Here is a 115,343-nt window from a genome sequence, read left to right as displayed (position 1 = left end):
TGTTATCCAGAAGGGCACCCGGATTCGCCAAACCAAATCTCAGATATCCAAAATCTCAAGAAGAAAGTAGATGCAGGCTGTTCAAGTCTCGTCACTCAGCTTTTCTTTGACAATGAGCGTTTCTACGATTTCCAAGACAAGTGTACCTTGGCTGGTATTGATGTTCCTATTCATGCAGGGATTATGCCAATCCTCAACCGAAACCAAGCTCTGCGTCTTTTGAAGACTTGTGAGAATATCCATCTCCCACGTAAGTTTAAAGCCATCTTAGACAAGTATGAGAATGACCCTGAGTCACTCAGAGCAGCAGGACTTGCCTATGCCGTGGACCAAATCGTGGACTTGGTAACGCAAGACGTAGCAGGTGTGCATCTCTACACTATGAACAATGCAGAAACTGCCCAATATATCCATCAAGCAACCCATGCCTTGTTTAATCACCAGTCTTTAGGATAATAAAAAGCAAACCATTCTTCTTTTCATGGAGGAATGGTTCCTTTTTGATAGAAAAGACCGCACTTTTTAAGAAAAATATGATAAAATAGATTCTGTACGTACTTGATACAAAGATGAGGGTATTTAGGTTTTTAGGATCTTCTAATTCTCGATTTTTTGGTAGCAATTTTTCCTAAATGACTCTTACTAATTTTAGGAAAGAGCGACACGAGCGAGTCAAATCGATGATATTTGACGAGAGAGTTAGTAAAGCATTTAGCTAATCGCCTAATAGCGGTTAGCGTGAAAGGTTTAGATGTTTTAGCATCAAACCTTTCTAATGATTTGTATCTTGAGTAATTGAACCCGGCCGAAAAGCTGTGTAAAAAAGATAAACTGTCTTGTCTTCATCGAAGACTTCGTCAGTTTCCTATTTTTACTTTGCTTTTGACGTCCTTAGTATCTTGATCTTTGTAGGCAAGGCGTATAATATTATCAATCCAAAGGGGATTACAATGACAAAACATGTGTTTCAAACGACTTTTGCGGGTCGTGAGTTGATCGTAGAGACTGGTCAGGTTGCTAAGCAAGCAAATGGCTCTGTTGTCGTGCGTTACGGTGAGTCAACTGTCTTGACTGCTGCCGTTATGTCTAAGAAGATGGCAACTGGGGATTTCTTCCCACTTCAAGTCAACTACGAAGAAAAAATGTATGCGGCTGGGAAATTTCCTGGTGGCTTTATGAAACGTGAAGGACGTCCTTCAACAGATGCGACTTTGACAGCGCGTTTGATTGACCGTCCAATCCGTCCAATGTTTGCGGAAGGTTTCCGTAACGAAGTGCAAGTCATCAACACAGTTCTTTCTTACGATGAAAATGCATCTGCACCAATGGCAGCTATGTTTGGTTCATCATTGGCACTTTCTATCTCAGATATTCCATTTGACGGACCAATCGCTGGGGTACAAGTGGGCTATGTTGATGGTCAAATCATCATCAACCCAACGCAAGAACAAGCAGAGCAATCGCTTCTTGAATTGACAGTAGCTGGTACTAAGCACGCTATCAACATGGTAGAGTCTGGTGCCAAAGAATTGTCAGAAGAAATCATGTTGGAAGCTCTTCTTAAAGGACACGAAGCCGTTAAAGAATTGATTGCTTTCCAAGAAGAAATTGTTGCAGCAGTTGGTAAAGAAAAAGCAGAAGTAGAATTGCTTCATGTAGATGCTGAATTGCAAGCTGAAATCATCGCAGCCTACAATAGCGATCTTCAAAAAGCGGTTCAAGTAGAAGAAAAATTGGCGCGTGAAGCTGCAACTCAAGCAGTTAAAGACCAAGTCACAGCAATTTACGAAGAAAAATATGCAGACCACGAAGAATTTGACCGTATCATGCGTGATGTGGCTGAAATCTTGGAACAAATGGAACATGCAGAAGTGCGCCGTTTGATTACAGAAGACAAGGTTCGTCCTGACGGCCGTAAGGTCGATGAAATCCGTCCTTTGGATGCACAAGTGGACTACCTTCCTCGCGTACACGGTTCAGGACTCTTTACTCGTGGACAAACGCAAGCTCTTTCTATCTTGACCTTGGCACCAATGGGTGAAACGCAAATCATCGATGGTTTGGATCCAGAGTACAAGAAACGCTTCATGCACCACTATAACTTCCCACAATACTCTGTTGGTGAAACTGGACGTTACGGTGCTCCAGGTCGTCGTGAAATTGGTCACGGTGCTCTTGGTGAACGTGCTCTTGCTCAAGTTTTGCCAAACTTGGAAGAATTCCCATATGCCATCCGTTTGGTAGCAGAAGTATTGGAATCAAACGGTTCTTCTTCACAAGCCTCTATCTGTGCGGGAACACTTGCCCTTATGGCTGGTGGTGTGCCAATCAAGGCGCCAGTAGCTGGTATTGCTATGGGTCTTATCTCAGATGGAAACAACTATACAGTATTGACAGATATCCAAGGTTTGGAAGACCACTTTGGAGATATGGACTTCAAGGTTGCAGGTACTCGTGATGGGATTACAGCTCTTCAGATGGATATCAAGATCCAAGGAATTACTGCAGAAATCTTGACTGAAGCTCTTGCTCAAGCCAAGAAAGCTCGTTTTGAAATCCTTGATGTCATTGAAGCAACCATTCCAGAAGTTCGTCCAGAATTGGCTCCAACTGCTCCGAAAATTGATACCATCAAGATTGATGTGGACAAGATTAAGATTGTTATCGGTAAGGGTGGGGAAACCATCGATAAGATCATCGCTGAAACAGGCGTTAAGATTGATATCGACGAAGAAGGTAACGTGTCTATCTACTCTAGTGACCAAGCTGCCATTAACCGCGCTAAAGAAATCATTGCTGGTTTGGTTCGTGAGGCCAAAGTGGACGAAGTCTACCATGCCAAAGTGGTTCGTATCGAGAAATTCGGTGCCTTTGTCAACCTCTTTGACAAGACTGACGCTCTCGTTCACATCTCTGAAATGGCTTGGACTCGCACTAACCGTGTCGAAGACTTGGTAGCCATTGGTGATGAAGTGGATGTTAAGATTATCAAGATTGACGAAAAAGGTCGTGTAGATGCTTCGATGAAAGCACTATTGCCACGTCCACCGAAACCTGAACATTCAGAAGAAAAAGGTGAAAAGGGTCATCGTCATGGCGATCGTCCTCGTCACCATCACAAGGACAACAAACCTAAGAAAGAAACTACAGAAACACCAAAAGACTCAGAATAAGAAAAGGAGAATTGTATGGGATGGTGGCGTGAAACCATTGATATCGTAAAAGAAAATGATCCAGCGGCTCGCACCACTTTGGAGGTTCTTTTGACCTATCCTGGTGTGAAAGCCTTGGCTGCTCACCGTCTCTCTCATTTTCTCTGGAAACATGGCTTTAAGCTTTTAGCTCGTATGCACAGCCAGTTTTGGCGTTTTTGGACTCAGATTGAGATTCACCCTGGAGCTCAAATCGATTCAGGTGTCTTCATTGACCATGGGGCAGGACTTGTGATTGGGGAGACAGCCATCGTTGAAAAAGGTGTTCTTCTCTATCATGGAGTAACCCTCGGTGGTACAGGGAAGGATAGTGGCAAACGCCATCCGACCGTGCGTAAGGGAGCTCTTATATCAGCTCATGCCCAGGTTATCGGTCCTGTAGAAATCGGTGAAAATGCCAAGGTCGGTGCTGCAGCAGTTGTTGTAGCAGATGTCCCTAGTGACGTGACGGTTGTCGGTATTCCAGCCAAGATTGTCAGAGTGCATGGGCAAAAGGATGAGCCAACCATTCACGAAGTCGAAGAAAAACGAGAATACTACGTCAATAAACTCGAGCAAGCGAGAGATGCCAGCCACAGGTCGTCTGGGCTGTAGAGGATATCTGTATGATTCAAGCAAGAAATAAGTTAAGCCAAGAGGAGTTATTTGAGGCAAAAAAACTAATTAACTGTTGCCAAGCCTATGATGGAACTTATCGTGATCCTTATCTTTCTAACATGCTTAATTTTGACCTAAGCATGCCTGCATTTTTCCTTTTTTACGAAAAAGGCGAACTTGTTGGTTTGTTAACTGTCTATGCTGATGACCAAGATGTGGAAGTGACGATACTGGTTCATCCCAATCATCGCCGTCAGGGAATTGCGCGTGCTTTGTTTACGAGTTTTGAGAAAGAAACGGCTGCTTTTTCTATTCGTTCAGTTACTTTTCAGACAGAACGTATTTTTCTAGACCGTCATCCTGATTTTGTCAGCAACTGGGGACTTGTAGAGGATGAAGAGACAGAAACCTGGTTAGGACGTGATCGAACTGCTTATGCATTAGATTCCCGTTCAGATGTCGATGTGCTCTTGGCAGAACCTTCTTATCTTGAAGCCATTGCCCAGCTCCACCACCAAACCTTTTCAGATGAAGTGGAAGCACCGGAAGTGAGCCACAGATACATTTCGGAGGCCTTGAAGGATCCTGATAGTCTGCTTTACATATTACTCAAAGAAGGTCAAGTGATTGGCGTTTGTACGGTCGATGTGTCTGGAAAATGCAATTACCTTTATGGACTTGCGATTGCTGAAGTCAATCGTGGAAAAGGCTATGGAAGCTATTTGGCTAAATCCCTCGTCAACCAACTGATTGAGCAAAATGATAAGGAATTTCAGATTGCAGTAGAGGACAGCAACGTAGGTGCCAAACGCTTATATGAAAAGATTGGCTTTGTCAAACAAACCCAAGTGGTTTATCTGAATGCGAAAGGGTAATAAATGCTATTAGAAGAATTTGAAAATGTACCTGCTGTTATAGAGCCAACTGATCGAAGCCTTCTTCGTGGTGGAGAAATCTGTGATACCATTATCTTGTCTTTTAATGGAGAAATCCTTGAACGAGTAAAGCAGATAGATGGTGTCTACGAAGGTGGCTATCTTACCAATCTAAATGGCAAACTGCCATGGTATATCTATGAAAAAGATGGGAGTAAGGTAGCAGTTGCTATGGCTACGATTGGTGCTCCAATGGTTGTTGGACTCTTAGAAGAACTCAAAGCAAGAGGATTTAAGAACTTTATTGTTTTAGGGTCTTGTGGAGTTCTAGACCAGTCTATTCAAGCAGATAAGATTATCCTACCAAGCTCGGCTTTACGTGATGAAGGTACTAGTTATCACTATGCTCCAGCAAGTGATGAAATAGCTTATGAGCGATCTCTACTCTTAACTATGGAAAAAGCCTTGGATAAAGCTGGTATTGAGCATATTCGAACAAAGTCTTGGACCACAGATGCCTTTTATCGTGAGACAGCTGCTAAGGTCAAACGAAGACTAGCGGCAGGAGCTAGAGTTGTAGATATGGAAGCTTCAGCTATCATGGCCTGGGCCCAATATCGACAAGCCAATGTCTATCAATTTTTCTACACAGCTGACTATGTCGACCATTACAATCATGAATGGGATGCTAGACGCGAGGATAGAAAAGCGGATGCTATGACTTTCTTTGAGATTGCCCTAGTCATTGCTCAAGAGTTAGTTTAGACTAGTCTTTACGATAAATTCGAAACAAGAAAGGAAGGGAGCCTAACGGAAAACATAGCAATAAAACTTCCGTAGTGACTCCCTTCATCTTTTTACTGTATTCTTCTTTTATGTTTAGAAAGGAGCAAGGAAATCCGATTTGTGACTAGCAATCGGACTAAAATTTAGTTGAACAGTTTAGTTATGAAAATATCTGTTTATGAATTTTAGCTTTCCTGACTATTATTTTATGATTAAAATCTATGACACCATGTCTCGTGATTTGCGAGAATTTATCCCAATCGAGGACGGCAAGGTTAAGATGTATGTCTGTGGGCCAACAGTTTATAACTATATCCACGTGGGGAATGCCCGCTCAACAGTAGCCTTCGATACCATTCGTCGCTACTTTGAGTACCGTGGTTATGAGGTTGCCTACATTTCAAACTTTACCGATGTGGATGATAAGATTATCAACCGTGCCAAGGAAGAAGGCATCACACCTCAGGAAGTAGCGGACAAGTATATCGCTGCCTTTCGTGAAGATGTGACAGCTTTGGGTGTTAAACCTGCGACTCGTCATCCACGTGTTGTAGAGTTTATGGCTGATATCATCCGCTTTGTAGAAGACTTGATTGAAAAGGGCTATGCTTATGAGAGTCAAGGAGATGTCTATTTTCGTGTAGAAAAATCTCATAACTATGCTAAGTTGGCCAATAAAACCTTGGAAGACTTGGAGCTAGGAGCTTCAGGTCGTACAGATGAAGAAACTGCTCGTAAGGAAAATCCTGTGGACTTTGCCCTCTGGAAAGCTGCTAAACCAGGTGAGATTTCTTGGGATAGTCCATGGGGACCAGGTCGTCCAGGCTGGCACATCGAGTGTTCAGTCATGTCGACTGAGATTTTAGGAGACACCATCGATATTCATGGTGGTGGTGCTGACCTTGAGTTTCCACACCACACCAACGAAATTGCCCAGTCAGAAGCTAAAACAGGCAAGACCTTCGCCAACTACTGGATGCACAATGGCTTTGTCAATATCGACAATGTCAAGATGTCTAAGTCTTTGGGAAACTTCATTACGGTACACGATGCTCTCAAAACTATCGACGGTCAAGTATTACGTTTCTTCTTTGCGACTCAGCACTACCGTAAGCCTATCAATTTTACGGAAAAAGCAGTGCGTGATGCGGAGACTAATCTCAAGTATTTGAAGAACACCTATGAACAACCTTTTACTGGAACTGTAGATGCTCAAGAGTTACAGGTATTTAAAGATAAGTTTGTAGCGGCCATGGATGAGGATTTCAATACAGCTAACGGAATCACAGTTGTCTTTGAAATGGCAAAATGGATCAATTCAGGTAACTATGATGCAACCGTTAAGGAAGCTCTTGCAGCCATGTTAGAAGTTTTTGGAGTGGTCTTTGTTGAGGAAGTTTTGGATGAAGAGATTGAAGCCTTGATTCAAAAACGCCAAGAAGCGCGTGCCAATCGTGACTTTGTGACAGCTGACCAAATCCGTGACCAACTAGCTGCACAAGGGATTAAGCTACTTGACACCAAGGATGGAGTGAGGTGGACACGTGATTGATGTCAATCTCATTAACGGGATTGCTCTAGCTTTTGAAGGAGATGCAGTATATTCTATGTATATTCGTCGCCATCTCATTCTCAAAGGTATGACCAAGCCCAATAAACTCCATCAAGAGGCAACCAAGTATGTATCAGCTAAGGCTCAGGCACATTTGATTTCCCTCATGCTGGAAGAAGAAGTCCTAACGGAAAAAGAAGAAGAAATCTATAAACGTGGTCGCAATACCAACAGTCATACCAAAGCTAAGAATGCGGATGTGGTGACCTATCGTATGTCTACTGGTTTTGAAGCGGTCATGGGCTATCTTCATATGACTGAAAATGTGGAGCGCCTAGAAACCTTGATTTCTTGGTGCATCCAAAAAGTGGAGGGCTAGAAATGATTGCAAAAGAACTACTGGATTGGTTTCCTGGTGGTAAAATCTTAGATCAGCCAGTTGATAAAGAGGGTTATCTAAGTCTACCTCTGTCAAATTATCAGTGGCTTTTGCTTGAGGAAGCTAGTCTTAGCGAGCGTGAAAAACAACTGGTAGCTCTCTTAACTAAACAGGAGCAAACCATTTCCCTCAATCCTTGGTATAGTTATCTCATTGAAGGCAAAGGACAGGCACCGCAAAACTTTAAAAAATTGCAGCTTGTCTATTGTCACCTATCTTATTTTCAACAGGAGAATTTAACGTCTTGGTTAGAGATGATGGGAACCCTCTTTCCAAATTGTCAAACAGTGCTTCAGGTGGGAGCGCAGGATTACATTTTTGTTCTCCAACAGGATAAGTACACATCCGTTCGCTCTATCTTGATGGATACCTTGGAAGCTGTAGAATATGACTTTGGAGTACGTTTATCCATCATGTTAGGTCAGGTCTGGTCACAGACAGGATATCAGGCTCTGTCAGATCTCATCAAAGCAGAACGGGAATTGTTCAAAAACTGGTGGCGACAAGGGCATCAAGGGTTTCATACTTTTTCTCAACTTTATCTGTGGAGTATGGGTGAAAGAATCGTGGATCTCCGAGTTGTCAAGGAATATCTGCATCAGATGATTGTGGACCAGGATCAGATTCAGGAAATCATCCTTTCACTGTGGGAAAACAGCGCAGTCCTTACGAAGACAGCTCAGCAACTGTATTTACATCGCAATTCTCTCCAATACAAGATTGATAAGTGGGAAGAACTGACAGGACTGCAGTTGAAAGAATTGACAGATTTGACCTTGTGTTATCAGTTGATTTTACCAGATATAATCTAAAGTTTTGTGCAAGTTGCACAGAACTTTTTTATTTTTTTGGTCACCTTGCCATAGAAATGTAAAGCGTTTTCATCTATAATAAAACTATCAAATGACAAAAGGAGTTCACCGAAATGGTAGAATTAAATCTTAAAAATATTTACAAAAAATATCCAAATAGCGAACACTATTCAGTTGAAGATTTCAACTTGAACATCAAAGACAAAGAATTTATCGTTTTCGTAGGACCTTCAGGATGTGGTAAATCAACTACTCTTCGTATGATTGCAGGTCTTGAAGACATCACAGAAGGTACAGCATCTATCGATGGCGTGGTTGTCAATGACGTGGCTCCAAAAGACCGTGACATTGCCATGGTATTCCAAAACTACGCTCTTTACCCACACATGACTGTATACGATAACATGGCCTTCGGTTTGAAATTGCGTAAATACAGCAAAGAAGACATTGACAAACGTGTACAAGAAGCAGCAGAAATTCTTGGTTTGAAAGAATTCTTGGATCGTAAACCAGCTGACCTTTCAGGTGGTCAACGTCAACGTGTTGCCATGGGTCGTGCGATCGTCCGTGATGCAAAAGTATTCTTGATGGACGAACCTTTGTCAAACTTGGATGCAAAACTTCGTGTATCAATGCGTGCTGAAATCGCTAAAATCCACCGTCGTATCGGAGCTACAACTATCTACGTAACTCACGACCAAACAGAAGCGATGACACTTGCAGACCGTATCGTTATCATGTCAGCAACTAAAAACCCTGCTGGTACAGGTACTATCGGACGTGTTGAACAAATCGGTACTCCTCAAGAAGTTTACAAAAACCCAGTTAACAAATTCGTAGCAGGATTTATCGGAAGCCCAGCTATGAACTTCATCAATGTTAAATTGAACGGTGACCGCATTGTTGCTGACGGATTTACTTTGAAAGTTCCAGAAGGTGCTTTGAAAGTTCTTCGTGAAAAAGGCTACGAAGGAAAAGAATTGATCTTCGGTATCCGTCCAGAAGACGTAAATGCAGAACCTGCTTTCCTTGAAACATTCCCAGAATCAGTTGTGAAAGCAACAATCTCTGTATCAGAATTGCTCGGTTCAGAATCTCACCTATACTGCCAAGTTGGTAAAGATGAGTTCGTTGCAAAAGTTGACGCTCGTGACTACTTGCAAGCAGGTGCAACAGTTGAACTTGGATTTGACTTGAACAAAGCACACTTCTTCGACGTAGAAACTGAAAGAACAGTTTACTAAGATAGATTTTAATCAATGAGCACTACTAGAGTTTTTCTAGTAGTGTTTTTTTATCAAGTTTAGCAAACTCTTACAGAATGGGCTTTACTAGTTTTCATATCCTCAAAAAAGTGTTAAAATGGTAGGAAGAATTGGAGAGTATGCATGCCGAAAGAAGTAATTTATTCAGGCGATGAAGTCGTCGCTTTAACGCAAAAATATTTATCGAAAGAAGATGTGGCTTTTGTACACAAGGCCTTGGTTTACGCTGTAGAATGTCATAGTGGCCAGTATCGTAAATCAGGCGAGCCTTATATTATCCACCCTATTCAGGTAGCAGGTATCTTGGCTAAACTCAAGCTAGATGCTGTCACTGTTGCCTGTGGTTTTTTGCATGACGTGGTAGAAGACACAGATGCTACTTTAGATGACTTAGAACGCGAATTTGGTCACGATGTTCGAGTGATTGTAGATGGTGTTACCAAGCTTGGTAAGGTTGAGTATAAGTCTATCGAGGAGCAGCTGGCTGAAAACCATCGCAAGATGCTCATGGCTATGTCAGAAGATATCCGTGTTATCTTGGTCAAACTATCTGACCGTCTGCACAATATGCGAACTCTTAAGCACCTTCGTAAGGACAAGCAGGAGCGTATTTCCAGAGAAACCATGGAAATCTATGCACCGCTTGCTCATCGTTTGGGGATTTCAAGTGTGAAGTGGGAACTGGAAGATCTCTCTTTCCGCTATCTCAATCCAACTGAGTTTTACAAGATTAGTCACATGATGAAGGAAAAACGTCAAGAGCGTGAAGCCTTGGTCGATGAAGTTGTGACGAAACTAGAGGAATACTCATCTGAGCGCCACCTTACAGGGAAAATCTATGGCCGTCCAAAGCATATCTACTCTATCTATCGCAAGATGCAGGACAAGAAAAAACGCTTTGAAGAGATCTATGACCTGATTGCTATTCGTTGTATCCTAGACACTCAGAGTGATGTTTATGCCATGTTGGGTTACGTTCATGAGCTATGGAAACCAATGCCGGGACGTTTTAAAGACTACATTGCCAATCGTAAGGCCAATGGTTACCAGTCTATCCATACGACTGTTTATGGACCAAAAGGGCCGATTGAGTTCCAGATTCGTACTAAGGAGATGCACGAGGTTGCTGAGTACGGGGTTGCGGCTCACTGGGCTTATAAAAAAGGAATCAAGGGTCAGGTTAATAGCAAGGAATCTGCTATTGGAATGAACTGGATCAAGGAGATGATGGAACTCCAAGATCAAGCAGATGATGCCAAAGAATTTGTGGATACTGTCAAGGAAAACTATCTGGCTGAGGAGATTTATGTCTTTACTCCAGATGGGGCGGTTCGTTCACTTCCAAAGGATTCTGGACCGATTGACTTTGCTTATGAAATTCATACAAAGATTGGGGAAAAAGCGACTGGTGCCAAGGTTAATGGTCGTATGGTTCCCTTGACGACCAAGTTAAAAACGGGTGACCAGGTTGAAATCATCACTAATCCAAATTCATTTGGACCAAGCCGTGACTGGCTTAATATGGTCAAGACCAGCAAGGCTCGTAACAAAATTCGTCAGTTCTTTAAAAACCAAGATAAAGAATTGTCCATCAATAAAGGTCGTGAATTGCTGATTAGTCAGCTCCAAGAAAATGGCTATGTGGCCAATAAATTTATGGACAAACGCCACATGGATGAAGTCCTTCAAAAAACCAGCTACAAGACAGAAGAAGCGCTATTTGCGGCGATTGGTTTTGGAGAAATCGGAGCTATTACTGTCTTTAACCGTTTGACAGAGAAAGAACGTCGTGAAGAAGAGCGGGCCAAAGCTAAGGCAGAAGCAGAAGAACTGGTTAAGGGTGGCGAAGTCAAGGTTGAAAACAAGGACACGCTTAAGGTTAAGCATGAGGGTGGAGTAGTCATCCAAGGTGCTTCTGGTCTCTTGATCCGGATTGCCAAATGTTGTAACCCTGTTCCAGGTGATGATATCGTCGGCTATATTACCAAAGGACGCGGAGTTGCCATCCACCGTGTAGACTGTATGAACCTTCGTTCACAGGAAAATTACGAACAACGTCTACTCGATGTTGAATGGGAAGACCAATTCTCAAGTAAGGAGTATATGGCTCACATCGATATCTACGGGCTCAACCGTTCTGGTCTTTTGAATGATATCTTGCAAGTCCTATCAAATACGACTAAGAATATCTCAACAGTTAATGCCCAACCAACCAAGGATATGAAATTTGCCAATATCCATGTTTCCTTTGGAATTTCAAACCTTTCAATGCTGACCACCGTGGTTGATAAGATTAAGAGTGTACCAGAAGTCTACTCAGTCAAACGGACCAATGGTTAAGTTGGCTTGATATCATCAGAAAGGATTGCTATGAAAATTATCGTTCAGCGTGTCAAGAAAGCTCAAGTTTCTATTGAGGGGCAAGTAAATGGGAAAATCCAGCAGGGGCTCTTACTCTTAGTAGGTGTTGGACCTGAGGATCAAAAAGAAGATTTGGAGTATGCAGTCAGAAAGCTTGTCAATATGCGAATTTTCTCAGATGCTGAAGGCAAGATGAACTTATCGGTTAAGGATATCCAAGGCCAAATCCTCTCTATCTCTCAGTTTACTTTGTTTGCCGATACCAAAAAAGGCAATCGCCCAGCCTTTACAGGTGCTGCTAAACCGGATATGGCGGAAGCTTTCTATCAAGAATTTAACCAAGAACTAGCTAAGGAAGTTCCTGTTGAGACAGGAGTCTTTGGAGCAGATATGCAGGTGGAACTGGTCAATGATGGCCCAGTAACCATCATCCTTGACACAAAAAATAGATAAGAAAAACCAAGCTCGCGGGCTTGGTTTTTCTTATCTATCACAAAATATTCCAAAATGAAATGGGTTCTTGATAGGCTTGGGGGAAGTCTCTTTTCAGGCTTTGGCAGGTGCGATAGGAAGGGATGAGATATCCTAGGATGAGGAGATTTCCCTGAAGGAAAAGTGGGATACCACTTAAAAACAGCAAGGAGAGAATTATCAGGTTATCCCATAGGAGGATTTGTAAGGCAAAACGCCAGAATCTCGGTCTAATCTGGGAATAGAGTTGACTAAAGTGGTCACAAAGTTGGTTGGAAAGATAGGTAAACAGCACAGGGTGAAAGAAAATAATACTCTTCGAAAATCAAATTCAAACCACGTCAGCGTCGCCTTACCGTACTCAAGTACAGCTTGCGGCTAGCTTCCTAGTTTGCTCTTTGATTTTCATTGAGTATAAGCCAACCACTGTAAATCAAAATCCAATCCCAAGTGAGCCTCTCTTTAAATGTCAAAAATGCCAGCATGATTCCATCGATGATGAGGAGTTGAATGGTTTTGATGTAGATGATTTTTTTCATGATAAAACCTCTTTTTCCTTAGAGACACTCCCATAAAGAGATATGTTTGTCATAAAAGTCTGGATAGTTTTCTCTTAGGTGGCTAGCCGTTATATAATAAAAAGTAGAATGACAGGAAGTAAAGACTGGAGTAAGAGAGTAAAAATGTTGAGGGCCAGTGATGGCTAAAAAGACAAATAATAGTAGGTCAGCGGAGAGAATCTCTAAGTAGTAAAGGCGAATTTTTTTGTTCATCTGAGGATAAATCTCAGAGAAATGTTTTTTGAGTCGATTGACCAAGCGAAATAGCAGTAGTCCTTGAGCAAGGATGAAAATGAAGCAAAAAATCAGGCCTCTCTCCAAAGAAAGTTCGTATCGGGGTCTGAAAGTTACCAACAGTAGCAAATCGCTGACTACGATGGCTGTAAAATGGATTCTAAAGAGATTTTTCATAAGATGACCTCCCTCTTTTATCTAGCTTCATTCTACTCCAAAAGAATGGGAGTTACAAGTAAAATGATAAAAAATTTTAGTAAGGAGATTCTATTAAGTCGGCTTGCTTTCTTTATTTGAGTTTCCTTCTATTTTTCCACTTCTTCATCATTCCAGACAAATAAAGCTCCGATTGCATTGAGGATATAAAAGATGTATTTTCCGATATTGGCAAAGTTTCCTTGAATGCCAGCCTTTGTCAGCTGAACGAAATTGTAAATCAACCAAAATCCCCACTGAGTTGTCAGTTTCAATGCATTCAAAGCATTGGCAATGAGAGACAGTGCGAAGGCAATAGTTGTTACGTAGGCAAGGAGATTCATCTTTCCTCCATAGCCGATATAGTTGGTCGCAAAGGCAAAGAGGAAGGCGATGATGGAAATGATGATGGCCGCCAATTTTATCTGTTTTTGGCTCATTTGGTTGGGTCTGCCTTCTTGCGAAGCTTCCCATTTCTTAATAGCAAAGGTATAAATGAGGAAGGTGACAGGATAGGTGATAATGGCCGCCTTATTTCCAAGGATATAGTCAATGGTGCCGGACAAAATCGTATTGACAATGCCAAAGTAATTTCCCCATTTGCTTAATTTTCCCGTGAAACGAGTGGACAACATGGAAATCCCAACGTTGGTTACGGAAATCAATCCAAAGGGCACAAGGGCAGTCCATGGGCCCCAGTCTACGAATTTATCGAGACGGGAGTTGAGGTAACCAGATGCGATCGCAATTCCAACGACCAGAGCAACCCCAAAGAGGTCAAACCATTTGGATGTCGCAAAAATTTTTAGTGATTTTTTCATAGGTTAAAATATCTTTCTTTTTTTACAAACATTCTACAACAAAACGAGAGTAACATCAAATGCTAGAAATAAAACCCTGAAAATCAAGCTTTCAGGGTTGGTAGGGGACTTGAGAAATTAGTTCATTTTTTCAACGTAAAGTTGTTTGGCGATTTCTAGGCTGACTTGGAGTTCTTCATTCTTGTGAATCAGAGTGAAGGTATTAGAGAAGCCATCAAACTGCTTGACTTGGAGTTGGTCTCCAATATGGATGCTGTGTTTTTCCAAATATTGGAGAAGTTCAAAGCTATCATGGACCCGAGTCAGTAGATAGGTCCCTGCTTCTTTGATATCAGAGAGAGGAAGGTTATTGATCTCAACTAAAAGCTCTCCCTTGGCAGGAATGGTTCCTCCATGGGGACAGGTTTTTGGAAAGCCTAACATTTTGTCTAATCTCTCGACAAAAAAGTCTGAAACCGTATGTTCTAATACCTCAGCTTCGTCATGAATCTGGTTACTGGTATAATCCAGATGGTGAACCAGAAAAACCTCAATGAGTCTGTGCTTTCGGTAAAGGTCAGATACAAGTTTTAAACCAATATCCGTTAGTAAGTAGCCCTTTTTCTGATCTTTTAGGATAAGATTTTCGGATTGCATGCGCTTGATCATTTCAGTTACAGCTGGAGGTGATACCTGCATTCGAGCAGCGATTTCCTTATTGGTAATCTTAGGAAGTTCCATGCCAATCTCATAAATACATTTTAAGTAGTCTTCTTTATTAGGTGTCATTCGCATTTCCTTGTTTATTATCTACATCTAGTATACCAAAAAAAGCTAGATTTCTCTAGCTTACTACTTACAAGAGCTTGATTTAGTCGAGTTCTTTGGCTGCTGCAATCGCGGCTTCAAAGTTTGGTTCGCTGTTGATATTATCCACGTATTCGACGTAGCGGATGGTATTGTCAGTATCGAGAACAAAGACTGCGCGAGCAAGTAAGTGCCACTCATTGATTAAGAGGGCGTAATCTTGTCCAAAAGAGTGGTCGAAGTAGTCTGAAAGCATGATGGCATTTTCAATTCTTTCAGCCCCACACCAGCGTTTTTGAGCAAAAGGGAGGTCCATGGAAACAGTCAAGACAACCGTATTATCCAGTCCAGCCAGTTCTTCATTAAAACGACGCGTTTGAGTTGAGCAGATACCTGTATCAATAGAAGGTACGACACTCAAGATTTTTTTCTTCCCATCAAAATCAGCTAGAGATTTTTTAGAAAGATCAGTTGCAGTGAGAGAAAAGTCCAGCGCCTTATCTCCTACTTGTAGTTGTTTTCCCGTAAACGTAACAGGGTTTCCAAGGAATGTAGTCATAAGATACTCCAATCTTTTTTCTTTCATTCTACATTAGATGTTCAGAGTTTTCCAATAATTTGACCGGAATTTGAACAGAAAAAAAACGCCAATTCATGGTGACTGACGTTTTTAAAAACTTATTTAGACAAACCTTCAGCAATCTTGTCAAGGTTGTATTTCATCATGTTGTAGTAACTGTCGCCTTCTTTACCTTGTTCTGCGATAGAGTCAGTAAAGATTTGTGCGTAGATTGGGATGTTTGTGTCTTGAGATACAGTTTTCATTGGACGGTCATCCACACTTGATTCTACAAAGAGGGAAGGAGTTTTTGTTTGGCGAAGTTTTTCAACCAAGGTCTTGATTTGGTCAGGTGTTCCTTCTTCTTCAGTGTTGATTTCCCAGATATAGGCACTTGGGACACCATATGCTTTAGAGAAGTATTTGAAGCATCCTTCACTAGTTACAATGAGTTTTTTCTCAGCAGGGATGTTGTTAAATTTCTCCTTAGCTTCCTTGTCAAGTTTGTCTAGCTTATCAGTATATTCTTTGAGATTTTTTTCGTAGAATTCCTTGTTGCTAGGGTCTTTAGCGCTCAATTGTTTGGCGATGTTTTTAGCAAAAATCATCCCATTTTCAAGGTTAAGCCAAGCGTGTGGGTCTTCTTTGCCTTTTTCGTTTTGGCCTTCAAGGTAGATAACATCAACGCCTTCGCTGACTGCAAAGTAGTCTTTATTTTCTGTTTTCTTGGCATTTTCAACCAATTTTGTAAACCAAGCATTGCCACCAGTTTCAAGGTTGATCCCGTTATAGAAAATCAAATCAGCTTGAGAAGTTTTCTTAACGTCTTCAGGGAGTGGTTCGTATTCGTGTGGGTCTTGGCCAACAGGAACGATACTGTGAAGATCAATCTTGTCACCAGCAATATTTTTAGTAATATCAGCGATGATTGAGTTTGTAGCAACAACTTTTAGTTTTTGACCAGAAGCTGCATCTTTTTTTCCACTAGCACATGCTACAAGAGCAATAACGGAAAGAAAGAGAACGAGTAATGTACCTAATTTTTTCATTAGATCCTCCAATTTATTGGGGCTTTGCCCCTTATTTTAACAAATGTTTATTTTTCAGTTTCAAATATCGTTGTTTTGGAGCGATAAAGAAGCTAATGAGAAAGAAACTAGCAGCTGTAAGCACGATACTAGAACCTGCCGCAACGTTAAAGCTATAGCCGATAAAGAGTCCCAAAACTGAAGCAGTCGCTCCAAAGGTTGAGGAAAGGAAAATCATGCTTTTCAGGCTATTAGCATACAGATAAGCAGTTGCAGCTGGGGTAATCAGCATGGCTACAATCAGGATAGTTCCGACACTTTGCATGGCTGTCACAGACACGAGAGTCAGGAGTACCATGAGAAGGTAGTGATAGAAATTGACAGGCATTCCCATGGCTTTAGCCAAGAGTTCATCAAAGGATGTTATCAAGAGTTGCTTGAAGAAAATCCAGATCAACAAGAGAATGGCTGCCCCCACACCCATAGTAATAAACATATCCGTATCTTGGACGGCCAGGATATTACCAAAAAGGATATGGAAAAGGTCAGTTGAACTTTTAGCGACACTAATCAAGATGATACCGAGGGCTAAGAAAGAAGAAAAGGTAATGCCGATGGCGGTATCGCTTTTGATAATCGAGTTCCCCTTGATGTAGGTAATGATGATAGCAGCTAGTAGTCCAAAGACAATGGCTCCGATAAAGAAGTCAAGGCCCAAGATGAAGGAGAGGGCTACACCTGGCAAGACAGCATGTGAAATGGCATCTCCCATGAGTGACATCCCGCGTAGGATGATGAAACATCCCACAGCTCCAGCTACGACCCCGATGACAATAGCTGTTATCAAGGCATTTTGTAAGAAATGGAATTTTTGCAATCCATCGATAAATTCTGCAATCATAGGTCACCTCCATTGAAAAAGAGTCGATTACCGTAAGCTTCTTTGAGATTGGCTTCGGTAAAGGTTTCTTTGGTTGGACCAAAGGCGATCACTTCTCGATTGACAAGCAAGACTTGATCGAAGTAGTGGGGAACCTTGCTGAGGTCGTGGTGAACGATGAGAACCGTCTTCCCAGCTTTTTTCAAATCTCTCAGCGTATTCATGATGATTTCCTCACTGACAGAGTCAATCCCAACAAAGGGCTCATCCAAGAGGATATAGTCGGCTTCTTGCACCAAACATCTGGCAATCAAGACCCGCTGGAATTGACCTCCAGACAGTTGACTGATTTGCCGTTCTGCGTAGTCAGCTAGGCCGACGATTTCAAGGGCTTCTTTCACTTTCTTCCAATGTTTAGCCTTTAAACTTCGAAAGAGAGGGATAGAGGGAAAGAGTCCTAACGAGACGCATTCCTTGACCTTGATGGGAAAGTTGTAGTCGATATTGATTTTTTGTTCGACATAGGCGATTCGGTGTAAGGATTTTTTAACTTCCTTGTCATCGAGAAATGCCTGACCTTGATGTGGGATAATTCCCAGCATACCTTTTAATAGTGTTGATTTTCCAGCGCCGTTTGGACCAATAATTCCGGTAATCGTTGGTCCTTGGAGCACTAGTGAAATATCCTTTAGTGCCAACGTTTCTTTGTAGGAGACACTGAGGTTTTCGATACGTATCATACAGTTATATTCCTCCTAATTTTTAATATACCTTAATTTTATTTTTAAGTCAAGTTAATTTTTGTAAAAATTTAAAATATTAATGATTAAAATAAGAGGGCAACTCGGCATTTTTAATTGCAATCCCAAGGGAATTTTGCTAAGCTAGGAATAAGTGAAAATAGGAAAGCGAGAACAAGATGACACGTTATCAAGATGATTTTTATGATGCAATAAATGGTGAGTGGGAAAAGACTGCTGTTATTCCAGCTGATAAATCGAGAACAGGTGGTTTTATCGACCTTGACGAAGAAATCGAAGAGTTGATGCTAACGACGACTGACAAGTGGTTGGCGGGAGAAGATGTGCCTGAAGATCCTATCCTAGCAAACTTTGTCAAATACCACGCTATGGTGAGAGATTTCGATAAGCGAGAAGCTGATGGAATCGACCCAGTCCTTCCAATGCTTAAGGAATACCAGGATTTGGAAAGTTTTGCGGATTTCGCAAGTAAACTAGCAGCATTTGAATTAGCTGGTAAACCAAACTTCCTTCCATTTGGAGTATCACCAGACTTTATGGATGCTAGAATCAATGTTTTATGGGCTAGCGCTCCAGGAACTATCTTGCCTGATACAACCTACTATGCGGAAGACCATCCTCAGCGTGAGGAATTATTGAACCTTTGGAAAGAAAGCACTTCTAATCTACTCAAAGCCTATAACTTCTCAGATGAAGAAATCGAAGATTTGCTAGAGAAACGATTGGAGTTGGACCGCCGCATCGCAGCTGTAGTCCTCTCTAATGAAGAAAGTTCAGAATATGCCAAACTTTACCATCCATATTCTTATGAAGATTTCAAAAAGTTTGCCCCTACACTTCCTTTAGATGATTTCTTCCAAGCAGTGATTGGACAAACTCCAGACAATGTCATTGTAGATGAAGAACGTTTCTGGCAAGCAGCAGAGCAATTCTATAGTGAAGAAGCTTGGCCTTTGCTCAAGGCAACTTTGATCTTGAGTGTGGTTAATCTTTCAACTAGTTATCTAACAGATGAGATTCGTATCTTGTCAGGTGCCTACGGACGAGCTCTTTCAGGAGTTCCAGAGGCTCAAGACAAACGCAAGGCTGCTTACCATTTAGCTCAAGGACCATTCAAACAAGCGCTTGGTCTTTGGTATGCACACGAAAAATTCTCTCCAGAAGCCAAGGCAGACGTGGAGAAAAAAGTAGCGACCATGATTGACGTTTATAAGGAACGTTTGGCTAAAAATGACTGGCTGACTCCTGAAACTCGAGAAAAAGCAATCGTTAAACTCAATGTCATCAAGCCTTATATTGGTTATCCAGAAGAGCTGCCAGCCCGCTACAAGGATAAGGTAGTGAATGAATCTGCTAGCCTCTTTGAGAATGCCCTAGCCTTTGCGCGTGTTGAAATCAAACACAGTTGGAGCAAGTGGAACCAGCCAGTTGACTACAAGGAGTGGGGAATGCCTGCTCATATGGTTAATGCCTACTACAATCCACAAAAGAACTTGATTGTCTTTCCGGCTGCTATTTTACAGGCGCCATTCTATGACTTGCATCAGTCATCTTCTGCCAACTATGGTGGTATCGGAGCGGTTATCGCCCATGAAATTTCTCATGCCTTTGATACAAATGGGGCTTCCTTTGATGAAAATGGTAGTCTCAAGGATTGGTGGACAGAGAACGACTATGCTGCCTTTAAAGAGAAAACGCAGAAGGTTATCGACCAGTTTGATGGCCAAGAATCTTACGGTGCAAGGATCAACGGAAAACTAACCGTATCAGAAAACGTTGCCGACCTAGGAGGAATTGCTGCAGCCCTTGAAGCTGCCAAGAGAGAACCAGACTTCTCAGCTGAAGAGTTCTTCCATAACTTTGCACGTATCTGGCGTATGAAAGGTCGCCCAGAGTTGATGAAACTCATGGCTAGTGTCGACGTACATGCACCAGCTAAACTTCGTGTCAATGTCCAAGTGCCAAACTTTGATGACTTCTTTACAACCTATGATGTCAAAGAAGGTGACGGAATGTGGCGCTCACCAGAAGACCGCGTGATTATTTGGTAATAGAAAAAACCAAGGATGGAGTCCTTGGTTTTAATGTTTTAGAAAAAAGGATTGAAAGTTTTTTCGTGGGCGATAGTTGTAGCTGGACCATGTCCTGGATAGACATCGTAGTTTGGAAGGGTGAAGAGCTGGGTTTGGATACTATGAAGGAGTTGTTCCATGCTACCAGTAGGTAGGTCTGTTCGACCAATAGTTTCTCGGAAGAGAGCATCACCCGTTAAGACCAAGTGTCCATCTGGGAAAACGAAGGAAACTCCTCCGATAGAGTGGCCTGGAGTTGGAAGTACCGTAAAACGAAACTCATCAATCTGGTATTCTTCATAAAAGACAAAGGTGTGTTCAGCTGGTTTACATACGACATCTGCCATATCGTCGTGTCGAGGAAGGCCAGAAAGATTATCAACAGGAGTATAGAGCCAAGATGCTTCACTTTCTGCCACATAAACGGGAGGATTTCCGAAAGTATCTCTGACCAAGTCCAGACTCAAGATATGGTCATAGTGGGTGTGGGTCAGGAGAATTGCACAGATGGGTTTATTGATGTTCTCGATTGTCTTGCGAATAGCCTCCCAGTTGCTACCCGGATCAACCACAATCAGGTGATGGTCTCCTTCAAGATAATAAGTATTTTCATAAGCAACGGGGTTCACAGTTTTATGGATTTTCATAGGATTTCCTCTTTCAAAGCATTTACTCCTACTAGTATAACACAGAAGAATAAAATAAGGAATCAACAAGAAAGTCCCTCCATAAAGGAAGGGACTTTCAAGTTATTAGAAATGATTCTTCCAGGCTTGGAAACGAGCATCCAGTAGGAGTTGTGTCAGATTTTTTAAGATTTCAACTTGCTCGGGCTCCAGTGTCTGGGCTTGAGAAACAAGTTGTCGAACATGGTCAATAGCATTTTTAGAAGATAGTTCATTAATGGAGCTAATTCCAGATTCTAGAATGGTACCAAAGAAGAGATCGAAGTAGAGCTCCAGTTCCTCATCGGGAACACTATCCACCCATTCTTTGAGAGTGTCTTTAATTTGGAGACTCTCGCTACTAATTGCCTCAAGTTGGACAAAGTGGTGTCCTTCAGTTTGCCAGCTAAAGGTGCTATGTTGAGCAATACCCCCGAGAGCCGTAGATTTGACGACGATAGGAGTATCAGGAACTTCCAGCATCATGCCAATGACAGAACCTTGTGGGACGAAACGGTGAATTTTTGGAATAACATCTTGATAACCTGTGGTCTCAGTCAGATGAGCCTGCAAACCAGGTGCGTCATAGGTATAAACTGCGGAGACTTTTTCTTGCAATTCAGGCTGGATTTGACTGGCAGCATAGACAGCCAGATTCCCACCTTTAGAATGTCCAGCTACAATCACTTTTTGTTTTGGATGTTGGGTAAAGAATTCTTCCAAGTATTCAAGAGCATGTTTTTGGGCAGGTATTTCCTTCATGTAGGTCATATGAAAATCTTCCTTCCAACCAATAATACTATCGTCTGTACCTCGAAAGACAATCAGATAAGTATCTAAATCAAGGCGATAGGTCATAGCAGCGAACTGTTTCTGTTGCTCCGTATCAACCTCGTTTACAAAGTTAGAGAGTTTGCTATTTTTAAAACGTTTGTGCTGGGATAACTGATCGAGGAGCTGGAGACGTTCTTTATTGGTCAACATGTTAGTCTCACGAGGGACACGTGTTGCGACATCGCTTAAACGATTGACAGGCTGTTCCAATAAGTTATCAAAAGGAAGATAAGTCAGCTCTGTAAAAGCAAGTATATCCAGTTCATTCAAGGGAAGATCGTAAAAAGAATCGTATTGAACGTCAGTTAGGTAGTCGAAAATATTGGACATGGGAACTCCTTTCTTTACTTTTATCTTATCAGATTTGCATCAATTTCGCTAGTAGTGAGGAGAATTTTGCTATAATATAGAAAAAGGAGGAGCAGATGCATAAGATTTTACTAGTAGAAGATGATCCAGTTATTCGTCAACAAGTTGGGAAAATGCTCTCCGAATGGGGATTTGAGGTAGTCATGGTAGAAGACTTCATGGAGGTTCTCACACTATTTGTTCAGTCTGAACCTCATCTGGTTCTCATGGATATCGGCTTGCCTCTCTTTAATGGCTATCATTGGTGCCAGGAAATTCGCAAGATTTCCAAGGTTCCTATTATGTTTCTGTCTTCCAGAGACCAGGCTATGGACATCGTGATGGCCATTAATATGGGAGCGGATGACTTTGTAACCAAGCCTTTTGACCAGCAGGTTCTTTTAGCCAAGGTACAGGGCTTATTGCGTCGTTCCTATGAGTTTGGACGGGATGAGAGTCTCCTAGAGTATGCTGGAGTTATTCTAAATACCAAGTCTATGGATGTGCATGTCAATGGAAAATCTATCAGTTTAACAAAGAATGAATTTCAGATTTTACGTGTTTTATTTGAACATGCGGGAAATATCGTAGCGCGTGATGACTTGATGCGTGAACTCTGGAACAGTGACTTTTTTATTGACGACAATACCTTATCTGTTAATGTCGCTCGTTTGCGTAAGAAATTGGAGGAAGAAGGTTTGATTGGTTTTATCGAAACTAAGAAAGGGATAGGGTACGGATTGAAACATGCTTGAACTTAAAAGTTTTTTTCTAGCTTATATCCGTTCGCGTAGCCGTTTTTTTGCTTTTATTCTGTTATTGACGGGTCTCATCTTTCTTTTTGATGTCCTATTTGTTAGTCAAGTGCCCTACTTTAACTATTTCTTCTTTCTATCTACATTTTTGACATTTTTGTTTTTGGTATATGATTTCTTGATAGAATTGCAACGTTATCGTAAGGAATTGCTCTATGGCGAAAGAAAAGCTAAGTCACCAATGGAAGTCCTTCTAACTGAAAAATTAGAGAAAAGTGAATCTGAACTCTATCAAAAGAAATCAGATGCTGAAAACCGCTATAATGATTTGGTGGACTACTATACTCTCTGGGTGCATCAGATAAAAACACCAATTGCAGCCAGTAAACTCCTTGTAAGTGAGGTGGCAGATCGCCAACTGAAGCAACAGTTGGAGCAGGAAATTTTTAAGATTGATTCCTATACCAATCTCGTACTCCAATATCTACGCTTAGAAAGCTTCCATGATGATTTGGTTTTGAAGAAAGCAAATATAGAAGATCTGGTCAAGGAAGTCATTCGCAAATATGCCCTTTTCTTTATCCAGAAAGGTCTAAGTATTAATCTGCATGACTTAGACAGGAGCATTGTGACGGATAAAAAATGGCTGTTGGTAGTCATTGAACAAATCCTGTCAAATAGCCTCAAGTACACAAATGTAGGTGGAATTGAAATCTACATGGAAGGTCAGGAACTTTGCATCAAAGATACTGGGATTGGTATCAAAAATAGTGATCGGTTGCGAGTCTTTGAACGTGGATTTTCAGGATATAATGGTCGAATGACCCAGCAGTCATCTGGACTTGGGCTTTATCTAACCCAGAAAATCAGCCAAGAATTAGGACATCAAATTCAAATAGAATCCGAGCTTGGGCAAGGAACAACTGTGAGGATTAAGTTCTCTGAAGTGAATTTACTGATTGAATGAAAAGAATTGTGAAGAGCTTGGAAGAAACCTTTCAGGCTCTTCTTTAGACCTTGATATGTTGAGAAAAAAGGCTTCAATTAGATAAAAAATGTAATCTTACAAAAATGTAAGATTAAAGGCCTCTTTTGTAAGGTTATGTTATGGCAAGCCCTCTTTTTTTGGAGTAAACTTAGAGCATAAAGAAAAAGGAGAGAAACCATGAAAACAATTTTACAAAAGAAACAAACAAGTAAGCCGAGTCCAAAGGATATCGAGCGAGTTCAGCTTGGCATCGAAATGATGCAAGCTCAGTTTCAATTAATGGGATATTAAAAAGGAGAAGTTAAAATGACACTATTAGATGTAAAACACGTTCAAAAGATTTATAAAACTCGCTTTCAAGGCAACCAAGTAGAAGCCCTGAAAGATATTCACTTTACCGTTGAAAAAGGCGACTACGTTGCTATCATGGGTGAGTCTGGTTCTGGTAAATCAACCCTACTTAATATTCTTGCTATGCTTGACAAGCCAACGCGTGGGCAGGTCTTCCTAAACGGAACTGACACAGCTACCATTAAAAATTCTGAAGCATCAAGCTTCCGTCGTGAAAAATTAGGCTTTGTCTTCCAAGACTTCAATTTGTTAGATACGCTTTCTGTTAAAGACAATATCTTACTCCCTTTGGTATTGTCTAGAAAGCCTATTACAGAAATGATGAAAAAATTGGTCGTGACGGCCGAAAATCTTGGCATCAATCAATTGCAGGAGAAGTACCCTTATGAAATCTCTGGAGGGCAAAAACAACGGGTTGCAGTTGCACGGGCTATCATCACAGAACCAGAAATTCTCCTCGCTGATGAGCCAACAGGAGCCCTAGACTCTAAGTCATCTGCAGCACTGCTAGATGTCTTCGATGAGATTAACGAGCGAGGTCAAACCATTCTCATGGTAACCCACTCAACAGCTGCAGCCAGCCGTGCTAAACGTGTCATTTTCATCAAGGACGGCATTCTCTACAATCAAATCTACCGTGGTGAAAAGACTGAACGTCAGATGTTCCAAGAAATCTCTGACACCTTGACTGTTATGGCAAGTGAGGTGAACTAATATGTTTCGACTAACCAATAAGTTGGCCATCTCCAACTTAATCAAAAACCGCAAACTCTATTACCCTTTTGCACTAGCAGTTCTCCTTGCAGTTACTATCAGCTATCTATTTTATTCATTAACTTTTAATCCTAAAATGGTAGAAATGCGGGGTGGATCTTCTATTCAATTTACCCTTCAACTAGGTCTGATCGTAGTGACACTTGCATCTGCCATTATCGTACTTTATGCCAATAGTTTTGTCATGAAAAATCGTTCCAAAGAACTGGGTATATATGGCATGTTGGGCTTAGAAAAACGCCATTTGATTGGTATGACCTTTAAGGAACTCTTGATATTTGGGCTAGTAACAGTCACTGCAGGGATTGGAATTGGTGCCCTCTTTGATAATCTGATTTTCGCTTTATTGCTCAAACTTTCAAAGATGAAAGTGGAGTTAGTAGCCACATTCCAATGGTCCGTAGTCCTTTCCATCCTTCTGGTATTTGGTTTTATCTTTTTAGTCATTGTCATCCTAAATGCTATCCGCATTATCCGTATGGATGCTCTCCAACTATCTCGTGAGAAAGCAAAAGGTGAGAAGAAGGGTCGTTTCCTAGTGTTTCAGACAATCTTGGGACTACTCTCTTTAGGTAGTGGCTATTATCTAGCTCAAAGCGTAACAAATGCTCTATTAGCTATTTCTACCTTCTTTTTAGCTGTAATACTGGTCATTTTAGGAACCTATCTCTTGTTCAATGCTGGGATTACAGTTTTCTTGAAAATGCTCAAGAAAAACAAGAAATATTACTACAAACCTAATAATCTCATCTCTGTTTCTAACCTCATTTTCCGTATGAAGAAAAATGCGGTTGGTTTAGCGACTATTGCCATCCTTTCCACCATGGTTTTGGTCACCATGTCAGCAGCAACCAGTATCTACAATGGTTCTGAAAATATTAAAAAACTCCTGTATCCTCACGATATGTCAATTTCAGGACAAAATGTAGAAGTTGAGGATTTAGACAAGCTTTTGACTCAATACGCTAGCGAAAAGAACCTAACAATCAGCACTAAGGATGTTCTTAGCTATGCAAGTTTCGGCCTTTCTAGTCAAGATGGTACCAAATTAACCACCTTTGAAAAAGGTCAAAATAGTGTTATGCCCAAGACAGTTTTCCTAGTCTTTGATCAAAAGGATTATGAAAAAATGACTGGACAAAAGCTGAACCTTACGAATAATGAGGTGGGACTATTCGCTAAGAACGATGGCCTTAAAGGTCAAAAAGCATTCAGTCTTAACAATCATAACTATACGATCAAGCAAGAAATTCAGCAAGATTTCCTCAGAGACCATGTTGCTAACCAGTATGTACTTTTGATCTCAGATTATAACTACCTTGTTGTCTCAAATTTGCAGGACTTTTTAGATAAATACCAGGATTCTGCTATCTACACTCAGCTATATGGTGGAATGGATGTGACGGCAAGTAAAGAGGAACAACTCAAACTTGCAGATGATTTTGAAAACTACTCTGATAATTTCAGTCACAATCTCAAGAACGAGAATGGTATGGTTTACGGTGCAAACATTGCGAGTGAGTCAACTGTCGAAATGAACGCTCTCTTTGGTGGAGTCCTCTTTATCGGTATTTTTCTCTCTATCATCTTTATGGTAGGTACTGTACTCGTTATCTACTATAAACAAATTTCAGAAGGTTATGAAGACCGTGAACGCTTTGTCATCCTGCAAAAAGTTGGCTTGGATCAAAAACAAATCAAGCAAACCATTAATAAACAAGTCTTGACTGTTTTCTTCCTACCTCTGGCCTTTGCCTTTCTTCATCTGGCCTTTGCTTATCATATGCTGAGCCTGATTCTCAAGGTCGTTGGTGTTGTTGATTCAGCCATGATGTTAAGCGTAACTCTTTCTATCTGTGGTATCTTTGCTTTAGTCTATGTACTAATCTTTATGATTACTTCAAGAAGCTATCGTAGAATTGTTCAAATGTAAAAACAGAAACATCAAAAAAGAGAGTGGGACAGAAATCGTTAATTCGTTAGAATTCGATTTCGTCGTACCACCTCCGCACAGTTGAGTAGGGCTGTAAAAGCTGATGAAATCAGCGTAGTAGAGCCCACTCAACCACTGCGTCTTGCTCGACAATCCAAAGACAATTGAGAGGCTAGGATTTTTGTCCTAGCCTCTTTTTTAGTAGCTGGGATTTTGTACCAGGTTTTAACTTTTATTTCTCAACAGGTAATTAATTGGCGATATCAACTAAGATTGCTGCTACAAACTCATCATCTTTAAACATTAAAACGGTATCTACTTTCAGAGGAGATATCGTTTTTCTTCTTCTTCGGATAAGGATACAATAATTTCTTCCTTTCTCTATCTTTTAAATTAATTGATTTCTTCAGAGAAAGACTGTAAAATTTTTGATATAATATGTAGGATGGACTGATGGATATTTAAAAGATAATGATCAAAAGAATCACAGCTAAGAATTAAAAACATGTCAGTTTGGACAGAAGTCTCTCTACCATCATCCATGCAGAAACAAGATTATATGAAATAAAAGGAGTAACCAATGTCCGGAAACTATTCAACACGTGAATTCCGCGAAAAACTATATGATGACCTTCATGTTCGATTAAGAGATACAGTGATTTTGATGTGTGCGATTTTTATTGCCTCTATAGGTCTAAATATGAATTCAACAGCTGTCATTATTGGAGCCATGCTGATTTCCCCTCTTATGACACCGATTGTTGGACTGGGGTTTGGTTTAGCTATTTTTGATACGCGTTTAATCAAACAATCTCTAGAAGTTTTATTTACTCAAGTATTGGTCAGTTTGCTTGTATCGACTCTGTATTTCTGGATTTCTCCCTTATCTTATGCAAGTAGCGAGTTGATTGCACGAACCTCTCCAACCATTTGGGATGTTCTCATTGCTATTGCTGGTGGGATAGCAGGTTTTATTGGTTCAAGGAAAAAAGAAGCAAACAATATCGTACCAGGAGTAGCCATCGCAACAGCTCTGATGCCACCTATCTGCACTGCAGGATATGGTTTAGCTAATGGAAATGTACGATTTTTATTTGGGGCTCTTTATCTTTTCTTGATCAACTGTGTTTTTATCATGCTAGCCAACATTGTTGGAACAAGAATTTTGATGAGAAAATCTCCTTTAAGTTCATTTAAAGAGCTAAACATTAAAATGAAAATTGGCTTGATATCCTTGATTGTATTATTGGTTCTTCCAGCCAGCTATTCAGCAGTCACTCTGACGATGGATCAAGCGCGAAAAGAAGGGATTAAACAGTTTGTAGGCAAAGAGTTCGCCAATCATACGGTCATTAATCAAGTCTACAAGTCAAGGAGCAATGAATTGGTCTTGACGGTTGTTGGAGATCCGATTTCAGAAGAAGAATTAGAAACCATCCGCCAAAAACAAGCCTCTTACGGTATTCAATCTGTTCAATTGAAAGTCAATCAGGTTCATAATTCGACAAAATTAGATAGTGAGATGACCAAGGAATTTTATGAAACCATTAATAAGTATATTGATCAAAAACTCTCTGAAAAAGATTCACAAAAAGATCTCGTAAAAGAAAATGAAGCAGACAAGGATTGAGGATATTGACCTTTTCTAACTCGAGGAAGCAAATCTTAGGAGGATATCCTATATCCCAAAGTTAGTGGATAGAAAGGATCGTTGATGAGGATACATTTGTGGTGGTTTGACCAATCACTACTAGTCAGGTAAATAAAGTATAAAAAAAGCAACAGCTGAAACAGTTGTTGCTTTTTTAGGTAGCTGGGATTTTTATCCCAGATTTTATCGTTTATTTTTCAACTCGTGATTTGTTGGCAATATCTGCAAGAATCAATTCTACAAATGCATCTACCGGCATGGTTTCTGTTTCTTTTTGACCATAACGGCGAACGTTTACGGCTTGCTCTTCCATTTCCTTGTCACCAACGATCAATTGGTAAGGAATTTTTTGAGTTTGAGAAGCACGGATCTTGAACTGCATTTTTTCATTACGTTCATCCACATCGGCACGAACACCACGGTCACGAAGTTTCTTAGCTACTTCCCAAGCGTAGTCTACGTGTTTTTCGTTAGAAACTGGGATAAGAGTTACTTGGTGTGGGGCAAGCCATGTTGGGAAGACACCCTTGTAGTTTTCAATCAAGATAGCTGTGAAGCGTTCCATAGTTGAGATAACACCACGGTGAATCATAACTGGACGGTGTTCTTCACCATCAGCTCCGATGTATTTAAGGTCGAAGCGTTCTGGAAGCAAGAAGTCAAGCTGGATAGTAGAAAGAGTTTCTTCTTTACCAAGGGCAGTCTTAACTTGGATATCCAATTTTGGTCCGTAGAAGGCTGCTTCACCTTCAGCTTCAAAGTAGTCAAGTCCCATGTCATCCATAGCTGATTTCAACATACGTTGAGCATTTTCCCACATTTCATCATTATCAAAGTACTTGTGAGTATCTTGAGGGTCACGATATGATAAACGGAAACGATAGTCAGTCAAGTTGAAATCTTCGTAAACGTCGATAATCAATTGAAGCGTACGTTGGAACTCATCTTTGATTTGTTCAGGTGTTACGAAAGTGTGACCATCATTAAGGGACATTTCACGTACACGTTGAAGCCCTGTAAGAGCACCAGATTTTTCATAACGGTGCATCATACCGATTTCAGCAATACGGATTGGCAATTCACGGTATGAGTGAACGTGGTGCTTAAAGACTTCGATATGGTGAGGACAGTTCATTGGACGAAGGACGAATTCTTCCCCATCACCCATATCCATAGTTGGGAACATATCTTCACGGTAGTGATCCCAGTGACCAGAAGTCTTGTAAAGTTCTACTGAGGCAATTGGTGGAGTGTAGACGTGTTGGTAACCAGCGGCGATTTCCTTGTCGACGATGTAGCGTTCCAATTCACGACGGATAGTGGCACCATTTGGCAACCAGAATGGAAGACCTTGACCAACTTCTTGAGAAATCATGAAGAGATCCAATTCTTTACCAAGTTTACGGTGGTCACGTTCCTTAGCTTCTTCACGCATTTGAAGGTAGTTTTTCAAGTCTTTCTTGTCAAACCAAGCTGTACCATAGATACGTTGCATCATAGCATTGTCGCTATTTCCACGCCAGTAAGCACCAGCTACATTGAGAAGGTGGAAGATTTGGATGCGACCTGTTGATGGAACGTGTGGGCCACGGCAAAGGTCTACATATTCACCTTGACGGTAGATAGTTAAGCCACCTTCGTCTTCTGAGTGCTCTTCAATCAATTCCAATTTGTATGGATCGTTTTTGAAGATTTCACGCGCTTCATCTTTGGTCACTTCTTCACGAATAGATGGGAAGTTTTCCTTAACGATTTTCTTCATTTCTTCTTCGATACGAGGAAGATCTTCGTTAGAGATTTGACCTGCTTCATTGTCAGTATCGTAGTAGAAACCATCTTCGATAGCTGGGCCGACCCCCAAATGAATGTCTGGGAAGAGGCGACGAGCAGCTTGGGCAAACAAGTGAGCAGCTGAGTGACGCAAGATTGGAAGAGCATCTTCGTGATCAGGTGTCACGATTTCAATGCTTCCGTCTTCAGTAATAGCACGAGTAGTGTCGATCAATTTGCCATTAAATTTACCAGCAAGTGCCTTTTTAGCTAGGGAATTGCTGATAGATTGTGCAATTTCAAAAGTTGTAACGCCTGATTCGAATTCACGAACAGCGCCATCTGGGAAAGTAATTTTAATCATGGTTTTCTCCTTATATTATTAGTTATCAATTATTTTTATAGCAGAAGTGTTTCCCTATTTTTACAGACTTAAATCAAGAAAAACAAAAAGCGACATCCTCGAAAGGACGTCGCAACGTGGTTCCACCTTCATTTATGTACAACAAAACTGTTGACACCTCTGATTGGCTCTAACGTGGCCACCGTTTTATGTTTGCATAAAAGTTAGTAGAGTAGTATCAGTTTAGACTTCCTATGCGTTCTCAGCAACCACGCACTCTCTAAAAGAAAGATTCTAAGCGACTTGTCTCTATACATTATTATAGCATGATTGCGAGATTTTTCAAGGATTTTGTGAAAGTTTTTTGTTTTTCAGTTTTTGAACCAGATACCTGATAGTGGCACCCATAACTGTACCTAGTAGAATAAGAATTTCATAGGCTAGGAAATAAACAATGATAAATTCTCTGAAAGGAATGATAGTAAAGCCATAGAGCAAGCAACTACCTAAAAGCCAATGTAGTGAAAAACCAAAACGGTAGCTATAAAGAAGTGAAACTATAAAAACTATGATGGGCGAAATGATGAATATATTTAGAAGATAGAGCTCCGTTAGTTTTGGATTCTGTAATAGTAGTATAAATAATCCATAAAGTGGACAATAAAAGAAAAATACGACCAGATAGTAGGGGAGATATTTAAAGAATTTACGCATGGTAATCACCTCGTTATAAAACTATCAACTTAGATATCTTTCCTATGAATATTATAGCATATTTGTAGTAAGAATAGTAAATCAGTTGACAAAGAAGTTAGTTACTGGTAGAATAGAAATTGTCGTAAAGACAAATAACTTCTTCTTGGTTACAGGCATGCCAACCTGTCACTCGGATGAAGCCAAATAAAAAGGAGAAACATCATGGCAATCTCAAAAGAGAAAAAAAATGAAATCATCGCACAATATGCACGTCACGAAGGTGATACAGGTTCAGTAGAGGTTCAAGTTGCTGTCCTTACTTGGGAAATCAACCACCTTAACGAACACATCAAACAACACAAAAAAGACCACGCTACTTACCGTGGATTGATGAAGAAAATCGGTCGCCGTCGTAACTTGCTTGCATACTTGCGTAAAAACGACGTTAACCGTTACCGTGAGTTAATCAACTCTCTTGGACTTCGTCGCTAATCTGCTTTATTTTCCACTTACATTACGTTGTTACCTTACCTCGATATACTCAAGTATAATCTTCGGTTACGGTTCCTAGCACTGTAAGGTAAAATAAACCAGAAAGGTCTCCCTTCGGGGAGATTTTTTAGTTTCATTAGGATTTTAGCCTGAGCTCAATCAGCTCTCTAATTTCAACAGTCTTTTAATCTGTATTTTTCTAGTCTTGTTCCTGATTTGGAAATGTGGTATACTATTTATGAAAATTGTCTAAATTTTTAATTTTATTAAGGGAGGGTTTCATGATTTCCAAATCTTCTGGAAGCCATCAAAACCTGCGATATGTTGTTCTCCTATCTCTGTTGCTCGGAGCTTTGGGAGTCTCTCTATTTTTAGCTGTTTCTATGGGGTCTGTTCAGATTAGCTTGAGTGATACTTATAGAATTATTTTAAGTAAGATGGGGGCCTCTCTGGATATAGGAGACCTTTCGAAGTCTACACTTGCTATTGTTTGGAATATGAGATTACCACGGGTTTTTCTTGGTTTGATAGTTGGTGCAGGCCTTTCCATGTGTGGTAGCGTTATGCAGTCAACAGTTAATAATCCAATAGCAGAGCCCTATGTATTAGGAATTTCAGCCGGGGCAACCTTTGGAGCAACTTTGAGTATTATTCTTGGTTTTAAGGTCATGATTGGTCTAGGTTCTTTCCTAGGAGCGATTTTAGCAACAGTTGCAGTTCTTCTCATTGCGTCCATGCAGGGTAGGATGACAACTTCTAGCTTAATCTTATCGGGTACGGTAGTGAATGCCCTATTTTTGGCTTTTTCAAACTTTATTATCTCTATCGGGGCCAATGCTGATAGCGTTATGACCATCAAGTTTTGGACCATGGGTTCTTTAGCGGGGACCTCATGGGCTCACTTAACCTTGCCAACTATAATCGTGGGAATCGCTTTTTTATTTTTCTCTACACAATATCGTGTTTTCAATGCCATGATGATGGGAGATGAGGCGGCTTTGACCTTGGGAATTCCCTTGCGTTTTTACTGGTATCTCTATGTGACGATTGTAGCTGTGATGACAGCTATCTTGGTATCGACCTGTGGGATTATCGGTTTTGTCGGTTTGATTACACCACATTTGGCCCGAAGTTTGGTTGGTACAAACTACAAAAGGCTATTTCCGATAGCTACTTTACTAGGTGCCCTCTTTGTCGTCTGGGCAGATGTCTTTGCTCGCGTTTTGATTCAAAATGCTGAGCTACCGATTGGAATTTTCACAGCACTAGTAGGTGCCCCCTTCTTTATCTACATGGTTGGAAGTAGACGAAGGGAGGTGAGGGTCTGATATGGACTTAATGTGTCAGGATATTCACTTTGGAATCGGAGAAAAAAAGATTCTCAAAGGAGTCTCACTCAAACTGGAGGGCAAGCAATTTCATACTATTTTAGGACCCAATGGCAGTGGGAAGACTAGCTTGTTGAAACTCCTCTATCGACAGGAAAAGCCTGTTCAAGGCTTGATTACTCTAGATGGAAAACCCTTGGAACAAATGAGCGTTAAGGAAACGGCAAAACAGATGGCCGTCATCACGCAGTTTAATCAACTCCAGTTTGATTGCACGGTTGAAGAAATTGTTATGCTGGGTAGAACGCCCCATCTCTCTTTCTTACAAAAGGAAAAAGAAAAAGACTTTGCCTTGGTTGAGGATGCTCTAGTCAAGGTAGATATGTTCGAAAAGAGAAGTCGTCTCTACTCTTCTCTATCAGGAGGAGAGAAACAACGGGTTTTATTGGCACGCGCCTTGGCCCAAGAGCCGACACTCTTGCTCTTAGATGAACCGACCAATCATTTGGATATCAAGTACCAGCTAGACTTGTTAACCATTGTCAAACATCTCAATATCAATGTACTAGCAGTATTACACGATATTCAGCTGGCTTGTCGCTATTCAGACTATCTCTATCTAATGAAAGAAGGAGAGATTGTTTACCAAGGGACTCCAAAAGAGACCATCACTCCTGAGTCTTTGCAGGCTGTCTATGGTGTCCAAAGTAAGGTTACTTGGACAGAAGATCAGCAAGCCATGATTCACTATTTATAAAAAATGAAAAGGAAAACAAAACATGAAAAAATCACTCAGTATTTTGCTCCTAACAGTAGCTACCTTAACTTTAGCAGCTTGTGGAAATAGTACAACAGAAAAAGCTACCACACAATCAAGCACAGAGACAAGTCAAAAATCTACTACAGAAACCAGCTATCCCGTAACCATCAAAACTTATGATGCCAAAGGAAACGAAGTCGAACAAGTCTTTGAAAAGGCTCCTGAAAAGGTCATCACTAACAATCTTTCAACAACAGAAATCCTACTTGAACTTGGTTTGAAGGATAAAATTGCTGGTATGCTCAATCCTGATAATGCCGTAACTGGTAAATACAAGAAAGCCATTGAAGCTATCCCTCATATTGGGGATAAAAAATCAGTCTCACAAGAAACAGTTCTTTCTTATGAACCAGATGCCTTGATGGGCCGCAACATGATGTTTTCTGAAAAGTCAATGGGAACTATCAGTGCTTGGAATGAAAATAAAATCCCTGTTTATACGCAAAAAGCCTCACTTTCAACTATCCAACAGGATTTGGGAAATATCGTAGAAGACGTGAAGAATCTTGGTACCATTTTCAATGTCCAAGACAAGGCAAACCAATACGCAGAGCAATTGCAAGCTAAAATCGATGCGGTTAAAAAAGCCAATCCAGAAACACAGGGTGAAAAGAAAAAAGCTTTGATTATGGTTGCTTATAACGATGAAACCTTCGGTGCCTACAAGTCAGCCCTTCAAGAAAGTTTGCTCAACCAACTTGGTTACACAAATGTCGCAACAGGAACATCTGGCTTGACCTTGGAAAACTTAGTATCAATGGATCCAGAGTTGATTATTTACGTAACCAGCGACCGCAATCAAAAGTTGGATGAAAAAGCAGTGGATTTGATGAAGGCAAATGCTGTTTTGGAAAATGTCCCAGCAATCAAGAATCAAAAAATCATGACCATCTCTTATGATGAGTTGATGGACTACGGTCCAGCAGTGATTGATTCACTTGAAAAAATCAATGACTTTATCAAGAAATAAGGAGTTTAACTGGGAAGGGATTCAGGTTAGGGTCAGCCTTCCTTCAAACTATGACTCTAAACAAGCCTACCCATTGATTCTTTTAAATGATGGTGAACTGGACTATTTATCAGACCTATCCCAATTCGTGATTTTGGTGGGTTTGGTTCCAGAAAACCGTCTGGATGACTTTACACCTTGGAAAGCTAGTGCTTTGAAAGAAGGGGCTCCAGATTTTGGTGGGAAGGTAGACCAATACCATCAAAAGATCTTTCAAGGGATTCTAACAACTCTAAAAAAAGACTACTTGATTGATGAAAGTAGGATTGCTTATGGTGGCTATTCACTGGGAGGCCTTGCTGCTGTCTATAGTCTCTATAGTAGTTATCTTCCTGCGACCTGTATCTTTTCTATCTGTGGTTCTTTCTGGTATCCAGACTTTACAGAATTTTGTAGGGAACATGACTTGATACAGAGCCAAAGCCTGATTTATCTACAAAATGGTCAGACAGAAGGTGCCAATCATTCCAATCGTCTGTCTAAGGCTCCTATTTTTGCAAGGGAACTACATAATTTAATTTCAGAAGCAGTTCCCTCAACATATTCCACCTTTGATGCGTATGGGCATCATGAAGCTCTCGACCAACGCTATCAACAGTTTTGTGATTGGCTAATGAAAGAATGGGAGCTTAAATAAAAAAGCGATACTCTCTGTTTATGATGGACAGAGAGTATTTTTCTTGTCTTTATTTGTCTATATTTTGAAATTTTCGTGGGTTTATCTAAATTGAAAGTTTAACTGAAATGCATCAAAATGTGGTATAATGGTAAGATAGATAGAATCGAGGATATTATGTCATTTACGAAATTTAAATTTAAAAAATATATAGAAGAAGCTTTGGAGGAGTTGAAGTTTACGACTCCTACTGAGGTGCAGGATAAGTTGATTCCTATTGTCTTGGCTGGTCGAGACTTGGTCGGTGAATCAAAAACAGGTTCAGGGAAGACTCATACTTTCTTGCTTCCAATTTTCCAACAGTTGGATGAAGAGAGCGACAGTGTACAGGCAGTTATCACAGCTCCTAGTCGTGAGTTAGCAACTCAGATTTACCAAGCCGCTCGTCAAATTGCAGGCCACTCGGATGTAGAAGTACGTGTAGTTAACTACGTTGGTGGAACAGACAAGGCGCGTCAGATTGAAAAACTGACAAGCAACCAACCCCATATTGTCATCGGAACACCTGGTCGTATCTATGATTTGGTAAAATCAGGCGATTTGGCTATCCACAAGGCTAAAACTTTTGTAGTTGATGAAGCCGACATGACCTTGGATATGGGATTCTTGGAAACAGTTGATAAGATTGCAGGAAGTCTTCCAAAAGACTTGCAGTTTATGGTCTTTTCAGCAACTATTCCGCAAAAATTGCAACCATTCTTGAAAAAATACTTGTCTAATCCAGTTATGGAAAAAATCAAGACCAAAACAGTTATCTCAGATACCATTGATAACTGGTTGATTTCGACTAAAGGTCGTGACAAGAATGCCCAGATTTATGAATTGACTCAAGTCATGCAACCATATCTTGCCATGATTTTTGTCAATACTAAGACTCGTGCAGATGAATTGCATACATATTTAACAGCCCAAGGCTTGAAGGTTGCTAAGATTCATGGAGATATTGCTCCTCGTGAACGCAAACGGATCATGAATCAGGTGAAGAACCTTGATTTTGAGTACATCGTTGCGACTGATTTGGCTGCGCGTGGGATTGATATTGAAGGTGTCAGTCATGTTATCAATGATGCCATTCCACAAGACTTGTCCTTCTTTGTCCACCGTGTTGGACGAACTGGACGTAATGGTCTGCCTGGTACAGCCATTACCCTTTACCAGCCTAGTGACGACTCTGATATTCGTGAGTTAGAGAAATTAGGAATTAAGTTTGTACCTAAGGTGGTTAAAGACGGAGAATTCCAAGATACCTATGACCGCGATCGTCGTGCTAATCGTGAAAAGAAACAGGAAAAACTGGACATTGAAATGATTGGCTTGGTTAAAAAGAAAAAGAAAAAAGTCAAACCAGGATATAAGAAGAAAATCCAGTGGGCTGTCGATGAAAAACGTCGCAAAGCCAAGCGAGCAGAAGGTCGTGCCCGCGGACGAGCAGAGCGAAAAGCTAAGCGCCAGACATTTTAAAAATGAAACAGTAGAACCAAATCGGTTTTACTGTTTTTTTGAGCAATGAAAAGGCTATTTCTTAACATTAAGATTAGTTTTGTGAGATAATACTTCTTACTGTGGTTCAGGCTTGTTCGATAATAGCAGAGTAGTGAGAGGAACGCTATAAAGTTCAATTAAGAAAGAATCAAAATTGTTAAAAGTTCTTAAGGGCAGAAGAAGATTAAGTTTTTTAGTTGTAAAATGTTGTCAAAGTAAAATAAAAAGCCTTAGAAATATTGATTTCTAGGCTTTTTTTAACTTATTTACTCTACTCCCACTCAACGGTTGCAGGTGGTTTACTTGTGATATCGTAGACGATGCGGTTAACGTGGTCAACTTCGTTTACGATACGGACAGAGATTTTTTGGAGAACTTCCCAAGGAATTTTAGCGAAGTCAGCTGTCATTCCATCGATAGAAGTAATGGCACGGATAGCAATGGTGTAGTCATAAGTACGACCATCCCCCATAACACCTACTGAACGAACGCCAGTGTTAACAGTGAAATATTGCCAGATATCGCGGTCAAGACCTGCTTTGGCGATCTCTTCACGAAGGATAGCGTCTGATTCACGAACTGTTTCAAGTTTCTCTTCAGTAATTTCACCCATAACACGGATAGCAAGTCCTGGACCTGGGAATGGTTGGCGCCATACGATGTGGTCTGGCATGCCAAGTTCAGTACCGAGGGCACGAACTTCATCCTTGTAAAGAGTATTTAAAGGCTCGATGAGTTCAAACTGCATATCTTCAGGAAGTCCACCCACGTTGTGGTGAGACTTGATAGTTTGAGCAGTATCCGTACCAGACTCAATCACGTCTGTATAGAGTGTCCCTTGAGCAAGGAATTTCACGTCTGTTAGTTTGCTTGCTTCGTCATCAAAGACATAAACAAATTCGTTACCGATAATCTTCCGTTTTTGTTCAGGATCAGATACACCAGCCAATTTATCAAGGAAACGTTTAGCAGCATCTGCTTTAACAATGTTCAAACCAAACTTACCACCAAGCATATCCATAACTTGGTCAGCTTCACCTTTACGGAGAAGACCGTGGTCTACAAAGATACAGATCAATTGATCCCCGATGGCTTTTTGGAGAAGAACCCCAACAACAGAAGAGTCAACACCACCAGAAAGTCCGAGGAGAACACGTTTGTCTCCAACTTTCTCACGGATTTGTTTGATTTGCATCTCGATGAAGTTATCCATTGTCCAGTCGCCTTTGGCACCACAGATGTTCAAGGCAAAGTTTCGGAGGATATCATAACCGTGTACTGAGTGGCGAACTTCAGGGTGGAATTGGATACCATAGATTTTCTTGTCTGGATTTTCAATAGACGCGTAAGGACAGTCAGCAGAAGTTCCAGTACGGACAAAATCAGCAGGAATTTCTGTAACAGCATCCCCATGGCTCATCAAGACAAGTTGCTCATCTGGAGTACCCGCAAAAAGAGCTGATTCTGTGTGAGTCAATGTTGATTGACCGTATTCACGATTACCAGCATCGCCTGCAGGAACAACCTTACCACCAAGCTTGTGAGTCAATAGCTGCATACCATAGCAGATTCCCAAAATCGGAATTCCAAGTTCAAAAATCTCTGGATCAATATCAAACGATCCTTCTTCGTAAACAGAGTTTGGACCACCTGAAAGTACAATCCCGATAGGATTGATAGCACGGACTTCGTCAGCCGAAATCTTGTGACTTTTTAGTTCTGAAAAGACACCAATCTCACGGATACGACGTGAGATGAGTTGGTTGTACTGGCTACCATAGTCCAGTACGATGATCTTTTCGACATCTTGCAAATCAGTTGAAATGTTGCTCATCTTTTCCCTTTCTTCAAAGAAATATCTTCTTGAATATTCTATCATAAAAGGGTTAGAATTACCAACTAAACAAGTGCGGTTTGACTTTTCCCTATGAGTTACGGTACAATGGAAAAAATAAAGAAAAGAAGTGAGCAAGCATGTTACCAGCTTATATGAAAATCCACGACCAAATCAAGAAAGACATTGATGAGGGAAGTTGGAAAATTGGGGAAAGACTTCCAAGTGAGCGAGATTTAGCAGAAGAATTTGCCGTTAGCCGCATGACCTTACGTCAAGCAATCTCTCTTTTGGTTGAAGAAGGGGTTTTGGAACGACGTGTAGGTAGTGGGACCTTTGTTTCAAGCACACGTGTTCAGGAAAGAATGCGTGGAACAACTAGTTTTACGGAGATTGTTAAAGCTCAAGGGAAAACTCCGTCTAGTCACTTGATTTCTTATCGTCGAACCATTCCAAATGAGCAAGAAGTGGCTAAACTAGGTTTACTGCCAACTGACAATATCATTCGTATGGAGCGTGTTCGTTATGCGGATAAGGTTCCTGTTGTCTATGAAGTGGCGTCGATTCCTGAGAAATTTATCAAAAATTTCAAAAAAGAAGAAGTAACCAAGCACTTCTTTCAAACCTTGCAAGAGCATGGTTATCGAATTGGTAAATCTCACCAGGCCATATACGCACGTTTAGCAAAAGAAAAGATAGCTCATTATTTAGAAGTTGAAAAAGGACATGCTATTTTAGGTTTGACTCAGGTTTCTTACTTTGATGACGGAACGGCTTTTGAGTATGTAAAGAGCCAATACGTCGGAGAACGGTTTGAATTTTATCTAGAAAATAATTAGTTTTAACAATACTCTTGGAGTAAAATTAGATCTACTTTAAGAGTTTTTTATTTGGTTTGGATTAGAAAACATTTTCCTTCTGAGAAAAATAGTAATCATACGAGTATTTTTCAAAGATTCGTGTTATAATAGTTAGGTTATATGGTCCCGATAAGGTGGTAGTGAAGGTCGTTTATCGATTCTCTACCAGTACTTTGTAACTCTATAACGAATATTTTTTAAGGGGGGACATTTTTATGTCAGAACGTAAATTATTCACGTCTGAATCTGTATCTGAGGGGCATCCAGATAAGATTGCAGACCAAATTTCAGATGCTATCTTGGATGCTATTTTAGAGCAAGATCCAGAAGCCCACGTTGCTGCTGAAACAGCTGTTTATACTGGTTCCGTACATGTTTTCGGTGAAATTTCAACCAATGCCTATGTAGATATTAACCGTGTGGTACGTGATACTATTGCAGAGATTGGCTATACTAATACAGAGTATGGATTTTCTGCTGAGACCGTAGGAGTTCACCCATCATTGGTAGAACAATCTCCTGATATCGCTCAAGGGGTTAATGAAGCCTTAGAAGTTCGTGGAAATGCTGATCAAGATCCACTTGATTTGATTGGAGCTGGAGACCAAGGTCTCATGTTTGGTTTTGCGGTTAATGAAACTGAAGAACTCATGCCATTGCCAATCTCACTCAGCCACAAGTTGGTTCGTCGTTTAGCAGAGCTTCGTAAGTCTGGTGAAATCAGCTATCTTCGTCCAGATGCTAAATCTCAAGTTACTGTTGAATATGATGAAAATGACCAACCAGTGCGTGTGGACACTGTCGTTATTTCAACTCAACACGATCCAGAAGTCAGCAATGAACAAATCCATGAGGATGTAATCAACAAGGTCATCAAAGAAGTGATTCCAGCTTCTTATCTTGACGACGAAACTAAATTCTTCATCAATCCAACAGGTCGTTTCGTTATCGGAGGGCCTCAAGGAGACTCAGGTTTGACTGGTCGTAAGATCATCGTGGATACTTATGGCGGATACTCACGCCACGGTGGTGGTGCCTTCTCTGGTAAGGATGCGACTAAGGTTGACCGTTCAGCTTCTTATGCAGCTCGCTACATTGCAAAAAACATCGTTGCAGCAGGACTTGCTAAGAAAGCAGAAGTTCAATTGGCCTACGCAATCGGTGTAGCTCAACCTGTATCTGTTCGTATCGATACCTTTGGTACTGGAACAGTAGCTGAAAGCAAGCTTGAAAAAGCAGCACGTCAAATCTTTGACCTTCGTCCAGCAGGAATCATCCAAATGCTTGATCTCAAACGTCCAATCTACCGTCAAACAGCGGCTTATGGACACATGGGACGTACAGATATCGATCTTCCATGGGAACGCTTGGATAAGGTTGATGCCTTGAAAGAAGCAGTTAAATAAAGTAAAAAGGAGTTGATTTCAACTCCTTTTTTAGTTATTTATTGATAGTCTTTAAAAAAGCCCAGTTCCCAATGGACTTCGTCCCGTACTCTAACTCCATAAAATCTAGCAATACATAATCATTCTTTTTATAGAATGGAACATTTTTTTCTGTACTGGTAATGAGCCCTAAGCGCTTGCAACCCTTGGATTTGACATAAGGCTCGACTGCATCTCTAAGAAAAGCACTGCCCACTCCTTGCCCTTTAAGGGATGGATTGACTGCAAGGAGCATCAAATACCAGTCAAAGCTATTTGATTTTTTCAAATGTTCTTCGGAACGGTCTACTAAATCAAGATACTTCAAAAAATTTCGAGGGCTAATGTAGCGAAACAGTTTTATGATACCATTTAGCAAGTAAGATAGGATAGAAAAATCATTTTGTTGTAATAAGGCGACAGCCAGAATCTCTCCGTCTTGTTCAGCTACTAAACAGGTCTCTTCTTTGATATAGAGGCGAGTCAGGAGACTCTCCAATAATTCTAAAAAAGCAGGATAGTTTTCAGGTTTTTTGAGATCATCTATGATTAGAGTTAAGAATGGATAGTCAAAGAAGCTATCGGATACTACTTTTCCAATTTTTTGGTATTCGTCTATCCTTGCTTTTCTGTATATTAATTTTTCCATTTATGAGCTCCTTTTTTAATGTTACAAAACAATGATAGTAGAATTTGCTATTTTTTTGATTAAAGTACCGAGTTATTACAAAAATAGTACCAAATTTAGTAAGTTGAAGGATTGTTAGAAAACTCTTTCTGTAACACTGAATCCGATTCTAGAATATCGGATTAGACAAACAAAGAACACTCTAAAAAGTTAGAATTTTTAGAGTGTAGTCCAAATATTGCCAAGTTTTATTTTGTAGGGATTGAGATTTCAATCAATTTTTCAGAGTAGAGGGTCTTGATATTAGCTTCATCGATATTTTGCTTGTCAATCTTGCGATTCAAGAAAAATTCTTGGATTTTTTCCATTTCTTGTTCGCGGATAGCACGATGTTTATTGGAAATGAGGATTTCATAATGAAGCGGTGCCTGAGTAAAGATAACATCAGTGTTGCCTGCAGAGTAGACTTCTACGAGTGTAGCGTCGGTACTCTCCAGTTGGCTTTTAACAAGGTTTGAGTGAGAATTAGTAGTGTTGATGAGCTTCATAGGCTTTCCTCCTGTGTTTCTATGTCTATTATAGCACTTTTTGGAAAAATTGGAAAAGTTAATTTAAACTTGATGCTGTTTTTTCCAAGCTTCAATTGCCCATTTGTGACTGCCACGTTTTAAGTTTGAAACAGCTTCATCGATTGGGAACCAAGCTAGGTGATTGAAGTCCTCCAAAGGTTTTTGGATTTCTTGATAAGAAGTAGCTTCGTAGAGATAGGCTGGATTGTAGTAGTAGGTATCGCGATGGCTGGAATAGAAATACTCATCTGCTTGTCCATAATAAGTACCAATCTCAGCTGTAAAACCTAATTCTTCAATCAGTTCTCGTTTGAGAGCTTCAAAATGATCTTCGCCTGCTTCAATCTCGCCACCAGGCAAGAACCATGCACCATTTGGAGCTTGAACGAGGATAATCTTTTCATGTGCTGAGTCAGGGATGACTGCATAAACACCATATCTAGTTTTGTAGGTTACACCCTCTTTTTTTTCTCCAAAGGTTGGATTCGTCATAAATTTCTCCTTTATGTGTGCGCTTTCTTTCTATCATATTAAAGAATGCTCTTACTGTCAAGTAAGAACATTCTTTTAGTATGTGGAATTAGTCATTTGAGTCAACTGTTTCCAATTTATTTTATGATTTAATCATGATTTTACCATTGCTAGTCATGACAGCCTTGAGGTTTTTCTCGCTTGGATTTTCAAGGTAGTAGTCCGTAATGGCATCTTCGATGTAGTCTTGGATGGTACGACGGAGTGGACGAGCTCCCATTTTTGGATCGTAACCAAGGTCTACAAGTTTTTCTTTAACCTTATCTGTTACATCCAAATGGATATTATTACTTGAGAGACGTTTGTTCACATCATCCAACATAAGGTCAACGATTTGAAGGAGATTTTTCTTGCTGAGAGCCTTAAATTCAATAATGCCATCAAAGCGGTTCATGAATTCTGGACTAAAGAAGTTACTGAGTTCACCTAGGACAGAGTTAGTACGCCCTTCTCTAGCTGCACCAAATCCGACGCTTGCTTCTGCTTTTCCTGTACCTGCATTTGAGGTCATGATTATGATGGCATCCTTAAAGCTAACAGTTCGTCCTTGACCATCCGTTAAACGACCATCATCCAAGACTTGAAGGAACATATGCATAACATCTGGATGGGCTTTTTCAACCTCATCCAAGAGGATCAGTGAGTAGGGGTTACGACGAACTTTTTCAGTCAATTGACCTGCTTCATCATAGCCTACGTATCCTGGAGGGGCACCAACGAGTTTAGCCACGCTGTGTTTTTCCATGTATTCACTCATATCAAAGCGAATCATGCTATCAGCAGAACCAAAGAGTTCGATGGCCAGCTGTTTAGAAAGTTCTGTTTTACCGACACCGGTAGGACCAACAAAGAGGAAGCTACCGATTGGACGGTTTGGAGTACCGAGTCCAACACGGTTACGACGGATAGCCTTGGCAATCTTATCAACTGCATCATCTTGACCAATAACATGAGCCTTGAGGTCATCTGCTAGGTTGATCAGTTGAGACTGTTCTTTTTCTTTAAGGTCGCCAACTGGAATATTAGTCTTTTGTTCGATGATGTGTTCAATCGTTTTTTCGCTGATGATTGGGGTATCCTGATCCGTTACCTTAGTCTTTTGCATTTCCTTATATTTAGCAATCTGGTCACGGAAGTAGGCTGCTTTTTCAAAGTCTTCATCGCGGGTTGCTTGTGCCTTGAGATTTTCTGCTTCGATTAAGCGTTGGTCAATGACCTTTGGATCCACAAAATTCAAGGTTAAGTTCATTTTAGAACCAGCTTCATCTAGAAGGTCAATGGCCTTGTCTGGCAAGAAGCGGTCTTGGATGTAGCGATTTGAAAGAGTAGCAGCGGCTTCGATAGCGCCGTCAGTATAATGAACGTGGTGGTAATCTTCGTATTTCTTTTGGATGCCTTTCAGGATAATAATGGTTTCTTCAACAGTTGGTTCGTCAACTTTAACAGGTTGCATACGACGTTCAAGGGCAGCATCTTTTTCGATGATGCGGTATTCATTGAGGGTAGTAGCACCAACTAGTTGTAGTTCGCCACGAGCAAGAGCTGGTTTTAGGATATTGCCTGCATCCATATTCCCTTCTCCTGCTGAACCAGCACCGACAATTTCATGAATTTCGTCAATGAAGAGAATAACATCCTCGCGCTCACGAATTTCTTCCATGAGTTTTTGCATGCGCTCTTCAAACTGACCTCGGATACCTGTTCCTTGAACAAGGCTAACGACATCTAAGCGGATGACTTCTTTACCTTGAAGCTTATGGGGAACATCACCGTCAACAATTTTCTGAGCTAAACCTTCGACAACAGCTGTCTTACCAACACCGGGCTCACCGATGAGGACAGGATTGTTTTTTGTTCTGCGGTTGAGGATTTCAATGACACGGATAATCTCTTCGTCACGGCCAATTACAGGGTCAATATTTCCACGACGGGCAATCTCAGTGACATTGATACCATATTCATCCAAGAGTCCCTTTTCCTGGATTGGTGGTGGTGTTTGAGCAGGACCACGATTTTGGGCACCATAGCCACCATTTCCACCGTATCCACCTCCTGACTGAGTTGGGGGGATATTGTTGTTATTAGAAGAAGGTCTAAAGTTGTTGAGATCGTTAAAGAAGTCTCCAAAGGGATCAAAATCACGGTTGTTTAAATCTGTAATGCCCTTGAATAAGCTATTGTTAGGATCTGTTTTGATAATTTTGTAGCAATTTTGACAAAGGTCGATTTGCTTTTGTTGTCCATTGAGATTGGTATAAAGATGAATCGTTGAGTCATTGATTTTACAGTTTTGACAGAGCATACCGCCACCTCATTTCTTTCTTAGTTTTGACTAAATCTAAAAGGTCAAAAATAGTCAAACAAGTATATAATTTAATTATATCATGATTATTGGGCAATTCAAGTAAAAAGATTGGATACTAGCACTATAAATAGTAGAGCGCTAATCATGAGAAAATCTTGATAGTAAGAAAAAAATCCTATTTGTCATACAAAAAGGATTCTCGTTGGTGAAAGGCGGTGGGACAGAAATCGATAGACAAAGTCTCGATTTCGTAGTCCCAGCCCCGCGAAGATGATTAGGAGTTTTGGGAGTCTAAAAGACGAACGAAAAGTCCAATCAGCTACCGCGTCAAAGTTTGATTGCTAATAAAAAGTGAGGTCGGGATCTTTTGTCCCAACCTCTGTATATCTATTATTAGTATAGAAGTTCGTAAATTTCCATCGCAATCAAGTCGATGCTGTCAAAAGTATATGTTTCACGAGCTTCAACATCACGAAGTGTAAAGATTGGGCCATTTTCTTCATCATGGTTAAAAGCAACTTCAGCTACAACAACTCCCTCGCGCTCAAAGTTACGTTTTAAGTTACCACCATCTTTTGTCATTGCTTCTAGGCGGTTGATGATTCTAACCAAATGTGATTCCATTTTGATTCTCCTCCATTTCTTATCGTTACTATTTTACCATAAAGAGTATCCACTTGACTAGAAAAAACTAAGATTTCTCGCTATTTCTGTTTTCTTTGAAATTTTATTGAAAATAAAAGGAAAAAGATTGCATTTTTATTCAAAACATGTTATACTCATACAAGTTTTAAGTTAGAATTAGAAAGTAGTGGATTTATGAATTTTTCTTTTTTACCTAAATATCTGCCATATTTTAATTATGGTGCTCTCGTAACGGTCTTGATTTCTGTTTTGGTTGTCTTTTTGGGGACAATTTTAGGGATAGTCTTGGCTTTTGCTCAACGTTCTAAAATGAAGCCCTTAGCTTGGCTTGCCAATGTTTATATTTGGATTTTCCGTGGAACACCTATGATGGTACAAATCATGATTGCTTTTGCTCTTATGCACATCAATGCTCCGACAATTCAGATTGGAGTTTTGGGAGTTGATTTTTCACGTTTGATTCCAGGGATTATCATTATCTCTATGAATAGTGGTGCCTATGTATCAGAAACAGTTCGTGCTGGTATCAATGCAGTACCTAAAGGGCAATTAGAGGCGGCTTACTCTCTAGGAATTCGTCCTAAAAATGCTATGCGCTATGTCATCTTGCCACAGGCTATCAAGAATATCTTGCCAGCCTTGGGGAATGAGTTTATTACCATTATCAAGGATAGTTCACTCTTGTCAGCAATCGGTGTTATGGAATTGTGGAATGGAGCTACAACGGTGTCAACAACCACTTACTTGCCTTTAACTCCACTCTTATTTGCAGCCTTTTACTACTTGATTATGACCTCTATCTTGACACTAGCTTTGAAAGCTTTTGAAAATCGTATGGGACAAGGAGAGAAAAAATAATGACTGAAACGCTTATAAAAATTGAGAACCTTCATAAAAACTTTGGGAAGAATGAAGTTTTAAAAGGGATTGATCTTGAAATCAAAAAAGGGGAAGTTGTGGTGATTATCGGACCATCTGGTAGCGGTAAGTCAACCCTCCTTCGCTCTATGAATCTCCTCGAAGAAGCGACAAAAGGAAAGGTTATCTTTGAAGGAGTAGACATTACAGATAAGAAAAACGACCTCTTTGCCATGCGTGAAAAGATGGGAATGGTTTTCCAACAGTTCAATCTCTTCCCCAATATGACAGTGAAGGATAACATCACGCTTTCTCCTATCAAGACCAAAGGGGAAAGTAAGGAAGTTGCTGAGAAGAGAGCGCATGAGCTCTTGGAAAAGGTTGGTTTACCAGATAAGGCAGATGCTTTTCCACAAAGTTTGTCTGGTGGGCAGCAACAACGTATCGCTATTGCTCGTGGTCTTGCCATGGAACCAGATGTCCTACTTTTTGATGAACCGACTTCTGCCCTAGACCCAGAAATGGTAGGGGAAGTACTAGCGGTTATGCAAGAACTTGCTAAGTCAGGAATGACTATGGTCATCGTGACGCATGAGATGGGCTTTGCGCGTGAAGTGGCAGACCGCGTCATCTTTATGGCTGACGGTGTTGTTGTCGAAGATGGAACTCCAGAGCAAGTCTTTGAACAAACCCAAGAACAAAGAACCAAGGATTTCTTGAGTAAGGTTTTGTAAGAATATCATGAAAAGCTCCAAGTGGGCTTTTTCTTATAGTTTCAGACTATAAGGTCTCTTAGGTAAGAAGTGTTAGAGGGACAAGTATTTTTTTGATATAATAGAAGATATTTGTTAGAAAAGAGAAAACACATGACACAGATTATTGATGGCAAGGCTCTTGCAGCCAAGCTACAAGGACAATTGGCTGAAAAGACTGCGAAATTGAAGGAAGAGACAGGTTTGGTGCCTGGTTTGGTGGTTATTTTGGTTGGGGACAATCCAGCCAGTCAGGTTTACGTTCGTAACAAGGAACGTTCAGCGATAGCTGCAGGTTTCCAAAGTGAAGTTGTGCGAGTTCCTGAAACCATTACCCAAGAGGAATTGTTGGACTTGATTGCCAAATACAATCACGATCCAGCTTGGCATGGTATTTTGGTGCAGTTGCCATTACCAAAACACATCGATGAAGAAGCTGTTTTATTGGCTATTGATCCAGAAAAGGACGTGGATGGTTTTCATCCGCTCAACATGGGGCGTCTTTGGTCTGGTCATCCAGTTATGATCCCTTCAACTCCAGCTGGCATCATGGAAATGTTTCATGAGTATGGGATTGAACTAGAAGGTAAGAATGCGGTTGTTATTGGTCGTTCTAATATCGTCGGTAAACCAATGGCCCAGTTGTTATTAGCTAAGAATGCAACTGTAACCTTGACCCACTCACGAACACATAATCTTGCCAAGGTAGCTTCTAAGGCCGATATTCTTGTCGTAGCAATCGGTCGTGCTAAGTTTGTGACTGCTGACTTTGTCAAACCTGGAGCAGTTGTCATTGATGTGGGGATGAACCGAGATGAAAATGGAAAGCTCTGTGGAGATGTTGACTATGATACTGTTGCGCCAATCGCTAGCCATATCACACCTGTACCTGGTGGAGTTGGACCTATGACCATTACTATGTTGATGGAGCAGACTTATCAGGCTGCATTGCGTAGTTTGGATAGATAATACAAGCATTGATTTTATATAGTAAAGAAACAAGTTCTAAAAAATGAACTTGTTTTTTCTTGCACTTATTTTAATAAAATTGCAGTAAAACTTCTACAAATTATTGAAAAAACTCTACTATTTTGATATATTAAAAGCATCAATATTTATATGGATAAAATAAGTAAGCGTCTAGAGGGAGGTTTATTTTTTGGAGTAAAATGTAATCGCTTACTAGAACATTGGAAAGGAACAATAATGGATAAGAGATTTTTTGAAAGACGGTGTCATTATAGTATTCGTAAATTTGCCATTGGTGCAGCTTCAGTTATGATTGGAGCTAGTATATTTGGTCTTCAGGTGGCTCAAGCAGCTGAAACCGAAGCAGCAAGTCCCAGTGAGGAAACAATTCATCAAGTTCAACCTTTAGATAAGCTTCCAGATGAGGTTGCTGCAGCTATTGCAAAAGCTGAGCAAAATGGCCCACAAGATTCCGCTACTGAAAAAGAAAATGATACTGTTGAATCCGCAAAACCAATAACTGAAGAAAAGGTGACTGAGGCAACAAGTCCTAAGGAAGAAAAGGAAGCAGAAGTAGTCAGCCCTAAAGAAGACAAAGTTGAAAAAACTGAGAAACCTGCTGCTGAAGCGAATGGTAAAGAGGCTACAGTTTCAGAAGGAAGTCCTGAAAAGTCAGCAGTTCGAGAAGAACATACTGATACAACTAATCAGAATAAACCTGTAACGGATGATAAAAGCAAGGAAGAAAAAGCTTCTGCAAGTGAATCACCTCAAGCTACAAAAGAGAAGGAAAAAGAAAATCAGCTCCTTGAAGAGAGAAAACAAAATTTTAACAAAGACTGGTATTTTAAATTAAATTCTCAAGGTGATTTTTCAAAGAAAGATGTGGATGTTCATGACTGGTCTAAGTTGAACCTTCCTCATGACTGGAGTATCTATTTTGATTTTGACCACAAGTCTCCTGCCCGAAATGAAGGTGGTCAATTAAACGGGGGTACTGCCTGGTATCGTAAGACCTTCACGGTTGACGAAGCTGCCAAGGACAAGGATGTTCGGATCAACTTTGATGGTGTCTACATGGACTCCAAAGTCTATGTCAATGGTAAATTTGTAGGACACTATCCAAGTGGTTACAATCATTTTTCATACGACATTACTGAATTTTTAAATAAAGATGGCAGTGAGAATACCATTGCGGTCCAAGTTACTAATAAGCAGCCAAGTAGTCGTTGGTACTCAGGAAGCGGTATCTATCGAGATGTGACTTTAAGCTATCGTGATAAGGTACAGGTGGCTGAAAATGGAAACCATATTACCACTCCAAAATTGGCTGAACAAAAAGATGGCAATGTTGAAACACAAATTCAAAGCAAAATCAAAAATACCGCCAAGACTTTAGCCAAGGTATATGTAGAGCAACAGATTTTTACTAAGGAAGGTAAGGCTGTTTCAGATTTGATTCGTTCTGTAACTAAGAGTCTAGCAGGAAATGAGACAGCTGACTTTAAGCAAACGATTTTGGTTAATAAACCAACTCTCTGGACAACAAAAAGCTACCATCCTCAGCTCTATGTTCTAAAAACCAAGGTTTATAATGAAGGGCAGCTAGTTGATGTAACAGAAGATACTTTTGGTTATCGTTATTTCAACTGGACAGCTAAAGAAGGCTTCTCTCTTAATGGCGAGAGAATGAAATTCCATGGAGTTAGTATTCACCATGATAATGGAGCCTTGGGGGCAGAAGAAAACTATAAGGCAACCTACCGTAAATTAAAACTCCTGAAAGATATGGGAGTTAACTCTATCCGTACAACCCACAATCCAGCAAGCCCACAGTTGCTAGATGCTGCGGCGAGTCTAGGACTTTTGGTCCAAGAAGAAGCCTTTGATACTTGGTATCGTGGCAAGAAAACGTATGACTATGGACGTTTCTTTGACCAAGATGCAACTCACCCAGAAGCCAAGAAGGGTGAAAAGTGGTCTGATTTTGACCTCAGAACCATGGTCGAACGTGATAAAAATAATCCATCTATCGTTATGTGGTCACTCGGTAATGAGGTTGATGAGGCTGATGGTGGAGCTCGTTCACTAGAAATAGCCAAGCGTTTAAAAGCTGTCATCAAAGCTATCGATACAGAACGCTATGTGACTATGGGTGAAAATAAATTCAGTCGTGCTTCTACAGGCTTGTTCTTAGAATTAGCAGCAATCATGGATGCTGTAGGTATGAACTATGGAGAGCGATTTTACGATGCTGTTCGTAAAGCCCATCCAGACTGGTTGATTTACGGTTCTGAAACTTCTTCAGCAACTCGAACTCGAGATTCTTATTTTGATCCTGCTCATTTACTCTGGCACGACAATCGTCCAAATCGTCACTATGAACAATCAGACTATGGTAATGATCGTGTAGCCTGGGGTAGAACAGCTACTGAATCTTGGACCTTTGACCGTGATCGTGCTGGCTATGCAGGTCAGTTTATCTGGACTGGTTTCGACTATATCGGGGAACCTACACCATGGCATAACCAAGATAATACACCAGTAAAAAGCTCTTATTTTGGTATCATTGATACGGCAGGCTTGCCTAAGAATGATTTCTATCTCTATCGTAGTGAATGGTATAGTGCCAAAGAAAAACCAACTGTTCGTATCATGCCTCACTGGAATTGGACTGAAGAAACGCTCAAGGAACGTAATATGCTGGTCAATGGTAAGGTTCCAGTTCGGACCTTCTCAAATGCCGCCAGCGTAGAATTGTTCTTGAACAATGAGTCCCTCGGTAAGAAAGAATTTGTTAAGAAAACAACGGAAGATGGTCGCCCTTATCACGAGGGAGCTAAACCAAGTGAATTGTATCTTGAGTGGTTGGTTGACTATAAACCAGGTACCTTAACTGCTATTGCTCGTGATGAAAATGGCAAAGAGATTGCGCGTGATAGTGTGACAACAGCAGGGGAGCCAGCTAGAGTTCGACTCACCAAGGAAGAACATGTCATCACTGCAGACGGAAAAGATTTGTCTTATATCCATTATGAAATCGTTGATGAAGATGGCAATGTTGTTCCAACAGCTAACAATCTTGTTCATTTCAATCTTCATGGGCAAGGACAAATCGTTGGTGTGGACAATGGAGAACAAGCTAGCCGTGAACGCTATAAAGCTCAGAAAGATGGTACTTGGCAAAGAAAAACCTTCAATGGTAAAGGTGTTGTCATTGTAAAATCGACTGAAAAAGAAGGCAAATTCACCCTATATGCGGATTCTGCAGGTTTAGCCTCTGATCATGCAACAGTCACAACCGTTTCAGGCAAGAAAGAAAATCGCCATTTTGTCGCTTTTGTCCCTGTGAAAGCAAGAACTGATGTCAGCGAAAATCCTAAATTGCCAGAGACTGTGATAGCTATTTATAGCGATGGTAGTATCGAAGAAAAAGCTGTGACTTGGGACATCCCAGAAGATCTCCTTTCAAGTGCTGGTGAGAAAAAAGTCCTTGGTAGTGTGGAAGGACTCGAAGCCAAGGCTGAAGCTCTTGTCAAGGTCGTTGCACTCGATAAGTGGTTGCCTAAGGTAGCAACTGTCCCAGTTGGTACAGCTGTTGAAAATTTGGACAAGACTGTTACGGCTGTTTTATCAGATGGTAACTTGGTTGATGCGGATGTCGTTTCTTGGACCTTGAAAGATCCATCTGCCTTGACAAAAGAAGGTGGACGTACTGAAGCAACTGGTAAATTGGAAGGCAATGACTACGAGGTGACAGCAACCTTTATCGCAAGTGATAAGGAAACAGAAAATACTGTTACAGGTCTCACGGTTGGTGACAAGGCTCTCGCTGACTTTGAGTCTGGAAAGACCTACTACCGAGTATCCCTTCCTTATACTGCTAAGATTCCAAGTGTTGGTGCACAAACCACTGGCTATCAGGTAACAGTTCAACAAGCCTCAGCTGCCAATGATTATCAGGCTTCTGTATTTTTGAGTGACCAGAAGGGCGATTTAGTTCAAACTTACTTGATTCAGTTTGTGAAAGAAGCGCCTGCCTTGACACGCTTGGAAGTAAGCGTTGAAGGAAAAGAGACTGCAACAGAAGACCAAGTTCTCCCTTATCATGTCATTGGGCACTACGAAGATGGTACACAAACTGAATTTTCAGCGTCAGATATCCATTTGGAAGTTAAGTCAGCTGATGGTGGACATCTTGAAGTGAACGGCCAGAACTTGCTTCTTTACACGAAAGGTAGTGTAACCCTCACTCCTCGTATTGACAATCAAACTGATAAGACTCAGTCTGTAGCAACTGAACTTGTGATAAAAGAAAATACAGTAGACAAGAAAATTGTTAAGCTTCATCCTGTTTCAATCTCTACAGATATCAATCAGCAACCGAATTTGCCTGATCAAATCGGAGCAGAATTTGATCAGGGCTTGCCTCGTAAGGTAGCTGTAACTTGGGACAAGGTAGATGCCAAAGAACTTGGTTACTATCATAGCTTTACCCTTAAAGGTCATGTCGAAGGTACAGATATTGAAGCTGTAGCAAATGTGACTGTAGAAGGTTTGCAGGTTGCAGAAGAAATCAGCCTCACTCTTCCTAAGGGTGAAACGGTTCAATTACCAGCTAACGTTCGTGCCTACCATTCTAATGGAACAACCGTCTATAAAGATGTGGTTTGGGATAAGGTTCCAGCCGACTTTAGTCAAACTGAAGGTATCTTTGAAATAAAAGGTCAATTAGTGGGTAGTCACTTGACTACCAAGGCTCATGTTCGTATTTCCAGTCAAGTTGTTGCAGGAAATAATATCTCGAAACAATGGACAGGCTCACAATTGCCAGCAGCTATTGTATCCAATACAGGTGGAGATGACTCAGCTAATGCCTTGAACGACCTGACTGTGTCAAGAACGCCAACAGATGTTAAGAATCGATGGACTACATGGCAAACAGGTACAGATAATGATTGGGCGTCTATCTTGTTTGGTAATTCAGGAGATTTGACTAAACGCTTTGTCGACAATCTATCCGTTGATTTCTACACAGATGGTGCAATCGGACTTCCAAAAGAATATGTCATCGAATATTATGTTGGTCAAGAAGTTCCAGATCTTCCAAACGATGTCAATCATGCTCAAGGAGATACCAAGCATCCATTCAACAATGCTGCCAACTGGAAGGCTGTAGAAAATCTTCACGCTCCTGGACAATTATCTGCAGGTCAAACAAACCACTTTACATTTGATAAGGTTGAAACTTATGCTGTTCGTATGCGTATGAAGAAGGCAGATGGAAAGGCTGGTGTTGGTTTAACAGAAATTACTATTTTAGGAAGTAAGGTTCCAAGTGCTACCAGCTCAGAAATTTCTATCCAAGTAGATGGTAAGAAGCTCGAACATTTCAATCCATCTAAGACAGAGTATTATATTCCTCAAGCAAGTAAGGAAATCACTGCAACAGCCAGCAACAATGGTGTGGTGACAGTTGTTCCTGCAACAAGTGAAAAAGGTGCGACACGCCTTATCTTGAAAGCTGAGGATGGAACTGTTCTTAAAGAATATCGTATCTTCCGTGATGACGAAAAAGAGTCAACACAACCAGTAGCTGCAGAAAATAGTGCCCAGACCTTGAATGTTGGCGATCAACTTCAATTGCCTGCCGAGGTAACAGTCTACTATCCATCACAGACTGGCTGGGTTAAAGCTAACCTTGCTGTCCAATGGGATGCAGTTCCAGAACATGCGACTGCCCAAGAAGGTAACTTTGAAGTGCTTGGTCATGTTCTAGGAACAGACTTAACAACCAAGATGCAAGTAACAGTTGTTACAAAAGGTAATCAAGTTATCTCTGAGAATGCAAGCAATAATGCGACAGATTCTAAAGCCTTTGCGTCTACTACAAATGATACACAAGCAGCTTCTCGGGATAAAATTTTCTATATCAACGATGGTCACTTTAACGAAGATGGACGTTGGACTAACTGGTCTCGTACTCCGAAAGACCAAGAAACATCTGTGGGAATTCTCTTTAAGAAGAATGGTCAGATTACACCTCAGTCTGTTGGAAAAGTAGCTATTCAGTTCTTTAAAGACAGTGGAACAGACGCACCAGCGACAATGGTATTAGAAAGATATGTTGGGCCTGCCTATACAGAACCAAGTACCATTTCTCGCTATGAAGAGAATGCGGATCATCCATTTAACAAGGCAGAAAACTGGCAAGAAATTCCTTATAAGGCATCTGGAGAAATCGTGGCTGGTAAGCCAATCGAATTTACCTTTGATCCAATTCAGACAACAGCTATTCGAGCACGCATGACTCGTAAATCGACAACTAATGGTCTAGCAATGGTCGAATTTAGTGCCTACTCTCCTGCTAAAGCAAACGATGTGGAAACTCCTTCAGTGACTATTTCGGTTGCTGGAAAAGCATTGGAAAACTTTGATCCTGCGGTTTCAGATTATACAGTGAACTTAAATGGCACTAAACCACAGGTGACTGCTCAAGCAAGTGGTCACGGTGTGACAACGGTTGTTGAGTCTAGTCAGGATAACCTTCCTAGCCTTGTTCGTCTTCTTGCTAAGGATGGTAGTCTTGTCAAGGAATATCGTATTCACTTCAAGCCTAGTCACCGTATTGTTCCTGAAGAAGGCGACCAAAGTCCTGTTCTCGAACGACCAAGTTTAGAAGTTGTCAAGACCGAAATTCCATTTAAGGAAATTATTCGTGAAAACAATGATTTAGCTCAAGATGAACGTCGTGTAATCTCAGAAGGTAAGAAGGGTGAAAGAGTTGATTATGTTGAGGTTCTAGGATCTAACCGTACCACTGTGCATACAGATACGACTAAGGCGCAAGATCGAGTTGTTGAAGTTAAGGTCAAACCAGCCATCACTACAAGTAAGGGTGATGAGCCAGCACCAGTAGTAGAAGTCCCAGAATTCAAGGGTGGAGTCAATGCTGCAGAAGCAGCTAAGCATGAGTTGCCAGAATACACAGATGCAATCGGGACAGCAGGTGATGAGCCAGCACCAGTAGTAGAAGTCCCAGAATTTGAAGGTGGTGTCAATGCAGTAGAAGCCGCTAAGAATGAATTGCCAGAATACACAGAGGCAATCGGCACGGTAGGTGACGAACCAGCTCCAGTAGTAGAAGTCCCAGAATTTAAGGGTGGTGTCAATGCAGTAGAAGCCGCTAAGAATGAATTGCCAGAATACACAGAGGCACTTGGCACAGTAGGCGACGAGCCAGCACCAGTAGTAGAAGTGCCAGAATTTGAGGGCAGCGTCAATGCAGTAGAAGCCGCTAAAAACGAGTTGCCAGAATACACAGATGTAATCGGCACAGCAGGCGACGAGCCAGCACCAGTAGTAGAAATCCCAGAATTCAAGGGTGGAGTCAATGCAGTAGAGGCCGCTAAGAACGAAGTCCCAGAATTTACAGGTGGCGTCAATGCGCTAGAAGCCGCTAAGAATGAATTACCAGAATACACAGGAACAGTGGCTACAGCTGGAAACGAGCCTGCACCAAGTCTTGTTAAACCAGCCGAAGAGGTCCGAATCTTGACTGATAAGGAAACTGGAGTTCTGGTAGCAGGGCTAACTACAGAGTTGTCTAAAGACCTCAAGCTTCAAGTGCAGAAAGTTCTACGTCAAGAATTAGCTGGTAAACACTATGATGCTTATCAAGTTAAATTGCTGGATAAGGACAACCAAGAAGTTGAACTCAAAGGTGCTGTCCTAGTGAGGTTACCAGTCAAGGGACAGGTTCAAGGAGTTTATCACATGAGCTTAGATCAAGGCTTACAGGTTCAAAAGGTGACGCTAGTAGGTGACATGGTTGAATTTGTCACCAAAGATCTAGGACTTTATGCGATTGTCTATAAAGAACAAAACCAAGAACAAGTAAAACCAGTAGAACAAGCTCATGAACCAGCAGTTAAGGGAGAAAATTTTGAAAATGCTTCAGAGAAAGTAGATTCAGCAAGACTTCCAGAAACAGGTGAAAGTCGATCTGATACAGCTGCCTTCCTAGCAAGTCTCAGTCTTGTTTTATCAGTGGCTTTACTAACTGTTAAACGTAAAGAAAAATAGAGTTTGGAACTCTACATTGTTGATTGATTGTAGAAATACTTGGACTATCCCAGTGGATAGGATCGAAAAATGCTACAACCATATGGAGAGGACCTCTTGGTTCTCTCCATTTTTTAAAATAGGGATGAAACCGCTTAGATGAGTGGTTGGAGGAAAGGAATAGAAGAAAGATGGATCATCAATTTTTTGAGAAACGTTGTCATTATAGCATTCGAAAATTTGCAATAGGAGCAGCCTCTGTTATGGTAGGTGCGAGTATCTTTGGAGCTAGTATGGTACAAGCGGCAGAGACAGAGACTTTGCAGGAAGCAGAAACAAGTCTTACACAGCTTCCACCAGAGGATAAGTTATCACCAGATTTGGTAGGCGCTATTAAAAGTGCAGAGGCAAACTTTGTTTCAGAGACTAAAGTGGAAGAGGTAGCTACTAAGTCCCAAGCTCCCGAAGAAACTTCTTCAAAACCAGTAGAAACTAAAAATTCTACAGTAGAGAAGGGAGTAACAACCGTAGAAAATGCTTCTACTGAAGTAGCTCCTACTGAAACCAATGCAGTAACAGAACCTACGAAACCAGCTGAAGTAAATGGAACGGTGGAGAAAGCTGCTTCATTTACAGCAGATAAACCTGCAAGTAAAGCAGAAATTGATGCCGCCAAAAATCAAGTAGCTAAAAAGGAATATACGGTATTTCCAAGACCTCAAAAGGTTACTTATGGCGATGGTGTTACTGCTCTAGAAGGAAAGGTAAACCTTGTCTTTAGCGATGGCTTAGATATCTATACACGTAACCGTGCCAAAGAAGTTCTCCAAGCTAGTAATGTGTCTTACACTACCAGTACAAAAGCTACAGAAGGGGCAACCAACATTTTCCTTGGAGTGCGTGGGAAAGCTCCTCTGGCAGAAAAAGAAGTTCAAGATATTTCGTCTGAATTATACGATAAAATTGATGCCTATGTCTTGCGCGTGAAGGCCAATAAGATTTCTTTTGTCGGAAAGGATACCGATGCTGTCTTCTTTGGACTAACAACCTTGAAACAGATGCTGAAGGAGAGTCCTGTCCCAGTTCTTCGAGATGTGACCGTAGAAGACTACGCAGAAGTGAAGAATCGTGGCTTTATCGAAGGCTATTATGGAAATCCTTGGACCAAAGAAAACCGTGAAGAGCTGATGCGCTATGGTGGCGACTTAAAGCTAACTCAGTACTTTTTTGCGCCAAAAGACGATCCCTATCACAATGCTAAATGGCGTGAACTCTATCCAGAAGAAAAAATGGCAGAGATTCGTGATCTAGCTCGTGTGGGGAATGAAACAAAGACTCGCTATGTATGGACTATCCATCCATTTATGCATAATAAGATGCGTTTTGACACGGATGAATTATATAAACAGGATTTAGATGTCATCAAAGAGAAATTCACCCAATTGTTAGATGCAGGTGTGCGTGAATTTGGGGTTCTAGCTGATGATGCGGCCTGGCCTGTTGGTGGCTACAATAGTTATGTTCGGTTAATGACCGACCTGACAAATTGGCTAACTGAACAAGAAACAAAATACAGTGACCTTCGTAAAGATATGATTTTCGTTCCAGCCTGGTATATGGGACAAGGGACAGAAGATGAACTTCGTACGCTCAATGAACGCCTTCCAGAAACGGTTCATTTAACCCTAACAGGGGGTAAGGTATGGGGTGCAGTTGACCAAACCTTCCTAACAAATTTGAAGAAGAATTTGACAGAAGGTGGCAAGAAGTATCGTCCGATTCATTTCTGGATTAACTGGCCTTGTAATGATAATACCAAGCAACACTTGATTCTAGGTGGTGGTGAAAAATTCTTACATCCCAATGTTGATTTGTCCTTGGCTCAGGGCATTATGCTAAATCCGATGCAACAATCCGAAGCTTCAAAGGTAGCCCTCTTTGATGTGGCTCAGTATGGTTGGAAGCAATGGAGAAGTGCGGAAGAAGCTGAAAAAATCAATGATGTAGCCTTTAACTATGTGGTCAATGGAAACTTTGAAGAAAGCGAAGTATCAAAAGCCTTTCGTGAACTTGGTAAGCATATGCGCAACCAAAACCGTCCTCCACATGTCACAAAATTGGAAGAATCTGTTGAGCTTGCACCTAAGTTGATGGACTTTTATAACAAATTGAAGGCTGGTCAAAATGTAGATGCAGAGAGAAAAGAATTAAAGGGTATCTTTGTAAACTTGAAGGCTGACGCCCTCCTTCTGAAGGAAAAAGGGGACAAGAAGCTTATTGACCAAATCCACTACTGGTTAGATAATACAGTGGACCAGATGGATGCTTTAGAAGCCTTGCTGACAGCGACAGAAGGTCTGGCTGAAAAGAATGATGCTAAAGTATGGGAGCATTACTATGCTGGGGTTAAGTATTACGACCAGTCTATTAGTTACTCTTTCTTCTATGTAGACCATTATGAACGTGCAGAGTTTGGGGTGCAACATATTCGTCCATTTATCAATAACTTAAAGGAATACTTGGCAACGCATATCCAAACCATGCTGCATCCAGATAAACTTGTGACCACCTTTATTACCAACCGTGCGGGGATTGAAGGAGGTCTTGCAGAAGTAACAGATGGCGACTTGGATACTCATGCGATTGTCAAGACGACAACCGTTATTGAACGAGATGATTATGTAGGACTTCGTTTCAATAAAGCCATTAAGGTCCATACGCTAGGTTTTGCTACAGGAACAAAGACAGCCGATAATTATACCTTTGGAAATGCCCTTGTCGAGTATCAAAACGAACAAGGGGACTGGGTGGCTCTCACAAGTCCAGCCTACACAGGCAGAGAACGGACGCTTGAATTTACCAATCTTGATATTACGGCACAAGCAGTTCGTATGCGTGCCACTGCTAAGAAAGATAATGCTTGGCTTGCCATGCGTGAGATTGCCGTCAATAGACCGCTCGAACTTGGAAGCAAGAAGGTAAAAGGGACCATTACCCTAAGTCCAAATCTGGTTTACAAGTATGGAACCAGTGTGCTTCAAATGCAAGATGGCAAAGATAACACCGAATCTATGATGGCTCATGCCAATCAAACAAATGTGACTCCAGAAAATGCTTGGGTTCAAATGGACTTGGGTGGAGCTAAGAAAGTGAAACATGTTCATCTAGTTCAAGGGGAAGGGGATAAACTAGCAGCTGGTGTCATCGAATATTCTTCAGACGGTACAAACTGGAAGACACTTCAGACCTTAGCTGGGGATCGAATTTCAGATATTAGCCAAAACTTCACAGCCCAATACGTTCGTGTCCGTAATACACAGCTTCTCAGCAAATGGTGGAGAATTGCGGACTTTAGAGTTGACGTCGATACACCAAATACTGATTTGACCGTCACCAATGTCGACAGCCTGAAGGAAACGCCAGTAGTGGACAGTCGTGGTCGTTATGAAATGACCTTACCTCAAGGGAATCATCTTCCAGCAAATGGCTATCTTGGCTTGAAATTGGATCGACTCCATGAAGCTAGTTCAATTGCACTTGAAGGTGCAGGTGAAACAGGTTTGACACTGGAATATTCAGCAAATGAAGTGGAATGGATGACCGCTGACCAACTTCCAGAACACGCCTTGGTACGCTATGTTCGCATCGTGAACAAGACAGATAAGAACCAAGCGCTTCCTACTGGAAAATTAGTCATTAAGACAAAAGAAGTGGATCCAACTGAACTCTTATCAACCACTATGGGGATTCACCAATATTATGGTGCTAATGATGTTCGTCGCATTCACAATTTAGGTCAACTGTTTGATGGGGACTTTAATAATTTTGTAGAATTTTCCGATTACCAACGTAAAAACGGGGAAATTGTCATGAAACTAGGCACAACTCGTCACATCAAGAAGATTCGTGCCTATATTCAGGACGCTCAGCGTAATTATTTACGTGATGGTAAGATTCAAGTCAGTGAAGATGGTAAGAATTGGACGGATGTTGTAACAGTCGGAGATGGTGTGGAAAATGAAATTCGTGATAATTCATTGACCGACGGCTGGACACATGATTCTGCCAACCCAGGAAATCGTTATATCGAAGGTGTTCTGGATCAACCTGTAACTGCTAAGTTTATGCGTGTTCTTTTTACAGCGGATTATAATGCTCGTTTTGTAGGATTTAGCGAAATCGTGATTAATGATGGTGAATTTATCAATCCTGAAAATAATCCTACAGTGACAGGAACTGGTAGCGAAGAAGCGGATAACCTGAAGAAAAATATGACTGACGGAAATGTCTTGACAAGCTATGCAGCTACTGAAGAAAAAGGAGAGCTTGTTTATCATTTATCTGAAGAAACCAAGGTCAATCATGTTCGCTTGATTGCTGACTTGCCAGAAGGTGCAAAAGTAAATGTCCAAGTTCGTACCTTGAATGATGCTGGTGAATCAGTCTGGGAAAATTTGGGTGAAGTCAGATCAAGTTTCCAAACCTTTGCCCTTTCAGGGAAAAATCCACGGATTCTCGATGTAAAAGTTTCCTGGGAAGGTGGAGAACCAGAGTTCTACGAAATGACTACCTTCTATCAAGAAGTGGAAAACGATCCAGAACCGACAATAAGTAAAGGCGACGAACCAGCTCCAGTGGTAGAAGTGCCAGAATTTGAAGGTGGTGTCAATGCAGTAGAAGCCGCTAAGCATGAGTTGCCAGAATACACAGAGGCAGTTGGCACAGCAGGTGAGGATACAGCTCCAGTAGTAGAAATCCCAGAATTTGAGGGCGGGGTTAATGCAGTAGAGGCAGCTAAACATGAATTGCCAGAATACACAGATGTAATCGGCACAGTAGGCGATGAGCCAGCTCCAGTAGTAGAAATCCCAGAATTTAATGGTGGGGTTAACGCAGTAGAGGCAGCTAAGCATGAATTGCCAGAATACACAGAAGCAATCGGCACAGTAGGCGACGAGCCAGCTCCAGTAGTAGAAATCCCAGAATTTGAGGGCGGTGTCAATGCTGTGGAAGCCGCTAAGAATGAATTGTCAGAGTACACAGGAACATTGGCTACAGTAGGCGATGTTCCAGCACCAAGTGTGGAAAAAACAGCTGCAGAGGTTCAAATCTTAACTGATAAGGAAACTGGAGTTCTGGTAGCAGGGCTAACTAAAGAGTTGCCTAAAGGTCTCAAGCTTCAAGTTCAAAAGGTTCTACGTCAAGAATTAGCTGGTAAGCAATACGATGCTTATCAAGTGAAGTTGGTAGATAAGGACAACCAAGAAGTTGAACTTAAAGGTGCTGTCTTAGTGAGATTGCCAGTCAAAGGTCAGGTTCAAGAGGTTTATCACATGAGCTTAGATCAAGGTTTGCAGGTCCAAAAGGTGACGCTTGTAGGTGACACAGTTGAATTTGTCACCAAAGATTTGGGACTTTTTGCGATTGTCTATAAAGAACAAAACCAAGAACCAGTAGAATCAGTTCGTGGAACGGCAGTTAATGGAGAGGTCCTTGAAAATGCCTCAGGAAAAGCAAGTGCAGCAAGACTTCCAGAAACAGGTGAAAGTCGATCTGATACAGCTGCCTTCCTAGCAAGTCTCAGTCTTGTTTTATCAGTGGCTCTACTAACGGTTAAACGTAAAGAAAAGTAAGACTGATAACTTTCAGCTCTAAAAAAAGCTAATCGTTATAAATGAAGAGGCTGGGACAAAAGTCCTAGCCTCTCAATTGTCTTTGGATTGTCGAGCAAGATGCAGTGGTTGAGTGGGCTCTACTACGCTGTTTTCATCAGCTTTTACAGCCCTACTCAACTGTGCGGAGGTGGGACGGCGAAATCGAATTCTAACGAATTACCGATTTCTGTCCCACTCTCTTTATTAATTGGGTAGTGAGGTGTATAATAAAAGTAAGAGAATCTGAGGAGAAGGACCATGATTGTAAAAGTTTGTAATGCAGATTATAGTCTCCAGTGGGATGGGATGTATCAATTTGCTCTTGAAAACTATCCTCAGATTAAAGAATGGGAATTGGAGAAGCTAGCAAAGTTTATTGCTTACGAACAGGACCATCATCGTCAGACCATTGTGGAATGTGAGAATCATGAATTAAATATACGAATTCATGATTACTTGCAAGAGCATAGCTATTTTCCTCCCTACAGACCAAGTCATCGGCTTGTAGCTTCTACCTATGATATCCAGAGGAAGTTGGTTACTTCAAATTATTGTAGTCATACTTGTACAGTTGAGGTGACTCAGGCTGTTTTTCAGACTGGAAAACTCATGTCGGCGGTAAAAGTATTTGGTAAAAGTGGGGCTGAACTAGTTACAGATAGTCGTAATGCAGCTTCTGATCCAGCAGACTATTTTGACTATATCATGTTTGGATGGTCTAATACGACTTCGGGTTACCGACTCGCTATGGAGCGTTTGTTAGGACGGGCACCGTCTGAGGAGGAATTACAAGAAAAGTTCATTCCTGGCGTTAGTTTTCATTTTCTGTATGAAGAATTAATTCAAGCACCAGGTTATATGTTTGATGGCTATCATGTTGCGAAGGTAAGAGATAGTTTAGATTTGGATACCTTTCTTCATTTGTGTGTTATTCCTTCAAAAGATAAGGCTTGTTTTGAAGGTTTGATTCCTTGTCAATTACAAGATAGAGTGATTTACCTAGACTATGAGGGAGAAGGGTTACAGGCTTGGAATACTAAGGTTAATCAAGTACTGCATGGTAAGGATAAGTTGAAGGAGTAGTGTATGAAAGAGATTGATCAAGCTCTACTGAAAAAAGTTATCATTGAGCGTCCTTGTTCTAGTCATAAGGGAGACTATGGTCGTCTTCTCTTGATTGGAGGGACTTATCCCTATGGGGGAGCGATTATTATGGCTGCCTTAGGGGCTGTTAGAAGTGGCGCGGGCTTGGTGACAGTAGCAACGGATAAAGAGAATATTCCAGCTCTACATAGCCATCTGCCGGAGGCTATGGCTTTTGGCCTCGATGATCAGCGATTACTTGAGCAACAGTTAGAGAAAGCGAATGTTGTCTTAGTTGGACCTGGACTAGTGGATGATAAGCGTGGAGAAAAGCTACTCCAAACAGTCTTTCGTCATTTAAGTCAAGAACAGACTCTCATACTGGATGGTGGTGCCTTATCCATTTTAGCGAAGACGGGAATGAAATTTCCTAAAACTCTGCTTGTTTTAACGCCTCATCAAAGGGAATGGCAAGTCTTGTCAGGCTTAGAATTGACTTCCCAAGAAGCTGAGGAAACAGGAGAGGCTTTGAAGAGATTTCCTTCAGGAACGATTTTGGTTCAAAAAGGTCCAGCTACTCGAATCTGGCAAGCTGGTCAAGCTGATTTTTATCAGCTGGGAGTTGGAGGTCCCTATCAAGCGACTGGGGGAATGGGGGATACTCTGGCTGGGATGATCGCTGGCTTTGCAGGTCAATTTCCACAAGCAAGTCTCTATGAAAGAGTGACAGTAGCGACCTATTTACATTCAGCCATTGCCCAAGAACTAGCTGAGGACAACTTTGTAGTCTTGCCAACCACGATTAGTCAACATATCCCAGCCTTCATGAAGAGGATACAAAAAGGCACCTGAGGTTTTCAGGTGCCTTTTAAGGATTAGAAGAGGCCTTTGACCTTATCAACAATATTACCGATTCCTTCTGAGCCTGAAATCAAACTTTGAGCCTGACTAAGGTATTCACCGAGTTGGTCCTTGTTTTCTTCGACAAAGGTTTTTGCAGCAGCCAAATCTTTTTTCTCGATTAGCTCTTTTACTTGATTAAACAAATCTAATGGGTTCATGATGTCCCTCCTTTTCTAAACTTCTATTCAATCATTTTTTAGAAAAACTTGCAAGAAACTTGACCCTTCCAATAAAGTTCATGGATGTCAAATTGTGTAAATTTTGATATAATTTTTAATGATGAATTTTAGAAATGATCGATACGTGGTCGTGGATTTAGAGGCGACCAGTACCGGAAGCAAGGCAAAAATTATCCAAGTGGGAATCGTGGTCATTGAAAATGGCGAGATTGTTGACCAATTTGCAACGGATGTCAATCCCCACGAACCCTTGGATTCTCATATCAAAGAATTAACGGGCTTGACCGATCAGCGACTAGCAGAGGCACCGGAATTTTCTCAGGTGGCTGGAAAAATTTTTGACTTGGTCAAGGACGGTGTTTTTGTTGCGCACAATGTCCAATTCGATGCCAATTTGTTGGCAGAATTCCTCTTTTTCGAGGGCTATGAATTGCGCACGCCTCGTATCGATACAGTCGAGTTGGCTCAGGTATTTTATCCTCAGCTTGAAAAGTATAATCTGGGAATTCTCTGTCAAGAGTTGGGAATTCCTCTAGAACAAGCCCATACGGCCCTATCAGATGCCCAAGCAACAGCAGAGCTCTTTCTTTGTATGCGACAAAAAATGTTTGGACTGCCAAAAGGCTTATTGGAGCGCTTGTTAAGTTTGTCAGATGGTCTTTTATATGAGTCTTATCTGGTTATCGAGGAAGTTTATCAGAAGCAGTCCATCCTAGTTGAACATGATTTAGTTGAGGTGCAGGGTCTGTTTTTAAGAAAAGAAAAGCCAGTCCTTTCTCAACGTAAACTATCTAAAGATTTCCAAACCAATATTGCCTTGTTGGATTTGGAAGATAGAGCCCCACAAGCTAGTTTTTCTCAAAAGGTTCAAGATTTTCTACAGAATGAGAAAATTGCTTTTGTGCAAGCTCAGACTGGAATTGGGAAAACCTACGGCTATTTGTTACCCGCTTTATCACTAGAAAACGAAAAAGGAATCCTTCTCAGTGTTCCTACTAAAGTTCTACAAAATCAAGTCATGCAAGAAGAGGCTCGTAGATTGGAAGAGGTCTTTCACCTTTCGATTCATAGTCTTAAAGGACCACAAAATTACTTAAAACTAGATGCCTTTCATGCAGCGCTAGAGGAAGAAGAGTCCAATCGCTTGTACACACGTTTCAAGATGCAACTTCTAGTTTGGTTGACTGAAACAGAAACAGGGGACCTAGATGAGATTGGCCAGCTTTACCGTTACCAGCAATTTTTGCCAAACTTGGTGCATGATGGTAATCTTCCCAAAGCTTCTCTCTTTTGGTTGGAGGATTTTTGGAGACGGGGGCAGAAAAAAGCTCGCTCTTGCCAGCTACTTGTGACCAATCATGCTTATCTCGTTACCCGACTTGAGGACGATCCCAGTCTGTTAGAGGGCCGTCTCTTGATTTTGGATGAGGCTCAAAAGATCTTATTAACTTTGGAAAATCTTTCGCAGAAGAGTTTCTTATTAAACGACATAGTAGACCAACTAGATCAAGCCTTAGTTCGAGAAAAAGGGACGCTTCAGAGACGCTTGATGGAGAGTATTCGCTTTGAGCTTTGTCACTTGATGGATCAGTTCCTATCTGGTAAGCGTAGAATGTGCCCTGCGACAACCATGGCACAACTCCAACAGGATTTCTCAGAGTTAGAAGTTCAAGGTTTCCAGGACTATCAGCGATTTTTCTGCACTGATGGAGAATTTTGGCTATCAGCCTCAGACTTGTCTAGCAAGAAGGTTGTCATTTCTTCCAGTCGCAATCAACGTCTGCTCTTTTCTGATATTTTTCCAGAAAGCTGTCAGCTCTTAGCTGTCTCTGCAACCTTGGAAATTAGTAGCAGAGTGTCTTTACCAGAACTAATGGGATTCCCACATGCAGCCTTTGACAAATTGGATGAGAATTTTCAAGAAAATCAAGAAATTTTTGTCGTCAAGGATTTTCCATTGGTGACAGAAACCTCTCAAGAAGACTATGCTCAGGCTCTCGTGGAAGTGCTGGAAGATTTGTCCTATCTTGAAGAACCCATGCTCGTTTTATTCACTTCAAAAGACCTTTTGTTGCAGGTGTCTGACTCTCTATCTCAGCAACACCTAGCCCAATATAAAAACGGAGATCCTGCTCAACTCAAGAAACGATTTGAAAGAGGAGACTCTCAACTCTTACTAGGGACAGGTAGTTTTTGGGAAGGAGTTGATTTTGCGACTCATCCTCGAGTGATTGAAGTGGTGACACGCTTACCCTTCCAAAATCCAGAAGATCCCTTTACGAAAAAAATGAATCAGGAACTTCGCATTGAAGGGAAAAATCCTTTCTATGACTATCAACTTCCTATGGCTATTATTCGCCTCAAACAAGCGATTGGTAGAACCATGCGTCGTCTTGGACAGCGCTCATCTGTCCTTATCTTGGATAGCCGAATGACAAGCAAACGATATGGAAAGCAGATTAGCAAGGCCTTGTCACAGACTAGTCGAGTGAGAGAAGTTAGCAAAGAGCAAGTATTCTCAAAAGTTCAAGAATTTTTACACAAAAAATAAAATAAACATCTGAAAGAATGAAGGAGACCTTTATGAAACGTTCTCTCGACTCTCGGGTCGATTATAGTTTGATTTTACCAGTATTCTGTTTGCTGGTTATTGGAGTGGTAGCTATTTACATAGCTGTCAGCCATGACTATCCTCAAAATATTTGGCCTATTCTCGGTCAGCAACTTGCATGGATCGTCTTGGGAATTGTCATAAGCTTTGTAGTCATGTTTTTTAATACAAAATTTTTATGGCAGGCGACCCCATATCTCTACGCTCTAGGTCTAGCCCTTATGGTTTTACCCTTGATTTTTTACAATCCTAATTTGGTGGCGGCAACAGGGGCTAAAAACTGGGTGTCAATTGGAGGAGTGACACTTTTCCAACCTTCCGAATTCATGAAAATTTCCTATATTTTGATCTTGGCTCGGGTCATTGTCCAATTCACACAAAAACATAAGGAAAAAGAACGAACGATTGCATTAGACTTTCACTTGATATTGTGGTTGATTGTCTTCACACTGCCAGTTTTAGTTTTACTGGCCTTGCAGAGTGACTTAGGAACGGCCTTGGTTTTTGTCGCAATCTTTGCTGGACTCGTCTTGCTTTCTGGGGTATCATGGAAAATTATCATTCCAATTTTTGCGACAGTTGTGTCAGGAATTGCAGGATTTTTGGCAATTTTCATCACAAAAGATGGGCGTGCCTTTATGCATCAGATCGGGATGCCAACCTATCAGATCAACCGTATCCTTGCTTGGCTCAATCCCTTTGATTATGCACAAACGACCACCTATCAACAGGCCCAAGGGCAAATCGCCATCGGAAGTGGAGGTTTATTTGGTCAAGGATTTAATGTATCCAATCTCCTCATTCCCGTTCGTGAGAGTGATATGATTTTTACTGTCATTGCAGAAGATTTTGGTTTTATTGGTTCTGTCCTTGTAATTACACTTTATCTCCTACTTATCTATCGAATGTTAAAAATCACTCTGAAGTCCAATAATCAATTTTATACCTACATTTCAACTGGCTTCATTATGATGCTCTTGTTCCATATCTTTGAAAATATTGGTGCAGTGACAGGCCTCCTTCCTTTGACAGGGATTCCTCTGCCATTCATTTCCCAAGGGGGATCAGCCATTATCAGTAATCTGATTGGTGTTGGATTGCTTCTATCGATGAGTTATCAAACGCATCTAGCCGAAGAAAAGAGCGGTAAGACAAGATTTAAACGGAAGAAAGTTGTATTGAAAAAAGTTAAATAAGGAGTAAATCATGGCTAAAGTTGCAGTTATCTTAGCAGATGGCTTTGAAGAAATCGAAGCCCTAACAGTTGTGGACGTATTACGTCGTGCCAATATTACTTGTCATATGGTTGGTTTTGAAGCCCGAGTGACGGGATCACATGCCATCCAAGTACAAGCAGATCGTGTGTTTGATGGTGATTTATCTGAGTACGACATGATTGTCTTACCAGGAGGTATGCCAGGTTCAGCTCACTTGCGTGATAATGAGCAATTGATTGCTGAACTTCAAAAATTTGAGCAAGTTGGTAAAAAAGTAGCAGCCATTTGTGCAGCACCAATTGTACTGAATCGAGCTGGTCTCCTCAAGGATAAAGTGTTTACCTGCTATGATGGTGTCCAAGAGCAAATTGCTGATGGTCACTATCGCAAGGAAACAGTAGTTGTCGATGGTCAGTTGACTACCAGTCGCGGTCCAGCAACTGCCCTTGCCTTTGCTTATAACTTAGTAGAACAACTTGGTGGAGATGCAAATGCTTTGAGAGAAGCCATGCTCTATCGTGATGTGTTTGGAATAGATTAACTAAAACGAGAGGAATCTATCAATTAGGGGATTCTTCTCGTTTTTTACTGTTAAAATAGAAGGAAATCGTCGCTTTTTTGATAAAAAAATGCTATAATGAAGGGTATGAAATATCACGATTACATCTGGGATTTAGGTGGAACTTTACTTGATAATTATGAGACTTCGACCGCGGCTTTTGTGGAAACATTAGCTCAATTTGGAATCGAAGAAGAACATGATAAAGTTTACAATGCCTTGAAAGTGTCAACTGCTTTTGCGATTGACCAATTTGCCCCAACAATAGAGCATTTTTTAGAAAAATATAAGGAAAACGAAGCGCGAGAGCTTGAACATCCTGCCTTGTTTGAGGGAGTACCTGCTTTATTGGAGGAAATCTCAGACCAGGGAGGACGGAACTTTTTAGTTTCGCATCGCAATGACCAAGTTTTGGATATTCTTGAAAAGACAGGTATTGCTGGCTATTTTACAGAAGTAGTAACAGCTAGCTCTGGTTTTAAGAGAAAACCAAATCCAGAGTCTATGATCTATTTGCGAGATAAGTACAAGATAAGCTCTGGTATCGTTATTGGTGACCGTCCTATCGATATTGAAGCTGGACAAGCAGCAGGCTTAGCGACGCATCTCTTTAAAAATATCGTGACATTGAGACAAGTATTAGAAATGTAAGAAAAAGGGAAAAAATGACAGAAGAAATCAAAAACCAACAGGCACAGGATTATGATGCCAGTCAGATTCAAGTTTTGGAAGGTCTGGAAGCCGTTCGTATGCGTCCTGGAATGTATATCGGATCGACTTCAAAAGAAGGTCTTCACCACCTAGTCTGGGAAATCGTTGATAACTCTATCGATGAGGCCTTGGCGGGATTTGCTAGTCATATTCAGGTCTTTATTGAGCCAGATGACTCTATTACGGTTGTTGATGATGGACGTGGTATCCCTGTTGATATTCAAGAAAAGACAGGCCGTCCTGCCGTTGAAACTGTCTTTACCGTTCTTCACGCTGGAGGTAAATTTGGCGGTGGCGGATACAAGGTTTCAGGTGGGCTCCACGGTGTAGGTTCATCGGTTGTAAATGCCCTCTCAACTCAGTTGGATGTTCGTGTTCACAAAAATGGAAAAATCCATTACCAAGAATACCGTCGTGGACATGTTGTTGCTGACCTTGAGGTGATTGGAGATACAGATAAAACAGGTACAACAGTACACTTCACGCCAGACCCAGAGATTTTTACAGAAACAACAACTTTTGATTTTGATAAATTAAACAAGCGGATTCAGGAGCTAGCCTTTTTGAACCGTGGTCTTCAAATCTCCATCACTGACAAGCGTGAGGGGCTTGAACAAACAAAAAACTACCACTATGAAGGTGGGATTGCGAGTTACGTTGAGTATATCAATGAAAACAAAGATGTCATCTTTGATACGCCAATCTACACTGATGGAGAAATGGATGACATCACAGTTGAAGTAGCCATGCAATATACAACTGGTTACCATGAAAATGTCATGAGTTTTGCCAATAACATTCATACACATGAAGGTGGAACACATGAACAAGGTTTCCGTACAGCCCTAACTCGTGTCATCAATGATTACGCACGTAAAAACAAACTCCTAAAAGATAACGAAGATAACCTTACAGGTGAGGATGTCCGTGAAGGATTGACTGCCGTTATCTCTGTTAAACATCCAAATCCTCAATTTGAAGGACAAACGAAAACTAAACTTGGAAATAGTGAAGTTGTCAAGATTACCAATCGCCTCTTTAGTGAAGCATTTTCAGACTTCTTAATGGAAAATCCACAGATTGCTAAGCGGATTGTTGAAAAAGGGATTTTGGCAGCTAAGGCGCGTGTAGCAGCCAAGCGTGCGCGTGAAGTTACCCGTAAGAAGTCTGGTTTAGAGATTTCAAACCTTCCAGGGAAATTAGCAGATTGTTCCTCAAACAATCCAGCTGAAACTGAACTTTTCATCGTCGAAGGAGATTCAGCGGGAGGTTCTGCAAAGTCTGGTCGTGATCGTGAATTCCAAGCGATTTTACCAATTCGCGGTAAAATCCTCAACGTTGAAAAGGCCAGCATGGATAAAATCCTTGCCAATGAAGAAATCCGTAGCCTTTTCACAGCTATGGGAACAGGCTTTGGTGCTGAATTTGATGTCAGCAAGGCCCGTTACCAAAAACTCGTTATCATGACGGATGCCGATGTTGATGGAGCTCACATCCGTACCCTCTTGTTAACCTTGATTTATCGTTATATGAAACCCGTTTTAGAAGCAGGTTATGTTTATATCGCTCAACCACCGATTTACGGTGTTAAGGTCGGCAGTGAAATTAAAGAATACATCCAACCTGGAGCAGATCAAGAAATCCGTCTACAGGAAGCCTTAGCTCGCTATAGTGAGGGACGTTCAAAGCCAACTATTCAGCGCTATAAAGGTCTTGGAGAAATGGATGACCATCAACTTTGGGAAACAACCATGAATCCAGAACATCGTCTCATGGCGCGTGTATCAGTTGATGATGCTGCAGAAGCAGATAAAATCTTTGATATGCTCATGGGTGACCGTGTAGAACCACGTCGAGAATTTATCGAAGAAAATGCTGTCTACAGTACGCTTGACGTTTAAAAAAATTGGGAAATAGTTCCCATGGTTTGAAAAATATGATATAATCATTACAATTGTTTCATGTATAAAAAGGAGTTTGATATGTCTGATAATCTGTTGATTATTATTATGATTGTAATCGCGGCTCTTCTGATCATTGCTTATGTTGTAGCGATTTTGTTACGCAAACGCAATGAAAAAAGGCTCGCAGTACTAGAAGGAAGAAAGGAAGAGTTGTATAACCTTCCAGTTAACGATGAAGTTGAAGCTGTTAAGAATATGCATCTGATTGGTCAAAGTCAGATTGCATTTAGAGAGTGGAATCAAAAATGGGTAGACCTATCCCTCAACTCATTTGCGGATATTGAGAACAATCTGTTTGAAGCAGAAGGGTACAATAATTCATTTCGCTTCTTGAAAGCTCAACACAAAATTGATCAAATTGAAAGCCAGATTACCCTTATCGAAGAAGATATTGCTTCCATTCGAAATGCTTTAGCAGATCTAGAAAAACAAGAATCAAAAAATAGTGGTCGTGTCTTGCATGCTTTAGATTTATTTGAAAGCTTGCAAAAAACAGTCGCAGAAGATTCTGAGAAATATGGTCAAGCACTTCCTGAAATTGAAAAACAATTGGAGAACATCCAATCTGAATTTTCTCAATTTGTGACTCTAAACTCTTCAGGAGATCCAGTTGAAGCAGCAGGAATTTTGGATAATGCTGAAAACCATATTCTCGCTTTGACACATATCGTAGAGAGAATTCCAGCAATTGTTACTAAACTAACGACTGAACTCCCTGATCAACTTGAAGATCTAGAGGCTGGCTATCGTAAGTTGCTTGATGCCAACTATCACTTTGTAGAAACTGACATTGAATCTCGTTTGCAGTTGTTGTATGAAGCATTGAAGAACAACCAAGAAAATATTAAAAAATTGGAATTGGACAATGCTGAATATGAAAATAATCAGATTCAGGAAGAAATCAATGCTCTCTATAATATTTTCACACGAGAGATTGCTTCTCAAAAAGTTGTTGAAAACTTGTTGTCAACACTTCCAACTTATCTTGACCATTTAAAAGACAACAATCAGGTCTTGGTGAAAGATATTGAACGCTTGAGCAAAACTTACTTGATGTCTGAGAGTGATGTAAATCACGTCCGTCGTCTTCAAGCAGACCTAGATTCTTTAGAAATCACCATCAGCGATATGACCTCAGAACAAGAGGAATATTCTGAAGCCTACTCTGTATTAGAAGAACGTTTAGAAAATATTCAATCTGCATTGAAGGAAATTGAAGATGATCAAGTTTCGGTTAGTGAACGACTGGTGCAAATTGAAAAAGACGATGTCAACGCTCGTCAAAAAGCAAATGTCTACGTCAATCGCCTCCACACCATTAAGCGATACATGGAAAAGAGAAATCTTCCAGGAATACCACAGAACTTCTTGAAATTGTTCTTTGCAGCTAGCCACAGTACCGAAGACTTGATGGCAGAGTTAGAACAGTCGCAAGTCAACATTGAGTCTGTCAACCGTATTCTAGAAATCGCGACTCACGATATGGAAATTCTGGAAACAGAAACATACAGCATCGTACAATATGCTACCTTGACTGAACAATTGCTTCAATACTCTAACCGCTACAGATCATTTGATGAAGGGATTCAACAAGCCTTTCACGAATCTTTAGAAATCTTTGAAAATGCCTTTGATTATCAAGCATCTTTCGAAAAGATTTCCCAAGCTTTGGAAGTTGCTGAACCAGGGGTAACAAATCGCTTTGTTTCCTCATATGAAAAAACAAGAGAAATCATTCGATTTTAATTAAGAAAAGGCGGTGGGACAGAAATCGATAGACAAAGTCTCGACTTCGTAGTCCCAGCCCCGCGAAGATGATTAGGAGTTTTTGGAGTCTAAAAGACCAACAAAAAGTCCAATCAGCTACCGCGTCAAGGTTTGATTGCAAATAAAAAGTGAGGTAGGGATCTTTTGTCCCAACCTCTTTCTTTTACCTATCTTTTTTGAAAAAATGGACATTTTCCTATTTATCATTGAAATTATAGGTCTGATTTGATATGATAAAACTATGACAAAAAAAAGAACAAACCGTAAAGCAAACGACAAGAAGAGAAAAAATTTGTGGATTATTGTGGGGCTTCTATTCTTCACAATCTTAACATTAGGTGCTGGTATTGCTTATAAAGTCTTGACCAAGCAAGCTTTTGAGCAAAAAATTGAAGCACTGAAAAAGGAAAAAGATGATTCCTATTCACAAGGAAGTCAGAAAGATCATTTTCGTAAGGGGCAGGCAGAAATCATCACCTACTATCCTATGACGGGGGATAAAGTCATTACCTCTGTTCAGGATGTCATTGTAAAAGATATTACGGATAAGGTAGAAGATAAAGAACATTTGATCTTTTACTACTCTGAAAAAGATTCTTCCTCTATCAAAGGTGTGGAGAGCCATCTTGTAAAAAAACAGGCCTATGATTTGAGTGATTCTACTGTTGTGGAATTAGAAAATACCTCATTAGATCAGCTTTATCTTAAGGAAGATGGGACTCTGTTTACATTAGATCAGCTCTTTACAGATGCTAGCAAAGCTAAAGAGAAGTTTCTTGAGGATATCAAGTCAACGCTCCAAGATAAAAAGATTGAACAAACTCTTGTTGATCAAGTAATAGCTGATTTTACAGCTAGCGATTTATCATCTTGGAAGTTTGCATACAAAGATAGTCAATTGGTTCTTTATCCAATCAAAGCAACCAATAATGTAGAAGAAATAGCTTTGCCTATTTCAGACTTCTTTTATGTTATCCAATCGTCCTATCTAACTGAAAAGGATGCAGAACTTTATAAGAAGGCTCAGGCTGAGAAAAATAAAAAAGTAGTAGCTCTTACCTTTGATGATGGACCTGATGGAAATACAACTCCACAAGCTTTAGATATTCTAGCCAAGTATAAGATCAAAGCAACCTTCTTTGTACAAGGAAAGAATATTGCAGGCAATGAGTCGATCCTTAAACGTATGCAGTCTGAAGGTCATGAAGTTGGAAACCATAGTTGGAATCATCCAATTTTAACAAAACTGTCATTGGAAGACGCTAAGAAACAGCTTACAGATACCGAAGATGCTATTACAAAAGTTCTTGGCAAAAGCTCTAAATTGATGCGTCCACCATACGGAGCAATCTCAGATGATATTCGCAATAGCCTTGATTTAAGCTTTATCATGTGGGATGTGGATAGTTTGGATTGGAAGAGTAAAAATGAAGCAGCGATTTTGACAGAAATTCAGCGTCAGGCAAGCAATGGATCTATCATTTTGATGCATGATATCCATCAAACATCTGTTAATTCATTACCAAAAGTAATTGAGTATCTACAGGAACAAGGATATAGTTTTGTGACTGTATCAGATCTACTCAACACTCGTTTGAAGCCACATGAGATTTACTATTCTCGTAATCAATAGTTTGTAAGTCGGCAAAATAGAAAAAAATTAAAAAAAGATAGTTTTTATCTTGACAAGTAGGGGAAAACTTGATATTATATAAAAGTTGAGAAAAGCAGAAGTGAGAACTTCTCGCCTTGCGACTAACGTTGTCTGGCCCCTACGGATCAAGTTTCAGAAATGAACTATAATCATGTAGTGCGGATTTGCGTTAGCAAGTCCGCTCTTGTTTTTCTCTAAATTAAAAAAAGAGGTGAAAACCATAGCAAAGCAAGACTTATTCATCAATGATGAAATTCGTGTACGCGAAGTTCGCTTAATCGGTCTTGAAGGTGAGCAATTGGGTATCAAACCACTAAGCGAAGCGCAAGCACTTGCGGACGAAGCTAATGTGGACTTGGTTCTCATTCAACCTCAAGCTAAACCTCCTGTTGCGAAAATTATGGACTACGGTAAGTTCAAATTTGAGTACCAGAAGAAACAAAAAGAGCAACGCAAAAAACAAAGCGTTGTGACCGTGAAAGAAGTTCGTTTGAGCCCAGTTATCGACAAGGGTGATTTCGAAACTAAACTTCGCAATGCTCGCAAGTTCCTTGAAAAAGGAAACAAAGTGAAGGTATCCATTCGCTTTAAGGGGCGTATGATCACCCATAAAGAGATTGGTGCAAAAGTTTTAGCCGAGTTCGCTGAAGCAACTCAAGATATTGCTATCATTGAGCAACGTGCTAAAATGGATGGACGCCAAATGTTCATGCAATTGGCGCCAGCAACTGACAAAAAATAATTGTCAGAAAGTTAAATAAAGGAGAAAAAATCATGCCAAAACAAAAAACACACCGCGCATCAGCTAAACGTTTCAAACGTACAGGTTCTGGTGGACTTAAACGTTTCCGTGCTTACACATCTCACCGTTTCCACGGAAAAACTAAAAAACAACGTCGTCATCTTCGTAAAGCATCTATGGTGCATTCAGGAGATTTCAAACGTATCAAAGCAATGCTTACTCGCTTGAAATAATCGCGTATTTGTAAGTAAAGAATTCTAGGAAATATTTGGAGGAAATAAAACATGGCACGTGTTAAAGGTGGCGTTGTATCACGCAAACGTCGTAAACGTATTCTTAAATTAGCAAAAGGTTACTATGGAGCTAAACACATCTTGTTCCGTACTGCAAAAGAACAAGTAATGAACTCTTACTACTATGCATACCGTGACCGTCGTCAAAAGAAACGTGACTTCCGTAAATTGTGGATCACACGTATCAATGCGGCAGCTCGTTTGAACGGACTTTCATACTCACAATTGATGCATGGTTTGAAATTAGCTGAGATCGAAGTTAACCGCAAAATGCTTGCTGACTTGGCTGTTAACGATGCAGCAGCTTTCACAGCTCTTGCAGATGCAGCTAAAGCAAAACTTGGTAAATAATTATTCATAAGACTGGTACAAGTTTGTCCCAGTCTTTTTTAACAAAGGAGAAAAAATGGCTTCAAAAATGCTACACACATGCTTGCGAGTAGAAAATCTTGAAAAATCAATCGCTTTTTATCAAGATGCTTTTGGTTTTAAGGAATTACGTCGTAGAGACTTTCCAGACTATGCTTTCACTATTGTTTATCTTGGACTTGAAGGTGATGATTATGAGTTAGAGTTGACTTACAACTATGATCACGGACCTTATGTTGTCGGTGACGGTTTTGCTCACATCGCCCTAAGCACACCTGATCTTGAGGCTCTTCACAAAGAACATAGCGACAAAGGCTATGAAGTGACAGCACCTAATGGACTTCCAGGGACTCAACCAAACTATTACTTTATCAAAGATCCAGATGGATACAAGGTAGAAGTAATTCGTGAGAATTCATTATAGTTCCTATCGAGTAGCTTGTATGCTACTCGTTTTTTTAATTTGTAGTAGAATGAAAGAAAAAGAATAGAGCAAGGTCAGGGAAGTTTATGTAAAAGATGATTTTTGGCACCTGTTTCCAGATGCTCAAATCAGTGAATTGGTGGAAAAAGTTCTCAACAATACTATTGATGAGAGTGAAGATCCATATTTTAAAACTTTACTAGATGAAGGAACAAAAAAGCACGGATTTTTATACCAGATGAAAATTTCACTCAGAATGAGGTGAGTCAAGAATGGCGTCAGGCATTCACTTAATTCAAAACCAAAAAAGGTGCTCGTTCTTCTATTGAAGCTTTATTAAAGCGTGTGAGTCAAAGAAGAGAATTTAATCCAATAAATCCTTTGGTAGATATCTATAATAGCGTTTCACTTTCTTACGCAGTTCCTTGTGGGGGGGGAGAAGATTTAGCAAAGATTGTTGGTGACTTATGTCTTGGCAGAGCTCAAGAGAATGAATCCTTCTTTCCACTAGGGGATGAAAGTGATGCTCCTGCATTAGCTGATTTGAAGAACAAGATGCTGTTTGTTGCTGTTTAAACTGGTGTGAAGCCCAAAGAATCATGTTAACGCAAGAAACTAAAGATGTTGTTTTAGTCATTGAAGCTATCAATGAAGAGCAGGCATCACGAGCTCGGGAAGCAATGCTAGAACTATATACTAAAATTGGTAAATATTTTGGTGTTAGTGGCAATATCAGTCATTTGACAGCTACAAATCCTATCCTAGAGATAGGATAATGAATGGGAAGCACGGTTAATTCAACTGTGGTTCTTTTTTCTAGAAGGGAAGAAAGAAATTGTTTTTCTGTTTTTTAAAATGGTATAATATAAGGAGAAAAAGGGAGGTGATAGCGAGTGATTGCACAACTTGATACAAAAACGGTTTATAGTTTCATGGAGAGTATGATTTCCATTCGGAAGTATGTTGATCAAGGAAAAGCATACGGCTACTCAGCACTTGGAATCATGGATATTGACAATCTCTATGGGGCTTATTATTTTATCAAAGAGTGCCAAAAACAGGGGATTCAGCCCTTATTAGGTCTTGAGGTGACTGTTCATCATAAGGAGGAACCCGTCAACCTTCGATTTTTAGCCTTGTCAAATCATGGCTATCGAAATCTCATGAAGCTTTCGACTCTAAAAATGACAGGTAAAAAGGAATGGACTGATTTTTCTCCCTATCTAGAAGATGTTTGTGTTATTGTTCCCTATTATTCTGCAATTGATTCCTTGGATTTAGGACATGACTACTATATCGGAGTGTATCCAGATACACCTCAGTCGAATTTTTCTCACCCCATTCTCCCACTTTATCGTGTTAATTCTTTCGAATCAGAGGATTTAGAAACGCTTCAAATGCTCAAGGCGATTAAGGAAAATGTGACCTTGCGAGAGGTAGATGTTCAATCGCAACAAGGCTTGTTTTTACCTGCTGATCGCTTAGAGCAAGTATTTCAAGAAAAGTTTCCGCAAGCCTTAGAAAATCTTTCTGAACTGATTGGAGCAACTACTTATGAGATTGATAGTAGTCTCAAGCTTCCACGTTTCAATCCAGAGCGTCCTGCTGTTGAAGAGTTGCGCGAAAGAGCTATTAAGGGCTTGGAACAGAAAGGCTTACTCGATTCAGTTTATCAGGATCGTTTGGAAGAAGAACTATCTGTGATTCATGACATGGGATTCGATGATTATTTCTTGGTTGTCTGGGATCTCTTACGTTTTGGTCGTTCTCAGGGATATTATATGGGAATGGGACGTGGGTCTGCAGTTGGAAGTCTAGTGGCTTATGCCTTAAATATTACTGGTATTGATCCTGTAGCTAAGAATCTTATCTTTGAGCGCTTTTTAAATCGTGAACGCTATACCATGCCTGATATCGATATCGATATTCCCGATATCTATCGTCCTGAATTTATCCGCTATGTTCGTGACCGTTATGGCAGTATACATGCTGCTCAGATAGTCACCTACTCGACTTTTGGTGCCAAACAGGCTATCCGAGATGTTTTTAAACGGTATGGTGTTCCCGAGTACGAGTTGACATCCATAACCAAGAAAATTGGTTTCAAAGATACCTTGACAAGCGCCTATGAAGGCAATTTAGGATTTAGACAACTGATTCAAAGTAAGATTGAGTACCAAAAGGCTTTTGAAATTTCCAAAAAGATAGAAGGCTATCCTCGACAGACATCTATCCACGCTGCTGGTGTCGTGATTAGTGATAAAAATCTAACGGACTATATTCCTCTTAAGTATGGTGAGGATATGCTCATTACCCAGTATGATGCTCATGGAGTCGAGGGAAATGGCTTGCTCAAGATGGATTTCTTGGGCTTAAGAAACCTAACTTTCGCTCAAAAAATGCAGGAGCTCTTATTTGAAACTCAAGGAATTCAGTTAAGGATTGAGGAAATTGACCTTGAGGATAGGGAAACTTTAGCCCTCTTTGCAGCTGGGAAGACCAAGGGGATTTTTCAGTTTGAACAACCTGGAGCCATTCGCTTATTGAAACGAGTGAAGCCACAAAGCTTTGAAGAAGTAGTGGCAACGACTTCCCTCAACAGACCGGGAGCGAGTGACTATATCGACAACTTTGTGGCTCGAAAACATGGTAAAGAAAAGGTAACAGTTCTGGACCCAGTTTTGGAAGATATTTTAGCTCCAACTTATGGAATTATGCTTTACCAAGAACAGGTTATGCAAGTGGCACAGCGTTACGCTGGTTTCAGCCTTGGGAAGGCCGACATTTTACGTCGTGCTATGGGGAAAAAGAATGCGGCCGAGATGCACCGAATGGAGGAAAGTTTCATCCAAGGAGCACTCGAAAAAGGTCATGGAAAAGAACAGGCTCAGCAGGTTTTTGCTGTCATGGAAAAATTTGCTGGTTATGGTTTCAACCGATCGCATGCTTATGCTTATGCGGCTTTAGCCTTCCAGCTTGCTTACTTTAAAACACATTACCCAGAAATCTTTTATCAAGTTATGCTCAACTATGCCAGTGGAGATTATATTCTCGATGCCCTTGAAATGGACTTTGAACTGACACCACTTTCTATCAATACAATTCCGTATCTGGATAAATTGACAGACAAGACTATCTACTTGGGACTTAAGAGTATCAAGGGGATGCCTCGAGATTTTGCCTATTGGATTTTAGAGAATCGTCCTTTTAGTAGTGTCGAAGATTTTGTCACTCGCTTGCCTAAAAATTATCAGAAGTTGAGTCTTTTAACTCCCCTAGTCGAGATTGGTTTATTCGATAGTTTTGAAAAAAATCGCCAAAAAATCTTATCCAACTTACCTACTTTATTTATTTTTGTGGAAGAATTGGGTAGTTTATTTGCAGATAATAGCTACAATTGGCTTGAGAGTGAGGATTTTACGCAAGTCGAAAAGTTTCGTAAGGAACAGGAGTGGCTTGGAGTCGGTATCAGTCCGCATCCCTTACTGATTTTAGCAAAGAATCCCCTCTATCCAATTGTGAGTTTGTCTGAACTATCTGAAGGACAGACAGCTACAGTACTCGTTGTGATACAGTCTATCCGAGTAATCAGAACTAAAAAAGGTGAAAATATGGCCTTTTTGAAAGTTAGTGATAGCAAATCAAATTTGGAAGTTACTGTTTTTTCTGACCAGTATCGCCAATTTAACAATCTCTTACATGAAGGAAGATTTTACTACCTTAATGGAAAAGTACAGGCAAGAGATGGTCGCCTTCAATTAGTATTAAATAATTTAAAAGAAGCAGTGAGTGAACGATTTTGGATTCAGGCTGCTGATCATGAACATGATTCTGAAATTTATCATATTTTAGAACAATACAAGGGACAAATTCCAGTCATTATACGCTACGAAAATGAACAAAAAAATGTTCTTTTGACGGGCTATTTTGTTGCAAAAGATGTTAGTTTGCAGGAATCTTTGAGTCAAATAACTATGAAAACGATTTATCGTTAAAAATCAATGAAAATTAAAGAATTTTAACTTTAATTATGGTATAATCAGTTAGAATGTTAAAAGAAAAAGGAGCAAAACCAAATGAAACGTATTGCTGTTTTGACTAGTGGTGGAGACGCCCCTGGTATGAATGCTGCCATCCGTGCAGTTGTTCGTCAAGCAATCTCAGAAGGAATGGAAGTTTTTGGTATCTATGATGGATACGCTGGTATGGTTGCTGGTGAGATTTATCCACTTGATGCTGCTTCAGTAGGAGACATCATTTCACGTGGTGGTACTTTCCTTCACTCTGCTCGTTATCCTGAGTTTGCAAAACTCGAAGGTCAACTTAAAGGGATTGAGCAGTTGAAAAAACACGGTATCGAAGGTGTCGTGGTTATCGGTGGTGACGGTTCTTATCACGGAGCTATGCGCTTGACTGAGCATGGATTCCCTGCTATCGGACTTCCAGGAACAATCGATAACGATATCGTAGGTACTGATTTCACAATCGGATTTGATACTGCAGTTACAACTGCAATGGATGCCATCGATAAGATTCGTGATACCTCATCAAGTCACCGTCGTACTTTCGTAGTTGAAGTTATGGGACGTAATGCTGGAGATATCGCTCTTTGGGCTGGTATTGCCACTGGTGCTGATGAAATTATCATCCCTGAAGAAGGCTTCAAGATGGAAGACATCGTAGCAAGTATCAAAGTTGGATATGAACACGGTAAGAAACACAACATTATCGTTTTGGCAGAAGGTGTTATGTCAGCGGCTGAATTTGGTCAAAAGCTAAAAGAAGCTGGAGATACAAGCGACCTTCGTGTAACTGAACTTGGTCATATCCAACGTGGTGGATCTCCAACTGCTCGTGACCGTGTATTGGCGTCACGCATGGGTGCACATGCTGTTAAACTTCTTAAACAAGGAATCGGTGGTGTCGCTGTTGGTATTCGCAATGAGAAAATGGTTGAAAATCCAATTCTTGGAACTGCAGAAGAAGGAGCTTTGTTTAGCCTAACAGCTGATGGTAAGATTGTTGTTAACAACCCTCATAAAGCTGACCTTGAACTTTCTGCTTTGAACAAGAGCTTGTCATAATCAACTTTAACTAAACTGGTAAAATGACCATAAAAGGTCAAATTATATAAAGGAGTCACAAAAATCATGAACAAACGTGTAAAAATCGTTGCAACTTTGGGTCCTGCGGTAGAAATCCGTGGTGGTAAAAAATTTGGTGATGACGGATACTGGGGTGAAAAACTTGACGTTGAAGCTTCAGCTAAAAACATTGCTCAATTGATTGAAGCAGGAGCTAACACTTTCCGTTTCAACTTCTCACACGGTGACCACCAAGAACAAGGTGACCGTATGGCAACTGTTAAACTTGCAGAAAAACTTGCAGGTAAAAAAGTTGGTTTCCTTCTTGACACTAAAGGACCAGAAATCCGTACTGAATTGTTTGAAGGTGAAGCTAAAGAGTACTCATACAAAACTGGTGAAAAAATCCGTGTTGCAACTAAACAAGGAATCAAATCAACTCGTGAAGTGATTGCTTTGAACGTTGCTGGAGCTCTTGACATCTATGATGACGTTGAAGTTGGTCGCCAAGTATTGGTTGACGATGGTAAACTTGGTCTTCGTGTTGTAGAAAAAGACGATGCAACTCGTGAATTTGTCGTTGAAGTTGAAAACGACGGTGTAATCGCTAAACAAAAAGGTGTAAACATCCCTAACACTAAAATTCCTTTCCCAGCTCTTGCTGAACGTGATAACGCTGATATCCGCTTCGGTCTTGAACAAGGTATCAACTTCATCGCGATCTCATTCGTACGTACTGCAAAAGACGTTAACGAAGTTCGTGCAATCTGTGAAGAAACTGGTAACGGTCACGTTCAATTGTTCGCTAAAATCGAAAACCAACAAGGTATCGATAACTTGGACGAAATCATTGAAGCTGCTGACGGTATCATGATCGCTCGTGGTGACATGGGTATCGAAGTACCATTTGAAATGGTTCCAGTTTACCAAAAAATGATCATCACTAAAGTGAATGCTGCTGGTAAAGTTGTTATCACTGCAACAAACATGCTTGAAACAATGACTGAAAAACCACGTGCAACTCGTTCAGAAGTATCAGACGTATTTAACGCTGTTATCGACGGAACTGACGCAACAATGCTTTCAGGTGAGTCAGCAAATGGTAAATACCCACTTGAGTCTGTTCGTACAATGGCAACTATCGATAAGAATGCTCAAACTCTTCTTAACGAATACGGACGTTTGAACTCAGATTCATTTGAACGTAACTCTAAGACAGAAGTTATGGCTTCAGCAGTTAAAGACGCTACAAACTCAATGGACATCAAATTGGTTGTAACTCTTACTAAGACTGGTCACACAGCACGTTTGATCTCTAAATATCGTCCAAATGCTGATATCTTGGCATTGACATTTGACGAATTGACAGAACGTGGATTGATGTTGAACTGGGGTGTTATCCCAATGTTGACAGAAGCTCCATCATCAACTGACGACATGTTTGAAATTGCTGAACGTAAAGCAGTTGAAGCAGGTCTTGTACAATCTGGTGACGATATCGTTATCGTTGCAGGTGTGCCACTTGGTGAAGCAGTTCGTACTAACACAATGCGTATCCGCACTGTACGTTAATCTAATATTAAAAAGCCTATCATATCAAGCTTTCTAGCTTGTGTGATAGGTCTTTTTTTGTGACGAGGGGCAAAATATATCATTTTCCTTTCAATGCTAAGGTATATAATACAGTTTGCCCTGTAACTTTTGCTGTAATTAGAGATTTCATTGGTCATCTTAGTATCTTTTTGTCTAAATCTAGCTAGGATTTTTTGGATAATAAGTCTATAAGTGTTTGATTGTTGCTTGAGCTTATTGCTATTTGGACAGAAAGAATTGCTAAAAGATAGTATTTAATAGTGTTTAGGAAAATAAAAAAAGCTCTCTGGAAAAACCAGAAAGCCTGAGAGGCATCTCCATGTGAGAAATTGGTTCACACAATTTCTCAAGGTCCGCTCCTGCGTTATGACCTCCTTTGCTCAATAGTAGCTCTCGCTACATATCGACTCATCGCAAGTTTTATTTTACTATAAGGACAATAAAATGTCAATAAAAAAAGTTCCTATACCAAGGAACTGATGAACAATGCTAATTGCCGGGATCGAACCGGCGACCTCATCCTTACCATGGATGCGCTCTGCCTACTGAGCTAAATCAGCTTACTTAAAAAGTATACTATAGAATCAAATCTTTGTCAATAAAATGTTTTATTTAAAAGTAATCAGATGTCAGTCAAACTAAAATGGCTTAAGAGAATATCCCTCAGCCATTTTATTCTAACCTAATTGATTTTGTTTTTTTCTGGATTCCAGATAAAACTTGCAATAAAGCTAAAGATGATGGTAATAATCGCAACTAAGACAGCAAGAATCAGTGCTGGTATGCGAATAAACCACCACAAAGGATTTGGTTTTTTGTTATCGTGCCATTGTTTTGTTTCCTCATCCAGACGTTGGAATTCTGATTGGATACGTTCAGCAACCATCTCAATTCCTTCATCATTCATTTTCTTAATGTCCGAGATATCGATAGGATTTCCGAAGTTCATATCGACACGTTCGCGACTGATGAGTCCTTTTAAGGTCATTGGACCAGTGTAAGTAACTGGCATGATGCGAACCTTGGCCATTTTAGCAATCAGAGCTACGCCACCTTTGACATCGTTAGAATGACGACTACCGCTTGGAAACATGATGAGAGATCGGTCGCTCTTTTTAAGAACATTGATAGGGTATTTGATAGCCGAAGCGCTAGGATTCTCCCGATCAATAGGAAAGGCACCACACATACGAATCCACCAACCAAAGATTCGATTAGAGAACAGTTCCTTTTTAGCCATAAAGACAAATTGCTTTGGTTTGGTCGCAAATGCCATGTAGACTGGATCCCACCAAGTACGATGGGGAGCAACTAGGATATAGTTTTCATCTTGACTCGGAATTTTATCCGTATTATGATAATGAGCATTACCGTTGATAGACCAGAGAATCAACATAACCAGCCCACGAAGATAAGTATAAAACATGGTATCTCCTTCAATTTTCTTTCTTTTATTATACCTTATCATACTAGGACAAGCAAATGTTTTTTTGTTTAGGCTGAATTGCTCTTCATATGAAATTAGAATTATTTTTAAAAAAATGATATAATAGAATTTATGGATAAAAATAAAATTATAGGCTTAAGCCAATCAGAAGTTAAAGAACGTCAGAAACAGGGACAGGTCAATGATTTCAAAGCATCAGCTAGCACCAGTACTTGGCAGATTGTAAAACGAAATGTCTTTACTCTCTTCAATGCTTTAAACTTTGCTATTGCATTAGCGCTCGCTTTTGTTCAAGCCTGGAGCAACCTGGTTTTCTTTGCGGTTATCTGTTTTAATGCTTTTTCAGGAATTGTAACCGAGCTACGTGCCAAGCATATGGTTGATAAACTCAATCTCTTGAATAAAGAAAAGATTACGACTATTCGTGATGGACAAGAGATTGCTTTAGACCCTGAAGAGCTTGTTTTGGATGATGTGATTCGCTTGTCTGCAGGGGATCAAATTCCAAGTGATGCGATTGTATTAGAAGGCTTTGCAGAAGTCAATGAAGCCATGTTAACGGGCGAGAGCGACTTGGTGCAAAAAGAAGTAGAAGACCTAATGCTGTCCGGTAGTTTTCTTGCCAGTGGTTCTGTCCTCGCTCAGGTTCATCATGTAGGAGCAGATAACTATGCAGCTAAACTCATGCTTGAAGCTAAAACAGTTAAACCAATCAATTCTCGTATCATGAAATCGCTAGATCAGTTAGCTGGCTTTACTGGGAAAATCATCATTCCATTTGGAATTGCCCTCTTGCTTGAAGCTTTGGTCTTAAAAGGTTTACCACTGAAGTCTTCTGTAGTGAATTCATCTACAGCTCTTTTGGGAATGTTGCCTAAGGGGATTGCCCTCTTGACCATTACCTCTCTTTTAACCGCTGTTATCAAGCTTGGTTTGAAAAAGGTCTTGGTGCAGGAGATGTACTCTGTTGAAACCCTAGCGCGCGTGGATATGCTCTGCTTGGATAAGACAGGTACCATCACCCAAGGTAAGATGCAGGTTGAGACTGTCCTTCCTCTTACTCAAGTTTATGATCAAAATGCTATTGCTGACATACTAACTAGCTATATGGCAAACAGTGAAGATAAGAACCCAACAGCTCAAGCTATCCGTCAACGTTTTCAAGGTCAAGTAGCTTATCCGATGATTTCTAGTCTTCCATTTTCAAGCGATCGTAAATGGGGAGCAATGGAGTTGGAAGGTCTAGGAACTGTTTTCCTAGGTGCATCGGAGATGTTGTTGGATGCTGAAGTTCCTGAAGCTAGGGAAGCTCTGGAACGAGGATCTCGTGTCTTAGTTCTGGCCCTCAGTCAAGAAAAACTTGATCACCACAAGCCACAAAAACCATCTGATATTCAAGCCTTGGCTTTGCTTGAGATTCTAGATCCAATCCGAGAAGGTGCTGCTGAGACGCTAGACTATCTTCGTTCTCAGGAAGTGGGGCTGAAAATTATCTCTGGTGATAATCCAGTCACTGTTTCAAGTATTGCTCAAAAAGCAGGTTTTGCAGACTATCAGAGCTATGTAGATTGTTCGAAAATTAATGATGAAGAATTGATAGCCATGGCTGAGGAGACAGCGATTTTCGGACGTGTCTCTCCTCATCAAAAGAAACTGATCATCCAAACGTTGAAAAAAGCAGGTCATACTACAGCCATGACAGGGGATGGTGTCAATGATATCCTTGCTCTCCGCGAGGCAGATTGTTCCATCGTGATGGCTGAAGGAGATCCAGCGACTCGTCAGATTGCAAATCTGGTTCTTTTGAATTCAGACTTTAATGATGTTCCTGAGATTCTCTTCGAAGGTCGTCGTGTGGTCAATAACATTGCCCACATTGCTCCAATTTTCTTGATTAAGACAATCTATTCCTTCCTGCTTGCAGTCATCTGTATTGCCAGTGCATTGTTGGGACGTACTGAATGGATTCTGATTTTCCCATTTATTCCGATTCAGATTACCATGATTGACCAGTTTGTGGAAGGATTCCCACCGTTCGTATTGACCTTTGAGCGAAATATTAAACCAGTCGAACAAAACTTCCTCAGAAAATCCATGCTCCGTGCACTACCAAGTGCCTTGATGGTAGTCTTTAGTGTTCTCTTTGTTAAAATTTTTGGAACCAGTCAAGGCTGGTCAGCCATTGAAATTTCGACTCTTCTGTATTATCTACTAGCGTCGATTGGTTTCATGTCTGTAGTTAGAGCTTGCTTGCCATTTAGTCTGTGGCGTATTCTCTTGATTATTTGGTCGGTTGGTGGCTTCCTTGGAACGGCTCTATTCCCAAGAATCCAAAAACTACTTGAAATTTCAACACTGACAGGACAAACATTACCTGTCTATGGCATCATGATGCTCATCTTTACTGTGATTTTCATCCTGGCAAGTCGTTATCAATCTAGAAAATAGAGAAAGACTGCAATCTATGATTGCGGTCTTTTTTAGGTGCAGGATTGCTAGATAAAATATGGTATAATAAAGAGAAATAGAGTTTTTGAAAGTGAGAGAAGATGATTTCAAAGAGATTAGAAACGGTAGCTTCTTTTGTACCTCAAGGAGCCGTTTTGCTAGATGTAGGAAGCGACCATGCTTATCTACCGATTGAATTGGTTGAAAAAGGGCATATTGAGCGTGCCATTGCAGGAGAGGTAGTGGTAGGTCCTTATCAATCTGCAGTAAAAAATGTTGAGAGTCATGGTTTGACTGAGAAAATCCAGGTTCGTTTAGCCAATGGTTTAGCAGCATTTGAAGAAAGTGACCAGGTTTCTGTCATCACTATTGCAGGAATGGGTGGTCGTTTGATTGCTACGATATTAGAAGAGGGTTTGGACAAACTAGCCAATGTTGAGCGATTGATTCTCCAACCAAATAACCGAGAAGATGAATTACGTAGTTGGTTACAAGAACACGGTTTTCAAATCATAGCAGAAAGTATTCTAGAAGAAGCTGGGAAATTCTACGAGATCATAGTTGCAGAAGCTGGTAAAATGAATCTATCAGCAACTGATGTCCGCTTTGGCCCATTCTTGTCCAAAGAAGTCAGTCCAGTCTTCATCCAAAAATGGCAAAAAGAAGCTGCTAAGCTTGAGTTTGCCCTTAGTCAAATTCCAGAAAAAAATCAAGAAGAACGTCAGGTTCTAGCAGATAAAATTCAAGCCATTAAGGAGGTGCTCCATGAAAGCAAGTGAAGTGATTAAGCGTTATGAAGCCTATTGCCCACAAGAATTTTCTATGGAAGGTGATAGTCGTGGTCTGCAAATTGGCACCCTAGACAAGGAAATTCAAAAGGTCATGGTTGCCCTTGATATTCGTGAAGAGACAGTCGCTGAAGCTATTGATAGGGGTGTTGATCTGATTATCGTTAAGCACGCCCCTATCTTTCGTCCGATTAAGGACTTGGTAGCTAGTCGTCCTCAAAATCAGATTTATATCAATCTCATCAAGCATGATATCACCGTCTACGTCAGTCATACTAATATTGATATTGTTGAAAATGGTCTCAATGACTGGTTCTGCCAACTGTTAGATATTAAAGATACAACCTATATACAGGAAACAGGTCCTGAACGTGGGATTGGCCGTATTGGAACTATTAGACCTCAAAAATTTAAGGAATTTGCTGACCATGTTAAGGAAGTCTTTGGTCTAGATAGCCTTCGTATGGTGTATTATCAAGAGAAGGATTTGCAAAAGACAATCTCAAGAGTGGCTATCTGTGGTGGCAGTGGGCAATCTTTCTATTCTGATGCTTTAGCAAAAGGAGCAGATGTTTACATTACTGGTGATATTTATTATCATACTGCTCAAGATATGCTGTCAGATGGTTTATTAGCTTTGGATCCAGGACACTATATCGAAGTGCTTTTTGTGGGAAGAATTGCAGCGCTCTTGAACGAATGGAAGGAAGAGAATGCTTGGTCGCTAGAAGTAGTCGCAAGTCAGGCTTCTACCAATCCATTCCATCATATCTAGTTAGAAGGTAAAGACAATGAAAAAAGTTGCCATTGTAGGAGCAGGAATTGTAGGGGCAACAGCTGCCTACTATCTCTCTAAGGAAGCAGATGTCGAAGTAACTGTCTTTGATCATGGGTACGGACAAGCTACCAAGGCAGCGGCAGGAATCATCAGTCCTTGGTTTTCTAAACGACGCAATAAGGCCTGGTACAAGATGGCTCGCCTAGGAGCAGACTTTTATGTAGATTTATTAGCTGATTTAGAAAAAACTGGTCAACAAGTTGATTTCTACCAGCGCTCAGGAGTCTTCCTTCTCAAAAAAGATGACTCCAAACTAGAGGAACTCTATGACTTAGCCTTGCAACGTAGAGATGAATCTCCCTTAATTGGCGAATTAGCCATTTTGGACCAAGCTGCTGCAAGCAGCCTATTCCCTGGTCTAAAGGGATTTGAGAGATTGCTCTATGCTTCTGGAGGAGCTCGAGTAGATGGGCAACTCCTAGTGAGTCGTTTACTGGATGCCAGTCAGGTTAAGGTCGTAAAGAAAGAGGTCAGTCTAAAACCCTTAGCATCGGGTTATCAAATAGACAACCAAATGTTTGACCAAGTTATCTTGTCCACAGGAGCTTGGCTTGGACACATGTTAGAGCCTTTAGGCTATGAGGTGGATGTTCGTCCTCAAAAAGGTCAACTTAGAGATTATCAGGTTGATTTAGACATGGCAAGCTATCCTGTTGTCATGCCTGAAGGGGAGTGGGATTTGATACCATTTCCTGGAGGTAAGTTATCTCTAGGAGCTACCCATGAGAATGACATGGGATTTGATCTTACAGTCGATAAAAATTTGCTCCAACAAATGGCTGAGGCAGCGAATCCATTTTATCCGAGTTTAAAGGGTGCAGTTTTATCTGGAGAACGTGTGGGGATTCGGGCTTATACGAGTGACTTTTCTCCATTTTTCGGACAGGTTCCAAACTTGTCAGGAGTTTATACAGCAAGTGGTCTAGGTTCTTCAGGCTTAACGACTGGTCCTATTATCGGTTATCATCTAGCTCAAATGCTTCAAGGGAGAAGTGGAGTATTAAATCCAGCAGATTATCCGACTGAAAGATACATTAAAAAGAAACAATAGTAAATCTTTTACTTAGATTTTACGATAGTGTTAGGAAAGTAAATGACTTTCCCTATCAAAAATGGTAAAATGAAAAAAATAATCCAAGAATTGAGGAAATAAAATGCAAGAAAAAATTCTGGTAACAGGTGGAGCAGGTTTTATCGGAACTCACACTGTCATCGAACTGGTCCAAGCTGGACACCAAGTAGTTGTCGTGGATAATTTGGTAAATAGTAGTCGTAAAAGTCTTGAAGTAGTCGAAAGAATCACAGGAGTAGAAATTCCTTTCTACGAAGCAGATATTCGTGATACAGATACACTTCGTGATATTTTCAAACATGAAGAACCAACAGGAGTCATCCATTTTGCTGGTTTGAAGGCTGTAGGGGAATCTACACGTATCCCTCTTGCTTACTATGATAACAATATCGCTGGAACTGTCAGTCTCTTGAAAGTTATGGAAGAGACTAACTGTAAGAACATCATCTTCAGCTCATCAGCAACAGTTTATGGAGATCCGCATACTGTTCCAATCCTCGAAGATTTCCCTCTTTCTGCTACTAACCCTTATGGTCGTACTAAGTTGATGCTTGAAGAAATCTTGACAGATATCTATAAAGCTGATTCAGAATGGAACGTTGTGTTGCTTCGTTATTTCAACCCAATCGGAGCGCATAAGAGCGGTGATTTGGGGGAAAATCCAAACGGTATTCCAAATAACCTTCTTCCATATGTGACACAAGTCGCAGTTGGTAAGTTGGAACAAGTTCAGGTCTTTGGAGATGACTACGATACAGAAGATGGAACAGGTGTACGTGACTATATCCACGTTGTTGACCTTGCGAAAGGACACGTTGCAGCCCTTAAGAAGCTTCAAAAAGGTTCAGGTCTAAACATATACAACCTTGGTACAGGAAAAGGTTACTCTGTCCTTGAAATTATCCAAAATATGGAAAAAGCAGTCGGACGTCCAATTCCTTACCGTATCGTTGAACGTCGTCCGGGTGATATCGCAGCTTGCTACTCAGATCCAGCAAAAGCTAAGGAAGAGCTAGGATGGGAAGCAGAACTTGGTATTACAGCAATGTGTGAAGACGCATGGCGTTGGCAAAGCAAGCATCCAAATGGATTTGAAGACTAAGATGATGATTTCAATCATAGTCCCATGTTTAAACGAAGAGGAAGTACTTCCTCTTTTTTATCAAACTCTTGAAGCACTGATTCCAGATTTGGGAACAGAAATCGAATTCATTTTTGTAGATGATGGTTCGACTGATAAGACTTTGGATCTTTTAAAGGTTTATCGAGAGAAAAATCCTGCAGTACATTATATCTCTTTCTCGCGAAATTTTGGGAAGGAAGCGGCTATATATGCAGGTTTACAACAAGCAAGTGGAGATTTGGTAGTGGTTATGGATGCAGACCTTCAGGATCCACCAAGCCTCTTGCTTGAGATGAAAGAACTACTAGATCAGAATCCAGACTTGGATTGTGTTGGAACTAGGAGAACTAGTCGAGACGGGGAACCCTTTTTACGTAGTTTCTGCGCCGATCTTTTTTATCGTTTCATGCAAAAAATTAGCCCAGTAGCTCTTCCATCGGGTGTTCGTGATTTTCGAATGATGAGAAGAACAGTTGCGGATGCGGTGTTGGAATTGACAGAATACAATCGCTTTTCCAAAGGGCTCTTTGCCTGGGTTGGTTTTCGCACTCACTATCTAGAATATCCTAATGTTGAAAGGCGGGCAGGTAAGACTAGTTGGAGCTTTAGACAACTCTTTTTCTACTCTATCGAAGGGATTGTGAATTTTTCAGATTTTCCTTTGATATTAGCTTTTGTTGCTGGTCTTTCATCATGTTTTCTGGCTTTGGTGATGACACTGTTTGTAGTTGTCCGTACTCTCTTACTTGGCAATCCAACTTCTGGTTGGACCTCTCTGATGGCTGTCATTCTATTTCTTGGTGGTGTCCAATTATTGACGATTGGGATTCTCGGAAAATATATCAGTAAAATCTATCTGGAAACGAAAAAAAGACCCCTCTATCTGATAAAAGAACAGAGTGAGTCAAGATAAGATTTGCTAAAAATAAGTCCTTCAAAAGACTATAATTTTCTGGAAAAATATGCTAAACTAGAGGAAGTGGTATTTGGAAATCGAATCACCACTGATGACAAATTAATCTTTGATGAGTGCGCGAGTAGGACACTGTTTTACAGCCTCTAGCAGTTCTTCACTAGCTGGGAAGTCTCTCTCTAGTTGATTAGGATTATCATAGAAACGCACAATACCATTATCATGGTAATCAAATAAATCAGAATAGGTTTGGCATAGCCCACAGGCAATGCATCGTTCAGGTATAAGTGTGATTTTCATATTTATATTGTAATAAGAAATTAGAAAAAAAACAAGGAGTAAGGTATGGAAAAGGAACCATGGCAAGAAGATATTTACGATATCGAGGAAAGTCGTTCGGAACGCAGAAGCAGAGGAAATAAGGAATCAGGAGTAGGAGCTAATCGTATTTTAACGATTTTGGCTTGTATTTTCTTTGTTATCGTTGTCGGTATGATTGCTATTCTAATCTACCTGTCATCTGGTGGAAGTGATCGTACGGCAGCCTTGAAAGATTTTCATGATTCTTCTGCGCCTAAGGTAGAGGAAGTATCTTCAACATCTTCAAGTAGTTCAGTTGAAGCATCAAGTTCTGAAGCAGAATCAACTTCTTCAAGTAGTTCAGAGGAACATACAAATGCTGAGGGAACCATTACTGTCCTTGCAGGTGAAGGTGAGGCAGCTATTGCAGCTAGAGCAGGCATTTCTATTGCCCAGCTTGAAGCCTTGAACCCTGGTCATATGTCTTCAGGAACTTGGTTTGCAAATCCTGGTGATGTCCTTAAGACAAGATAGGAGTTAGAATGAAAACAATTCAGATCGCTATTGATGGTCCAGCTTCAAGTGGTAAGAGTACAGTAGCTAAGATTATCGCTAAGGACTTTGGATATACCTACTTGGATACAGGTGCCATGTATCGTGCTGCGACTTACATCGCTTTGAACAACCAAGTAAGTCCAGAAGAGTCATCTCGACTTCTTGAATTATTGGAACAATATCCGATTAGCTTTGGTCGTGCTGAAACAGGAGAACAGCTTGTTTTTGTTGGAGATGTTGATGTGACAAATCCAATTCGAGAAAATGAAGTAACTAATACTGTATCTGCTTTTGCAGCTATTCCAGCTATTCGTGAAAAATTGGTAGCCCTTCAGCAAGAAATTGCCCAACAAGGCGGAATCGTCATGGATGGTCGAGATATTGGTACAGTGGTCTTGCCTAAGGCTGAATTGAAGATTTTTCTTGTTGCTTCAGTGGATGAGCGTGCGGAACGCCGTTATAAGGAAAATCTTTCAAAGGGGATCGAAACAGATTTGGAAACTTTGAAAGAAGAGATTGCTGCGCGTGATTATAAAGATAGTCATCGTGAAACCTCTCCTCTTAAGCAGGCTGATGATGCAATCTATTTGGACACAACAGGGCTAAGTATTTTAGAAGTTGTCGAAAAAATTAAATCAGAAGCAGTCAAACATTTTTAATTTGAAATTTAAACCGATTGACCACGATAGTGGTGAGTCGGTTTTTTAGCAATTTGTCAAATTTTAAATTTTAAGGTATAATAGATTCTGTTAACGAAAATTTGACAATCAAACAATCATGAAAATAGAAGGAGATAAAATGAACAATCTACCAAATTGCCCAAAATGTAATTCAGAATATGTCTATGAAGACGGAGCCTTGCTAGTCTGTCCAGAGTGTGCTTATGAATGGAATCCTGCTGAGCAAGCAGAGGTTGAAGACGGCCTTGTTGCCATCGATGCTAATGGAAATAAATTGGCTGACGGTGATACAGTAACCTTGATCAAAGACCTTAAGGTAAAAGGCGCTCCAAAAGACCTTAAGCAAGGAACACGTGTTAAAAACATCCGTATTGTTGAAGGTGACCACAACATCGATTGTAAGATTGATGGTTTTGGTGCTATGAAATTAAAATCAGAATTTGTTAAAAAGATCTAATCATGACTGTTTGGAATAAAATAATTTTTTTCAGCCGGGCTTTCATGTTTTTAGCCGCATTTACAGGGGTCTATCTGGAAATTACCAAACGTGGTGGTTTAGGGATGTTGCTTTACTATACAGTCCTTTCCAACCTTTTGGTTGTCATCTTTACAGCTTATCTTTTGTTAAAGATGCGTAGTGGCGGTGATAGTTGGCAAAGTCCTGGAATTCTACGTCTCAAAGGTGGTGTCACTATGAGTATCATGATTACTTGTGTCATCTATCATTTCATGCTAGCTCCCTTGACGACAGATTTTTACCGTTTGGAAAATTTCCTTTGTCATTATATCGTACCTCTCTGGTTTTTAGCAGATACAATTATTTTTGATAAGAGTCGTCAATATAAGTGGTTTGATCCCATGCTTTGGACCAGCCTTCCTTTGTTTTATATGATTTTTGCCATCTTAAACGGTTTTGTTCTAAAGATGGATGTCCCTAACGCTAAGGATAGTCCCTTCCCTTATTTCTTTTTGAATGCTACCAAACATGGTTGGGGCTTTGTCTTTAGATGGGCAGCTACTATCTTTGTTGCCTATATGGTTTCAGGATATCTGTTTTATCTTGTTAAAAACATTAAAAAATCTAAGAAATAAGAGTACCTTCTATGGGTACTTTTTTGATGATTGATATAATTGTACCCGGACAAATCGATTTTTTTTATCTTGTACTTGAGTCATTTCTACCTTAAAATAAAATTGTAGCTACCAATACAACTATTGAGGAAGAGAAAATGACTGAAAATCGTTATGAATTAAATAAAAATTTGGCACAGATGCTTAAAGGTGGCGTCATCATGGATGTTCAAAATCCTGAGCAAGCAAGAATTGCAGAGGCTGCAGGTGCGGCAGCTGTTATGGCCTTGGAGCGAATTCCAGCTGATATTCGTGCAGCTGGTGGTGTCTCTCGTATGAGCGATCCAAAGATGATCAAGGAAATCCAAGACGCAGTCAGCATTCCAGTTATGGCCAAGGTTCGAATTGGGCATTTTGTTGAAGCACAGATTTTAGAAGCCATCGAGATTGACTATATCGATGAGAGTGAGGTGCTATCTCCAGCTGACGATCGTTTCCATGTGGATAAGAAAGAATTCCAAGTTCCTTTTGTTTGCGGTGCTAAAGATCTAGGAGAAGCCTTACGTCGTATCGCTGAAGGAGCATCAATGATCCGTACAAAAGGGGAACCTGGAACAGGAGACATCGTTCAGGCAGTCCGCCATATGCGTATGATGAATCAAGAAATCCGTCGCATTCAAAATCTCCGTGAAGATGAACTCTATGTCGCAGCAAAAGAACTCCAAGTACCTGTAGAATTAGTTCAATACGTTCACGAACATGGAAAACTACCAGTCGTGAACTTCGCAGCAGGTGGTGTAGCAACACCTGCAGATGCTGCTCTTATGATGCAGCTAGGTGCAGAAGGTGTCTTTGTTGGTTCAGGGATTTTCAAATCAGGTGATCCTGTTAAACGTGCAGCAGCAATTGTCAAGGCAGTTACAAACTATCAAAATCCTCAAATTTTAGCTCAAATCTCAGAAGATTTGGGAGAAGCCATGGTTGGTATCAATGAGAATGAAATCCAAATTCTCATGGCTGAGCGAGGAAAATAGATGAAAATTGGAATATTGGCCTTGCAAGGCGCCTTTGTAGAGCATGAGAAAGTCCTTGCCAAACTAGGAGTTGAAAGTGTTGAACTGCGAAATCTAGAAGACTTTCAGCAACATCGAGGTGAGCTGTCAGGTTTGATTTTACCTGGAGGCGAGTCGACAGCTATGGGAAAACTCCTACGTGACCAACAGATGCTACTTCCTCTAAGAGAGGCTATTCTCAATGGTTTACCAGTCTTTGGGACTTGTGCTGGTTTGATTTTACTAGCGAAACAGATTACCTCTCAGGAAGAGACTCATCTGGCTAACATGGACATAGTAGTAGAGCGCAATGCCTATGGACGTCAGCTAGGAAGCTTTTATACAGAAGCAGACTGCAAGGGTGTTGGCAAGATTCCCATGACCTTTATCCGTGGACCTATTATTAGTGAAGTTGGTAAGGGTGTTGATGTTCTGGCAGTAGTGAACAATCAAATCGTTGCGGTACAAGAAAAGAATATGCTCGTAACCTCCTTTCATCCTGAATTGACAAATGATCTTCGCTTGCATCAATACTTTATCAACATGTGCAAATAAAAATAGGTCGGGATTTTCCCGGCCTATTTTTACATGTAATAAACAATGGCAATGTATTGGAGAGCTGAAGCTGCTAGGATGAAGAGATGCCAGATCATGTGGAAGTATGGTTTCTTCTTAGCGTAAAATCCAGCACCAACTGTATAGCAAAGCCCACCTGATACCATAAGAGTCCAAAAGATTGGATTTGTTTGACTGATGATTGCTGGTAGGATAGCCACAACTAACCAACCCATGATTAAGTAGAGAATTAGACTAAATTTTTCATTGACTTTTTTGGCAAAGATTTTATAAAGAATACCAAAAATAGTTGTTCCCCACTGAATGGCGATAATCAGATAACCAAACCAGTTATTCATCAAGGTCAAAACGACAGGAGTATAAGAGCCAGCAATCGCAACATAAATCATGGAATGGTCGATAATGCGCAAGACATACTTATGAGTGGAACCATAAGCCATAGAATGATAAATGGTCGATGAAAGGAACATGAGAAAGAGGCTAATAACGAAAATCGACACCCCAATCGATGATAAAAATCCATGAGCTTCATAACTATAAGTCGATGAGATAGGGAGCAAAATCAGCATGATAAGTGCCCCTACAGCATGGGTGACACTGTTTGCTATCTCTTCTCCAAAACTAAGGCGCTTGCTAAGTTTAAAACTAGTATTCATTTGTTTCCTCCTCTTCATTTTCTGTATAGACAAGAGCAAGTGTCTGATGATAGAGTTTAACCGTTTGGCAACTTGCTTGGATAATAGGATTAGCTGGGTCTAGGTCTTCGTTCATGTAGTCTACAAAAGCATTGTAAAGATCTTTTGAGTTAGTCTCTGTGTGTAGGGTATTAAGGGTTTGAGCAATTTCCTGGATTGAAAAAACAGACTTGAGCGTTGTGATAGCAATCAATCGGGCGATTTGTTTGCGTTGGTATTTTTTCTTTTCAGGTTTGGTGATATAGCCGTGTTTGACATAGTTGTTCACCATTGATGCAGTTAAACCTTTCTCTTTAGCAAGAGAAATTGGGGAACAAACTTTATTTACATAAAGTAGGACCTGATCCAAATAGAGATCAATGTTTGGAATTTCGTCCCATTCTGGGTAGGAAAAAGTAGATTTCATTTCCAACTCCTGTTTATCTAGTTTTGATAACTAGATTATAAAATAATATAAATAAAAAGTCAAGTTTTAACTGCTTGTAGAAAGCCTTAAATTATGCTATGATGAGAGAAACTAGTCAGAAAAGAGGAGATAAGATGGAAATTCGTTTAGCCTTTCCAAACGAAGTAGATGCAATTATGCAAGTGATTGAGGAAGCTAAAAAATGCTTGGCGGAAGCTGGTAGCACTCAGTGGCAAAATGGTTATCCAAATACTGATACGATTATCGAAGATATTATCTCAGGTCAGGCTTATGTAGCACTGGAAGAAGGAGAACTCTTAGCTTATGCAGCAGTAACCAAGAGTCCAGAAAAAGCCTATGAAGCCATTTATGATGGAAGCTGGGAAGGAAGAGAGTCAGAGTATCTAGTTTTTCACCGTATTGCTGTCGCTAGTGATGTGCAAGGGCAAGGTGTTGCCCAGACCTTCTTGGAAGGCTTGATTGAAGGTTTTGATTACCTAGATTTTCGTTCAGATACGCACGCTAAAAACAAGTCCATGCAACATATCTTTGAAAAGCTTGGTTTTAAACAGGTCGGTAAAGTTCCAGTAGATGGGGAACGTTTGGCCTATCAAAAAATAAAATCAAATGCCTAAGCAGTATGCAAAGATGCTGTACAAGTCTCCGATTGGAATCTTATCTTTGGTAGCAGATGATCACTATCTGTTTGGGATATGGGTTGAAGCACAGACCCATTTTGAGCGAGGTTTGTCGCTAGGTAATCTAGTTGAGGTGGAAAGTCATCCCATTTTAAATCAAATTGCTAGCTATTTAGATGCTTATTTTAAAGGACAAACTCAAGATTTGTCTCAGTTACCTTTGGCTCCTGTTGGTAGTGACTTTGAAAAAAGAGTCTGGAACTACTTGCGTGGAATTCCTTTTGGTCAGACTGTTACTTATGGACAAATAGCTAAGGACTTGCAGATAGCTTCGGCTCAGGCAATCGGAGGTGCTGTGGGGCGCAACCCCTGGTCTATCCTAGTACCTTGTCACCGCGTATTAGGTGCTGGTAATCGTCTAACAGGCTATGCTTCAGGAATTGACAAGAAGGCTTGGCTCTTAAAGCATGAAGGTGCAGCATTTCAAGAGAATAAAGAACAGAAAGAAAAGAAAATGTTAGAATTTATCGAATACCCAAAATGTACAACTTGTAAAAAAGCCAAAAAAGAGTTAGATCAACTCGGGCTAGAGTATAAAGATGTTCATATTGTAGAAGAAACTCCGAGCGAGGAGGTCATTTTAAATTGGATTGAAACTTCAGGATTTGAGTTGAAGCAATTTTTCAATACCAGTGGAATTAAATACCGTGAACTGGGCTTAAAAGATAAGGTTGGGACTTTATCCAATAAAGAAGCAGCCAAACTCTTGGCCAGTGATGGTATGTTATTAAAACGTCCAATATTAGTGGAGAATGGTGTTGTTAAACAAATTGGCTATCGTAAAACCTACGACAACTTGGATTTGAAATAGTTTTTTTCTATCTCCTTGATAGGTAAAATATATAACCTCACACTTTTAAAGTATGATAAACTAGTAGGTAGACAAAGTCTCTTCTGCACGTAGCAAATATTTTAAATCTAGGCAGAAGTATGATAGAATGATTCATTATCAGGAGAGGATGTTTCTATGAATGTTACAACACTTTTAGCATCAGATTGGTACCAAAACTTGATGCAGTATATTCCAGACGGTAAACTGTTTAGTTTTCGTTCTGTCTTTGATGGGATTCCAAGAATTGTACAACAATTGCCAACAACATTGATGTTGACAGTATTTGGTGCTTTTTTTGGTATCATCTTGGCTTTGGTTTTTGCTATTGTAAAAATTAATCGCGTTAGAATTCTTTATCCATTACAAGCATTTTTTGTTAGTTTCTTAAAAGGGACACCAATCCTAGTGCAGTTGATGTTGACTTACTATGGAATTCCTCTGGCATTAAAAGCGTTAAATCAACAATGGGGAACTGCTTTTAATATCAATGCGATTCCGGCTGCAGCTTTTGCAATTGTAGCTTTTGCTTTTAACGAAGCAGCTTACGCTAGTGAAACTATCCGTGCTGCTATTCTTTCTGTTAATCCTGGAGAGATTGAAGCCGCTCGTAGTCTTGGAATGACACGTGCACAAGTTTACCGTCGTGTGATTATTCCAAATGCAGCGGTAGTAGCGACTCCAACCTTGATTAACTCCCTAATCGGTTTGACTAAGGGTACTTCCCTAGCCTTTAGTGCTGGTGTTGTAGAAGTCTTTGCACAAGCTCAGATTTTGGGTGGTGCAGACTACCGTTACTTTGAACGTTTCATCTCAGTTGCTCTTGTATACTGGGTGGTAAATATCGCTATTGAAAATCTTGGTCGCTTTATTGAGAGAAAAATGGCCATCGAAGCACCAGATAATGCGAAAACAGATTTGAAAGGAGACCTTCGCTAATGATTAAGATTTCAAATTTAAGCAAATCCTTTTCAGGTCAAACCGTCTTGGATCATCTGAATTTAGATATTCAAAAAGGGGAAGTAGTGGCATTGATTGGTTCATCAGGAGCGGGTAAATCTACCTTTCTTCGTAGCCTAAATTATCTGGAAACACCTGATAGTGGAAGCATTCAGATTGATGACTTTAAAGTCGACTTTTCTCAGATCACTCAAGAAGAAATCCTGACTCTTCGTCGTAAGTTGTCCATGGTATTTCAACAATTTAATTTATTCGAACGTAGAACAGCCTTAGATAATGTCAAGGAAGGTTTGGTAGTTGTTAAAAAACTTTCCGACGAAGAAGCAACTAAGATTGCCAAAGAAGAGTTGGCTAAGGTTGGTCTTTCTGATCGCCAACAGCACTATCCTCGCCACTTATCAGGTGGACAAAAACAACGGGTAGCTTTGGCGCGTGCTTTAGCCATGAAGCCAGCAATCTTGCTCTTGGATGAACCTACTTCAGCCCTTGATCCAGAATTAGTTGGTGAGGTAGAACGATCTATTGCTAATGCTGCCAAATCAGGTCAAACTATGATTTTGGTCAGTCACGATATGTCCTTTGTTTCTCAGGTAGCTGATAAGATTTTATTCTTGGATAAAGGAAAGATTATTGAGTCTGGAACACCAGATGAGATTATCAATCATCCTAAAGAAGAACGAACAAAAGAATTCTTTGCTAGTTACAAACGGACCTATATTTGATATAATAGAAGATAAGAAAGACTCAGTTGGCTAGGCTAACTGGGTTTGCTCTTTAAAATTAATAGAAATGAGAGAGAGCATGCTAGTTCAGCTATTTGCTTTGTATTTAGAGAGTTTAGTGTTGACAATTCTACTGGTCTTGATTATTTTGGGACTCTGGATTGGACTTAGAGCTCTGTCGGGGGTTGATAAAACTGCTAAAGCACGTCAAGCCCATCTCTACGATATGATTATGATTGGAGTTTTGACCATTCCAGTATTGTCATTTGCAACCATGAGCATCTTGTTGGTTCTCAAGGCTTAATAGTTGTAAAATGGGATTTAATTCGTTAGAATAAAAATAGTTACAACAAGAAAGAAGGAAAGAGAATGTACGATACGATTATTATCGGTGCAGGTCCTGCTGGGATGACTGCAGCCTTGTATGCAGCACGCAGTAATCTGAAAGTGGCTTTGATTGAAGGAGGCCTTCCAGGAGGTCAGATGAATAATACTTCTGACATTGAAAACTATCCAGGTTATGCTAATATCAGTGGTCCTGAATTAGCTGAAAAAATGTTTGAACCTCTTGAAAATCTGGGTGTTGAGCATCTCTATGGCTTCGTTGAAAATGTTGAGGATCATGGGGAATTTAAAAAAGTCGTAACAGACGACCAAGTTTATGAAACTCGCACAGTTATCGTGGCGACTGGTTCTAAACATCGTCTCTTGGGAGTTCCAGGTGAAGAAGAACTCAATAGCCGTGGTGTTTCTTACTGTGCGGTTTGTGATGGAGCCTTTTTCCGTGACCAAGATTTGTTGGTTGTAGGTGGAGGTGACTCAGCAGTTGAAGAAGCAATCTTCTTAACACGATTTGCTAAGTCTGTAACTATCATTCACCGTCGTGATGAGCTTCGTGCTCAAAAAGTCTTGCAAGATAGAGCTTTTGCCAATGAAAAAATCAATTTCATTTGGGATTCGGTTGTCAAAGAAATCAAGGGTGAAAACCGTGTGGAGTCAGTTGTCATTGAAAATGTTAAAACAAATCAAGTGACTGAACATGCCTTTGGTGGTGTCTTCATCTATGTTGGATTGGATCCAGTTAGTGACTTCGTCCAAGAGTTGCAGATTCGAGACCAAGCGGGTTGGATTGTGACAGACGACCACATGAAAACAAGCGTTGCAGGGGTCTTCGCAGTTGGAGATGTTCGCCACAAAGACCTTCGACAAGTTACAACAGCTGTTGGAGATGGTGCTATTGCAGGTCAAGAGGCCTATAAATATATTACTGAACATAGTTAAAAAGGCGGTGGGATAGAAATCGATAGACAAGTCTCGATTTCGTAGTCCCAGCCCCGCGAGGATGATTAGGAGCTTTTTGGAGTCCAAAAGACGAAAAAAAAGTTCAATCAGCTACCGTGTCAAAGTTTGATTGCTAATAAAAAGTGAGGTCGGGATCTTTTGTCCCAACCTCACTTTTTATTAGAGTCGATTTCTGAAGACTTCGTACATGAGAATGGCTGCAGCAACACTGGCATTGAGGCTTTGTACGTGACCATTCATAGGAATAGTAATCATTTCATCTACTTGTTTTTTGATGTTACTAGAGATACCTTTGCCTTCATTTCCGATGATGAGGGCAATCTTTCCTTTGGTATTCCATTTGTTGCAAGGAGTTCCGTTCATATCAGTACCGAATGTCCAGAAGCCTTCATCCTTGAGTTTGTCCAAGGTTTGGCTGAGATTGGTAACGCGGGCAATGGGAACGTGTTCAATCGCACCTGTTGCTGTTTTTGCTACGACAGGAGTGACGCCGACAGCTCGGTGCTTGGGAATGATAACACCTGAAACATTGGTTGCATCCGCTGTTCTCAAGATAGAACCGAGATTATGTGGGTCCGTTAAACCATCAAGGATTAGTAGTAGTGGGTTTTCTTCCTGGCGTGTCTTAGCAAGAATTTGCTCAAGTTCAGTATAGGCAAATTCAGAAACGCGCAAGACAAAACCTTGGTGAACAGCTCCTTCAGTCATCTCAGAAAGTGATTTTTTAGAAGTCCAAGAAATGGATACTTTCTTTTCAGTAGCCAATTCCTTAACTTTTTCCACATTCTTTCCTCGTAAATCTTCCTGAAGGTAGAGTTTGTTTCCAGTATTTGCTAAAAGAGCTTCTGTGACGGCATGAACGCCATAGACAATATCGTTTGTTTTCATATCTTCATTATAACACAAAATCCCGTCTTGCAACGGGATTTTCTTTATTCAAGAATGAGTAAACCATCTTTAACTTCAAATGGGTCTTTTTCATTGATACGATCGTAGAACATAATGCCATTTAAGTGGTCAATTTCGTGTTGAACTACAATAGAATTATAGCCTTTTAGTTTGATGCGGTGCTTTTCTCCATCTTTATCAAAATAGTCAACAGTTACTCGAGCATGGCGGATAACATAACCTGGAACAGCACGGTCAACAGACAAGCAACCTTCTCCTTCACCTAGAGCAGCATCTTGAACTGAGTGTGAGACGATTTTAGGATTGTACATAACAGCTTGTAAGTCATAGGCTTCTTGAGGAGTTTCACCTTCCTCGGTGATATTTGGTACCAGTACGGCGATGATGCGTTTTGAGATATCCAGCTGTGGTGCAGCAAGCCCAACACCTCCACGTAGCCCTAATTTTTCAGCCATAACAGGATCTTGCGAGTGTTTCAAAAATTGCATCATTTTTTCTCCAAGAATGATATCTTGGTCGCTCAAGGGGAAAGAGACCTCCTCGGCAACGGCACGAAGAGTAGGGTTCCCTTCGCGGATAATATCTTTCATATCGATTAAATGAGCAGCTTTGGTAATTCGTTCTATAGCAGACATATTCTTTCCTTTCCTTCCATTACAATTACATGATAACACAAAACAGACGAGAAAGAAAGTCACAGAAGCTGTTAAAAAATTATAGAATAAAAGGAAATACCTATTTGTCTGTGGTATAATAGAATGAGAAATATGACTTTAAAATTATGGGAGAAAAGTTATGGAACAACGTAGTAGTAGAAGAAAAAGTGGTCTCGTTTTACAAGCTATTAGACATTCTGTTCGTTTTTTCAGGAACTATAAGCAGTGGAATAATCGCACTTTTATTGTGGTCTTGTTAGCTTCGGTAGTTATCTCGATGCTGCTTACTTTATTAGTGGAAGGAGCTCGAGGGATTTCTTTAAGCAGTAGTGATCCAAGTTCCACACACCAACAGTCAAGTTCTCAGGCAAAGAATGCAGAGACGGAACAAGAAACAAGTGCTCGGATCATGGCCAATGGTGATTTGCTCTATCATGACATTATCTACATTTCAGCCAAAAAATCAGATGGCACCTATGATTTTCATGATAATTTTGAGTATGTAAAACCTTGGCTGAAGCAAGCAGACTTAGTTCTTGGTGATTTTGAAGGAACTGTAAATAAAGACCATTATCTTGCAGGCTATCCCTTGTTTAATGCACCTGGTGAAGTTATGGATGCTATAAAAGATGCGGGCTATCAAGTGCTAGACTTGGCTCACAATCATATCTTAGATTCTCAGATTGAGGGAGTCGTTTCAACCGCAGATGCTATTGAAAAAGCAGGAATGACACCGGTCGGGGTCTATACCCATGAATCACGAGACAAGGCACCTTTACTGATTAAGGAAGTCAACGGTATTAAAGTTGCTATTTTAGCTTATTCCTATGGTTTTAATGGTATTGAACAAAGCATTTCTCAAGAGGATTATAATCGTTATCTTTCAGACTTAGATGAAGATAAAATGAAGGCTGAAATTGAACGAGCAGAGAAGGAGGCGGATATTACAATTATCATGCCTCAGATGGGAGTTGAGTATCAAATTGAGCCGACTGAGGAGCAAAAGAAACTTTACCATAAAATGATTGATTGGGGAGCTGATATTATCTTTGGTGGTCACCCTCACGTTGTTGAACCAGCTGAAACGGTTGAAAAAGACGGTGATAAAAAGCTTATCATCTACTCTATGGGGAATTTTATCTCAAATCAACGGATTGAAACCATGCAGGATGTTGAAAATGCCAAGTGGACGGAACGTGGAGTCCTCATGGATGTAACCATTAAGAAGAAATCCGGTAAAACAACTATCGAGACGGCCCAAGCTCATCCAAGTTGGGTGAGTCGTACTCCAAAGGGAGGCTATTCTCCAGAAGGCTACCCACTCTATCTTTACCAAACCTATATCTTGGAAGATTTTATAGAGGGCGGGAAATACCGAAGTCAGTTAGACGAGGCCACCAAGGAACGGATTGATACAGCCTATAAAGAAATGAACGAGCATGTAGGTTTGAAGTGGTAGTGACATTAAAAGAGGAGCAAGATGGATATTAAGATAATAGCGACGGATATGGACGGTACTTTGTTGGATCCTCAAGGACGACTGGACCTACCTCGACTAGAGAAAATTTTAGATCAGCTAGATCAACGAGATGTTCGTTTTGTCATTGCAACTGGAAATGAAGTTCATCGAATGCGACAATTACTGGGACATCTAGCAGATAGAGTAGTTCTCGTGGTTGCTAATGGCGCTCGTATATTCGAAAATGATCAATTGATTCAAGCTCAGACTTGGGACGATGCTATGGTTGATAGGGCTTTGGGCCATTTTAAAGGCAGAGAGTGTCAGGATCAGTTTGTCGTAACTGCTATGAATGGTGGTTTTGTCAAGGAAGGAACTGTTTTTACAGAACTTGATAAATTTATGACTTCGGAGATGATAGAGAAATTTTATCAACGAATGCACTTTGTTGATGAATTTGATTCCAGTCTCTTTGGAGGTGTCCTTAAGATGAGTATGGTTGTTGGTGAAGAACGTTCAAATTCTGTTTTACAGGAAATCAATGACTTGTTTGATGGTCATGTTCGAGCTGTTTCGAGTGGCTACGGCTGTATTGATATCTTACAAGATGGGATTCATAAGGCATGGGGCTTAAAAGAATTACTCAAACGTTGGGACTTGAAACCTGAACAAATTATGGCCTTTGGTGATAGTGAAAATGATATCGAAATGTTAGAGTTAGCAGGTGTTTCTTATGCGATGGAAAATGCAGAGGAGACTGTCAAAGAAGTAGCCACCAAAATAGCGCCAGCTAACAGTCAGGCAGGTGTTTACCAAGTTTTAGAAAACTGGCTAGAAGAAGGAGAATAACTTGGCAGTACAATTATTAGAGAACTGGCTCTTAAAAGAGCAAGAGAAAATTCAAACCAAGTATCGTGAACTTAATCAAATCTCGGTAATTGAACCAGATATCATTTTTATCGGGGATTCCATTATTGAATATTATCCCTTGCAAGAATTATTGGAAACGTCAAAAACCATTGTGAATCGAGGGATTCGAGGCTACCAGACGGGACTTTTACGAGAAAATCTTGATGCTCATCTTTATGGCGATGCAGTGGATCAAATTGTACTTTTGATTGGGACAAATGACATTGGAAAAGATGTTCCAATGAATGAAGCGCTAAACAATCTTGAGAGCGTGATTCAAACCATTTCTCGCGACTATCCACTGTCACAGATAAAGCTAGTTTCCATTTTGCCGGTCAATGAGAGTACGGACTTCAAGCAGACAGTTTATATTCGTACCAATGAGAAAATCAAGGCCTGGAACCAAGCCTATCAAGACCTTTCCTTTGCCTATATGCAGGTTGAATACGTATCTGTTTTCGAGAACCTACTCGATCAGGAAGGGCAACTCAAGGCAGACTATACAACGGATGGTCTTCACCTCAGTGTTTCAGGTTATCAAGCTTTATCAAATATTTTAAGAAAATATATATTTTAGGATCAGTCTTTATCAGATATCTATCTTGTAATCAGTAATTTTACAAAAATAAAATTTACTCTAAACATTTGAATTGAATAAAAAAATATTTAATTTAAATGTTTAGAGCTTTTTATATAGAAAACATCATTGGATGAAGGTGATATGTAGATATAAAAGTTGTAATAATACGATTGGATAAAAAAAACGACATCAACAAACATTTATTTAAGTTGAATTAATTGTCGTAAAAATGAATAATAATTACAAAAAGAGAATGATGTTAATTCTGTTTTTCTTGATTTAAAAGGCTACGATATGGTATACTGTTAGCGTTACTGGTAATGTGGGGAAGACCATTTTCTTTTCTGTAAAAAGTCAATAAACTTACATATTATTAGTTAAAATGTTAAAAAAGGAGAGCTTATCACATGATAAGAAGAGAGCAACAACGATTTTCTTTAAGAAAATACAAAGTTGGTGTCGCATCAGTTTTCTTAGGAACAACCCTTAGCTTCATGATGGCTAACGGTAGTGCTGTAAATGCTGCTGAGATTGTAGCAAAGCAAAATGCTGAGAATACTGAACTAGTCGGCAACAAGGACGACAAGGAAAAGTTGAAAGAGCCATCAACGGATGTGGTAACTTCAGCTAATTCCGAAACTTCAGAAGTTAAGCCAGAAACATCAATACCTGAAGTTAAGTCTGAAGAAGTAAAATCAGAAGAAACAAAAGCTGAGGAAAAAACATCTGTTATTCCTGAGGCAAAACTAGAATCTTCTAAACCAGTAGCAGAAACTGCTTCAAAAGTAGAAGAAGTTGTAACAACTAAGCCTAAGGCAGAAGAAAAGACTGAATCTAAACCAGAGGACAAATCTGAGCCTAAATCAGAACTTTCAGCTGTAGCTGAAGCAACTAGCCTTGATACAACTGCTAGTGCAGCAAATGTTGAAGCAAAACCACTAGTAGATACAGAAACACTTGCTTTGGCAGCTGAGAACACTGTCAATGCGGGCGCTTTGGCTACAAATGGTGGTCGTCGCCGTAACCGTCGTGCTGCAACTGACCATAATACAGAAGCAATAGCAACATCAGCTACACTTAAGGACGGTGAAGTAGCGGATCCAGATATGTCAGATCCTGCTGGTGCAACTGTTAAATCACAGAATGTGCCTGCTGGTTATGAAAGAAAAGCTGGAGATTACTATACATTTAGTATCTTAGACCTTACAAAATTCAATGAACGCTACAATACTAACTACTACGTTCGTATCTATAAGAACTTTAGTGACTCAACTGATTCTGTTGCGGAATTGATTGATAAGACAACTGGTGCAGTAGTTGAAACGAAGACTATCACTGCTACTAGTGGTGTTCAACAATTTACGACAACTGCAACCAAGTCAAATTCTGAGTTGACCTTCCAAATTGATTACCAAGCAGGTAAGGGGACAGCTGGTGATAAAACTGACGAGCCTTTTTTGCAAGTCGGATATAAAGTTGGAGATAGTATTACATCTTTAGTAGCACCGGGACACACACTTACTCCTGATGAACAAGCGCGATATACTGCCGTTTATAATGCTCGTACTTCGACTGACGTGATGAACGTCGTAGAACCTGCTTACAATGGACGTACGATTACTGACAGTAACTTCAAACTTCCAAAGGTAGTGACTAAAACGACTTACTATAAGGTTGTAGACAAGTCAAACTCTACCTACAAGGCTAACAAAACAGATACAACAGTTCAAGACTATGTAGCAAACGGAAATGAAGTTGAACTAGCTAAGTACACCTTGACTGCTACAGAAGGTCAAAATTTCACTGCTTCTGGTGAACGTAAATTTGCTGGTTACAAGCTTTACCAAAAAGCGGATCCAGATAGCATGACTGGTTACGCTTCTCGCCCTTACACAGTTGGTAGCAAATTTATGGATGCTGACCGCTATGGCATTAAGCGTATCAAAGAAATTGTTGGAGAAGATGGTACAGTTGTTATTCGTGTTTATCTCCTTGATCCAAGACAACAGAGCAAACGTTCTGATGGTACATTAGAAACCGATGGTTATATGCTTCTTGCAGAAACCAAACCGATCAAACCAGGAAATGCTAACACTGAAGACTTGGTTGTTAAGAAAACCCCTCTTAATACAATTGCTTTCACGGATAAAGATGGGGTATACTATCCAAATGGTAAAGAAATTGAGTTTGGCTTCCAAACAGCTGCCGGGTATACACCTAAGAAAACAGTATTCGTACCATTCTTGGGAGACAACATTGGTTACGCTATTTCAAACGAACAATTAGTAAAAGGAATATTTAGTAGTGGTATTAACGTTGACTTGTTGAATAGTCTAACACCTTATAAATCAACCGTTTACTACTATGAAAAAGTAGAACCAGTAACTTATACACCTGAAGTAAGCAAAGTTCTTGATGGTCGTACTTTGAACGATGGTGACTTTAGCTTTACTCTTAAACAAGAAGGTGGTACACACCAAGAAACTGTTACAAACAAAAATGGTAAGGCAACCTTTAGTGAACTAACTTTCGAAAAACCAGGTACTTATACTTATAAGATTACAGAAGTTGCTGGTTCAGATACGAATGTTGACTATGATGGTATGGAGGTTACTCTCACAGTTACCGTTACACAAAATGCTCAAGATAAACTTGAAGTTCAGGCAGTTTATACATCAACAGGTGGTCATGCTGAAGGTGAAAATGACAAGGTTTTCAACAACTATGTTGTAGCTCCAGTTAAGACTAAGTTTGACTTCAGCAAGAAATTGGATGGCCGTAAGTTGAAAGATGGCGAATTTACATTTGCCTTGAAAGATTCAACTGGTAAAACAATCCAAACGAAAACAAATAATGCAGCTGGTGTTATCTCATTTGACGATTTGACCTTTGACAACACTCAAGTTGGTACACACAAGTACACTGTTGAAGAAGTTATCCCAACAAATAAAGTGTCAGGTTTACCAACTAAAGAAGAAGGTATGACTTATGACACCATGAAGGCTGAAGTGACAATCACTGTTACTAAGGAAGGTCATGTGCTTAAAGCAACAAACACACTTCCTGCAGATACAGAGTTCAACAATACCTTCACACCATCTCCTGTTAAAGTAAACCTTGAGTTTGATAAATCACTCTCAAATGGTAACTTGAATGCAGGTGACTTTAGCTTCACTTTGACTGGTGATAACAATGTTAATGAAACTGTAACTAATAAAGCTGACGGTAAGATTAACTTTAGCGAATTGTCATTTGACCAAGCAGGAGTCTACAACTACACAGTTAAAGAAGTTAAAGGCGATAAAGCTGATGTAGACTACGATGCAATGACTATCGCAGTTAAAGTAACAGTTACAAAAGATGAGAATACAGGTCTCTTGGTAGCTAATACTGAAATGACTTCAACAGGTGGTGAAGCAACTGGTACTGATGATAAAGTCTTTAACAACCACGTTGTGGCGCCTGTAACTGCCCAATTTGACTTTAGTAAAGCTCTTGCAGGCCGTAAACTCAAGGCTGGTGAATTTAGCTTTGTATTGAAAGACAAAGATGGCACTGTTATCCAAACAAAACAAAACGATGCCGCTGGTAACGTTAAATTTGACGCCTTGACATTTACGAATGCTCAAGTCGGTGATCATAACTACACTGTAGAAGAAGTTATTCCAGAAACAAAAGAAGCTGGCATGACTTACGATACCATGAAGGCAAACGTGACAGTTACTGTTACAAAATCAGGTCACGCTCTTACTGCTGTAGCAGCACTTCCAGCAGATAAAGAATTTAACAATACCTTCACACCAACTGCAACACAAGCTCAATTCAAGTTTACTAAGAAACTCGAAGGTAAAGAACTGGTAGCAGATGCCTTTACATTTGAATTGCTTGAAAATGGAAATGTTATCCAAACGAAGAAAAACGCGGCTGATGGAACTATCCAATTTGATGCAATCTCATACGATGCAGAAGGTACTCATACCTATACTGTACGTGAAGTAGCTGGTACTGACACAAACATTGACTATGATTCAATGAATGCAGAAGTAACCGTAACAGTTACGAAAGATGCTTCAACTGGCCTCCTGAATGCAGCAGTTACAATGCCGGATGATACTGAGTTCAATAACTACCATGTAGCTCCAGTCGTTGCAAGATTTGACTTTACTAAGAAATTAGCAGGTCGTGAACTTAAAGACGGCGAATTTAGCTTTGTTCTTAAAGATTCAACTGGTCAAACTCTTGAAACAGTAACAAATAAAGCTGACGGAACAGTAACATTCACTGAATTATCATTTGATAATACTAAAGTTGGAACTCATACTTATACAGTAGAAGAAGTTATCCCATCTACTAAAGAGCTTGGTATGACTTATGACACTATGAAAGCAACAGTCACAGTTGAAGTTGCTAAGAATGGTCACACATTGACTACTGTAACAAACGTAACATCAACTGGCGGTGTCAATGCTGATGGAACTTCAACAGAAGGAACTGATGATAAAGAATTCAACAACAAGATCACTCCTCCTGAAACACCTGAATTCCAACCTGAAAAATTTGTTCTTAACAAAGAGAAATTTGACATTACAGGAACAAAACTTGTAGATGATGACGATGAGTTGACTGATGAGTACACTGCTACAAATGCAAACCCATATGCAGATGGAACTTCAAACAACGAAGCAGAAAACATCAATACTAAGACTGTTGAACGTGGTGATAAATTAGTTTACCAAGTATGGTTGGATACTAAGAACTTCACTGACAAAAACAACATCCAATCTGTTGGAATCTCTGATACCTACGATGCAGATAAATTAACTGTTAACGCTGCTGATATTAAAGCATATGACAGTGAAACTGGGGATGACGTAACTGACAAGTTTGACATTAAGGTTGAAAATGGTGTCATTACAGCAACATCTAAGACTTCTGTAAACAAATCATTAGGTGATGTTGATAATACACAAGTTATCGATACAACTAAATTTGCATTTGGTCGCTACTATAAATTTGATATCCCAGCAACTGTTAAAGATGACGTTGCGGGTGGAGTGGATATTGAAAATAAAGCCAACCAAATCGTTCATGTTTATAACCCAGTAAGCAAATCTGTTGAAAAACCAGAAAAACCAACTCAAAAACGTGTAAACTCTGTACCAATCACTGCAGAATTCAACTTCACAAAACGTTTGGAAGGTCGTGAGCTTAAAGCTGGCGAATTTACATTCGAGTTGAAAGACAGCGACAATATTGTGATTGCGACTGCAACCAACGATGCAGATGGTAAGATTAAATTCTCTCCGGTAGAGTACACAAATAAAGCTGGTGAAAAAGTCACTGCCCTTAAATACAAGAAGGGTCAAGAAGGTACTTACACTTACTCTGTAACAGAGGTGAAAGGTACAGACGCAACTGTCACTTACGATACTATGAAGGCAGAAGTAACTGTAACAGTATCTCATGACGGTACAGCTAAAGCATTGGTTGCTAACGTAACTGAACCAGCTGATAAAGAGTTTAACAACGTCGTAACTCCTCCAGAAGAACCTAAGTTCCAACCAGAGAAATACGTTGTTTCTGAAGAGAAATTCGATATCACAGGCGACAAGCTCGTTGATGATGATAAAGAGTTGGCAGACAAGTACGCAGATACAAATGCCAACCCATACGCAGATAAAACTGATAACAACGAAGCTCAAAACTTGAACACCAAGACTGTGAAACGTGGCGACAAGTTGGTTTACCAAGTATGGTTGGATACAACTAAATTTGACGCAGCTAACAAGGACAACATCCAATCAGTAGGAATCTCAGATGACTACGATGAAGCTAAATTGGAACTTGATTCTACTAAGATCAAAGCTTACGATTCAGTAACAGGCGCAGAAGTAACAGATAAATTCGATATCACTGTGAACAATGGTGTGATCACTGCAACTCTTAAAGCTGGCTTCACTAAGTCACTTGGAGACGCAGAAGATACTCAAATCATCGATACAACTAAGTTCGCATTCGGACGTTACTACAAGTTCGACATCCCAACAACAGTGAAAGCTGATGTACCTGGTGGTGTAGATATTGAAAATACTGCGGCTCAAGTAGTCAACTACTACAACCCAACTACTAAGAAAGTTGAAAAACCTGAAAAACCAACTGAAAAACGTGTAAACAATGTTCCAGTTGAAGTGGAATTCAACTTCACTAAACGCTTGGAAGGCCGTGAGCTTAAAGAAAACGAATTCAGCTTCGTTCTTAAAGATTCAGAAGGTAAGACTCTTGAAACTGTAAGCAACGATGCGGCTGGTAACGTTAAGTTCAAAGCTCTTGAATTCAAGAAAGGTCAAGAAGGCGTACACAACTACACAGTAGAAGAAGTAGCTGGAACAGACGCAACCGTTACATACGACACAATGAAAGCGAATGTAACAGTAACTGTTTCTCACAATGGAACAGCTAAAGTTCTTGTAGCTAAAGTTGGAGACATCGCTGACAAAGAGTTCAACAACGTTGTAACTCCACCAGAAGAGCCTAAGTTCCAACCAGAGAAATATGTTGTTTCTGAAGAGAAATACGATATCACAGGTGACAAGCTCGTTGATGATGATAAAGAGTTGGCAGACAAGTACGCAGATACCAATGCGAACCCATATGCGGACGATGCATCAAACAACGAAGCTCAAAACTTGAATACGAAGACTGTGAAACGTGGCGACAAGTTGGTTTACCAAGTATGGTTGGATACAACTAAATTTGACGCAGCTAACAAGGACAACATCCAATCAGTAGGAATCTCAGATGACTACGATGAAGCTAAATTGGACCTTGACGCTACTAAGATCAAAGCTTACGATTCAGTAACAGGCGCAGAAGTAACAGATAAATTCGACATCACAGTTGAAGGTGGAGTAATCACTGCAACCCTTAAAGCTGGCTTCACTAAGTCACTTGGCGATGCAGAAGATACTCAAATCATCGACACAACTAAATTCGCTTTCGGACGTTACTATAAGTTCGACATCCCAACAACAGTTAAAACTGATAAAGCTGATGTACCTGGCGGAGTAGATATCGAAAATACTGCGGCTCAAGTAGTTAACTACTACAACCCAACGACTAAGAAAGTTGAAAAACCTGAAAAACCAACTGAAAAACGTGTAAACAACGTACCAGTTGAAGTGGAATTCAACTTCACTAAACGTTTGGAAGGTCGTGAGCTTAAAGCCAACGAATTCAGCTTCGTTCTTAAAGATTCAGAAGGTAATACTCTTGAAACTGTAAGCAATGATGCGGCTGGTAACGTTAAGTTCTCTAAACTTGAGTTCAAGAAAGGCCAAGAAGGCGTACACAACTACACAGTAGAAGAAGTTAAAGGAACAGACGCAACCGTTACATACGACACCATGAAAGCGAATGTAACAGTTACAGTGAAACACGATGGAACAGCTAAAGTTCTTATCGCGACTGTAGGCGACATTGCGGATAAAGAATTTAACAACGTCGTAACTCCTCCAGAAACTCCTGAGTTCAATCCAGAGAAATATATTCTTAATGAAGAGAAATTTGATATCACTGGAAATAAACTCCTTGATGATGATAAAGAGTTGACTGATAAAGTAGCTGATACCAACAAAGATCCATACGTGGACAAAGTTGATAATAATGAAAAGCAAAATATCAATACTCAAACACTCCATAAGGGTGATAAGGTTGTTTACCAAGTATGGTTAGATACAACTAAATTCACTGAAGCTCACAATATTCAATCTGTTGGTATTACAGATAAATATGATAGCGAAAACTTGGATGTTAACGTATCTGAAATTAAGGCTTATGATTCAGTAACTGGTGAAGATGTAAAAGCTAAGTTTGATATCTCAATTGTGGATGGTGTCATTACTGCTACATCTAAGACTGACTTGACTAAGTCACTTGGAGATGCAGAAAATACTCAAGTAATCGACACTGCTAAATTAGCATTTGGACGTTACTACAAGTTTGATATTCCAGCACGTATCAAGGGAACTGCTAAAGAAGGTGTAGATATTGAAAATACAGCTTCTCAAATTGTTCACCAATATGATCCAACTAAGAAATCAGTTGAAAAACCAGAAAAACCAACTGAAAAACGTGTTGTTAATATTCCAGTGAAAGTTGAATTCAACTTCACGAAGAAATTGGAAGGTCGTGCGTTGAAAGCTGGTGAATTCAGCTTCGTATTGAAAGACAAAGATGGTAAAGTGATTGAAACCGTAAGCAATGATGCTGAAGGTAAGATCAAGTTCTCAGCTCTTGAATTCAAACGTGGTCAAGAAGGTACTTATATCTATCATGTAGAAGAAGTGAAAGGTACAGAGGCTGGAGTTGAGTACGATAAGATGGTAGCGACTGTTGGAGTTACTGTAACTAAGGATGGTAAAGTGTTGACTCTTACTTCACAAATGCCTGAAGATACTGAGTTTAACAACAAGGTAACACCACCAACACCACCAACACCACCAACACCACCAACACCACCAACACCACCAACACCACCAACACCACCAACACCACCAACACCGCCAACACCGCCAACACCACCAACACCAGAAAAACCTAAAGGTCCTGAGTTGCCAAACACTGGTGAACAATCTAAATCTGGAATTGTTGCACTTGGTGCTGCACTTGGTCTTGTAGGTCTAGGTTTGGTTGCGAAACGCAAAAAAGAAGATGAAGCTTAATATTTCTAGTTTTCTAGAATGATTCAAGATTTGTCTTTGAATATCTAAACCAAAGATATTCTAAAGTTGGTTATACATTTAGGCTCTTTGTCAACTGTAGTGGGTTGAATAAAAGCTAACATCTGGAGAGGACAATTGTTGTCCTCTCCATTTTTATATTCAGAGCGATGAAAATTCGTTTCTTAAAGTTGTTAAAGTTCCTAAAACC

Annotated in this window: 92 protein-coding genes, 1 tRNA gene, 6 pseudogenes and 1 other annotated feature (1 of these 100 running past the window's edge); of the genes and pseudogenes, 71 read left to right on the top strand and 28 right to left on the bottom strand. The window is 40.3% G+C overall.

Features of this window, described 5'->3' with window-relative positions; genetic code table 11:
* The 11 genes from metF to dtd all read left to right on the top strand — a co-directional run.
* Window positions 1-456: the 3' portion of a methylenetetrahydrofolate reductase [NAD(P)H] gene (gene metF / locus QM460_RS04415; protein ID WP_414289349.1), read on the top strand. It extends 411 nt beyond the left edge of the window; 456 of the gene's 867 nt are visible here — the last part of the coding sequence; its start codon lies off the left edge, out of view; its stop codon occupies window positions 454-456.
* Window positions 457-950: 494 nt separating this feature from the next.
* Window positions 951-3,173 carry a polyribonucleotide nucleotidyltransferase gene (gene pnp, locus QM460_RS04410; protein ID WP_414289348.1) on the top strand — a complete coding sequence of 741 codons (2,223 nt, stop codon included), beginning with the start codon at window positions 951-953 and terminating at the stop codon, window positions 3,171-3,173.
* 15 nt (window positions 3,174-3,188) lie between these two features.
* Window positions 3,189-3,806 (top strand): serine O-acetyltransferase, encoded by a 618-nt coding sequence (cysE, locus tag QM460_RS04405; RefSeq protein ID WP_414289347.1) that lies wholly within the window; start codon window positions 3,189-3,191, stop codon window positions 3,804-3,806.
* Between the two features lie 11 nt (window positions 3,807-3,817).
* Window positions 3,818-4,684 carry a GNAT family N-acetyltransferase gene (locus QM460_RS04400; protein ID WP_414289346.1) on the top strand — a complete coding sequence of 289 codons (867 nt, stop codon included), beginning with the start codon at window positions 3,818-3,820 and terminating at the stop codon, window positions 4,682-4,684.
* A 3-nt stretch (window positions 4,685-4,687) separates the two neighbouring features.
* Entirely contained in the window at window positions 4,688-5,449 is a 762-nt protein-coding gene (locus QM460_RS04395; RefSeq protein WP_414289345.1) for a nucleoside phosphorylase, read from the top strand.
* Between the two features lie 229 nt (window positions 5,450-5,678).
* Window positions 5,679-7,022: a cysteine--tRNA ligase gene (gene cysS / locus QM460_RS04390; protein ID WP_414289365.1), complete on the top strand. Its 1,344-nt coding sequence runs from the start codon at window positions 5,679-5,681 to the stop codon at window positions 7,020-7,022.
* Window positions 7,015-7,401: a Mini-ribonuclease 3 gene (locus QM460_RS04385; protein ID WP_045763483.1), complete on the top strand. Its 387-nt coding sequence runs from the start codon at window positions 7,015-7,017 to the stop codon at window positions 7,399-7,401. Before cysS ends, QM460_RS04385 begins: the two co-directional genes overlap by 8 nt.
* Before the next feature lie 2 nt (window positions 7,402-7,403).
* Entirely contained in the window at window positions 7,404-8,273 is an 870-nt protein-coding gene (locus tag QM460_RS04380; protein ID WP_414289344.1) for a helix-turn-helix domain-containing protein, read from the top strand.
* Window positions 8,274-8,386: 113 nt separating this feature from the next.
* Window positions 8,387-9,517 (top strand): ABC transporter ATP-binding protein, encoded by a 1,131-nt coding sequence (locus QM460_RS04375; protein WP_049504000.1) that lies wholly within the window; start codon window positions 8,387-8,389, stop codon window positions 9,515-9,517.
* 144 nt (window positions 9,518-9,661) lie between these two features.
* Window positions 9,662-11,878 (top strand): RelA/SpoT family protein, encoded by a 2,217-nt coding sequence (locus QM460_RS04370; RefSeq protein ID WP_001123766.1) that lies wholly within the window; start codon window positions 9,662-9,664, stop codon window positions 11,876-11,878.
* 30 nt (window positions 11,879-11,908) lie between these two features.
* Entirely contained in the window at window positions 11,909-12,352 is a 444-nt protein-coding gene (gene dtd, locus QM460_RS04365; protein WP_414289343.1) for a D-aminoacyl-tRNA deacylase, read from the top strand.
* A 37-nt stretch (window positions 12,353-12,389) separates the two neighbouring features.
* On the opposite strand, the pseudogene QM460_RS04360 reads toward dtd, so the two are convergent.
* From QM460_RS04360 to QM460_RS04320, 9 genes and pseudogenes are all read right to left on the bottom strand, one after another.
* Window positions 12,390-12,680 (bottom strand): annotated as a pseudogene (locus tag QM460_RS04360) (hypothetical protein); the annotation flags it as partial.
* Window positions 12,681-12,756: 76 nt separating this feature from the next.
* A complete protein-coding gene (locus QM460_RS04355; protein ID WP_414289342.1) occupies window positions 12,757-12,909 on the bottom strand; it encodes a hypothetical protein in 153 nt (50 codons plus the stop codon).
* 18 nt (window positions 12,910-12,927) lie between these two features.
* Entirely contained in the window at window positions 12,928-13,341 is a 414-nt protein-coding gene (locus QM460_RS04350) for a hypothetical protein (RefSeq protein ID WP_000792893.1), read from the bottom strand.
* A gap of 128 nt (window positions 13,342-13,469) precedes the next feature.
* Window positions 13,470-14,180 carry a nicotinamide mononucleotide transporter gene (locus QM460_RS04345; RefSeq protein ID WP_414289341.1) on the bottom strand — a complete coding sequence of 237 codons (711 nt, stop codon included), beginning with the start codon at window positions 14,178-14,180 and terminating at the stop codon, window positions 13,470-13,472.
* Between the two features lie 117 nt (window positions 14,181-14,297).
* Window positions 14,298-14,948, bottom strand: coding sequence for a metal-dependent transcriptional regulator (locus QM460_RS04340; protein ID WP_414289340.1), 651 nt, complete (start codon window positions 14,946-14,948; stop codon window positions 14,298-14,300).
* 82 nt (window positions 14,949-15,030) lie between these two features.
* Complete coding sequence (gene tpx, locus QM460_RS04335; protein WP_414289339.1) at window positions 15,031-15,525, bottom strand: thiol peroxidase; 495 nt, start codon at window positions 15,523-15,525, stop codon at window positions 15,031-15,033.
* A gap of 119 nt (window positions 15,526-15,644) precedes the next feature.
* Window positions 15,645-16,574, bottom strand: coding sequence for a metal ABC transporter substrate-binding lipoprotein/adhesin PsaA (psaA, locus tag QM460_RS04330; RefSeq protein ID WP_414289338.1), 930 nt, complete (start codon window positions 16,572-16,574; stop codon window positions 15,645-15,647).
* A gap of 31 nt (window positions 16,575-16,605) precedes the next feature.
* Window positions 16,606-17,454, bottom strand: coding sequence for a metal ABC transporter permease (locus QM460_RS04325; protein WP_000559776.1), 849 nt, complete (start codon window positions 17,452-17,454; stop codon window positions 16,606-16,608).
* Window positions 17,451-18,173: a metal ABC transporter ATP-binding protein gene (locus QM460_RS04320; RefSeq protein ID WP_049548625.1), complete on the bottom strand. Its 723-nt coding sequence runs from the start codon at window positions 18,171-18,173 to the stop codon at window positions 17,451-17,453. Before QM460_RS04320 ends, QM460_RS04325 begins: the two co-directional genes overlap by 4 nt.
* 179 nt (window positions 18,174-18,352) lie before the next feature.
* On the opposite strand from QM460_RS04320, the gene QM460_RS04315 reads away from it, so the two are divergent.
* Window positions 18,353-20,245 carry a M13 family metallopeptidase gene (locus tag QM460_RS04315; RefSeq protein WP_414289337.1) on the top strand — a complete coding sequence of 631 codons (1,893 nt, stop codon included), beginning with the start codon at window positions 18,353-18,355 and terminating at the stop codon, window positions 20,243-20,245.
* A gap of 38 nt (window positions 20,246-20,283) precedes the next feature.
* On the opposite strand, the gene QM460_RS04310 is transcribed toward QM460_RS04315, so the two are convergent.
* Both QM460_RS04310 and QM460_RS04305 read right to left on the bottom strand, forming a co-directional pair.
* Window positions 20,284-20,913 (bottom strand): MBL fold metallo-hydrolase, encoded by a 630-nt coding sequence (locus tag QM460_RS04310; protein WP_414289336.1) that lies wholly within the window; start codon window positions 20,911-20,913, stop codon window positions 20,284-20,286.
* Between the two features lie 105 nt (window positions 20,914-21,018).
* A complete protein-coding gene (locus tag QM460_RS04305; protein ID WP_000065158.1) occupies window positions 21,019-22,095 on the bottom strand; it encodes a DUF2974 domain-containing protein in 1,077 nt (358 codons plus the stop codon).
* Between the two features lie 95 nt (window positions 22,096-22,190).
* Here QM460_RS04305 and QM460_RS04300 point away from each other — a divergent pair, with 95 nt between their 5' ends.
* The 5 genes from QM460_RS04300 (at window position 22,191) to QM460_RS04280 (ending at window position 28,544) form a co-directional block, all read left to right on the top strand.
* Window positions 22,191-22,868, top strand: a complete 678-nt coding sequence (locus tag QM460_RS04300) for a response regulator transcription factor (RefSeq protein ID WP_414289335.1) — start codon at window positions 22,191-22,193, stop codon at window positions 22,866-22,868.
* Window positions 22,861-23,835: a sensor histidine kinase gene (locus QM460_RS04295; protein WP_248034541.1), complete on the top strand. Its 975-nt coding sequence runs from the start codon at window positions 22,861-22,863 to the stop codon at window positions 23,833-23,835. Before QM460_RS04300 ends, QM460_RS04295 begins: the two co-directional genes overlap by 8 nt.
* Window positions 23,836-24,162: 327 nt before the next feature.
* Window positions 24,163-24,921, top strand: a complete 759-nt coding sequence (locus tag QM460_RS04290; protein WP_373094442.1) for an ABC transporter ATP-binding protein — start codon at window positions 24,163-24,165, stop codon at window positions 24,919-24,921.
* Between the two features lies 1 nt (window position 24,922).
* Window positions 24,923-26,914 carry an ABC transporter permease gene (locus QM460_RS04285; protein ID WP_373094441.1) on the top strand — a complete coding sequence of 664 codons (1,992 nt, stop codon included), beginning with the start codon at window positions 24,923-24,925 and terminating at the stop codon, window positions 26,912-26,914.
* Between the two features lie 580 nt (window positions 26,915-27,494).
* The gene (locus tag QM460_RS04280) at window positions 27,495-28,544 is read left to right on the top strand and encodes a DUF389 domain-containing protein (protein ID WP_414289334.1); all 1,050 of its coding nucleotides are present in this window, start codon (window positions 27,495-27,497) and stop codon (window positions 28,542-28,544) included.
* A 211-nt stretch (window positions 28,545-28,755) separates the two neighbouring features.
* Here the strand turns inward: QM460_RS04280 and thrS are convergent, their stop codons facing one another.
* From thrS to QM460_RS04265, 3 genes and pseudogenes are all read right to left on the bottom strand, one after another.
* Window positions 28,756-30,699, bottom strand: coding sequence for a threonine--tRNA ligase (thrS, locus tag QM460_RS04275; RefSeq protein WP_414289333.1), 1,944 nt, complete (start codon window positions 30,697-30,699; stop codon window positions 28,756-28,758).
* A 73-nt stretch (window positions 30,700-30,772) separates the two neighbouring features.
* Window positions 30,773-30,899: pseudogene (locus QM460_RS04270) on the bottom strand (AAA family ATPase); the annotation flags it as partial.
* Window positions 30,900-31,020: 121 nt separating this feature from the next.
* On the bottom strand, window positions 31,021-31,392 hold the full coding sequence (locus tag QM460_RS04265; RefSeq protein WP_414289332.1) for a hypothetical protein: 372 nt from the start codon (window positions 31,390-31,392) through the stop codon (window positions 31,021-31,023).
* Window positions 31,393-31,596: 204 nt separating this feature from the next.
* On the opposite strand from QM460_RS04265, the gene rpsO reads away from it, so the two are divergent.
* The 6 genes from rpsO (at window position 31,597) to QM460_RS04235 (ending at window position 37,160) form a co-directional block, all read left to right on the top strand.
* Complete coding sequence (gene rpsO, locus QM460_RS04260) at window positions 31,597-31,866, top strand: 30S ribosomal protein S15 (protein ID WP_001018251.1); 270 nt, start codon at window positions 31,597-31,599, stop codon at window positions 31,864-31,866.
* 281 nt (window positions 31,867-32,147) lie between these two features.
* Window positions 32,148-33,194: a FecCD family ABC transporter permease gene (locus tag QM460_RS04255; protein WP_414289331.1), complete on the top strand. Its 1,047-nt coding sequence runs from the start codon at window positions 32,148-32,150 to the stop codon at window positions 33,192-33,194.
* 1 nt (window position 33,195) lies between these two features.
* Window positions 33,196-33,951, top strand: coding sequence for an ABC transporter ATP-binding protein (locus tag QM460_RS04250; protein ID WP_414289330.1), 756 nt, complete (start codon window positions 33,196-33,198; stop codon window positions 33,949-33,951).
* A 22-nt stretch (window positions 33,952-33,973) separates the two neighbouring features.
* Entirely contained in the window at window positions 33,974-34,984 is a 1,011-nt protein-coding gene (locus QM460_RS04245; RefSeq protein WP_414289329.1) for an ABC transporter substrate-binding protein, read from the top strand.
* Entirely contained in the window at window positions 34,965-35,660 is a 696-nt protein-coding gene (locus tag QM460_RS04240; RefSeq protein WP_414289328.1) for an alpha/beta hydrolase-fold protein, read from the top strand. Before QM460_RS04245 ends, QM460_RS04240 begins: the two co-directional genes overlap by 20 nt.
* Window positions 35,661-35,816: 156 nt before the next feature.
* Complete coding sequence (locus QM460_RS04235; RefSeq protein ID WP_414289327.1) at window positions 35,817-37,160, top strand: DEAD/DEAH box helicase; 1,344 nt, start codon at window positions 35,817-35,819, stop codon at window positions 37,158-37,160.
* Between the two features lie 292 nt (window positions 37,161-37,452).
* On the opposite strand, the gene guaA is transcribed toward QM460_RS04235, so the two are convergent.
* Window positions 37,453-39,015, bottom strand: coding sequence for a glutamine-hydrolyzing GMP synthase (gene guaA / locus QM460_RS04230; RefSeq protein WP_004253965.1), 1,563 nt, complete (start codon window positions 39,013-39,015; stop codon window positions 37,453-37,455).
* Window positions 39,016-39,155: 140 nt separating this feature from the next.
* On the opposite strand from guaA, the gene QM460_RS04225 reads away from it, so the two are divergent.
* On the top strand, window positions 39,156-39,854 hold the full coding sequence (locus QM460_RS04225) for a GntR family transcriptional regulator (RefSeq protein WP_049494919.1): 699 nt from the start codon (window positions 39,156-39,158) through the stop codon (window positions 39,852-39,854).
* A 236-nt stretch (window positions 39,855-40,090) separates the two neighbouring features.
* Window positions 40,091-41,281: a methionine adenosyltransferase gene (gene metK, locus QM460_RS04220; RefSeq protein ID WP_000003967.1), complete on the top strand. Its 1,191-nt coding sequence runs from the start codon at window positions 40,091-40,093 to the stop codon at window positions 41,279-41,281.
* 34 nt (window positions 41,282-41,315) lie between these two features.
* Here metK and QM460_RS04215 read toward each other — a convergent pair whose 3' ends face one another.
* From QM460_RS04215 to QM460_RS04195, 5 genes are all read right to left on the bottom strand, one after another.
* Window positions 41,316-41,948 carry a GNAT family N-acetyltransferase gene (locus QM460_RS04215; protein WP_414289326.1) on the bottom strand — a complete coding sequence of 211 codons (633 nt, stop codon included), beginning with the start codon at window positions 41,946-41,948 and terminating at the stop codon, window positions 41,316-41,318.
* A gap of 227 nt (window positions 41,949-42,175) precedes the next feature.
* Window positions 42,176-42,475 carry a DUF1827 family protein gene (locus tag QM460_RS04210; protein ID WP_060955508.1) on the bottom strand — a complete coding sequence of 100 codons (300 nt, stop codon included), beginning with the start codon at window positions 42,473-42,475 and terminating at the stop codon, window positions 42,176-42,178.
* Between the two features lie 63 nt (window positions 42,476-42,538).
* Window positions 42,539-42,988 (bottom strand): NUDIX hydrolase, encoded by a 450-nt coding sequence (locus tag QM460_RS04205; protein WP_414289325.1) that lies wholly within the window; start codon window positions 42,986-42,988, stop codon window positions 42,539-42,541.
* Between the two features lie 121 nt (window positions 42,989-43,109).
* Window positions 43,110-45,329 carry an AAA family ATPase gene (locus QM460_RS04200; RefSeq protein WP_414289324.1) on the bottom strand — a complete coding sequence of 740 codons (2,220 nt, stop codon included), beginning with the start codon at window positions 45,327-45,329 and terminating at the stop codon, window positions 43,110-43,112.
* A 396-nt stretch (window positions 45,330-45,725) separates the two neighbouring features.
* A complete protein-coding gene (locus QM460_RS04195; protein WP_000443576.1) occupies window positions 45,726-45,956 on the bottom strand; it encodes a DUF1797 family protein in 231 nt (76 codons plus the stop codon).
* Window positions 45,957-46,151: 195 nt separating this feature from the next.
* On the opposite strand from QM460_RS04195, the gene QM460_RS04190 reads away from it, so the two are divergent.
* The 8 genes and pseudogenes from QM460_RS04190 (at window position 46,152) to QM460_RS04155 (ending at window position 64,209) form a co-directional block, all read left to right on the top strand.
* On the top strand, window positions 46,152-46,835 hold the full coding sequence (locus QM460_RS04190) for an amino acid ABC transporter permease (protein ID WP_006147032.1): 684 nt from the start codon (window positions 46,152-46,154) through the stop codon (window positions 46,833-46,835).
* Window positions 46,835-47,569, top strand: a complete 735-nt coding sequence (locus QM460_RS04185; RefSeq protein ID WP_414289323.1) for an amino acid ABC transporter ATP-binding protein — start codon at window positions 46,835-46,837, stop codon at window positions 47,567-47,569. Before QM460_RS04190 ends, QM460_RS04185 begins: the two co-directional genes overlap by 1 nt.
* 132 nt (window positions 47,570-47,701) lie before the next feature.
* Complete coding sequence (locus QM460_RS04180; RefSeq protein WP_045762889.1) at window positions 47,702-48,556, top strand: bifunctional methylenetetrahydrofolate dehydrogenase/methenyltetrahydrofolate cyclohydrolase; 855 nt, start codon at window positions 47,702-47,704, stop codon at window positions 48,554-48,556.
* 237 nt (window positions 48,557-48,793) lie between these two features.
* Entirely contained in the window at window positions 48,794-56,641 is a 7,848-nt protein-coding gene (locus tag QM460_RS04175; protein WP_414289322.1) for an SIALI-17 repeat-containing surface protein, read from the top strand.
* A 170-nt stretch (window positions 56,642-56,811) separates the two neighbouring features.
* Window positions 56,812-56,880, top strand: a pseudogene (locus QM460_RS04170) (YSIRK-type signal peptide-containing protein); the annotation flags it as partial.
* A gap of 291 nt (window positions 56,881-57,171) precedes the next feature.
* A pseudogene (locus QM460_RS04165) lies at window positions 57,172-62,253 on the top strand (SIALI-17 repeat-containing surface protein); the annotation flags it as partial.
* A gap of 279 nt (window positions 62,254-62,532) precedes the next feature.
* On the top strand, window positions 62,533-63,357 hold the full coding sequence (locus tag QM460_RS04160; RefSeq protein ID WP_414289321.1) for a phosphate ABC transporter ATPase: 825 nt from the start codon (window positions 62,533-62,535) through the stop codon (window positions 63,355-63,357).
* Between the two features lie 3 nt (window positions 63,358-63,360).
* Entirely contained in the window at window positions 63,361-64,209 is an 849-nt protein-coding gene (locus tag QM460_RS04155; protein ID WP_414289320.1) for an NAD(P)H-hydrate dehydratase, read from the top strand.
* Between the two features lie 23 nt (window positions 64,210-64,232).
* Here QM460_RS04155 and QM460_RS04150 read toward each other — a convergent pair whose 3' ends face one another.
* Window positions 64,233-64,418, bottom strand: coding sequence for a hypothetical protein (locus tag QM460_RS04150; RefSeq protein ID WP_414289319.1), 186 nt, complete (start codon window positions 64,416-64,418; stop codon window positions 64,233-64,235).
* Window positions 64,419-64,536: 118 nt separating this feature from the next.
* Between QM460_RS04150 and QM460_RS04145 the strand changes: the two genes are divergently transcribed.
* The 15 genes and pseudogenes from QM460_RS04145 to pyk all read left to right on the top strand — a co-directional run bounded on the left by QM460_RS04145 (window position 64,537) and on the right by pyk (window position 83,406).
* Window positions 64,537-66,990, top strand: a complete 2,454-nt coding sequence (locus tag QM460_RS04145) for a bifunctional DnaQ family exonuclease/ATP-dependent helicase (protein ID WP_414289318.1) — start codon at window positions 64,537-64,539, stop codon at window positions 66,988-66,990.
* A 32-nt stretch (window positions 66,991-67,022) separates the two neighbouring features.
* On the top strand, window positions 67,023-68,246 hold the full coding sequence (locus tag QM460_RS04140; protein WP_414289317.1) for an FtsW/RodA/SpoVE family cell cycle protein: 1,224 nt from the start codon (window positions 67,023-67,025) through the stop codon (window positions 68,244-68,246).
* Between the two features lie 10 nt (window positions 68,247-68,256).
* Window positions 68,257-68,808 carry a DJ-1 family glyoxalase III gene (locus tag QM460_RS04135; protein WP_414289316.1) on the top strand — a complete coding sequence of 184 codons (552 nt, stop codon included), beginning with the start codon at window positions 68,257-68,259 and terminating at the stop codon, window positions 68,806-68,808.
* A 105-nt stretch (window positions 68,809-68,913) separates the two neighbouring features.
* On the top strand, window positions 68,914-69,477 hold the full coding sequence (locus QM460_RS04130; RefSeq protein ID WP_414289315.1) for an HAD family hydrolase: 564 nt from the start codon (window positions 68,914-68,916) through the stop codon (window positions 69,475-69,477).
* 14 nt (window positions 69,478-69,491) lie between these two features.
* Window positions 69,492-71,438, top strand: a complete 1,947-nt coding sequence (gyrB, locus tag QM460_RS04125; RefSeq protein ID WP_075231564.1) for a DNA topoisomerase (ATP-hydrolyzing) subunit B — start codon at window positions 69,492-69,494, stop codon at window positions 71,436-71,438.
* Between the two features lie 81 nt (window positions 71,439-71,519).
* Window positions 71,520-73,247 carry a septation ring formation regulator EzrA gene (gene ezrA, locus QM460_RS04120; protein ID WP_414289314.1) on the top strand — a complete coding sequence of 576 codons (1,728 nt, stop codon included), beginning with the start codon at window positions 71,520-71,522 and terminating at the stop codon, window positions 73,245-73,247.
* Window positions 73,248-73,509: 262 nt separating this feature from the next.
* Window positions 73,510-74,901 (top strand): peptidoglycan-N-acetylglucosamine deacetylase PgdA, encoded by a 1,392-nt coding sequence (gene pgdA, locus QM460_RS04115; protein WP_414289313.1) that lies wholly within the window; start codon window positions 73,510-73,512, stop codon window positions 74,899-74,901.
* Window positions 74,902-74,987: 86 nt separating this feature from the next.
* Window positions 74,988-75,118: a sequence feature (ribosomal protein L20 leader region), on the top strand.
* Window positions 75,119-75,133: 15 nt separating this feature from the next.
* Window positions 75,134-75,664, top strand: coding sequence for a translation initiation factor IF-3 (gene infC / locus QM460_RS04110; protein ID WP_000848177.1), 531 nt, complete (start codon window positions 75,134-75,136; stop codon window positions 75,662-75,664).
* A gap of 32 nt (window positions 75,665-75,696) precedes the next feature.
* A complete protein-coding gene (gene rpmI, locus QM460_RS04105; protein WP_001125942.1) occupies window positions 75,697-75,897 on the top strand; it encodes a 50S ribosomal protein L35 in 201 nt (66 codons plus the stop codon).
* 51 nt (window positions 75,898-75,948) lie between these two features.
* Window positions 75,949-76,308 carry a 50S ribosomal protein L20 gene (gene rplT / locus QM460_RS04100; protein ID WP_000124830.1) on the top strand — a complete coding sequence of 120 codons (360 nt, stop codon included), beginning with the start codon at window positions 75,949-75,951 and terminating at the stop codon, window positions 76,306-76,308.
* Between the two features lie 55 nt (window positions 76,309-76,363).
* Window positions 76,364-76,750, top strand: coding sequence for a VOC family protein (locus QM460_RS04095; protein WP_000157160.1), 387 nt, complete (start codon window positions 76,364-76,366; stop codon window positions 76,748-76,750).
* 109 nt (window positions 76,751-76,859) lie between these two features.
* Window positions 76,860-77,526: pseudogene (locus QM460_RS04090) on the top strand (B3/4 domain-containing protein).
* 117 nt (window positions 77,527-77,643) lie between these two features.
* Complete coding sequence (locus QM460_RS04085; protein WP_414289312.1) at window positions 77,644-80,745, top strand: DNA polymerase III subunit alpha; 3,102 nt, start codon at window positions 77,644-77,646, stop codon at window positions 80,743-80,745.
* Window positions 80,746-80,826: 81 nt separating this feature from the next.
* Window positions 80,827-81,834 carry a 6-phosphofructokinase gene (gene pfkA / locus QM460_RS04080; protein WP_414289311.1) on the top strand — a complete coding sequence of 336 codons (1,008 nt, stop codon included), beginning with the start codon at window positions 80,827-80,829 and terminating at the stop codon, window positions 81,832-81,834.
* Between the two features lie 66 nt (window positions 81,835-81,900).
* Window positions 81,901-83,406 (top strand): pyruvate kinase, encoded by a 1,506-nt coding sequence (gene pyk / locus QM460_RS04075; RefSeq protein WP_014713116.1) that lies wholly within the window; start codon window positions 81,901-81,903, stop codon window positions 83,404-83,406.
* Between the two features lie 508 nt (window positions 83,407-83,914).
* Here pyk and QM460_RS04070 read toward each other — a convergent pair.
* Both QM460_RS04070 and QM460_RS04065 read right to left on the bottom strand, forming a co-directional pair.
* Window positions 83,915-83,987 (bottom strand) — tRNA-Thr (locus tag QM460_RS04070).
* Window positions 83,988-84,109: 122 nt separating this feature from the next.
* On the bottom strand, window positions 84,110-84,853 hold the full coding sequence (locus tag QM460_RS04065) for a lysophospholipid acyltransferase family protein (RefSeq protein WP_045762901.1): 744 nt from the start codon (window positions 84,851-84,853) through the stop codon (window positions 84,110-84,112).
* A gap of 132 nt (window positions 84,854-84,985) precedes the next feature.
* On the opposite strand from QM460_RS04065, the gene QM460_RS04060 reads away from it, so the two are divergent.
* The 6 genes from QM460_RS04060 to QM460_RS04035 all read left to right on the top strand — a co-directional run bounded on the left by QM460_RS04060 (window position 84,986) and on the right by QM460_RS04035 (window position 92,056).
* On the top strand, window positions 84,986-87,322 hold the full coding sequence (locus tag QM460_RS04060) for a cation-translocating P-type ATPase (protein ID WP_414289310.1): 2,337 nt from the start codon (window positions 84,986-84,988) through the stop codon (window positions 87,320-87,322).
* Between the two features lie 101 nt (window positions 87,323-87,423).
* Window positions 87,424-88,101 (top strand): tRNA (adenine(22)-N(1))-methyltransferase, encoded by a 678-nt coding sequence (locus QM460_RS04055; RefSeq protein ID WP_414289309.1) that lies wholly within the window; start codon window positions 87,424-87,426, stop codon window positions 88,099-88,101.
* A complete protein-coding gene (locus QM460_RS04050; RefSeq protein ID WP_414289308.1) occupies window positions 88,088-88,885 on the top strand; it encodes a Nif3-like dinuclear metal center hexameric protein in 798 nt (265 codons plus the stop codon). Before QM460_RS04055 ends, QM460_RS04050 begins: the two co-directional genes overlap by 14 nt.
* A 16-nt stretch (window positions 88,886-88,901) precedes the next feature.
* Window positions 88,902-89,999 carry an NAD(P)/FAD-dependent oxidoreductase gene (locus tag QM460_RS04045; protein ID WP_414289307.1) on the top strand — a complete coding sequence of 366 codons (1,098 nt, stop codon included), beginning with the start codon at window positions 88,902-88,904 and terminating at the stop codon, window positions 89,997-89,999.
* A 103-nt stretch (window positions 90,000-90,102) separates the two neighbouring features.
* Entirely contained in the window at window positions 90,103-91,122 is a 1,020-nt protein-coding gene (gene galE / locus QM460_RS04040; RefSeq protein WP_414289306.1) for a UDP-glucose 4-epimerase GalE, read from the top strand.
* Window positions 91,106-92,056 (top strand): glycosyltransferase family 2 protein, encoded by a 951-nt coding sequence (locus tag QM460_RS04035; RefSeq protein ID WP_414289305.1) that lies wholly within the window; start codon window positions 91,106-91,108, stop codon window positions 92,054-92,056. The genes galE and QM460_RS04035 overlap by 17 nt, the downstream gene beginning before the upstream one ends.
* Before the next feature lie 102 nt (window positions 92,057-92,158).
* Here the strand turns inward: QM460_RS04035 and QM460_RS04030 are convergent, their stop codons facing one another.
* The gene (locus tag QM460_RS04030; protein WP_414289304.1) at window positions 92,159-92,356 is read right to left on the bottom strand and encodes a ferredoxin; all 198 of its coding nucleotides are present in this window, start codon (window positions 92,354-92,356) and stop codon (window positions 92,159-92,161) included.
* Window positions 92,357-92,401: 45 nt separating this feature from the next.
* On the opposite strand from QM460_RS04030, the gene QM460_RS04025 reads away from it, so the two are divergent.
* The 6 genes from QM460_RS04025 to pdxT all read left to right on the top strand — a co-directional run bounded on the left by QM460_RS04025 (window position 92,402) and on the right by pdxT (window position 96,269).
* A complete protein-coding gene (locus QM460_RS04025) occupies window positions 92,402-92,890 on the top strand; it encodes an SAG1386/EF1546 family surface-associated protein (protein ID WP_000410178.1) in 489 nt (162 codons plus the stop codon).
* An 8-nt stretch (window positions 92,891-92,898) separates the two neighbouring features.
* On the top strand, window positions 92,899-93,570 hold the full coding sequence (gene cmk / locus QM460_RS04020; protein ID WP_414289303.1) for a (d)CMP kinase: 672 nt from the start codon (window positions 92,899-92,901) through the stop codon (window positions 93,568-93,570).
* Window positions 93,571-93,709: 139 nt separating this feature from the next.
* A complete protein-coding gene (locus tag QM460_RS04015) occupies window positions 93,710-94,048 on the top strand; it encodes a zinc ribbon domain-containing protein YjdM (RefSeq protein WP_001061595.1) in 339 nt (112 codons plus the stop codon).
* Between the two features lie 2 nt (window positions 94,049-94,050).
* Window positions 94,051-94,683 (top strand): Pr6Pr family membrane protein, encoded by a 633-nt coding sequence (locus QM460_RS04010; protein ID WP_414289302.1) that lies wholly within the window; start codon window positions 94,051-94,053, stop codon window positions 94,681-94,683.
* A 137-nt stretch (window positions 94,684-94,820) separates the two neighbouring features.
* Entirely contained in the window at window positions 94,821-95,696 is an 876-nt protein-coding gene (gene pdxS / locus QM460_RS04005; protein ID WP_223339211.1) for a pyridoxal 5'-phosphate synthase lyase subunit PdxS, read from the top strand.
* Window positions 95,697-96,269 carry a pyridoxal 5'-phosphate synthase glutaminase subunit PdxT gene (gene pdxT / locus QM460_RS04000; protein ID WP_414289301.1) on the top strand — a complete coding sequence of 191 codons (573 nt, stop codon included), beginning with the start codon at window positions 95,697-95,699 and terminating at the stop codon, window positions 96,267-96,269.
* A gap of 29 nt (window positions 96,270-96,298) precedes the next feature.
* Here the strand turns inward: pdxT and trhA are convergent, their stop codons facing one another.
* Together trhA and QM460_RS03990 are read right to left on the bottom strand one after the other, a co-directional pair.
* Window positions 96,299-96,946 carry a PAQR family membrane homeostasis protein TrhA gene (gene trhA / locus QM460_RS03995; RefSeq protein WP_001097751.1) on the bottom strand — a complete coding sequence of 216 codons (648 nt, stop codon included), beginning with the start codon at window positions 96,944-96,946 and terminating at the stop codon, window positions 96,299-96,301.
* Window positions 96,936-97,391 (bottom strand): DUF1836 domain-containing protein, encoded by a 456-nt coding sequence (locus QM460_RS03990; RefSeq protein WP_414289300.1) that lies wholly within the window; start codon window positions 97,389-97,391, stop codon window positions 96,936-96,938. The genes trhA and QM460_RS03990 overlap by 11 nt, the downstream gene beginning before the upstream one ends.
* Before the next feature lie 134 nt (window positions 97,392-97,525).
* Between QM460_RS03990 and QM460_RS03985 the strand changes: the two genes are divergently transcribed.
* The 7 genes and pseudogenes from QM460_RS03985 (at window position 97,526) to trxB (ending at window position 101,881) form a co-directional block, all read left to right on the top strand.
* The gene (locus QM460_RS03985; RefSeq protein WP_414289299.1) at window positions 97,526-98,026 is read left to right on the top strand and encodes an N-acetyltransferase family protein; all 501 of its coding nucleotides are present in this window, start codon (window positions 97,526-97,528) and stop codon (window positions 98,024-98,026) included.
* Window positions 98,019-98,528: pseudogene (locus QM460_RS03980) on the top strand (methylated-DNA--[protein]-cysteine S-methyltransferase); the annotation flags it as partial. The gene QM460_RS03985 and the pseudogene QM460_RS03980, both read left to right, overlap by 8 nt.
* A gap of 15 nt (window positions 98,529-98,543) precedes the next feature.
* Window positions 98,544-98,900 carry a Spx/MgsR family RNA polymerase-binding regulatory protein gene (locus QM460_RS03975; protein WP_371620933.1) on the top strand — a complete coding sequence of 119 codons (357 nt, stop codon included), beginning with the start codon at window positions 98,544-98,546 and terminating at the stop codon, window positions 98,898-98,900.
* A 156-nt stretch (window positions 98,901-99,056) separates the two neighbouring features.
* Window positions 99,057-99,857, top strand: a complete 801-nt coding sequence (locus tag QM460_RS03970; protein WP_414289298.1) for an amino acid ABC transporter permease — start codon at window positions 99,057-99,059, stop codon at window positions 99,855-99,857.
* Window positions 99,857-100,600, top strand: a complete 744-nt coding sequence (locus tag QM460_RS03965; RefSeq protein ID WP_414289297.1) for an amino acid ABC transporter ATP-binding protein — start codon at window positions 99,857-99,859, stop codon at window positions 100,598-100,600. Before QM460_RS03970 ends, QM460_RS03965 begins: the two co-directional genes overlap by 1 nt.
* 79 nt (window positions 100,601-100,679) lie before the next feature.
* Entirely contained in the window at window positions 100,680-100,904 is a 225-nt protein-coding gene (locus tag QM460_RS03960; RefSeq protein WP_000960970.1) for a DUF4059 family protein, read from the top strand.
* Between the two features lie 65 nt (window positions 100,905-100,969).
* Window positions 100,970-101,881: a thioredoxin-disulfide reductase gene (gene trxB, locus QM460_RS03955; RefSeq protein ID WP_414289296.1), complete on the top strand. Its 912-nt coding sequence runs from the start codon at window positions 100,970-100,972 to the stop codon at window positions 101,879-101,881.
* A gap of 180 nt (window positions 101,882-102,061) precedes the next feature.
* Here the strand turns inward: trxB and rlmB are convergent, their stop codons facing one another.
* A complete protein-coding gene (gene rlmB, locus QM460_RS03950) occupies window positions 102,062-102,790 on the bottom strand; it encodes a 23S rRNA (guanosine(2251)-2'-O)-methyltransferase RlmB (protein WP_049548287.1) in 729 nt (242 codons plus the stop codon).
* 44 nt (window positions 102,791-102,834) lie between these two features.
* On the bottom strand, window positions 102,835-103,446 hold the full coding sequence (gene def, locus QM460_RS03945) for a peptide deformylase (protein ID WP_001272935.1): 612 nt from the start codon (window positions 103,444-103,446) through the stop codon (window positions 102,835-102,837).
* 160 nt (window positions 103,447-103,606) lie between these two features.
* Here def and QM460_RS03940 point away from each other — a divergent pair, with 160 nt between their 5' ends.
* The 4 genes from QM460_RS03940 (at window position 103,607) to QM460_RS03925 (ending at window position 115,135) form a co-directional block, all read left to right on the top strand.
* Window positions 103,607-104,926, top strand: a complete 1,320-nt coding sequence (locus QM460_RS03940; protein WP_414289295.1) for a CapA family protein — start codon at window positions 103,607-103,609, stop codon at window positions 104,924-104,926.
* Between the two features lie 21 nt (window positions 104,927-104,947).
* Entirely contained in the window at window positions 104,948-105,775 is an 828-nt protein-coding gene (locus QM460_RS03935; protein ID WP_414289294.1) for a Cof-type HAD-IIB family hydrolase, read from the top strand.
* 1 nt (window position 105,776) lies between these two features.
* On the top strand, window positions 105,777-106,412 hold the full coding sequence (locus QM460_RS03930) for an SGNH/GDSL hydrolase family protein (RefSeq protein ID WP_414289293.1): 636 nt from the start codon (window positions 105,777-105,779) through the stop codon (window positions 106,410-106,412).
* A gap of 410 nt (window positions 106,413-106,822) precedes the next feature.
* Complete coding sequence (locus QM460_RS03925; RefSeq protein WP_414289292.1) at window positions 106,823-115,135, top strand: Spy0128 family protein; 8,313 nt, start codon at window positions 106,823-106,825, stop codon at window positions 115,133-115,135.
* Window positions 115,136-115,343: the final 208 nt, after the last annotated feature.

This window comes from Streptococcus infantis (assembly GCF_047464415.1).
GTDB classification, from domain to species: Bacteria; Bacillota; Bacilli; order Lactobacillales; family Streptococcaceae; genus Streptococcus; species Streptococcus infantis_AE.
This window is presented reverse-complemented; position numbering and strand designations above follow the sequence as displayed.

Excerpts from the sequence above, each read along its gene's own strand:
- cmk (WP_414289303.1), top strand. The coding sequence starts at position 92,899 with ATGAAAACAATTCAGATCGCTATTGATGGTCCAGCTTCAAGTGGTAAG.
- QM460_RS04355 (WP_414289342.1), bottom strand. The coding sequence starts at position 12,909 with ATGAAAAAAATCATCTACATCAAAACCATTCAACTCCTCATCATCGAT.
- rpmI (WP_001125942.1), top strand. The coding sequence starts at position 75,697 with ATGCCAAAACAAAAAACACACCGCGCATCAGCTAAACGTTTCAAACGT.
- psaA (WP_414289338.1), bottom strand. The coding sequence starts at position 16,574 with ATGAAAAAATTAGGTACATTACTCGTTCTCTTTCTTTCCGTTATTGCT.
- QM460_RS04145 (WP_414289318.1), top strand. The coding sequence starts at position 64,537 with ATGATGAATTTTAGAAATGATCGATACGTGGTCGTGGATTTAGAGGCG.
- QM460_RS04255 (WP_414289331.1), top strand. The coding sequence starts at position 32,148 with ATGATTTCCAAATCTTCTGGAAGCCATCAAAACCTGCGATATGTTGTT.
- QM460_RS04055 (WP_414289309.1), top strand. The coding sequence starts at position 87,424 with ATGATTTCAAAGAGATTAGAAACGGTAGCTTCTTTTGTACCTCAAGGA.
- QM460_RS04035 (WP_414289305.1), top strand. The coding sequence starts at position 91,106 with ATGGATTTGAAGACTAAGATGATGATTTCAATCATAGTCCCATGTTTA.
- QM460_RS04160 (WP_414289321.1), top strand. The coding sequence starts at position 62,533 with ATGATTGTAAAAGTTTGTAATGCAGATTATAGTCTCCAGTGGGATGGG.
- gyrB (WP_075231564.1), top strand. The coding sequence starts at position 69,492 with ATGACAGAAGAAATCAAAAACCAACAGGCACAGGATTATGATGCCAGT.
- QM460_RS04095 (WP_000157160.1), top strand. The coding sequence starts at position 76,364 with ATGGCTTCAAAAATGCTACACACATGCTTGCGAGTAGAAAATCTTGAA.
- QM460_RS04320 (WP_049548625.1), bottom strand. The coding sequence starts at position 18,173 with ATGATACGTATCGAAAACCTCAGTGTCTCCTACAAAGAAACGTTGGCA.
- QM460_RS04265 (WP_414289332.1), bottom strand. The coding sequence starts at position 31,392 with ATGCGTAAATTCTTTAAATATCTCCCCTACTATCTGGTCGTATTTTTC.
- QM460_RS04190 (WP_006147032.1), top strand. The coding sequence starts at position 46,152 with ATGAATTTTTCTTTTTTACCTAAATATCTGCCATATTTTAATTATGGT.
- pgdA (WP_414289313.1), top strand. The coding sequence starts at position 73,510 with ATGACAAAAAAAAGAACAAACCGTAAAGCAAACGACAAGAAGAGAAAA.
- QM460_RS04300 (WP_414289335.1), top strand. The coding sequence starts at position 22,191 with ATGCATAAGATTTTACTAGTAGAAGATGATCCAGTTATTCGTCAACAA.
- QM460_RS04215 (WP_414289326.1), bottom strand. The coding sequence starts at position 41,948 with ATGGAAAAATTAATATACAGAAAAGCAAGGATAGACGAATACCAAAAA.
- QM460_RS04210 (WP_060955508.1), bottom strand. The coding sequence starts at position 42,475 with ATGAAGCTCATCAACACTACTAATTCTCACTCAAACCTTGTTAAAAGC.
- QM460_RS04135 (WP_414289316.1), top strand. The coding sequence starts at position 68,257 with ATGGCTAAAGTTGCAGTTATCTTAGCAGATGGCTTTGAAGAAATCGAA.
- QM460_RS03925 (WP_414289292.1), top strand. The coding sequence starts at position 106,823 with ATGATAAGAAGAGAGCAACAACGATTTTCTTTAAGAAAATACAAAGTT.
- pfkA (WP_414289311.1), top strand. The coding sequence starts at position 80,827 with ATGAAACGTATTGCTGTTTTGACTAGTGGTGGAGACGCCCCTGGTATG.
- ezrA (WP_414289314.1), top strand. The coding sequence starts at position 71,520 with ATGTCTGATAATCTGTTGATTATTATTATGATTGTAATCGCGGCTCTT.
- guaA (WP_004253965.1), bottom strand. The coding sequence starts at position 39,015 with ATGAGCAACATTTCAACTGATTTGCAAGATGTCGAAAAGATCATCGTA.
- QM460_RS04010 (WP_414289302.1), top strand. The coding sequence starts at position 94,051 with ATGACTGTTTGGAATAAAATAATTTTTTTCAGCCGGGCTTTCATGTTT.
- QM460_RS03960 (WP_000960970.1), top strand. The coding sequence starts at position 100,680 with ATGCTAGTTCAGCTATTTGCTTTGTATTTAGAGAGTTTAGTGTTGACA.
- QM460_RS03975 (WP_371620933.1), top strand. The coding sequence starts at position 98,544 with ATGTTAGAATTTATCGAATACCCAAAATGTACAACTTGTAAAAAAGCC.
- thrS (WP_414289333.1), bottom strand. The coding sequence starts at position 30,699 with ATGATTAAAATTACTTTCCCAGATGGCGCTGTTCGTGAATTCGAATCA.
- QM460_RS04350 (WP_000792893.1), bottom strand. The coding sequence starts at position 13,341 with ATGAAAAATCTCTTTAGAATCCATTTTACAGCCATCGTAGTCAGCGAT.
- QM460_RS04400 (WP_414289346.1), top strand. The coding sequence starts at position 3,818 with ATGATTCAAGCAAGAAATAAGTTAAGCCAAGAGGAGTTATTTGAGGCA.
- rplT (WP_000124830.1), top strand. The coding sequence starts at position 75,949 with ATGGCACGTGTTAAAGGTGGCGTTGTATCACGCAAACGTCGTAAACGT.
- QM460_RS04225 (WP_049494919.1), top strand. The coding sequence starts at position 39,156 with ATGTTACCAGCTTATATGAAAATCCACGACCAAATCAAGAAAGACATT.
- QM460_RS03970 (WP_414289298.1), top strand. The coding sequence starts at position 99,057 with ATGAATGTTACAACACTTTTAGCATCAGATTGGTACCAAAACTTGATG.
- QM460_RS04285 (WP_373094441.1), top strand. The coding sequence starts at position 24,923 with ATGTTTCGACTAACCAATAAGTTGGCCATCTCCAACTTAATCAAAAAC.
- QM460_RS04025 (WP_000410178.1), top strand. The coding sequence starts at position 92,402 with ATGGAAAAGGAACCATGGCAAGAAGATATTTACGATATCGAGGAAAGT.
- QM460_RS04155 (WP_414289320.1), top strand. The coding sequence starts at position 63,361 with ATGAAAGAGATTGATCAAGCTCTACTGAAAAAAGTTATCATTGAGCGT.
- QM460_RS04295 (WP_248034541.1), top strand. The coding sequence starts at position 22,861 with ATGCTTGAACTTAAAAGTTTTTTTCTAGCTTATATCCGTTCGCGTAGC.
- pdxT (WP_414289301.1), top strand. The coding sequence starts at position 95,697 with ATGAAAATTGGAATATTGGCCTTGCAAGGCGCCTTTGTAGAGCATGAG.
- QM460_RS04065 (WP_045762901.1), bottom strand. The coding sequence starts at position 84,853 with ATGTTTTATACTTATCTTCGTGGGCTGGTTATGTTGATTCTCTGGTCT.
- QM460_RS04045 (WP_414289307.1), top strand. The coding sequence starts at position 88,902 with ATGAAAAAAGTTGCCATTGTAGGAGCAGGAATTGTAGGGGCAACAGCT.
- QM460_RS03985 (WP_414289299.1), top strand. The coding sequence starts at position 97,526 with ATGGAAATTCGTTTAGCCTTTCCAAACGAAGTAGATGCAATTATGCAA.
- metK (WP_000003967.1), top strand. The coding sequence starts at position 40,091 with ATGTCAGAACGTAAATTATTCACGTCTGAATCTGTATCTGAGGGGCAT.
- QM460_RS04310 (WP_414289336.1), bottom strand. The coding sequence starts at position 20,913 with ATGAAAATCCATAAAACTGTGAACCCCGTTGCTTATGAAAATACTTAT.
- dtd (WP_414289343.1), top strand. The coding sequence starts at position 11,909 with ATGAAAATTATCGTTCAGCGTGTCAAGAAAGCTCAAGTTTCTATTGAG.
- QM460_RS03965 (WP_414289297.1), top strand. The coding sequence starts at position 99,857 with ATGATTAAGATTTCAAATTTAAGCAAATCCTTTTCAGGTCAAACCGTC.
- QM460_RS04280 (WP_414289334.1), top strand. The coding sequence starts at position 27,495 with ATGTCCGGAAACTATTCAACACGTGAATTCCGCGAAAAACTATATGAT.
- QM460_RS04015 (WP_001061595.1), top strand. The coding sequence starts at position 93,710 with ATGAACAATCTACCAAATTGCCCAAAATGTAATTCAGAATATGTCTAT.
- QM460_RS04195 (WP_000443576.1), bottom strand. The coding sequence starts at position 45,956 with ATGGAATCACATTTGGTTAGAATCATCAACCGCCTAGAAGCAATGACA.
- galE (WP_414289306.1), top strand. The coding sequence starts at position 90,103 with ATGCAAGAAAAAATTCTGGTAACAGGTGGAGCAGGTTTTATCGGAACT.
- QM460_RS04380 (WP_414289344.1), top strand. The coding sequence starts at position 7,404 with ATGATTGCAAAAGAACTACTGGATTGGTTTCCTGGTGGTAAAATCTTA.
- QM460_RS04175 (WP_414289322.1), top strand. The coding sequence starts at position 48,794 with ATGGATAAGAGATTTTTTGAAAGACGGTGTCATTATAGTATTCGTAAA.
- rlmB (WP_049548287.1), bottom strand. The coding sequence starts at position 102,790 with ATGAAAACAAACGATATTGTCTATGGCGTTCATGCCGTCACAGAAGCT.
- QM460_RS04180 (WP_045762889.1), top strand. The coding sequence starts at position 47,702 with ATGACACAGATTATTGATGGCAAGGCTCTTGCAGCCAAGCTACAAGGA.
- tpx (WP_414289339.1), bottom strand. The coding sequence starts at position 15,525 with ATGACTACATTCCTTGGAAACCCTGTTACGTTTACGGGAAAACAACTA.
- trhA (WP_001097751.1), bottom strand. The coding sequence starts at position 96,946 with ATGAATACTAGTTTTAAACTTAGCAAGCGCCTTAGTTTTGGAGAAGAG.
- QM460_RS04375 (WP_049504000.1), top strand. The coding sequence starts at position 8,387 with ATGGTAGAATTAAATCTTAAAAATATTTACAAAAAATATCCAAATAGC.
- rpsO (WP_001018251.1), top strand. The coding sequence starts at position 31,597 with ATGGCAATCTCAAAAGAGAAAAAAAATGAAATCATCGCACAATATGCA.
- def (WP_001272935.1), bottom strand. The coding sequence starts at position 103,446 with ATGTCTGCTATAGAACGAATTACCAAAGCTGCTCATTTAATCGATATG.
- trxB (WP_414289296.1), top strand. The coding sequence starts at position 100,970 with ATGTACGATACGATTATTATCGGTGCAGGTCCTGCTGGGATGACTGCA.
- cysE (WP_414289347.1), top strand. The coding sequence starts at position 3,189 with ATGGGATGGTGGCGTGAAACCATTGATATCGTAAAAGAAAATGATCCA.
- QM460_RS04140 (WP_414289317.1), top strand. The coding sequence starts at position 67,023 with ATGAAACGTTCTCTCGACTCTCGGGTCGATTATAGTTTGATTTTACCA.
- QM460_RS04370 (WP_001123766.1), top strand. The coding sequence starts at position 9,662 with ATGCCGAAAGAAGTAATTTATTCAGGCGATGAAGTCGTCGCTTTAACG.
- QM460_RS04340 (WP_414289340.1), bottom strand. The coding sequence starts at position 14,948 with ATGACACCTAATAAAGAAGACTACTTAAAATGTATTTATGAGATTGGC.
- QM460_RS04395 (WP_414289345.1), top strand. The coding sequence starts at position 4,688 with ATGCTATTAGAAGAATTTGAAAATGTACCTGCTGTTATAGAGCCAACT.
- QM460_RS04235 (WP_414289327.1), top strand. The coding sequence starts at position 35,817 with ATGTCATTTACGAAATTTAAATTTAAAAAATATATAGAAGAAGCTTTG.
- pyk (WP_014713116.1), top strand. The coding sequence starts at position 81,901 with ATGAACAAACGTGTAAAAATCGTTGCAACTTTGGGTCCTGCGGTAGAA.
- QM460_RS03990 (WP_414289300.1), bottom strand. The coding sequence starts at position 97,391 with ATGAAATCTACTTTTTCCTACCCAGAATGGGACGAAATTCCAAACATT.
- QM460_RS04130 (WP_414289315.1), top strand. The coding sequence starts at position 68,914 with ATGAAATATCACGATTACATCTGGGATTTAGGTGGAACTTTACTTGAT.
- QM460_RS04060 (WP_414289310.1), top strand. The coding sequence starts at position 84,986 with ATGGATAAAAATAAAATTATAGGCTTAAGCCAATCAGAAGTTAAAGAA.
- QM460_RS04030 (WP_414289304.1), bottom strand. The coding sequence starts at position 92,356 with ATGAAAATCACACTTATACCTGAACGATGCATTGCCTGTGGGCTATGC.
- QM460_RS04050 (WP_414289308.1), top strand. The coding sequence starts at position 88,088 with ATGAAAGCAAGTGAAGTGATTAAGCGTTATGAAGCCTATTGCCCACAA.
- pdxS (WP_223339211.1), top strand. The coding sequence starts at position 94,821 with ATGACTGAAAATCGTTATGAATTAAATAAAAATTTGGCACAGATGCTT.
- cysS (WP_414289365.1), top strand. The coding sequence starts at position 5,679 with ATGATTAAAATCTATGACACCATGTCTCGTGATTTGCGAGAATTTATC.
- QM460_RS03935 (WP_414289294.1), top strand. The coding sequence starts at position 104,948 with ATGGATATTAAGATAATAGCGACGGATATGGACGGTACTTTGTTGGAT.
- QM460_RS04245 (WP_414289329.1), top strand. The coding sequence starts at position 33,974 with ATGAAAAAATCACTCAGTATTTTGCTCCTAACAGTAGCTACCTTAACT.
- pnp (WP_414289348.1), top strand. The coding sequence starts at position 951 with ATGACAAAACATGTGTTTCAAACGACTTTTGCGGGTCGTGAGTTGATC.
- QM460_RS04325 (WP_000559776.1), bottom strand. The coding sequence starts at position 17,454 with ATGATTGCAGAATTTATCGATGGATTGCAAAAATTCCATTTCTTACAA.
- QM460_RS04205 (WP_414289325.1), bottom strand. The coding sequence starts at position 42,988 with ATGACGAATCCAACCTTTGGAGAAAAAAAAGAGGGTGTAACCTACAAA.
- QM460_RS04150 (WP_414289319.1), bottom strand. The coding sequence starts at position 64,418 with ATGAACCCATTAGATTTGTTTAATCAAGTAAAAGAGCTAATCGAGAAA.
- QM460_RS04200 (WP_414289324.1), bottom strand. The coding sequence starts at position 45,329 with ATGCTCTGTCAAAACTGTAAAATCAATGACTCAACGATTCATCTTTAT.
- QM460_RS04315 (WP_414289337.1), top strand. The coding sequence starts at position 18,353 with ATGACACGTTATCAAGATGATTTTTATGATGCAATAAATGGTGAGTGG.
- QM460_RS04185 (WP_414289323.1), top strand. The coding sequence starts at position 46,835 with ATGACTGAAACGCTTATAAAAATTGAGAACCTTCATAAAAACTTTGGG.
- QM460_RS04345 (WP_414289341.1), bottom strand. The coding sequence starts at position 14,180 with ATGAAAAAATCACTAAAAATTTTTGCGACATCCAAATGGTTTGACCTC.
- QM460_RS04250 (WP_414289330.1), top strand. The coding sequence starts at position 33,196 with ATGGACTTAATGTGTCAGGATATTCACTTTGGAATCGGAGAAAAAAAG.
- QM460_RS04290 (WP_373094442.1), top strand. The coding sequence starts at position 24,163 with ATGACACTATTAGATGTAAAACACGTTCAAAAGATTTATAAAACTCGC.
- QM460_RS04240 (WP_414289328.1), top strand. The coding sequence starts at position 34,965 with ATGACTTTATCAAGAAATAAGGAGTTTAACTGGGAAGGGATTCAGGTT.
- QM460_RS03940 (WP_414289295.1), top strand. The coding sequence starts at position 103,607 with ATGGAACAACGTAGTAGTAGAAGAAAAAGTGGTCTCGTTTTACAAGCT.
- QM460_RS04305 (WP_000065158.1), bottom strand. The coding sequence starts at position 22,095 with ATGTCCAATATTTTCGACTACCTAACTGACGTTCAATACGATTCTTTT.